91 protein-coding genes and 3 pseudogenes (2 of these 94 only partly in view) are annotated in these 115343 nt (G+C 72.5%); 43 read left to right on the forward strand and 51 right to left on the reverse strand.

Translation table 11 applies throughout. The annotated features are described in order from the left end of the window. Positions 1-590, forward strand: partial view of a response regulator gene (locus SGA01_RS03255; RefSeq protein ID WP_141293087.1) — the 3' portion only. The gene continues 76 nt to the left of window position 1, outside the view; the window shows 590 of its 666 coding nt (coding positions 77-666); the start codon falls outside the window, past its left edge; it ends in the stop codon at positions 588-590. A 22-nt stretch (positions 591-612) separates the two neighbouring features. On the opposite strand, the gene SGA01_RS03260 is transcribed toward SGA01_RS03255, so the two are convergent. Then, positions 613-2181, reverse strand: coding sequence for an MFS transporter (locus SGA01_RS03260; protein ID WP_141293089.1), 1569 nt, complete (start codon positions 2179-2181; stop codon positions 613-615). An 87-nt stretch (positions 2182-2268) separates the two neighbouring features. Between SGA01_RS03260 and SGA01_RS03265 the strand changes: the two genes are divergently transcribed. Next, positions 2269-2667, forward strand: a complete 399-nt coding sequence (locus SGA01_RS03265; RefSeq protein WP_141293091.1) for a MarR family winged helix-turn-helix transcriptional regulator — start codon at positions 2269-2271, stop codon at positions 2665-2667. 94 nt (positions 2668-2761) lie between these two features. Here the strand turns inward: SGA01_RS03265 and SGA01_RS03270 are convergent, their stop codons facing one another. Next, positions 2762-3520 carry a maleylpyruvate isomerase family mycothiol-dependent enzyme gene (locus tag SGA01_RS03270; RefSeq protein ID WP_141293093.1) on the reverse strand — a complete coding sequence of 253 codons (759 nt, stop codon included), beginning with the start codon at positions 3518-3520 and terminating at the stop codon, positions 2762-2764. Between the two features lie 60 nt (positions 3521-3580). Beyond that, the gene (locus tag SGA01_RS03275; protein WP_141293095.1) at positions 3581-4813 is read right to left on the reverse strand and encodes an MFS transporter; all 1233 of its coding nucleotides are present in this window, start codon (positions 4811-4813) and stop codon (positions 3581-3583) included. Between the two features lie 355 nt (positions 4814-5168). Here SGA01_RS03275 and SGA01_RS03280 point away from each other — a divergent pair, with 355 nt between their 5' ends. The 3 genes from SGA01_RS03280 to SGA01_RS03290 all read left to right on the forward strand — a co-directional run bounded on the left by SGA01_RS03280 (position 5169) and on the right by SGA01_RS03290 (position 7860). Then, the gene (locus SGA01_RS03280) at positions 5169-5402 is read left to right on the forward strand and encodes a hypothetical protein (protein ID WP_055644883.1); all 234 of its coding nucleotides are present in this window, start codon (positions 5169-5171) and stop codon (positions 5400-5402) included. 255 nt (positions 5403-5657) lie between these two features. After that, on the forward strand, positions 5658-6884 hold the full coding sequence (locus tag SGA01_RS03285; protein ID WP_055644884.1) for an ROK family protein: 1227 nt from the start codon (positions 5658-5660) through the stop codon (positions 6882-6884). 205 nt (positions 6885-7089) lie between these two features. Continuing rightward, positions 7090-7860 (forward strand): SAM-dependent methyltransferase, encoded by a 771-nt coding sequence (locus SGA01_RS03290; RefSeq protein ID WP_141293097.1) that lies wholly within the window; start codon positions 7090-7092, stop codon positions 7858-7860. 7 nt (positions 7861-7867) lie between these two features. On the opposite strand, the gene SGA01_RS03295 is transcribed toward SGA01_RS03290, so the two are convergent. Beyond that, positions 7868-8455: a DUF4865 family protein gene (locus SGA01_RS03295; RefSeq protein WP_141293099.1), complete on the reverse strand. Its 588-nt coding sequence runs from the start codon at positions 8453-8455 to the stop codon at positions 7868-7870. Positions 8456-8530: 75 nt separating this feature from the next. After that, positions 8531-9115 (reverse strand): TetR/AcrR family transcriptional regulator, encoded by a 585-nt coding sequence (locus SGA01_RS03300; protein ID WP_141293101.1) that lies wholly within the window; start codon positions 9113-9115, stop codon positions 8531-8533. 157 nt (positions 9116-9272) lie between these two features. On the opposite strand from SGA01_RS03300, the gene SGA01_RS03305 reads away from it, so the two are divergent. From SGA01_RS03305 to SGA01_RS03315, 3 genes and pseudogenes are all read left to right on the forward strand, one after another. Next, positions 9273-9560, forward strand: a complete 288-nt coding sequence (locus SGA01_RS03305; RefSeq protein ID WP_141293103.1) for an SHOCT domain-containing protein — start codon at positions 9273-9275, stop codon at positions 9558-9560. Beyond that, positions 9557-10306 (forward strand): annotated as a pseudogene (locus tag SGA01_RS03310) (ABC transporter ATP-binding protein); the annotation flags it as partial. The gene SGA01_RS03305 and the pseudogene SGA01_RS03310, both read left to right, overlap by 4 nt. 143 nt (positions 10307-10449) lie before the next feature. Then, positions 10450-13008 (forward strand): FtsX-like permease family protein, encoded by a 2559-nt coding sequence (locus SGA01_RS03315; protein WP_141293105.1) that lies wholly within the window; start codon positions 10450-10452, stop codon positions 13006-13008. Between the two features lie 23 nt (positions 13009-13031). On the opposite strand, the gene SGA01_RS03320 is transcribed toward SGA01_RS03315, so the two are convergent. Together SGA01_RS03320 and SGA01_RS03325 are read right to left on the reverse strand one after the other, a co-directional pair. Then, positions 13032-13595: an ATP-binding protein gene (locus SGA01_RS03320; protein WP_167533992.1), complete on the reverse strand. Its 564-nt coding sequence runs from the start codon at positions 13593-13595 to the stop codon at positions 13032-13034. A 201-nt stretch (positions 13596-13796) separates the two neighbouring features. Further along, complete coding sequence (locus SGA01_RS03325) at positions 13797-14117, reverse strand: hypothetical protein (RefSeq protein ID WP_141293107.1); 321 nt, start codon at positions 14115-14117, stop codon at positions 13797-13799. Positions 14118-14289: 172 nt separating this feature from the next. Here SGA01_RS03325 and cds1 point away from each other — a divergent pair, with 172 nt between their 5' ends. After that, positions 14290-15420, forward strand: coding sequence for an L-cysteine desulfhydrase Cds1 (cds1, locus tag SGA01_RS03330; RefSeq protein ID WP_055644892.1), 1131 nt, complete (start codon positions 14290-14292; stop codon positions 15418-15420). Here the strand turns inward: cds1 and SGA01_RS03335 are convergent. Then, positions 15380-15880 carry an SRPBCC family protein gene (locus SGA01_RS03335; protein ID WP_141293109.1) on the reverse strand — a complete coding sequence of 167 codons (501 nt, stop codon included), beginning with the start codon at positions 15878-15880 and terminating at the stop codon, positions 15380-15382. The two genes, cds1 and SGA01_RS03335, sit on opposite strands and share 41 nt — an antisense overlap. 135 nt (positions 15881-16015) lie before the next feature. On the opposite strand from SGA01_RS03335, the gene bla reads away from it, so the two are divergent. Beyond that, positions 16016-16948, forward strand: coding sequence for a class A beta-lactamase (gene bla / locus SGA01_RS03340; protein ID WP_141293484.1), 933 nt, complete (start codon positions 16016-16018; stop codon positions 16946-16948). Between the two features lie 36 nt (positions 16949-16984). Here the strand turns inward: bla and SGA01_RS03345 are convergent, their stop codons facing one another. Both SGA01_RS03345 and SGA01_RS03350 read right to left on the reverse strand, forming a co-directional pair. Next, complete coding sequence (locus SGA01_RS03345; protein WP_141293111.1) at positions 16985-17422, reverse strand: SRPBCC family protein; 438 nt, start codon at positions 17420-17422, stop codon at positions 16985-16987. Next, on the reverse strand, positions 17419-18246 hold the full coding sequence (locus SGA01_RS03350) for a DeoR/GlpR family DNA-binding transcription regulator (RefSeq protein ID WP_141293113.1): 828 nt from the start codon (positions 18244-18246) through the stop codon (positions 17419-17421). Before SGA01_RS03350 ends, SGA01_RS03345 begins: the two co-directional genes overlap by 4 nt. 134 nt (positions 18247-18380) lie before the next feature. On the opposite strand from SGA01_RS03350, the gene SGA01_RS03355 reads away from it, so the two are divergent. Continuing rightward, positions 18381-20801 (forward strand): hypothetical protein, encoded by a 2421-nt coding sequence (locus tag SGA01_RS03355; protein ID WP_141293115.1) that lies wholly within the window; start codon positions 18381-18383, stop codon positions 20799-20801. On the opposite strand, the gene SGA01_RS03360 is transcribed toward SGA01_RS03355, so the two are convergent. The 5 genes from SGA01_RS03360 to SGA01_RS03380 form a co-directional block, all read right to left on the reverse strand. After that, positions 20771-23182, reverse strand: coding sequence for a right-handed parallel beta-helix repeat-containing protein (locus SGA01_RS03360; protein WP_141293118.1), 2412 nt, complete (start codon positions 23180-23182; stop codon positions 20771-20773). The two genes, SGA01_RS03355 and SGA01_RS03360, sit on opposite strands and share 31 nt — an antisense overlap. 125 nt (positions 23183-23307) lie before the next feature. Then, entirely contained in the window at positions 23308-23916 is a 609-nt protein-coding gene (locus SGA01_RS03365) for an Rv1733c family protein (protein ID WP_141293120.1), read from the reverse strand. Between the two features lie 81 nt (positions 23917-23997). Further along, positions 23998-24822, reverse strand: a complete 825-nt coding sequence (locus SGA01_RS03370; protein WP_141293122.1) for an MOSC domain-containing protein — start codon at positions 24820-24822, stop codon at positions 23998-24000. A gap of 53 nt (positions 24823-24875) precedes the next feature. Further along, positions 24876-25379, reverse strand: a complete 504-nt coding sequence (locus tag SGA01_RS03375; RefSeq protein ID WP_141293124.1) for a DUF6643 family protein — start codon at positions 25377-25379, stop codon at positions 24876-24878. A gap of 317 nt (positions 25380-25696) precedes the next feature. Further along, complete coding sequence (locus SGA01_RS03380; RefSeq protein WP_229917937.1) at positions 25697-27019, reverse strand: glycosyltransferase; 1323 nt, start codon at positions 27017-27019, stop codon at positions 25697-25699. 58 nt (positions 27020-27077) lie between these two features. Between SGA01_RS03380 and SGA01_RS03390 the strand changes: the two genes are divergently transcribed. The 6 genes from SGA01_RS03390 (at position 27078) to SGA01_RS03415 (ending at position 33586) form a co-directional block, all read left to right on the forward strand. Further along, the gene (locus tag SGA01_RS03390; protein ID WP_141293127.1) at positions 27078-27872 is read left to right on the forward strand and encodes a glutamate racemase; all 795 of its coding nucleotides are present in this window, start codon (positions 27078-27080) and stop codon (positions 27870-27872) included. Positions 27873-27934: 62 nt separating this feature from the next. Beyond that, on the forward strand, positions 27935-28501 hold the full coding sequence (locus tag SGA01_RS03395) for a hypothetical protein (protein WP_174867198.1): 567 nt from the start codon (positions 27935-27937) through the stop codon (positions 28499-28501). 88 nt (positions 28502-28589) lie between these two features. Then, complete coding sequence (lnt, locus tag SGA01_RS03400; protein ID WP_141293131.1) at positions 28590-30209, forward strand: apolipoprotein N-acyltransferase; 1620 nt, start codon at positions 28590-28592, stop codon at positions 30207-30209. Between the two features lie 23 nt (positions 30210-30232). Continuing rightward, positions 30233-30715, forward strand: a complete 483-nt coding sequence (locus SGA01_RS03405) for an NUDIX hydrolase (RefSeq protein ID WP_141293133.1) — start codon at positions 30233-30235, stop codon at positions 30713-30715. 55 nt (positions 30716-30770) lie between these two features. Further along, complete coding sequence (locus SGA01_RS03410; protein WP_141293135.1) at positions 30771-31613, forward strand: 3-hydroxybutyrate dehydrogenase; 843 nt, start codon at positions 30771-30773, stop codon at positions 31611-31613. 80 nt (positions 31614-31693) lie between these two features. Next, on the forward strand, positions 31694-33586 hold the full coding sequence (locus SGA01_RS03415) for a helix-turn-helix domain-containing protein (RefSeq protein ID WP_141293137.1): 1893 nt from the start codon (positions 31694-31696) through the stop codon (positions 33584-33586). 61 nt (positions 33587-33647) lie between these two features. On the opposite strand, the gene SGA01_RS03420 is transcribed toward SGA01_RS03415, so the two are convergent. After that, a complete protein-coding gene (locus SGA01_RS03420) occupies positions 33648-35015 on the reverse strand; it encodes an MFS transporter (RefSeq protein WP_141293139.1) in 1368 nt (455 codons plus the stop codon). Between the two features lie 231 nt (positions 35016-35246). Between SGA01_RS03420 and SGA01_RS03425 the strand changes: the two genes are divergently transcribed. Next, positions 35247-37361 (forward strand): MMPL family transporter, encoded by a 2115-nt coding sequence (locus SGA01_RS03425; RefSeq protein ID WP_141293141.1) that lies wholly within the window; start codon positions 35247-35249, stop codon positions 37359-37361. A 56-nt stretch (positions 37362-37417) separates the two neighbouring features. On the opposite strand, the gene SGA01_RS03430 is transcribed toward SGA01_RS03425, so the two are convergent. Next, the gene (locus SGA01_RS03430) at positions 37418-37996 is read right to left on the reverse strand and encodes a fasciclin domain-containing protein (protein ID WP_371865979.1); all 579 of its coding nucleotides are present in this window, start codon (positions 37994-37996) and stop codon (positions 37418-37420) included. A gap of 179 nt (positions 37997-38175) precedes the next feature. On the opposite strand from SGA01_RS03430, the gene SGA01_RS03435 reads away from it, so the two are divergent. Beyond that, on the forward strand, positions 38176-38667 hold the full coding sequence (locus tag SGA01_RS03435; RefSeq protein ID WP_141293143.1) for a MarR family winged helix-turn-helix transcriptional regulator: 492 nt from the start codon (positions 38176-38178) through the stop codon (positions 38665-38667). On the opposite strand, the gene SGA01_RS03440 is transcribed toward SGA01_RS03435, so the two are convergent. Beyond that, complete coding sequence (locus tag SGA01_RS03440; RefSeq protein WP_141293145.1) at positions 38627-39076, reverse strand: MmpS family transport accessory protein; 450 nt, start codon at positions 39074-39076, stop codon at positions 38627-38629. The two genes, SGA01_RS03435 and SGA01_RS03440, sit on opposite strands and share 41 nt — an antisense overlap. Positions 39077-39473: 397 nt before the next feature. Between SGA01_RS03440 and SGA01_RS03445 the strand changes: the two genes are divergently transcribed. Both SGA01_RS03445 and SGA01_RS03450 read left to right on the forward strand, forming a co-directional pair. Beyond that, on the forward strand, positions 39474-47993 hold the full coding sequence (locus SGA01_RS03445) for a golvesin C-terminal-like domain-containing protein (protein WP_229917935.1): 8520 nt from the start codon (positions 39474-39476) through the stop codon (positions 47991-47993). Positions 47994-48109: 116 nt separating this feature from the next. Beyond that, positions 48110-48646 carry an SMI1/KNR4 family protein gene (locus tag SGA01_RS03450; protein ID WP_141293149.1) on the forward strand — a complete coding sequence of 179 codons (537 nt, stop codon included), beginning with the start codon at positions 48110-48112 and terminating at the stop codon, positions 48644-48646. Here the strand turns inward: SGA01_RS03450 and SGA01_RS03455 are convergent. The 3 genes from SGA01_RS03455 to SGA01_RS03465 all read right to left on the reverse strand — a co-directional run bounded on the left by SGA01_RS03455 (position 48577) and on the right by SGA01_RS03465 (position 50790). Next, on the reverse strand, positions 48577-49434 hold the full coding sequence (locus SGA01_RS03455) for a hypothetical protein (RefSeq protein WP_141293151.1): 858 nt from the start codon (positions 49432-49434) through the stop codon (positions 48577-48579). The two genes, SGA01_RS03450 and SGA01_RS03455, sit on opposite strands and share 70 nt — an antisense overlap. After that, positions 49427-50059: an RNA polymerase sigma factor gene (locus tag SGA01_RS03460; RefSeq protein ID WP_371865980.1), complete on the reverse strand. Its 633-nt coding sequence runs from the start codon at positions 50057-50059 to the stop codon at positions 49427-49429. Before SGA01_RS03460 ends, SGA01_RS03455 begins: the two co-directional genes overlap by 8 nt. Before the next feature lie 179 nt (positions 50060-50238). Further along, complete coding sequence (locus SGA01_RS03465) at positions 50239-50790, reverse strand: hypothetical protein (protein ID WP_308699033.1); 552 nt, start codon at positions 50788-50790, stop codon at positions 50239-50241. A gap of 141 nt (positions 50791-50931) precedes the next feature. On the opposite strand from SGA01_RS03465, the pseudogene SGA01_RS41690 reads away from it, so the two are divergent. After that, positions 50932-51045 (forward strand): annotated as a pseudogene (locus SGA01_RS41690) (GNAT family N-acetyltransferase); the annotation flags it as partial. Here SGA01_RS41690 and SGA01_RS03470 read toward each other — a convergent pair. Then, entirely contained in the window at positions 51026-51583 is a 558-nt protein-coding gene (locus SGA01_RS03470) for a PadR family transcriptional regulator (RefSeq protein WP_141293155.1), read from the reverse strand. The pseudogene SGA01_RS41690 and the gene SGA01_RS03470 sit on opposite strands and share 20 nt — an antisense overlap. Before the next feature lie 105 nt (positions 51584-51688). On the opposite strand from SGA01_RS03470, the gene SGA01_RS03475 reads away from it, so the two are divergent. Continuing rightward, positions 51689-52456, forward strand: a complete 768-nt coding sequence (locus SGA01_RS03475) for an alpha/beta fold hydrolase (RefSeq protein WP_141293157.1) — start codon at positions 51689-51691, stop codon at positions 52454-52456. 165 nt (positions 52457-52621) lie between these two features. Continuing rightward, positions 52622-53119 (forward strand): GNAT family N-acetyltransferase, encoded by a 498-nt coding sequence (locus SGA01_RS03480; RefSeq protein WP_141293159.1) that lies wholly within the window; start codon positions 52622-52624, stop codon positions 53117-53119. A 30-nt stretch (positions 53120-53149) separates the two neighbouring features. Here SGA01_RS03480 and SGA01_RS03485 read toward each other — a convergent pair whose 3' ends face one another. From SGA01_RS03485 to SGA01_RS03530, 10 genes are all read right to left on the reverse strand, one after another. Next, entirely contained in the window at positions 53150-54040 is an 891-nt protein-coding gene (locus tag SGA01_RS03485; protein WP_141293161.1) for an ABC transporter permease, read from the reverse strand. Beyond that, positions 54037-55059, reverse strand: coding sequence for an ABC transporter ATP-binding protein (locus SGA01_RS03490; RefSeq protein WP_141293163.1), 1023 nt, complete (start codon positions 55057-55059; stop codon positions 54037-54039). The genes SGA01_RS03485 and SGA01_RS03490 overlap by 4 nt, the downstream gene beginning before the upstream one ends. A 115-nt stretch (positions 55060-55174) precedes the next feature. Next, positions 55175-55330 (reverse strand): VenA family class IV lanthipeptide, encoded by a 156-nt coding sequence (locus SGA01_RS40835; protein ID WP_167533993.1) that lies wholly within the window; start codon positions 55328-55330, stop codon positions 55175-55177. Between the two features lie 96 nt (positions 55331-55426). Then, on the reverse strand, positions 55427-58180 hold the full coding sequence (gene lanL, locus SGA01_RS03495) for a class IV lanthionine synthetase LanL (RefSeq protein WP_141293165.1): 2754 nt from the start codon (positions 58178-58180) through the stop codon (positions 55427-55429). Between the two features lie 215 nt (positions 58181-58395). After that, complete coding sequence (locus SGA01_RS03500; RefSeq protein ID WP_218037803.1) at positions 58396-60693, reverse strand: ADP-ribosyltransferase domain-containing protein; 2298 nt, start codon at positions 60691-60693, stop codon at positions 58396-58398. A 146-nt stretch (positions 60694-60839) separates the two neighbouring features. Continuing rightward, positions 60840-66830 carry a non-ribosomal peptide synthetase gene (locus tag SGA01_RS03510; protein ID WP_141293167.1) on the reverse strand — a complete coding sequence of 1997 codons (5991 nt, stop codon included), beginning with the start codon at positions 66828-66830 and terminating at the stop codon, positions 60840-60842. Then, positions 66827-67591, reverse strand: coding sequence for a class I SAM-dependent methyltransferase (locus tag SGA01_RS03515; RefSeq protein ID WP_141293169.1), 765 nt, complete (start codon positions 67589-67591; stop codon positions 66827-66829). The genes SGA01_RS03510 and SGA01_RS03515 overlap by 4 nt, the downstream gene beginning before the upstream one ends. Before the next feature lie 46 nt (positions 67592-67637). After that, the gene (locus SGA01_RS03520; RefSeq protein WP_167533994.1) at positions 67638-68390 is read right to left on the reverse strand and encodes a thioesterase II family protein; all 753 of its coding nucleotides are present in this window, start codon (positions 68388-68390) and stop codon (positions 67638-67640) included. A 190-nt stretch (positions 68391-68580) separates the two neighbouring features. Further along, entirely contained in the window at positions 68581-68916 is a 336-nt protein-coding gene (locus SGA01_RS03525; protein ID WP_055644934.1) for a hypothetical protein, read from the reverse strand. Further along, positions 68913-69512, reverse strand: coding sequence for an RNA polymerase sigma factor (locus SGA01_RS03530; protein ID WP_141293173.1), 600 nt, complete (start codon positions 69510-69512; stop codon positions 68913-68915). The genes SGA01_RS03525 and SGA01_RS03530 overlap by 4 nt, the downstream gene beginning before the upstream one ends. Before the next feature lie 330 nt (positions 69513-69842). On the opposite strand from SGA01_RS03530, the gene SGA01_RS03535 reads away from it, so the two are divergent. Then, positions 69843-70937 carry an LLM class flavin-dependent oxidoreductase gene (locus SGA01_RS03535; RefSeq protein ID WP_141293175.1) on the forward strand — a complete coding sequence of 365 codons (1095 nt, stop codon included), beginning with the start codon at positions 69843-69845 and terminating at the stop codon, positions 70935-70937. A 132-nt stretch (positions 70938-71069) separates the two neighbouring features. Here SGA01_RS03535 and SGA01_RS03540 read toward each other — a convergent pair whose 3' ends face one another. After that, positions 71070-72167, reverse strand: coding sequence for a prephenate dehydrogenase (locus SGA01_RS03540; protein WP_141293177.1), 1098 nt, complete (start codon positions 72165-72167; stop codon positions 71070-71072). Between the two features lie 210 nt (positions 72168-72377). On the opposite strand from SGA01_RS03540, the gene SGA01_RS03545 reads away from it, so the two are divergent. The 6 genes from SGA01_RS03545 to SGA01_RS03570 all read left to right on the forward strand — a co-directional run bounded on the left by SGA01_RS03545 (position 72378) and on the right by SGA01_RS03570 (position 80315). Beyond that, on the forward strand, positions 72378-72878 hold the full coding sequence (locus SGA01_RS03545) for a flavin reductase family protein (protein WP_141293179.1): 501 nt from the start codon (positions 72378-72380) through the stop codon (positions 72876-72878). Between the two features lie 47 nt (positions 72879-72925). After that, a complete protein-coding gene (locus SGA01_RS41500) occupies positions 72926-74458 on the forward strand; it encodes an FAD-binding oxidoreductase (protein WP_176602599.1) in 1533 nt (510 codons plus the stop codon). Positions 74459-74503: 45 nt separating this feature from the next. Further along, complete coding sequence (locus tag SGA01_RS03555; RefSeq protein ID WP_141293181.1) at positions 74504-75715, forward strand: acyl-CoA dehydrogenase family protein; 1212 nt, start codon at positions 74504-74506, stop codon at positions 75713-75715. Continuing rightward, complete coding sequence (locus SGA01_RS03560; RefSeq protein WP_141293183.1) at positions 75712-77955, forward strand: AMP-binding protein; 2244 nt, start codon at positions 75712-75714, stop codon at positions 77953-77955. Before SGA01_RS03555 ends, SGA01_RS03560 begins: the two co-directional genes overlap by 4 nt. 84 nt (positions 77956-78039) lie before the next feature. Beyond that, positions 78040-79023: an LLM class flavin-dependent oxidoreductase gene (locus tag SGA01_RS03565; protein WP_167533995.1), complete on the forward strand. Its 984-nt coding sequence runs from the start codon at positions 78040-78042 to the stop codon at positions 79021-79023. 68 nt (positions 79024-79091) lie between these two features. Beyond that, a complete protein-coding gene (locus SGA01_RS03570) occupies positions 79092-80315 on the forward strand; it encodes a styrene monooxygenase/indole monooxygenase family protein (RefSeq protein WP_141293187.1) in 1224 nt (407 codons plus the stop codon). A 67-nt stretch (positions 80316-80382) separates the two neighbouring features. Here SGA01_RS03570 and SGA01_RS03575 read toward each other — a convergent pair whose 3' ends face one another. Next, positions 80383-81000 carry a TetR/AcrR family transcriptional regulator gene (locus SGA01_RS03575; RefSeq protein WP_141293189.1) on the reverse strand — a complete coding sequence of 206 codons (618 nt, stop codon included), beginning with the start codon at positions 80998-81000 and terminating at the stop codon, positions 80383-80385. Between the two features lie 166 nt (positions 81001-81166). On the opposite strand from SGA01_RS03575, the gene SGA01_RS03580 reads away from it, so the two are divergent. Continuing rightward, positions 81167-82744: an MFS transporter gene (locus SGA01_RS03580; RefSeq protein ID WP_141293191.1), complete on the forward strand. Its 1578-nt coding sequence runs from the start codon at positions 81167-81169 to the stop codon at positions 82742-82744. 124 nt (positions 82745-82868) lie between these two features. On the opposite strand, the gene SGA01_RS03585 is transcribed toward SGA01_RS03580, so the two are convergent. The 7 genes from SGA01_RS03585 to SGA01_RS03615 all read right to left on the reverse strand — a co-directional run bounded on the left by SGA01_RS03585 (position 82869) and on the right by SGA01_RS03615 (position 90944). Beyond that, the gene (locus SGA01_RS03585) at positions 82869-83681 is read right to left on the reverse strand and encodes a class II aldolase/adducin family protein (protein WP_141293193.1); all 813 of its coding nucleotides are present in this window, start codon (positions 83679-83681) and stop codon (positions 82869-82871) included. A gap of 93 nt (positions 83682-83774) precedes the next feature. Continuing rightward, positions 83775-85310 (reverse strand): FAD/NAD(P)-binding protein, encoded by a 1536-nt coding sequence (locus SGA01_RS03590; RefSeq protein ID WP_141293195.1) that lies wholly within the window; start codon positions 85308-85310, stop codon positions 83775-83777. 297 nt (positions 85311-85607) lie between these two features. Next, positions 85608-86600, reverse strand: a complete 993-nt coding sequence (locus SGA01_RS03595; RefSeq protein ID WP_141293197.1) for an AraC-like ligand-binding domain-containing protein — start codon at positions 86598-86600, stop codon at positions 85608-85610. 433 nt (positions 86601-87033) lie between these two features. Beyond that, entirely contained in the window at positions 87034-87699 is a 666-nt protein-coding gene (locus SGA01_RS03600; protein WP_141293199.1) for an SDR family NAD(P)-dependent oxidoreductase, read from the reverse strand. A 182-nt stretch (positions 87700-87881) separates the two neighbouring features. Continuing rightward, entirely contained in the window at positions 87882-88886 is a 1005-nt protein-coding gene (locus tag SGA01_RS03605) for a HEAT repeat domain-containing protein (protein WP_141293201.1), read from the reverse strand. Between the two features lie 7 nt (positions 88887-88893). Further along, on the reverse strand, positions 88894-89562 hold the full coding sequence (locus tag SGA01_RS03610) for a HEAT repeat domain-containing protein (RefSeq protein ID WP_141293203.1): 669 nt from the start codon (positions 89560-89562) through the stop codon (positions 88894-88896). 83 nt (positions 89563-89645) lie between these two features. After that, a complete protein-coding gene (locus SGA01_RS03615) occupies positions 89646-90944 on the reverse strand; it encodes an ROK family transcriptional regulator (RefSeq protein ID WP_141293205.1) in 1299 nt (432 codons plus the stop codon). Between the two features lie 173 nt (positions 90945-91117). Between SGA01_RS03615 and SGA01_RS03620 the strand changes: the two genes are divergently transcribed. From SGA01_RS03620 to SGA01_RS03640, 5 genes are all read left to right on the forward strand, one after another. Next, entirely contained in the window at positions 91118-92422 is a 1305-nt protein-coding gene (locus SGA01_RS03620; RefSeq protein WP_141293207.1) for an ABC transporter substrate-binding protein, read from the forward strand. 11 nt (positions 92423-92433) lie between these two features. Further along, positions 92434-93426 (forward strand): carbohydrate ABC transporter permease, encoded by a 993-nt coding sequence (locus SGA01_RS03625; RefSeq protein ID WP_141293209.1) that lies wholly within the window; start codon positions 92434-92436, stop codon positions 93424-93426. Between the two features lie 31 nt (positions 93427-93457). Continuing rightward, positions 93458-94297: a carbohydrate ABC transporter permease gene (locus SGA01_RS03630; RefSeq protein ID WP_141293488.1), complete on the forward strand. Its 840-nt coding sequence runs from the start codon at positions 93458-93460 to the stop codon at positions 94295-94297. An 89-nt stretch (positions 94298-94386) separates the two neighbouring features. Then, positions 94387-95778: a GH1 family beta-glucosidase gene (locus tag SGA01_RS03635; RefSeq protein WP_141293489.1), complete on the forward strand. Its 1392-nt coding sequence runs from the start codon at positions 94387-94389 to the stop codon at positions 95776-95778. Positions 95779-95900: 122 nt separating this feature from the next. Then, positions 95901-96932 (forward strand): phosphotransferase family protein, encoded by a 1032-nt coding sequence (locus SGA01_RS03640; protein ID WP_141293211.1) that lies wholly within the window; start codon positions 95901-95903, stop codon positions 96930-96932. 18 nt (positions 96933-96950) lie between these two features. Here the strand turns inward: SGA01_RS03640 and SGA01_RS03645 are convergent, their stop codons facing one another. After that, complete coding sequence (locus tag SGA01_RS03645) at positions 96951-97991, reverse strand: LacI family DNA-binding transcriptional regulator (protein ID WP_141293490.1); 1041 nt, start codon at positions 97989-97991, stop codon at positions 96951-96953. Between the two features lie 213 nt (positions 97992-98204). Between SGA01_RS03645 and SGA01_RS03650 the strand changes: the two genes are divergently transcribed. The 4 genes from SGA01_RS03650 to SGA01_RS03665 all read left to right on the forward strand — a co-directional run bounded on the left by SGA01_RS03650 (position 98205) and on the right by SGA01_RS03665 (position 105467). Next, the gene (locus SGA01_RS03650) at positions 98205-100400 is read left to right on the forward strand and encodes a discoidin domain-containing protein (protein WP_141293213.1); all 2196 of its coding nucleotides are present in this window, start codon (positions 98205-98207) and stop codon (positions 100398-100400) included. A gap of 135 nt (positions 100401-100535) precedes the next feature. Continuing rightward, positions 100536-102728, forward strand: a complete 2193-nt coding sequence (locus SGA01_RS03655; protein ID WP_141293215.1) for a discoidin domain-containing protein — start codon at positions 100536-100538, stop codon at positions 102726-102728. Positions 102729-102869: 141 nt separating this feature from the next. After that, on the forward strand, positions 102870-103961 hold the full coding sequence (locus SGA01_RS03660; RefSeq protein ID WP_141293217.1) for a DUF1996 domain-containing protein: 1092 nt from the start codon (positions 102870-102872) through the stop codon (positions 103959-103961). A 93-nt stretch (positions 103962-104054) separates the two neighbouring features. Continuing rightward, positions 104055-105467 carry a GH1 family beta-glucosidase gene (locus tag SGA01_RS03665; protein ID WP_141293219.1) on the forward strand — a complete coding sequence of 471 codons (1413 nt, stop codon included), beginning with the start codon at positions 104055-104057 and terminating at the stop codon, positions 105465-105467. Between the two features lie 86 nt (positions 105468-105553). On the opposite strand, the gene SGA01_RS03670 is transcribed toward SGA01_RS03665, so the two are convergent. The 8 genes and pseudogenes from SGA01_RS03670 to SGA01_RS03705 all read right to left on the reverse strand — a co-directional run bounded on the left by SGA01_RS03670 (position 105554) and on the right by SGA01_RS03705 (position 113727). Further along, entirely contained in the window at positions 105554-107794 is a 2241-nt protein-coding gene (locus SGA01_RS03670) for an MMPL family transporter (protein WP_141293221.1), read from the reverse strand. A 156-nt stretch (positions 107795-107950) separates the two neighbouring features. Continuing rightward, the gene (locus SGA01_RS03675; RefSeq protein ID WP_141293223.1) at positions 107951-108166 is read right to left on the reverse strand and encodes a ferredoxin; all 216 of its coding nucleotides are present in this window, start codon (positions 108164-108166) and stop codon (positions 107951-107953) included. Positions 108167-108170: 4 nt separating this feature from the next. Continuing rightward, positions 108171-109431, reverse strand: a pseudogene (locus SGA01_RS03680) (cytochrome P450). Between the two features lie 51 nt (positions 109432-109482). Continuing rightward, positions 109483-110274: an ABC transporter permease gene (locus SGA01_RS03685; protein WP_141293225.1), complete on the reverse strand. Its 792-nt coding sequence runs from the start codon at positions 110272-110274 to the stop codon at positions 109483-109485. Continuing rightward, the gene (locus SGA01_RS03690) at positions 110271-111254 is read right to left on the reverse strand and encodes an ATP-binding cassette domain-containing protein (protein WP_141293227.1); all 984 of its coding nucleotides are present in this window, start codon (positions 111252-111254) and stop codon (positions 110271-110273) included. Before SGA01_RS03690 ends, SGA01_RS03685 begins: the two co-directional genes overlap by 4 nt. Positions 111255-111448: 194 nt before the next feature. Beyond that, complete coding sequence (locus SGA01_RS03695) at positions 111449-112285, reverse strand: DUF4097 family beta strand repeat-containing protein (RefSeq protein WP_141293229.1); 837 nt, start codon at positions 112283-112285, stop codon at positions 111449-111451. A gap of 72 nt (positions 112286-112357) precedes the next feature. After that, positions 112358-112900: a hypothetical protein gene (locus tag SGA01_RS03700; protein WP_055644966.1), complete on the reverse strand. Its 543-nt coding sequence runs from the start codon at positions 112898-112900 to the stop codon at positions 112358-112360. A 125-nt stretch (positions 112901-113025) separates the two neighbouring features. Next, entirely contained in the window at positions 113026-113727 is a 702-nt protein-coding gene (locus SGA01_RS03705; RefSeq protein WP_371865982.1) for a DNA alkylation repair protein, read from the reverse strand. A gap of 254 nt (positions 113728-113981) precedes the next feature. On the opposite strand from SGA01_RS03705, the gene SGA01_RS03715 reads away from it, so the two are divergent. Further along, the gene (locus SGA01_RS03715; RefSeq protein ID WP_141293233.1) at positions 113982-114176 is read left to right on the forward strand and encodes a hypothetical protein; all 195 of its coding nucleotides are present in this window, start codon (positions 113982-113984) and stop codon (positions 114174-114176) included. 93 nt (positions 114177-114269) lie between these two features. Next, complete coding sequence (mtnC, locus tag SGA01_RS03720) at positions 114270-114962, forward strand: acireductone synthase (RefSeq protein ID WP_141293235.1); 693 nt, start codon at positions 114270-114272, stop codon at positions 114960-114962. A gap of 19 nt (positions 114963-114981) precedes the next feature. Here the strand turns inward: mtnC and SGA01_RS03725 are convergent, their stop codons facing one another. After that, positions 114982-115343, reverse strand: the 3' portion of a protein-coding gene (locus tag SGA01_RS03725; RefSeq protein WP_141293237.1) for a hypothetical protein. The gene runs 25 nt beyond the window's last position; the window shows 362 of its 387 coding nt (coding positions 26-387); the start codon falls outside the window, past its right edge — the gene reads right to left on this strand; the stop codon is at positions 114982-114984.

Here is a 115343-nt window from a genome sequence, read left to right on the forward strand (position 1 = left end):
ACATCGAGGTGGCGGGGGAGGCGGCGGACGGCGGCGAGGCCGTCGAGCGGGTGCGGTCGCTGCGCCCCGACGTCGTCCTCATGGACATCCGGATGCCGGGCGTCGACGGGCTCGACGCGACCCGGCGCATCACGGACGACCCGGACCTCACCGGGGTCCGGGTCGTGATGCTGACCACCTTCGAACTCGACGAGTACGTCTTCGAGGCGATCCGCGCCGGCGCCTCCGGCTTCCTGGTGAAGGACACGGAACCGGAGGAGCTGCTGCGGGCGGTGCGGGCCGTCGTCCACGGGGACGCGCTGCTCTCCCCTGGTGTGACGCGGCGGCTGATCGAGGAGTTCGCGGCCCGCTCCAAGCCCCCGTCGGTCGCGGCCGGGCTCGGCGCGCTGACCGAACGGGAGCGGGAGGTGATGGCCCTCGTGGGGATCGGCCTCTCGAACGAGGAGATCGCCCGCCGACTGGTCGTCAGCCCGCTCACCGCGAAGACCCATGTGAGCCGCGCGATGGTGAAGCTGGGCGCCCGGGACCGGGCCCAACTCGTCGTCATCGCCTACGAGTCGGGCCTTGTGCGGCCGGGCTGGCTGGGCTGATCCCGGGGCGTCGGCGGCAGCCTCAGTCGCGTACGGCGACCTTCGCCGTGGAGCCCGTGGAGCCCGTGGAGTCGGTGGAGTCGGTGGAGTCGGCGGTGGAATCAGCGGTACTCGTCGAGCCGGTTGTGTCCGAAGGCGTCGAGCGTGCCACGACCACCGACTCCGTGGTGCTCGGCCGCTTCCTCCGGAGCCCCGGCAGGGTGATCAGGAGTCCGGCCAGCGCGATGACCGTGACCACGGCGAGGCCCGGGCGGAAGCTGTCCAGGGTGGCCTGCGGAGAGGCCGAGGCCTGCCCGTCCGCGGTGATGACGGCGGTGATGACGGCGAGGAAGAGCGCGCCGCCCACCTGGATCGAGGTGTTGAGCAGCCCCGAGACCATGCCCTGCTCGCGGTCGTCCACGCCGTTGGTGGCCTGGATGTTGAGCGAGGGGAAGACCAGGGCGCAGGCGGCGCCGAGGAGCAGCATCGAGGGCAGGATCACGGCCGCGTACTGCGGGGTCAGCGAGATCCGCAGGAACAGCGCGTACGCGACGACGAGCAGCGTGAAGCCGACGGCGATCACCCGGGGGGTGCCGAAGCGGTCCACGATCCCGCCGATCTTCGTGGAGGACAGGGCCACGAGCACGCCGGCCGGGAGGAAGGCCAGCGCCGTCTGGAGCGCGGACCAGCCGAGGAGCGACTGCATGTACTGGGTCACGATGAACTGGAAGGCCACGTACGAGCCGAAGAACGCCGCCGCGCCGAGTTGGGCGCGGACCTGGGAGCCCGAGCGCAGGACGCCGAGCCGGACGAGCGGGCTGGCGCTCCGTCGTTCCACCAGGACGAAGGTGACGAGGAGTGCGGCGGCCACGAGGAAGGACAGCAGCGTCCGGGCGGAGGTCCAGCCGACCTCGGGTGCCTGGACGACGGTGAAGACGAGCAGCAGCATCGCGGCCGTGCCGGTGACGGCGCCCGGCAGGTCGTAGCCGCCGGAGGAGTCCTCGCGGGGGCTGTGCGGGATGAGGCGGAGCGCGAAGACGAGCGCGATCAGGGCCACGGGGGCGGGCAGGAGCATGGTCCAGCGCCAGCTGAGCTCGGTGAGCAGTCCGGACAGGACCAGGCCCATGGAGAAGCCGGTGGCGGCGCAGGTGGTGTAGATCGACAGGGCCCGGTTGCGCTCGGGGCCCTCCTTGAAGGTCGTCGTGATGATCGACAGGCCCGCGGGGGCGGTGAAGGCCGCGCTGAGGCCCTTGATGAACCGGCTGGCGATCAGGAGCGGGCCTGAGTCGACGAGTCCGCCGAGGAGCGAGGCGAGCGCGAAGACGGCGAGGGCGATGAGGAAGACGCGCCGGCGGCCGAGGAGGTCGGCCGCGCGACCGCCGAGGAGCAGCAGGCCGCCGTAGCCGAGGATGTAGCCGCTGACGATCCACTGGAGCGTGGCGGTGGACAGGCCGAGGTCGGAGGCGATCGAGGGCAGGGCGACGCCGACCATCGAGACGTCGAGGGCGTCGAGGAACATCGCGGCGCAGAGCACGAGCAGTGTGCCCCAGAGCCGCGGACTCCAGCGTTCCTGCTTGACGGCCGTGGGTGCGGCGGTGAGCGGAGAGGTCATGGGCAGCACGGTACATGCGCGTGCATTGAATGCAAACGCATTTAATTCCCGTGCAACAAAGTCGGTCGTTTCTGCTAACGTGCGGGGATGGCAGCGAACCAGTCCGAACGCGCGCTCGTGGACGAGTGGCGTGACGTCCTCGCCCTGCACGCCCGTACGACCTGCGAGCTCGACCGGGCCCTCCATCCGTACGGGCTCGGCGCCAGCGACTTCGAGGTCCTCGACGTCCTCGCCGAGGGCGCGGCCGAGGACGGCCCGGGCTCCTGGCGCGTCCAGGAGCTCGCCGGGCGGGTCCACCTCAGTCAGAGCGCGCTGTCCCGGACGGTCGCGCGCCTGGAGAAGGACGGCCTGGTCCTGCGGGGGATGTGCGCAGAGGACCGGCGCGGTGTCCAGGTGAAGCTCACGGAGAAGGGGCTCGCGCGCCATGCCGAGGTGCGGCCGCTCCAGCGCGAGGTGCTGATCCGGATGCTGGACCGCAGCTCCTGAGCGTCGGCCCCTGGCTCCTGAGCGTCGGCCCCTGGCTCCTGAGTCGAGGGCCTGTTCGGCGGATCAGCGCCGAACAGGCCCGAGCCCGGCGAGATCAGGTGACCGCCGAGTTCTCCCGCCACAGCCGGGCGACGGCGTCGTCCCCGGTCAGGGTCACGGCGTCGGCCGGGAGTCGGTTCCACAGGGTCAGGTACAAGCGGTCCGCGGGCCCGGCGAGCTCCACGTCCGCCGCCCCCCACTCCGTCGCCGCGGCCGGGGTGCCACGCTCCGTCCGGGGCGGCTCGACGGCCGAAAGGCGTACGTTCCAGAGGTCGCCGGTGTCCGTGGCCCGCACCCGCAGGACCCGCGGCTCCGGCGAGCGCACCCGGCTCTTGTCGCCGCCGTGGAAGCCGCGCAGCAGCTCGTCGATCCCGTCGACGGCCGACGCCGGGTCGATCGCCCCCGGTCCGCTCGCGAGCGCCGACTCGGCGTCCGCGCGGTGCACGAGCGTCTCGTGCGCCTGCCGCCGCGCCCAGAAGGCGAGCGGCGAGGGCGCCGGGAGGAAGGTCCAGCACTCCAGCGTCTCCGGCGCCGCGCGCAGGGCGGCGACCAGGCCCTCGTGGCCCTCCTGGTAGTACGCGAGCAACTCGTCGCCGTCGAGGGCCGGTTCACCGCCGTCCGGGTGGTAGGAGGTGTGACCCTCGACCACGAAGGCCGTGGCCCAGCGGTGCACCGTCGTGGTGTGCCGGAGGAGGTCCCGGATCCGCCAACCCGGGCAGGTCGGGACCTCCGCGTCCGGCCCTGCCTTGGCCGCCGCCTCGGCGAGCGCCTGCCCGCCCGCCTCCAGCGCCGTGATGTGTTCTGCGATCCTCATCGTGCCGCCCCGTTCGTCGTCTCCATGGGCGGATTCTCGCAGGCCGCGTGAGTGCGGCTCTCAACTCGCCGGATCGGCGGCCGCGTTCCGTGCCCAGTAGCCCATCGCCGCGGCACCGGCGGCGAGGACCGCGACGGTGGTGAGCGCGACCGGCAGGGAGAACCAGTCGGCGAGGAACCCGATGGACGGCGGGCCGAGCAGCATGCCCCCGTAACCGAGCGTGGAGGCGGTCGCCACGCCGCCGGGACCGGCGATCGCGCCGGCGCGGGCGACGGCGACGGGGAAGATGTTGGCGAGGCCGAGCCCGGTCACCGCGAAGCCGAGCAGCGTGGCCCAGACGGTCGGGGCGAGCGCGCCGAGCAGCATGCCGGCGGCGGCCGTGGCGCCGCCCGCGACGAGGGTGCGGGTCTGGCCGAGGCGTTCCAGGAGCAAGGTGCCGGAGAGCCGGCCGGCGGTCATCGTCAGGGCGAAGACGGAGTATCCGGCGGCGGCCACGCCCGGGTGGGCGCCCAGGTCCTGTTCGAGGTGGAGCGCGCCCCAGTCGGCCAGCGCCCCTTCGCCGTACGCCGTGCAGAGGGCGATCACACCGAAGACGACGACCGTTCGGCGGGCCGCCCGTGAGGGCTTTCCGGCCGTCCTGGGCCCGGCGGGCGCCGCGAGGGTCTCGGGCAGGGCGGGCGAGGGGTGGCGCAGGAGTACGGGACCGGCGGCGGCCGTCAGGGCCAGGCCGACGACCGTCAGACCGAGGAGGTGGGTGGTGGGGGAGAGGCTGCCGGCGAGCAGCCCGCCGATGCCGGCGCCGAGCATGCCGCCGAGGCTGAACGCGGCGTGGAAGCTCGGCATCACCGGGCGGCGCAGGGCGGTCACCAGGTCCACGGCCGCGCTGTTCATGGCGACGTTGATCCCGCCGTACGCGGCGCCGAAGACCAGCAGGACGAGGCCGAGGGCGAGCGGGGACCGGGTGAGCGCCGGGAGGGCGACCGAGAGCGAGAGGAGTACGGCGGTGGCGACCGTGACGGCGTGGGAGCCGTAGCGGCGGCAGAGCCGGCCGGTCAGCGTCATGGTGACGACGGCGCCGGCGGACACCCCGAGAAGGGCGAGGCCGAGGTCACCGGCCGAGGCGCCGGTCTGCTGCTTGACGGCGGGGATGCGGACCACCCAGCCGGCGAACAGGAAGCCGTCGAGGGCGAAGAAGAGGGTCAGGGCGGAGCGGAGGCGGGACAGGGAGTGGGTGGCGGTGTCTCCGCCGGGGCCCCCCGATACGGCCGTCCGTACTTTGTTTAGTAGCGGCACAAACTCAGGATAGGGGGATCCCCCGGCCGCAATCAAGCGAGCGGTGGGCGAACCCGAAGGCGGCTCTTGATCGCCGACGTCCGCCGGCCGCCGGACGGCGCCGATGAGGCCGAACCCTCCGCGCCGAACCGTGATGTCCCAGGCCGTGGACGCTGTTCGGGTGACAAAGGCCAGGTCATCGCGGTGAGGGTGCTGCCCAACGGGCCACTGGAGAGCATCGTTTCTGCGCCCGCGCGAGCCCTGGATCCGACTGCCCGGCATTGGAGTGAGACGCCGTGTCCCGCCTTTTCCGAAGGCGTTTGACCGGCAGACGAGCACCTTCTGGCACGTCATTCCGAGATCTTGAGGAGTAGCTATGCGTTCTCTCGCCGCGTCTGTCCTGGCCGTGGGCATTCTGCTGGGCGGCGCCGGTGCCGCGCTCGCCAACGACGGAGTCGGCACGGGGTACTTCTCCGGCGGCAGCGCGGGCTTCAGCTCGCACTGCTCGGCGACCGGCGTCCCGTCCGTGTACGGAACGATCTTCACCGGCTCGTGTCACGACAAGGGCTGGGAGAAGGGCCCGGAGGGCGCCTTCCTCGCCGCCCACTGACCTGACACACCCCTGGCTCGGGCGAGGACGCAGCCCTCGCCCGAGCCGGCCCACTGCGGAGGCGGGGCCGGCCGGCGCGACCGGACCGGACGGGGCGCCCGCCCGACCGCCCGGCGACCGTAGGCCCGGCCCGGCGACCACAAGCCCTGCCCGGCGACCACCGGCCCCGCCCAGTGGCCACAGGCCCCGCCCGGCGGATACCCCGCACCCCGTCCAGGGAACACCCCACCCTCCGATCATGGGAGACTCCACCCCATGAACGGCAAGGCGACGACGACCCGGACACGGCTGGACAGGGGGCGCAGCGCGCTCGGCCCCGCGCTGGAGCTGGTGCACACCGGAAGGGCTCCGACCAGGGCCGTCCTCACCGCCGAGCTCGGCGTCACCCGGGCCACCGCCGGCGCGGTCGCCGCCGAGCTGGAGGCCCTCGGCCTCATCCGCGTCGACTCCAACCCCGGTGCCGCCGCCGGCTCCCAGGGGCGTCCCTCCCACCGGCTCGCCGTCGACGAGAAGGGCCCCGTCGTCCTCGCCGCCCAGGTGCACGCGGACGGCTTCCGGGCCGCGCTCGTCGGCCTCGGCGGCACCATCGTCGCCACGGCCCCCGGCTGCGTCACCGTCTCCGCCGACCCGGCCCAGGTCCTCGGCGCCGTCGTCGACGCGGGAGCCGCGCTGCTCCGGGAGAGCGGCCGCCGCTGTGTCGGCGCCGGACTGGCCGCGCCCTCCGCAGTGGCCGAGCCCGAGGGCACCGCCCTCAACCCGCTCCACCTCGCCTGGCCCGCCGGCGCGCCCGTCCGGGAGATCTTCGCCGAGCGGGTCCGGGCCGCCGGGATCGAGGGCCCCGCCTTCACCGGCAACGACGTCAACCTCGCCGCCCTCGCCGAGCACCGCCACGGCGCCGGGCGCGGCGCCCGCGACCTCCTGTGCGTGGCCACCGGCCACCGGGGCGTCGGCGGCGCGCTCGTCCTCGACGGCCGACTGCACACGGGCAGCGCGGGCCTCGCCCTGGAGGTCGGCCATTTGACGGTCAATCCGGAGGGGCGCCCCTGCCACTGCGGCAGCCGCGGCTGCCTCGACGTCGAGACCGACCCGCTCGCCTTCCTCACGGTCGCGGGCCGGGACCCCGGGCCCGAGGTCTCCCTGCTCCAGCAGGCCCGTGACCTGCTGCGGACCAGCCGGGACGACCCGGGTGTCCGGGTGGCCGTCGGGGAGCTGATCGACCGTCTCGGCCTCGGCCTCGCGGGCCTGGTGAACATCCTCAACCCGGACCGGATCATCCTCGGCGGCCTCCACCGCGAGCTCCTCGACGCCGACCCCGAACGCCTCCGCGCGGTCGTCGCCGACCGCAGCCTCTGGGGCCGCAGCGGCGGTGTCCCGATCCTGCCCTGCACCCTGGACCACAACAGCCTGGTGGGCGCCGCCGAGCTGGCCTGGCAGCCGGTGCTCGACGACCCGCTGGCCGCGCTCGGCCGGGAGCCCGTCTGAGTGACTTGCCGGCTGCGCTCGTCCGAGAGCCCGTCGGAGCGACTTGCCGGCCGCGCTCGTCCGAGAGCCCGGGAGTCGGGGAGTCGGGGAGCCGGTCCGAGTCGGCCCTTCGCCGCACCGGTGGGACACCGGTGTGACGTACTCGGCGTCGCCCTGGCCGAAAACCAGTGGGCGGCGGACGTCGTACGGCGTAGCGTTCCGCATCATGATCACTTCCGACTCCGGTCTCCCCCCACGCCTCGGCAGCCTCACCTTCCACGGGCCCCTCTCCGAGACCCGCGCCACCCGCATGATCGAACGGCTCGCCGCCGAAGCTCCCGCGGACGTCCTCGACATCGGCTGCGGCTGGGGCGAGCTGCTCCTCCGCGTGCTGGAGAACGCCCCGGGCGCCAAGGGCATCGGAATCGACATCAACGCCGAGGACCTGGCCCGCGGCCGGGCGCTCGCCGACGAGCGCGGTCTCGCCGACCGCGTGCTCTTCGTCGAGGAGTCGGCGCTCGGCACCGAGCGGGGACCCGTCGACGCGATCCTCTGCCTCGGATCGAGCCAGGCGCTCTGCGACCCCGAGCAGCCGTACGACCCCGCCGCCGTCTTCCGTGAGCTGCGTCGACTGGTCCGGCCCGGCGGCCGGGTCGTGCTCGGCGAGGGCTTCTGGGAGCGCACCCCGACGGACGAGGAGCTGGCCGGCATGTGGCCCGGCGCGCACGCCGGCGACCACCTCTCCCTCGGCGCCCTCGTGGACCTCGCGATCGAGGCGGGCTTCCGGCCCGCGTGGATCGAGACGGCGAGCGCCGACGAGTGGGAGGACTTCGAGTCCGGCTACCGGTACGACACCGAGGTCTGGCTCGCGGCCAACCCCGACCACCCGCTCGCCGCGGAGACCCGCGAGCGCGTCGACCGCCAGCGGTCGACCTGGGTGAACGGCTACCGCCGGGTCCTCGGAATCGCCTACCTCACGCTCATCGCCGTGGTCTGAGGCCGCGTCACCAGCGACGCCGTCCGGCCCCCAGGTCTTCGCGACCCGGGGCCGACAGGTGCAGCACCCGGAAGCGCTCGCCCTCGCCGGCGGGCGCTTCCGGGTCGGCCCACAGGGTGAAGGCGAGCAGTTCCCAGTGGCGCGGATCCACGGCCAGGGCCGAGGCGACCACGCCGTCCCGGCGCGCCTCCCGCGCGTGCCGGGCCACCGCCTCCGCCACGGCCTCGCCCGGCGGCACCCCCTCGCCGAGCGGGGTCCTGCGGCGCGTCGCGGTACCCGGAGCCGAAGCGGCCGCCGGTCCCTCCTCGTACGACAGGCCCGTCCAGTGCTGCACCACCGGTCGGCCGAAGTCGTTCACGATGCCCTGGAAGCCGGGCCCCCAGAGGAAGCTGTTCATGCCCTCGGGCGTGGCCCAGAGGTAGAACGGCGCGTACTGGTTGACCGGCGATCCGGCCTCCCGCTCCCGGATCAGATAGGCCTTCAGCCCGAGCCCGGGGAAGGCGTCGAGGAGATGGCCCCGCGTCGCGACCCGTTCGCGGATGATGCCCATGTCGTAATCGGCGGGCAGAGTGATCTCGTACTGCATCGCATGCACGGAACGGCCTCCGGTGGACTCGAAGTCGAAGTCGAAGTCGAAGTCGGTCTCGGTCTCGATCTCGGAACTGGGGGATCAGGTGGCGGCGAGCAGCGCCAGCAGACCGCGTACGGCGCTGTCGAACGGTGCTCGTGAGCCCGTGGCGCGGGCCAGGACGTAGCCGCCCTGCACGGTCGCCACGACCGTCGCCGCGATCTCCTCGGGATCGAGGGAACCCCTCAACTCACCGCTGTCCAGGCCCTCCTGGACCACCTCGGCGAGTCTGCCCCGCAGCCGGCCGAGCACCTCCTCGACGGGGGCGCGGAGTTCGGGGTCCGCGATCACCTCGGGGTCCATGGTCAGCCGGCCCACCGGGCAGCCGCGCAGGACCTCCCGCTCGCGCAGCAGGTACGCCTCGATCCGGGCGTACGCCGAGCCCTCGCCGCCCAGCACGGCCTCGGCCGCCGCGCCCATCTCCTCGGCCGTACGCCGGATCGCCGCGAGCGCCAGGTCCTGCTTCCCGGTGAAGTGGTGGTACATGCTGCCCTGGCCCGCGCCCGCCGCCTGCTGGACGGCCTTGGGGCTGGTGCCCACGTAACCGCGCTCCCACAGCAGCTCGCGGGTGGCCTCGACGAGCCGCTCTGACGTGGTCTTCGGGGTGCTCATGACCGCACTGTACATACCAGTAGGTACAGCCGGGAAGGTCTCCGCACCCGCCCGCCGTACTCCCGCTGTCGTACGCGCGAAGCCGCTGTCCGTACGACGCCCCGGACCCCCTCCCGGGGCGAGTCTCGAACCAGAGACACACCACCCCAGCGCACCGAGGAGCTGAACCCTCATGAACACCCTCGCCCACGCGGGCCCCGGCCCGTGGATCCTTCTCTTCCCCCTGGTCTGGGCCGTCGTCGTCGCCGGGCTCGTCACCCTCGCCCGCCGCGCCGGATGGCGCCCCGGACGCGGCGGGCGCCCGTACCGGGACAGCCGCCCCGACGAGCACTCGCCGATCGCGCTGCTCGGCCACCGGTTCGCCGCCGGGGAGATCGACGAGGACGAGTACTGGCGCCGGCTCACCGTCCTGGAGGAGCAGTTCGGCCGCGCCGCGACCACCAAGGAGCGCCGGGCATGACCACCGCCACCCACGCCCCCGCCGGGTACGCCGACGCCGCCCGGGTGCTGGACGCCGTCAAGGTCTACGGGCGCGGCGACACCGAGGTCAGGGCCCTCGACGGCGTGAGCGTCGACTTCCCGGCCGGCCGCTTCACCGCCGTCATGGGCCCCTCGGGCTCGGGCAAGTCCACGCTCCTGCACTGCGCCGCGGGACTCGACACCCTCACCTCCGGCGCCGCCTTCGTCGGCGGCACCGACCTCTCCACGCTCGACGACCGCCGGCTGACGCTGCTGCGCCGCGACCGCGTCGGCTTCGTCTTCCAGGCCTTCAACCTGCTGCCGACCCTGACCGTCGCCGAGAACATCACCCTTCCGCTCGACCTCGCCGGGAGGACCCCCGACCGGGCCCGCTTCGACCGGCTCGTCGACACCGTCGGTCTGCGCGACCGTCTGCACCACCGGCCGGGCGAACTCTCCGGCGGACAGCAGCAGCGCGTGGCCGTAGCCCGCGCCTTCGTCGGCGACCCGGACGTCGTCTTCGCCGACGAGCCCACCGGAAACCTCGACTCGCGCTCCGGCGAGGAGGTCCTGCGGCTGCTCGGACGGACCGCGCGGGAGACCGGCCGCACGGTCGTCATGGTCACCCACGACCCGGTCGCCGCCGCCCACGCCGACGAGGTGGTCTTCCTCGCGGACGGGCGGCTCGTCGACCGGATGGCCGCCCCGACGGCCGACCGCGTCCTCGACCGCATGAAGGCCTTCGAGACCGGTACCGGCGCGAAGGCCGTCGAGACAGACACCGGCGCGCAGGCCTTCGAGACCGGCAGCGGCGCGAAGGCCTTCGAAGCCGGCACGGGCGACAGCGCGAGCGCCGGTTCCGAGGCCGGCGCGACCCGGGGAGCGACGACATGAGAACCCCCGCCACCCTCCGGCTCACCTTCGCCTCCCTCCGCGCCCACCGGCGCCGCTTCCTCGGCACCTTCGCCGCCGTCCTCCTCGGCGTCGCCTTCCTCACCGGCACCCTCGTCATGGGCGACACCCTGCGCACGAGCTTCGACGCGATGTTCACCGGCGCCACCCGCGGCACGGACGCCGTCGTCCGCAGCGCCACCGTCGTCACCGCCGCCGGCGAGGCGCAGGGCACCCGCGGCCCCGTCGACTCCGGTCTCGCCGACCGGCTCGAGGGGATCCCCGGAGTCGCCGCCGCCGCGCCCCTCGTCGAGGGCGCCGGCCAGCTCCTCGCCGCCGACGGGACCCCCGTCGGCGGCAAGGGCCCGCCGACCCTCGCCGGGAACTGGATCGAGGACCCGGCACTCAACCCGTACCGGCTCGCGGAAGGACGCGCTCCGAGCGCACCCGGCGAGGCCGTCGTCAACCGCGGCGCGGCGAAGGCCGGCGGCCTCGGCATCGGCGACACGACCGTCCTGCGGACCCCCGACCCCGTCCGGGTCACCGTCGTCGGCCTCGCCACCTTCGGCGGCGCCGACGGCATGGGCCAGGTCACCTGGACCGGCCTGACCCGCGCCGACGCCGAGCGGTACCTGACGGCACGCCCCGGCGAGGCGACGAGCATCGCCGTCCGCGCAGGGCCCGGCGTCAGCCAGGAGGAGCTGGTCGCCGCGCTCGCCCCCGCCCTGCCCGAGGGCGTCGAGGCGATCACCGGGCAGCGCGCCGCCGAGGAGAACACCGAGATGGTCTCCGGACGCTTCCTCGACCTCTTCACCACCTTCCTGCTGGTCTTCAGCGGAATCGCGGTGCTCGTCTCCGTCTTCACCATCCACAACACCTTCGCCGTCCTCATCGCCCAGCGGACCCGCGAGAACGCCCTGCTCCGCGCCGTCGGCGCCGCCCGCCGCCAGATCGTCACCGGCACACTCGCCGAGGCGCTCGCCGTGGGGCTGCTCGCCTCCGCCGCCGGGCTCCTCGCCGGGATCGGCGTGGCCGCCGGCCTGCAGGCCCTCTTCCCGGCCGTCGGATTCCCGTTCCCCGAAGGCGACCTGATCATCACGGCAGGCTCCCTCGCCCTCCCGCTCGGCGTCGGACTCGCCGTCTGCGCCGGCTCGGCGCTCCTCCCCGCCGTACGGGCCGGACGCACGGCCCCGCTCGCCGCGCTCCGCGAGACGGACGTGGACGGCTCCGGTACCTCCCGGGCCCGCGCCCTGACCGGCGGTGCCCTGCTGGCCGCCGCCGTCGCCACGGTCCTCGCCGGAGTGCTCGGCACCCCCTCGCTGTGGCTCGCCGCGGCCGGCGCCGGGCTCGCCGTCGCCGCCTTCGTGGTGCTCGGACCGGTGGCCGCGTCGGTCGCCGTGCGGGCGCTCGGCCGGCCCCTGCGCGGCGCCAACCGCGGCCTCGCCCGCCGCAACGCCCTGCGCAGCCCCGGGCGTACGGCCGCGACCGCCACCGCCCTCATGATCGGGGTCGCCGTCGTCACCCTCTTCACCGTCTTCGGCGCCTCCCTCAAGGCGACCATGGACCGCACCGTCGACCGCTCCTTCGCGGGCGACGTGGCCATCGGCGCGCCCTCGTTCGGCGCGGGCGGCAGCGGGCTCAGCCCCCGGCTCGCCCCGGCGGTCGCGGCGCTGCCCGAGGTCGACACGGCGGTCGGCCTGGGGAGCGCGGTGGCGGAGGTCGACGGCCGGGGGCGCGCCCTGACCGTCACCGACCCGGCCGCGCTCGCCCGCACCCTCGACCTGGGGGAGGTACGGGGCTCCCTCACCGGACTCGGTACGGACGGGCTCGCCGTCGCGGCCGACGAGGCCGCCGCCTCCGGTCTGGCGCCCGGGCGCACGGCCGAACTGACCTTCACGGACGGCACCCGGGGGACCTTCACCGTCCGGGCGGTCTACGAGCGCGCCGACCTCGCCGGCGACTACCTCGTCACCCGGGAGGCCTGGGCCCCGCACCGCACCCAGGACGCCGACCGCCTCGTCGCCGTCGCCTTCGCGGACGGCGTGTCCGACGCGGACGGCAAGGCGGCCGTGACCGCGGTCGCGGACCGGTACGGCCAGCCGGAGGTGCAGACCAGGGACGAGTACGCGGAGGCCTCGGCGGGCGGCATCGACATGATGCTCACCCTCGTCTACGCGCTCCTCGCGCTCGCGGTCCTGATCGCACTGCTCGGCATCGCGAACACCCTGACCCTCGCCGTCCACGAACGGACCCGCGAACTGGGCCTGTTGAGGGCCGTCGGACAGACCCGCGCCCAACTGCGGGCCATGGTCCGCTGGGAGTCCGTCCTCGTCGCAGCCTTCGGCACGCTCGGCGGGCTCACCCTCGGCGGCTTCCTCGGCTGGGTGCTCGTCCGCGCATCGGAGGGATCGGGCGACAGCGCGCTCGCCTTCGCCGTACCGGCCGCGTCACTGGCTGCCGTGGCCCTGGTCGGCCTGGTGGCGGGCGTCGTGGCGGCCTGGCGTCCGGCGCGCCGTGCGGCGCGCCTGGAGATCCTCCGAGCCATCGCCCAGGAGTGACCGGGGTACGGACCCGGTGGGCGTCAGCCCGGGTGGCCGGCGAGGACCGGGAAGGGGTCGTACTCCGTGTACGCGCGCTCGGTCGGGGGGACGTGCACGACGTGTACGCGCTCCTCGACCGGCGGGGCGGACGGCGGCGCCGAGAGGGTGAACCACACGACCTTGCCGTCGTCGCCGCACGGGCGGACACCCCAACTCTCGCTGACCGCACCGACGATGGCGAGGCCCCGGCCGGAGGTGGCGAGCTCTTCGAACTCGTCGGACCCGTCGCTGTCAAAGGCGCTGTCGAAGCCGCCGTCATCGGCGCCGTCCAGGTCGGCGGCCCGCGGTATTCGGGGGTCGTGGTCCCTGACCGACACGGTCAGACGGTCGAGTAGCAGCTCGATCTCGACCGTGCACCGCTTGTCCGGCTGTGCGTGCCGGTGGACATTGGTCAGCAGCTCGGTGACACCGAGCACGGCATGGTCGACCAAAGCGTCGAGATGCCACTGGCGCAGATGCGCGGAGACGATTCTGCGGACCTGACCGATCCGCGACGGCAGGGCATGGAGCTCCACCGCGTAATACCTGCTCGGCTCGCTGATCACGGCTGCGACTCCCCGAAGTAGTCCGGAAGAAGACGAAGATTCGGATCTCACATGCGGTACTGCGGCACTGCGGTTCAAAGGGGCACCCGTACACCGGGGCGGCGACCGTAGCGTGACGTCACCACCGGCGAACCCTCGGTGAGGTGGTACCAGCGTGAACCAGCGGTGACCGCCCCGCAACTCGCGGCGAGCCGTGGCAGGTCAGCGCCCGGCGGCCCGCTTCAGCGCCGCGAGGAAGCGCCCCGACTCCGCGGTCTCGCCCCCGCCGCGCCGGTCGCCTTCCCCGTGGTGAAGGGTCAGCCGGTACCGGGTCCCGTTCACCGTCGCCACCGTCTCGTCGGCCTTGGCGAACCACGGCCGCCCGGCCCGCACGGCGGTCACCGGCGCACTGTCGATCTCGCTGCCGTAGCTCGTGAGCAGCGCGAGCCGGCCGTCCTCGATCCGCACCTCTCCGGCGCGCGTCAGGGAGCGGGGCCAGCGTGCGATCCGTACACCCCTCGCGCTGAAATCGGGTTCCGCCATGCCGTCCGCCCCTTTCACCCGGTTGCCGTCACCAGTGTGACGGGTGGCCCGCGACCGCACCAGTAGCCTCCCCACAAGGGATGCCTATGGAACGTCAAAGGGAACGTTTGCCCAGGTGAGAGGGGTATTGTCGAGAGCGGGAAGCAGTGGCAGTGAACGAGGAGTGGGACGGATGAGCACCACCGAGAACAGCGTGACCGCCGCGCCGGCGACCGTCGACGTCGACCGCAGCGACGCGGCGTACCGGGCCTGGCTGAAGGAGGCCGTCCGCAAGGTTCACGCCGACGCCAACCGCTCCGCCGACACCCACCTGCTGCGCTTCCCGCTCCCCGAGAAGTGGGGCATCGACCTCTACCTCAAGGACGAGTCGACCCACCCCACCGGCAGCCTCAAGCACCGGCTCGCCCGCTCCCTCTTCCTCTACGGGCTCTGCAACGGCTGGATCCGGCCGGGCAAGCCCGTCATCGAGGCCTCCAGCGGTTCGACCGCCGTCTCCGAGGCGTACTTCGCGAAGCTCATCGGCGTCCCCTTCATCGCCGTCATGCCCCGCACGACCAGCCCCGAGAAGTGCCGGCTCATCGAGTTCCACGGCGGGGAGTGCCACTTCGTCGACGACTCGCGGACGATGTACGAGGAGTCCGCGGCCCTCGCCGCGCGCACCGGCGGCCACTACATGGACCAGTTCACCTACGCGGAGCGGGCCACCGACTGGCGCGGCAACAACAACATCGCAGAATCGATTTACCAGCAGCTGAAGCTGGAGCGCTACCCCGAGCCGACCTGGATCGTGGCCACCGCGGGCACCGGCGGCACCTCGGCGACCATCGCCCGCTACGTCCACTACATGCAGCACGACACCCGGATCTGCGTCGCCGACCCGGAGAACTCCTGTTTCTTCGACGGCTGGACCCACAACGACCCGGACGCGACCGCCGACTGCGGCTCGCGCATCGAGGGCATCGGCCGCCCCCGCATGGAGCCGAGCTTCGTGCCCGGCGCGATCGACCGCATGATGAAGGTCCCCGACGCCGCGAGCGTCGCCGCCGTCCGCGCCCTGGAGACGGCCATCGGGCGCAAGGCGGGCGGCTCCACCGGCACGGGCCTGTGGAGCGCCTTCAAGATCGTGGCCGAGATGGTCAGGCAGGAGCGCACCGGCAGCGTCGTCACCCTGATCTGCGACCCGGGTGACCGCTACCTCGACAAGTACTACTCCGACACCTGGCTGGCCGCCCAGGGCCTGGACATCGCCCCGTACAGCGCCGCTATCGAGCGGTTCCTGGCGACGGGGGTCTGGCCGGAGTGAGCCGCCGGTCCAGGCGGCGCGCCGCGTCCCGGAAGGACAGGCCGACGCCGGGGCGGGCGAGCAGGAGCGCGAGCCGGACCGGCGCCGGGCCGTCGACGGCCATGGTCCACCGCAGGCGCGTGCCCTTCCCGGCGGGGAAGAGGGTCCATTCCTCCGCCAGGGCCGTGACGCCGGGGGCGTTCGTGAGGTCCACCCGATAGCCGTACCGGGTGTCGGGCTCGGTGGCGAGGATCGTCTCCTCGAAGACGATCCCGCCCCGCAGCCGTATGGTCCGCCCCGCCCCGTCGCCCGTCGGGACGGCGGAGGCGACGGCGGTGAACCACGAGGGCATGCTGCCCACCTCCACGGCCAGCGACCGGTAGACGGCCGGCGGTGGTGCGGCCAGTGTCGCCGTGTGGACGAGACGGACGGGCGCGGTTGCGGTGAAGTCGAGCTCCACCGGCCTCAGTCGGCGTGCCATGGACGGACCTCCCCTGGACGGATGCGGAAGTGCACCCTAGCTGACAGCATGTCAACGGCACAGGGTGCCGGTGGTCGCCGCGCATGATGGACTCCGCAAGGATCTCGCCGCGCCGGAAGGGGAACTCCCTTGTCCATCAGGCCCACTGCGTCCCGCACGTCCACGACAGCGCCACACCCGTCCCGCCGCACCGCGCTCGCGCTCGGCGCCGGCACCGCGCTCGCCTCCCTCCTCCCGCTCGCGGGGACGGCCCACGCCTCGACGGGCCGCCTCACCGGACGGCTCCGAGAGCTGGAGAAGGAGCACTCCGCGCGGTTGGGCGTGTTCGCCCACGACGTCCGCACCGGCCGGTCGGTGGCGTACCGCGCCGACGAACGCTTCCCGATGTGCTCGGTGTTCAAGACCCTCGCCGTCGCGGCCGTCCTCCGCGACCTCGACCACGACGGCTCCTTCCTGGCGAAGCGCATCCGGTACACGGCGGCGTACGTCGAACGGTCGGGCTTCTCGCCGAGGACCGGGCTCCCCGAGAACCTCGCCCACGGGATGACCGTCGCCGGGCTCTGCGACGTGACCCTCCGCTACAGCGACAACGCCGCCGCGAACCTGCTGCTGCGGGAGCTGGGCGGGCCGACGGCCGTCACCCGGTTCGCCCGGTCGATCGGGGACGGCGTCACCCGGCTGGACCGCTGGGAGCCCGAGCTGAACTCCGGTGAGCCCTGGCGCGACACCGACATCACCACCCCCCGCGCCATCGGCCGGACCTACGGGCGCCTCGTCCTCGGCACCGCGCTGACGCCCCGGGACCGCGACCGGCTGACCGGCTGGATGCTCGCCAACACCACCAGCGGCGAGCGGTTCCGCAAGGGGCTGCCCGCCGACTGGATCCTCGCCGACAAGACCGGCGGCGGGCGGTACGGCGGCAACAACGACGTGGGCGTCGCCTGGCCGCCGACCGGCGGTCCGGTCCTGCTGGCCGTCCTGACGGCCAAGCCCGAGGAGGACGCGGCGGCGGACAACCCGCTCGTGGCCGGGGCGGCGGCTCTGGTGGCGGCGGAACTCCGCCCGTAGGACGAAGAGTCCGCCTGCCGCGAGCCCGGGCACTCCTTAAGGGCGGAGCAGGCCGTCCACGGCCCGGCCGAACAGGGCACGCCCCGCGCGCGCCAGGACCGGGTCGAAGGCGCGCGGGAGTCCGCGTACCGCGAGCTCCTCCGTCCACTCCACCCGACTGCCGCCGCCCGGGGCCGCCGTCACCGCGACCTCCGCCCAACCCCGCACGACCCGGCCGGACTTGTCGAGCCGGCACACCCCCGGCCGGCCGGACCCCGGCGGCTCCCAGCGCACGACCTCCATCGGGTCGTCGAAGGACAGCAGGCCGAGCCCGGTCCGCGCCGTGAACCGCGTCCCCGCCCCGTTCGGGCCCGGCGTCAGGACCGTCGTCCGGGTCAGCGGCACCTGGCGGCCGTGCGCCGGCCAGTCCGTCAGCCGCCGCCACACCTCGTCCGGCGGCAGCGACACGGTCCGCTCGACCCGGAAGAGGGTCACGCGGGCTCCTCGCCCGCCACCACGAGCCCCGGCAGGTGCTCGGCGACCTCGCCGCGCACCCCCTCGCCCAGGCCGCGGTCCGTCACCCAGGTGTCCACCTCGCCGAGGTCGGCGAAGGAACTCAGGCCCACCGTCCCCCACTTGGTGTGGTCGGCGACCACCACCACCCGGCGCGCCGAGCGCATCAGACACCGGTTGGTCTCCGCCTCCGCGAGGTTCGGCGTCGACAGGCCGGCCTCGACCGAGATGCCGTGCACTCCGAGGAAGAGCAGGTCGAAGTGGAGCGAGCGGATCGCCCGGTCCGCCACCGCCCCGACCAGAGCGTCGGACGGGGTGCGCACCCCGCCCGTCAGGACGACGATCGGCGCCCCGCGCCGCACCTCGCCCCCGCTGCCGGTCAGTTGCGCCTCGTGGAACACGTCCGCGACCCGCACCGAGTTCGTCACCACCGTCAGATCCGGCACGTCGAGGAGCTGCCGGGCCAGCGCGTAGGTCGTCGTCCCGCCGGACAGGGCGATGGCCGTGCCCGGTGCGACCAGCGCCGCCGCGGCCCGCGCGATCTCGTCCTTGGCGCTCGGTTCGAGCACCGACTTGGCCTCGAAGCCCGGCTCGTGGGTGCTCGCCTCGACCACCGGCACGGCCCCGCCGTGCACCTTCGCCAGCATGCCCTGCCGGGCGAGCGCGTCCAGGTCGCGGCGGATCGTCATGTCCGAGACGTTCAGCCGGCGGGTCAGTTCGTTGACCCGTACACCACCGCGCCGCCGGACCTCGTCGAGGATCAGGGCGCGCCGCTGCTCCGCGAGGAGGTTCTGGTTGTCAGTCACCGCCGGGGCCGGTCCTTCCGCAGGGGACGAGGGGATCAGTGTCGGATTCGGTGAGAGACCGTGCGTGGGCGCACGGCCGTCAGCGATCCTGTTTCCGACGTCGCATCCTCCCACTCAGAGAGGAAGTCCCCTAAGTGTCCCCTGCCACACCCGCCCCGGAGACCGGGGGCGCGGCGCTCGAACTCCTCGTCCACGGAGTCGGCGGAGCCACCCCGCAGTCCATGCTGGACGACCCCAGGACCGTACGCGTCACCGGCGACGGCACCGCCGCCGTGTACCGGCGGACCGAGGATCTGGACGCCGAGGACCACCCCGAGCGGTACGCCGCGCGGCCGGTGCCGGAGGCGTACTGCTGGTCCAACCTCACCTCCGGCGACGGCACCCGCGCCTTATGGCTGCTGCTCCTGCCGTTCATGGTCGTCAACCTGGCCCACTGGATGCGTCCGCCCGCCCAGGGCAGGCCGGGTCTCGTCCGGCTGTACGGCGTCCTCGTCCGGCTCGTCGCCCTCACCCTCACCGTGCTCCTCACCGCCGCGGCCTGCGAGGTCGCGCTCGATCTGACGGCCTGGCAGTGCGCGGGCACCTCGGCCTGTTCCGACGCGTACTCCTGGCTCGGTTTCCTCGCCGCCGACCGCGGCGGCTGGTGGTCCGCGCCGGGGCGCCGCCTCGCGCTCGCCGCGCTGGTGCCGACGGCGCTGGTCGTTCTGCTCTGGTACCTGTCCAACCGGACCTGGAGCGCGTACGAGGCCCAGCGCCCGCCCACCGGCCACGACGCCCCGGCGGCGCCGGGAGCCGCCCCGGCCGGGATCGGCCCCACCCCGGACGCGCCCGAGCCCGCCGCCGTACCCGAGCCCACTCCCGCCGTACCCGAGCCCACTCCCGTCGAGCTGCGCCCCGCGCTCGGGCGTCCCGGATTCTGGTACGGGCGGCGTCTCGTCGCCCGGCTCCGGGGCGCGCACACCGCCGCCGGCTTCCTCACCGTCGCCGCGGCCCTCACCACCGCCACCTCCCGCCACGACACCGGGGCGCGCGCGGCCGTCGGCCTCGCTCTCCAGGCCGCCCTCGTCGCCCTCGGCGCCACCGTCCTCTGGGTCGTCTGCCGACGGGGCCGCAGCGAGCGCCGCGTCGACCTGCGTGTCGAGCGCGCCCTCGTGTCCTGGCTGCCCTTCACCGCCCTCGGCGTGCTCGCGCTCACCGCCCTGCACGCCGGCTGGACCCGCCCCGGCTGGGTCTCCACCGGCACCCTCCCGGGAGACGCCGCCTTCGGCGCCCTCACCCTCGCCCAGGGCGGTCTCGTCGTCGCTCTCGGGGCGGTCGCCCTGCTCCTCCAGCGGCCCCGCAAGGACCCGCGCACCGCGCTGCGCGGGCTCGGCGGCCCCGCCGTCGCCATGCTCGCCTGCGCCCTCGCCGGGGTCATGTCCGGCGGCGTCGCCCAGCGCGTCGCCGACTGGCTCGACGGTGCGGGCGCGGGCCAGGGCCCCCGGATCGGCCCGCCCGTGCTGCTCAGCTGGCAGGCGTCCGTGATCCCCGTCCTGCTCCTGCTGCTGCTCGCGCCCGCCGCCCTCCTCGCCGTACGGACCGTGCTCGACGCCCGGCGGCTGCGGCCCGCGGTCGAGGCCGACTACGACGCCGAGGACGAACCGGACCCGGTCCGCACCGGCCGGATCGCGGCCGGCCGGGCCCGCGCGGGGCTCACCGACTCCGCGCCCGTCCTCGTCGGCGTCGTCTCCGGAGCGACCCTGCTCCTCGGGGCCGCGTCCGTCGTCGGCGCCTGGGCCAGCGGAAACGTCCCCGGCCGGGCCTTCGACGGCGCCCACCCGGCGATCGCCGCCACCGCGTCCACCGCCCAGGCCCTCGGCTCCTGGATGATCGGCTTCGGCTTCCTGCTCTTCGTGACCTGGGGCCGCCGCGCCTACAAGGACGCCTCGGCCCGCCGCACCATCGGCATCCTCTGGGACGTCGGCACCTTCTGGCCGCGCGCCGCCCACCCCTTCGCCCCGCCCTGCTACGCCGAACGGGCCGTCCCCGACCTCACCTGGCGCATGATCACCTGGACCCGCCGCACCGGCGGCCGGCTCGTCATCTCCGGCCACTCCCAGGGCAGCGTCCTCGCCGCGGCCGCCGTCTGGCAGCTGCCGCCTGCCACCCGCGGCCGGGTCGCACTGCTCACCTACGGCTCACCCCTGGAGCGGCTCTACGGACGCTGGTTCCCCGCCTACTTCGGCCCCGAGGCGCTCCGGGGCCTCCACCGCACGATCGACTGCTGGAGCAACCTCCACCGCGCCACCGACCCCATCGGCGGCCCCGTCCGCGTACCCGCGGAGGCGGACCGGCCGGCCGTCGACGCGGACGTGCTCCTCGACCCCGTCGCGTACGGCCGCACACGCGAACACCCGCTGCCGGAACCGATCCTGGGCCACTCCGACTACCAGGCGGACCCGGAGTTCGCCCGAAGGCGCTCCGCCCTCCTCGACCGGCTGCTGCCCGCCGTCCCGAGCCAGCGCGACCCGAACTCCCCCGACCGTCAGGGCAGTTCGGGCAGGTCTTCCGGATAGAGCAGGGTCAGGTCGTCCGTGCTCGGCTCGGCGAGCGCGGCGACCCGGCCCGCGTGCCGCTCCACCATCGACTCGAAGGTCTGCCGGGCCGTTCGGCCGTTGCCGAAGGCCGGGCCCTTCGGCAGCTTCGTGAAGTACGTCAGAAGCGCCTCGTCCGTGCCCGGCACGAGCCGGTACTCGTGCTCGTCGGCCTGCTGGCCCACGATCCGCAGGAGCTCGTCCGGTGCGTAGTCACCGAAGCTGATGGTCCGTGAGAAACGGCTGGCCACACCGGGGTTGACCGTGAGGAAGCGCTCCATCTCCGCCGTGTACCCGGCGACGATGACGACCACCGCGTCCCGGTGGTCCTCCATCAGCTTCACCAGCGTGTCGATCGCCTCACGGCCGAAGTCCCGGCCGGAGTCCTCCGGCGACAGGGCGTAGGCCTCGTCGACGAACAGCACGCCGCCGCGCGCCCGGTCGAAGGCCTCCTGAGTACGGATCGCGGTCGAGCCGATGTGCTCGCCGACCAGGTCCACCCGGGAGACCTCCACCAGGTGGCCCCGCTCCAGGACGCCGAGGGAGGCGAGGATCTCGCCGTAGAGCCGGGCCACGGTCGTCTTGCCGGTGCCGGGGTTGCCGGTGAAGACCAGATGGCGGCGGACCGAGGCCGCCTTCAGGCCCGCCTCCTGACGCCGGCGCCCCACCTCGATCATGTTGGTGAGCGTCCGCACCTCGTGCTTGACGCTCTCCAGGCCCACCAGCGCGTCCAGTTCACCGAGCACGTCGTGCGAGGAACGGGCCTCGGGGACGGGCGCCGTGGCCACCTGCGGGGCGGCGACGGGCTGGGTACGGGGCGAGGGGACCGCCCCGAGGAGCCCCGCCGACTGTGTGGCCGTCAGGACGGTGCCGCCGTCGGGCACGGAGGAGCGGACCGCGCTCTCGTCACTGGTGCAGTCCTCCGCGACCGCGCCCTCCTCCGGGAACTCGTACCCGCCGCGCGCGCACCGCTCCGTACGGCACTTGCGCAGGCTCGTCCGGCAGCCGTCCGTGACGTGGAAGCCGTATCCGCCGCTGCCCGTGACCCGGCAGCCGTGGAAGGAGCCGCGGCCCTCGGCCGACACGTAGAAACCGGCCTCCGCGGGGGAGGTGACCGTGCACCGGTCGATCGTCGGGTCGGCGCCCTTGGTGACGATGACCCCGGTCTGCACGGCGTCGATCGTGCACCCCGCCAGGGTGCCGCCGCTGCCGTGGTCCCGGAACCAGGCACCCGTGGACGCCTCCCGGATCCGGCAGTCGTCGAGCTGCGCCGTCGCCCCGTCGCTCACCGACACCGCCGTGTTCCGCACCTGCGACAGATCGCTGTCGACCACGTCCACGCGCGAGCCACGGTCGAGGACGAAGAGCGCGTCCGGCACGTCGTGCACCCGGCAGGCGTCGAGGACGACGGTCGCGCCGTCGCTCACCCACACCGCCGGGTAGTCGCCCGTGCTGTCGTGGATCTCGCACTGGTTGGCGTCCACGCGCGTGCCCGGGTCCCACACCGACAGGCCGTTGCGGCCGAAACGGCGGACCGTCGACCGGGTCAGCGTCAGCACCGAGCGCGAGCGCAGGTCGACCGCGTTCTCCGGGACGTCGTGGATGTCGCAGTCCGAGAGCGTGAGGACCGCGTCCGTGTCGAGGGTGATGCCGTCCGCCGACGTGCGGTGCACCGACGAGTCCGTGAGGTGCGCGGTGGCGCGGGCCGCGATCTGCAGTCCGGCGCCCTTGATCTCGTAGATCTCGCAGCCGAGGCCCTCGAGGCCGCTGCCCTCTCCGGTGACCGCGATCCCGGCGCCGGAGGCATGGTGCACCCGGCAGCGCTCCAGGCGCGGATGCGCCCCGCCGCGCACCGAGACGCCGGCCTGGCCGGCGGAGACCACCTCGCACTCCTCGAAGACCCCGCCCGCGCCGTCGACGACGGCGATGCCGACCCCGGCCGGGTTGTCGATCGTGCAGCGGCGGACCGTCGGGCGGGCGGCGCCCCGCACCTCGATCCCGGCGGCCGAGCGGGTCATGATCCGCAGGTCGAGCAGCTCGGGCGTGCCGTCCTCGACGAGCAGCGCGGGCGCGGCGACGTCCTGCCCCTCGATGTGCAGGTCCTGGACGGTGACGGAGGCGCGCACGGTCAGCGCCACCCCGTCCGGCGGCGCGATCCGCACCGAGCCGACCGACCCCTCGGGCCCCCGGAGCGTCACGGCGCGCCGCATGACGAGGTTCTCCCGGTAGGTGCCGGGCGCGACCGTCAGGACGTCCCCGTCGCTCGCGGCCTCCAGGGCGGCGGCGAGAGAGGCGTACTCACCCGTGCGGCGCCGCCACCGCGATGTGCCGGTGTGCGTCACCTGGACCGTGCCCTGTGCCATGGGTGTGCCCTGCCCCCGCCTGATGCCTCGCCGCTGAACCGATGCCCCACCGTAGCGCGCGCGGCGGGTCGGGGATGACGGGTCGTGAGGGCTTACCCGTACGGGGAACGGGGGAGGGGTACGGGTCAGCTGCCGGTGTCCGCGCGGCCCCAGTCGGGGCCGGCCGAGGCCCACGCGCGGTCCAGGCGCGCGTACCGCCGCAGGACGAGACGGCGGACGGCGAGACGGCGGACCGTCTCCACCAGCAGACCGGCGAGGAGCGCGGCCATCAGGCCGGCGATGAGCGTGTGCGCGCGGGCCGTGGAGGCCGGCATCGGCGGCGACACCGGGCGCCCGTCGCGGTCGGTCCACAGGGGGAAGACGTCCCCCGGAGCGGAGTGCCGCCGCGCCGTGGGCACCGTTCCCGTCCGGATCGTGCCGTCGGGGGCGGTCCAGCGCGCCACGACGGACCGGCGCAGCCGCTGCTCCCCGGCGGTCTCGGTCGTCCGGGGGCCGCTCGCCGGCCCGTCGGCGAGACGCACGACCCGGGCCGTCGTCGGCAGCCGCTGCTCCTGCTGCGTCCGGACCGCGCGCTGGAGCGAGGCGCTCGCGGACGAGGTCGCGGCCCAGCCGGCCAGGGGCACGAGGAGGCAGAGGAGCGCGGCCGCCGTGAGGGCGACCCACGCCTCGACCAGGTCCGTGGTCCGGCGGAGTGGGTTGCGCCGCCAGCGCCAGACTCCGGTGGCCGCACGCACGTCAGGACCCCCTCGTTGTTCGCCGCTGCTCCAACGAGTGTGCCCCGGGCAGGCGTTCCCCGCCTGTCGGGCGCCCGGACCTCAGTCGAGGATCTTCACGGGGTCGCCGACCCGGACCGTGCCGCGGTGCTCGGGGACGAGGTTCTGGCCGAAGATGGCGCGGCCGTCCAGCCTGCGGTGCTTGGCGAGGGTGCGCAGCGGCTCCTTGCCCCGCTCGGCGGTGGACTGGTTCGTCGTGGTGACGACGCAGCGCCCGCAGGGCCTGGCGACGCGGAAGGTGACCTCGCCGACGGCGAGCCGGGTCCAGCCGTCCTCCGCCCACGGCTCGGTCCCCTCGATCACGAGGTTCGGCCGGAACCTGTTCATCGGCAGGGGGCCCTCGTGGGCGTGGTCACCGGCCTCGATGAGGGCGTTGAGGGCGTCGAGCGAGGCGGTGGCGGTGGCGAGCAGCGGATAGCCGTCCGCGAAGCTCACCGTCTCGCCGGGCAGCGCGTACGCGGGGTCGACCGGCCGCCGGTGCTCGGGCGCGTCCATGTGGAAGAGCCGGGCGTCGGTCTCCAGGTACGCGGAGAGCCAGGCGGTCGCCTCGTCGTCGGCCGGGACCGCCTCCACGTACTTGTCGAAGATCTCTACTGTGGCGGTGGCCGTGGGGGACGGCACCGCGACCTCCAGCCTCGGCAGGCCGGGCGCGGACAGCGCGACGCCGCCGTCCGCCAGGAGCTCCGCCGTGGCCAACGCCATCCGGGGGTGACGGCGTTGGGTCACGACCTTGCCCGTGGCGTCGACGACGGTCCACCGGCGGTCCCCGGCGAGCCCCCAGGGCTCCACCTCGGCCTCCGTGGGCGCCAGAGCGCGCATGGCCTTCACCGGGTGGACGTGGACGGAGCGGAGTACAGGAGTGGACATACCGTCATCCTGCCAGCCGCCCCGGTCCTCGTCGGCCGGTTATTCCGCCCCTGTCAGTAACCCCCGCCCTGGTAGGGGCGGTTGTACGGGTCGTTGTACATCGGCGCCGCGGGGGCCGGGGCCGGCATGGGCCGCGGGGCCGCCGGGCGCATCGCCTCGTACCCGGAGGCGGCCGGGCGGGGCTGCTGCGGGTACCCGTTGCCCTGGTAGCCGCGCGGGGCCACCGGCTGCTGCGGGATGTACGGGGTGGGGGCGTGCTGGAGCGGTGCGGGGGCCATCTGCGGGGAGGGCTGCGGATAGCCGTACCCACCGCCGCCGTAGGCGGGGGCGGGGTGCGGGGTGGGCGCCGCCGGGAGGGCGGGCAGGGCCGCGGGGAGCGCCGGCAGATAGGAGCCGCTCACGGGGAAGCTGCTGCCGGTGTCGTAGGCGGCGGGCACTCGGATCGGGGCGATCTGAGGCGTGCCCCGCTCCGCGACCAGGGAGTCGTAGATCGGGGTGTCCGGGAAGGACGGCGCGGTGTGGTAACCGCCTCCATAGGTGGAGCGGGGGGAGGTCATGGCACATAAGTTAAGCCCACGATGTGCTGGTTGGGGAGCCTGATTAGAGGGTTGTTTGACGGGCTTCGTGAAGAGGTGGATCCCTAATCCGAGCGAACGTGACAAAAACGGGCGGCGCCGAGGGCCAAGATCATGTAAAAGCCGAGTTCGGAGGGGGTTACCGGCGGGTCGCGGTCACGTGGGGCCCGTTGTGTACGGCGGCGTGAAGAACGCATAAAGAAAAGATGCCGGGAAGGGGTGGGAGAAGTGATCATGGGCATGCTTAAGCGTCAATCCATGGCGGCCAGGTCACCTGTGTACGCGCCGAATTGACGGCGTTACTCCCCGTGTCGGGAATCGTAATTACCGGCGTACGTACGCCCCTTCCACGCCGCCCCGCGGCCCCGGTAGTGCTGCACGGCCGAGTCCACGGTCATCAGGAGATAGAGGAGTGCGGTGAGGGGGAGCAGCGGCGCCGGCCATAGTGGCTGGCGGTAGTAGCGGAGCATCGGCAGGTACGTGCCCGCCATGACCGCCCAGGCCGTGCCGCCCGCCCAGGCCGCCGGCGCGTTCCCCGTCACCGCGCCCGCCACCAGGGCCACGGGCGGCACGAGGTAGATCACGACGAGGCCCGCCACCGTCCCCGCGAGCACCAGCGGGCTGTAGCGCAGCTGTGCGTACGCGCTCCTCGACACCATCCGCCACAGCTCGCCGAGGCCCGGGTAGGGGCGGATGCTGTCGACCCGCTCCGCGAGCCCCAGCCAGATCCGGCCGCCCGACCGCCGTACCGCCCGCGCCAGCGACACGTCGTCGATCACCGCCCGCCGGATCACCTCCGGCACCCCGGCCGCCACCGCCGTCTCCGTCCGCAGCAGCACGCAGCCGCCCGCCGCCGCCGTCGCGCGGGGCCGCGCCCGGTTGATCCAGCGGAAGGGGTAGAGCTGCGCGAAGAAGTAGACGAACGCGGGCACGACCAGCCGCTCCCAGCGGCTCGCCACGCGCAGCCGGGCCATCTGCGAGACCAGGTCCAGGTCGTGTGTCCGTGCCGCCGCGACGAGCAGTCGGAGACTGTCCGGCTCGTGGGCGATGTCCGCGTCCGTCAGGAGCAGGAACTCCGGCTCACGCGCGCGTGCCAGGGCGATGCCGTGGCGCAGCGCCCACAGTTTCCCCGTCCAGCCGGGCTCCGGCTCGCCCGGTGACACGACGGTCAGCGGCAGCCCACCGCGTGGCCGTCCGACGCGCACAGCCCGGGGCTCGGCCGGTCCACCGGCCGGCTCGGCGTCTCCGCCCGCCGACTCGGCCGGGTCGCGGTCCAGGACGGTCGGCCCGCGCCGGCGCTCGGCGGTCGCCCCGTACCGCTCCGCCAGTTCGGCGGCGAGACGACCCGTGCCGTCCGTGCTGCCGTCGTCGACCAGGATCACCTCGGCCTCGCCGGGATAGTCCTGCGCCAGCAGCGACGGCAGGCTCAGGGGCAGCACCTCGGCCTCGTCCCGCGCCGGTACGACGACCACCACCCGCGGCCACCCGCCTCCGGCGTGCGCCGCACGGTCCTCGTCGGCCGGCGGTAGACGCTGGTCCGTGCGCCAGAAGAAGCCCTGGCCGAGCAGCAGCCAGAGCCAGGCGGCCAGGGAAGCGATCGCGAACCAGACAAGGGGGTCCATTCGCCGCAGTCTGCCCCAGATCGCCGGGCGCGCAAGGCCCATCGGCTAGGGTGACCGGGTGAAGATCGCGCTCATGGACTCCGGAATCGGCCTGCTCCCTGCGGCGGCCGCAGTGCGCCGGCTGCGGCCGGACGCCGATCTGCTCATCTCCAACGACCCCGACGGCATGCCCTGGGGTCCGCGCACCATCGAGGACCTCACCGAGCGCGCCGTCGCCGTAGCCCTCGCCGCCGCCGAGCACGGGCCGGACGCGCTCATCGTGGCCTGCAACACCGCTTCCGTGCACGCTCTGCCCGCCCTGCGCGCCGCACTCGAACCGGGCATCCCCGTCATCGGCACCGTCCCCGCCATCAAGCCCGCCGCCACCGGCGGCGGCAAGGTCGCCATCTGGGCCACCCCGGCCACCACCGGCAGCGCCTACCAGCGCGGACTCATCCGCGACTTCGCGGACGGCGCAGAGGTCACCGAGGTGCCCTGCCCGGGGCTCGCCGACGCCGTGGAGCACGCCGACCGGGACGCCGTGGACGAGGCCGTCGCCGCGGCCGCCGCCCTCACCCCGGCGGACGTCCGCGCCGTCGTCCTCGGCTGCACCCACTACGAGCTGGTCGAGGAGCGCATCCTCGCCGCCCTGGAGGCGCGCGGCCGGGCCGGGCTGCCGCCGATCGTCTTCCACGGCTCCGCCGACGCCGTCGCCGCCCAGGCGCTGCGCCGGATCGGCGCCGAGCCGGCGCCCGACGCGGACCCCACCGGCGGCCTCACCGTGCTGCTCAGCGGCCGGCCCGGACAGCTCCCCGCCGCCGCCCTCGGCTACGCCGAAAGCCGCCTCCTCGGCGCCACCGCACCCGCTCACTGAACGCCAGGGAGCGGCCACGCTCCGCCGCGCTGCGCCGCGCGATCCTGGGTACTCTTCCTGACATGAGGCAGTACCCCCGGGACCAGCACGCCGACAAGCGGACACCCGCCGTCTGGACCGGCCGCGCCACCAATCGCGTCCAGTGGCTCGCGGCCTCGGCCGGCGCCGCCTGTATGGCCCTCGGCATCACGATCGCCGTCGAGTCGGCATGGACCTCCGGGATCGCGGCCCTCCTCATGGCCGTGATCGGCTGTGTCGCGGCCGGACTCCTCGTCCTCTTCGGCACGCTCGCCTTCGTCCACGTGGCCGTCAAGGTCGACGACCGCGCCATGGAGGTCCGCTGCGGCCACATCGGGCTGCCGCGCCGCCGCATCCCCCTCTCCCATGTCGTCGGCGCCGACTTCGCCCCGAGCGTCAATCCGCGCCAGTGGGGCGGCTGGGGCTACCGCTGGCGCCCCGAGAAGGGCACGGCGGTGATCGTCCGGCGGGGCGAGGGTCTGGTCCTGCGTCTCGGCGACGGCCGGATGTTCACGGTCACGGTCGACGACGCCGAGTCCGCGGTCCGGGTCATCCGCGACCGCCTCCGCCACCCGGCCCCGCCCGGCCCGCCCGCCGCGACGGGCGTCTGAGCCCCCGCCGGACGGCGGGTGGAGCAGGCCGGTCACCGGGCTCGTACCGGCCTCGGTATCGACAGGTTCGCCCCGTAGACTCCGCAAGGTGAGCGCCACCATCACCCCCGCACCCGCCCCCGCAGCCGAAGGCTCGCCCGCGCCGGGTTCCCCACTGCGACGGTTCGTGCGGCCCGCGACGGCCCTGCTGTCCGGGCTTCTGCTCTTCCTGAGCTTCCCGCCGCGCCCCCTGTGGTGGCTCGCCCTGCCCGCCTTCGCGCTGCTCGGCTGGACCCTGCGGGGCCGTCGCCTCCGCGCCGGCTTCGGCCTCGGCTACCTGGCCGGTCTCGGCTTCATGCTCCCGCTGCTCATCTGGACCGGCGAGGAGGTCGGCCCGGTCCCGTGGGTCGCCCTCGCCGCGATCGAGGCGCTCTTCGTGGCCGCCGCCGGTCTCGGCATCGCGGCCGTCTCCCGGCTTCCGTGGTGGCCCTTCTTCGCGGCCGGGGTGTGGATCCTCGCGGAGGCGGCACGCGCGCGCGTGCCCTTCGGCGGCTTCCCCTGGGGCAAGATCGCCTTCGGGCAGGCGGACGGCGTCTTCCTGCCGCTCGCCGCCGTCGGCGGCACCCCGGTGCTCGGCTTCGCGGTCGCCCTCTGCGGCTTCGGTCTGTACGAGGCGTACCGGCAGTTCCGTGCGTACCGGGCCACCGGCGCCGTCCCGCGCAGCCCGCTCGCCGTCGCCGCGCTCGCCGTGCTCCTGCCGGTCACCGGCGCGGTCGCCGCGCTGCCGCTCGTCGACGACACGGCCGAGGACGGCACCGCGACCGTCGCCGCCGTCCAGGGCAACGTGCCCCGCCTCGGCCTCGACTTCAACTCCCAGCGCCGCGCCGTCCTCGACAACCACGCCGCCCGCACCCGCGAGCTCGCCGAGGCCGTCAAGGCGGGCCGCGAGCCGCAGCCCGACTTCGTCCTGTGGCCGGAGAACTCCTCGGACATCGACCCGTACGCGAACCCCGACGCGGCCGACGTCATCGACGGCGCCGTCCGGGCCATCGGTGCGCCCACGGTGATCGGCGCGGTCATCTCCCCGCCGACCGGCAAGCTCCGCAACACCCTCATCGAGTGGGACCCGGAGCGCGGCCCCGTGGCCACGTACGACAAGCGGCACGTCCAGCCCTTCGGCGAGTACATCCCGATGCGGTCCTTCGTACGGCTCTTCAACAGCAACGTCGACCGGGTCAGCCGCGACTTCGGAGCCGGTACGAAGGTCGGCGTCTTCGACCTCGCCGGCACCAAGGTCGGCCTCGCCACCTGCTACGAGGCGGCCTTCGACTGGGCCGTGCGGGACACCGTCACGCACGGCGCGCAGCTCATCACCGTCCCCAGCAACAACGCCACCTTCGGCCGCAGCGAGATGACCTACCAGCAGCTCGCCATGTCCCGGGTGCGGGCCGTCGAGCACAGCCGGTCGGTCGTCGTGCCCGTCACCAGCGGGGTCAGCGCGGTGATCCGCCCCGACGGCGAGATCGTCGCGCAGACGAAGATGTTCACCCCCGACGTCCTGGTCGAGGAGGTGCCGCTGCGCTCCTCGCTCACCCCGGCGACCCGCATGGGCACCCTGCCCGAGGCGCTGCTCGTGGCCCTCGCCGCCGCCGGCCTCGGCTGGTCGGCGCTCCGCTCCGTCCGGGCCCGTCGCGCGAGGGTCGAGGCCCCGGCCCCGGATCGCGGATGATCCGATGATCTAGGGTCGACGGCATGGCTACCCCTGACTTCATCCGTACGCTGCGCGAGACGGCCGGACACCAGCTCCTCTTCCTGCCGGGGGTGAGCGCCGTCGTCTTCGACGACCGGGGCCGGGTCCTGCTCGGTCGCCGCTCGGACAACGGCATGTGGGCGGTCATCGGCGGCATCGTCGAGCCCGGGGAGCAGCCCGCCGACTGCGCGGTCCGCGAGGTGTACGAGGAGACCGCCGTGCACTGCGTACCGGAGCGGATCCTGCTCGTGGAGACCCTGCGCAAGCCCGTCGTCTACCCCAACGGCGACACCTGCCAGTACATGGACGTCGCCTTCCGCTGCCGAGCGGTGGGCGGAGAGGCCCGGGTCAACGACGACGAGTCGACCGAGGTCGGCTGGTTCGAGGTGGACGACCTGCCGGAGATGAAGCGGTTCTCGTACCTCCGGATCGAGAAGGCGCTCGCCGACGAACCCACATGGTTCCGCACCACAGAGACCAGCTGAACTGTGGGCGGGGACCACATCGGTGGGGGAGCGGCCCGTTCATAGGGTGCGGAGCATGAGCGCCCCCATCAACACCGTCCTCGGCCCCGGTTCCGTGTCCCCGTCGGCCGCGCCCTCCCCGTCGGCCGGGGTCGTCGCCCTCGACCTCACCGGCCGCACCGCGCTCGTCACCGGCGCGGCCAGCGGTATCGGGCGGGCCTGCGCGCTGCGGCTGGCCGCCGCCGGGGCCCGGGTCAGAGCCGTCGACCGGGCGGCCGAGGGCCTGGAGACCCTGGTCGGCGAGGCCGCCGGTCTCCCCGGGAGCGTCGCCCCCCGGCTCCTCGACCTCACCGACCTGGACGCGGCCGAAGGCGCCGCCGCGGGAGCCGACATCCTCGTGAACAACGCCGGACTCCAGCTCGTCCGCCCCATCGAGGACTTTCCGCCGGACGTCTTCCACACCGTGCTCACGGTGATGCTGGAGGCGCCCTTCCGCCTCATCCGGGGCGCGCTGCCGCACATGTACGCCCAGGGCTGGGGGAGGATCGTCAACCTCTCCTCCGTCCACGGGCTGCGCGCCTCCGCCTTCAAGTCCGCCTATGTGGCCGCCAAACACGGTCTCGAAGGCCTCTCGAAGACCGCCGCCCTCGAAGGCGCCCCGCACGGGGTCACCTCCAACTGCGTCAGCCCCGGCTATGTGCGCACCCCGCTCGTCGAGCGGCAGGTCGACGACCAGGCCGCCGCCCACGGCATCCCCCGCGAGCAGGTCCTCTCGGAGGTCATGCTCAAGGACTCGGCGCTCAAGCGGCTCATCGAGCCCGAGGAGGTCGCCGAGGCCGTCCTCTACCTCTGCACCCCGCAGGCCTCGTTCATCACCGGTACCTCGCTCACCCTCGACGGCGGCTGGACCGCCCACTGAGAGACCCCCTGCGGTTGCCGCTGGTGAAGGTCGTCCACAGGGGTGGTGCGACCACACCTCCGGCAGGTATCCCTGTGTCCATGTCCCACGAACACGTCGCCTACCTGGAACTCCTCGCTCGGGGAGCCGCTACGGAGGCCTACGACCGGCCCGTGCTGCTCGCCCGCGCGAGCGGCGCGGACCCCGAGGAGCTGGCCGGGCTCGAAGAGGCCAAGGTGCTCGCCCTGCGCGTCCGGGCCGAGCTGGAGGGGCGGCGGCGGCGTGAGGCGGAGCTGTCCGCGCTCATCGAGACCGCACACGACCTCGCGGGACTCCGCGACCTCGACGCCGTGCTGCGCGCCATCGTCCAGCGCGCCCGCTCGCTCCTCGGCACCGAGGTCGCCTATCTGAGCCTGAACGACCCGGTCGCCGGCGACACGTACATGCGGGTCACCGAGGGCTCCGTCTCCGCGCGCTTCCAGCAGGTGAGGCTCGGCATGGGCGAGGGTCTCGGCGGGCTCGTCGCCCAGACCGCCCGGCCGTACGTCACGGACGACTACTTCGAGGACGCGCGCTTCCAGCACACCCGGACGATCGACACGGCGGTACGGGACGAGGGCCTCGTCGCCATCCTCGGCGTCCCGCTCAGCCTCGGCAGCCAGGTCATCGGCGTCCTCTTCGCCGCCGACCGCAGGGCCAGGGTCTTCGAGCGCGAGCAGGTCGCGCTGCTCTGCTCCTTCGCCGCGCACGCCGCCGTCGCCATCGACACGGCCAACCTGCTCGCCGAGACCCGCTCGGCCCTCGCCGAGCTGGAGCGGGCCACCGACATCATCCGCGAGCACAGCGGTGTCATCGAGCGGGCCTCCGAGGTCCACGACCGGCTGTCCGAGCTCGTCCTGCACGGCGGCGGCGTCCACGACGTCGCCGACGCGGTCTCCGAGGTCCTCGGCGGCACCGTCGAGTTCACCGAGACGGACGCCGGATCGGCCCGCCGCGCGGAGGGCCACGCCGTCCGCGAGGGCGACGACTGGGTGGCCGCCGTCTCCGCCGGCGGCGAGACCCTCGGCGCCCTCGTCCTGCGCGGCCGGCCCGAGCTCGACCCCGTCGACCAGCGGACCCTGGAGCGGGCCGCGCTCGTCACCTCCCTGCTGCTGCTCGCCCGCCGCTCCGCCGGAGAGGCCGAACAGCGGGTGCGCGGCGAACTCCTCGACGACCTCCTCGACGCCCCCGACCGCGACCGCCGCCTGCTGCGCGAGCGCGCCGCCCGGCTGCGTACCGACAGCGCCGCGCCCCACGTCGTGCTCGCCGCCCGCGTCGACCGGGCGGGCGGCGCGGCCGACACCGACGCCGGCCGCAAGGAGAGCACCGACCGGCGGCGCCTCGGGTCGGCGGCCTCGCACCTCGCGGCCACCCGGCACGGACTCGCCTCCGCCCGCGACGGCGGTACGGTCCTGCTGCTGCCGCTCGGCCCCGGCGAGAGCGCCGCCGACCTGGCCCGTCAGACCGCCCGCCACCTCGGCGACACCCTGCGCGAGCCGGTCACCGTCGGCGCCTCCGCCCCCGTACCCGCGCCCCTCGACCGGCCGGACGAGGTCGGCGTCGCCTACGAGGAGGCCCGCCGCTGCCTCGACGCACTCCGGCTCCTGCACCGCTCCGGCCAGGGCGCCGCCGCCGAGGACCTGGGCTTCCTCGGTCTGCTCCTCGCGGACAGCCGGGACATCGACGGCTTCGTCGACCGGACCGTGGGTCAGGTCGTCGCGTACGACCGCCGCCGGGGAACCGATCTCGTCCGCACCCTGGACGCGTACTTCGCGAGCGGCATGAGCCCCGCCCGTACCAAGGAAGAGCTTCACGTCCACGTCAACACGGTGGCCCAGCGCCTGGAACGGGTCGGCCGGCTCCTCGGCCCGGACTGGCAGTCCCCCGCCCGCGCCCTGGAGATCCAGCTGGCCCTGCGCCTGCACGCGCTCGCGGGGGCCGTCCCGGGGAACTGACGCGAGAAACACCCCGCGCCGCGCTCCGGAGGAGCAACGGCACGGGGCGCTTCGGCATCCGTCAGACGTCGGCGCCGACCCGGGACTTCCCGGAGGTCCGCTCGACGATCTCGCCGAGGTCGCGCTCGCGGGTCTCCTTGGCGCAGCCGATGGCGACGACGGTGAGCAGGGCCGCGGCGATCACGTACAGCGCGATCGGGGTCGAGTCGCCGTAGTCGGCGAGCAGCGCGGTCGCGATGAGCGGCGCCGGGGCGCCGGCGGCCACGGAGGAGAACTGGGCGCCGATGGAGGCGCCGGAGTAGCGGACGCGGGTCGCGAACATCTCGGAGAAGAAGGCGGCCTGCGGCGCGTACATCGCTCCGTGGAGGACCAGGCCGACGGTCACGGCGAGCAGCAGCGAGCCGAAGGTGCCCCGGTCGATCAAGGAGAAGAAAGGGAACATCCAGGCGCCGACGCCGATCGCGCCGATCAGGTACACGGGGCGCCGGCCGAGCCGGTCGGAGAGCGCGCCCCAGAGCGGGATCACCGCGAAGTGGACGGCGGAGCCGATGAGGACGGTGTTCAGCGCGGTCTGCTTGGAGAGACCGACCTGGGTGGTCGCGTAGACGAGGATGAACGCGGTGATCACGTAGTACGAGATGTTCTCGGCCATCCGGGCGCCCATCGCGATGAGCACGTCCCGCCAGTGGTGGCGCAGGACCGAGACCAGCGGAAGCTTCTCGGCCTGTCCGGCGACCGCCTTGCGCTCCTCGGCGGCGGCGAGCGCGGCCTTGAAGACGGGCGACTCGTCGACGGAGAGCCGGATCCAGAGCCCGACGATCACGAGGACGCCGGAGAGCAGGAACGGAATCCGCCAGCCCCAGGAGGCGAAGGCGGCGTCCGAGAGCAGCGCGGTGAGCGCGGACAGCACACCGGTCGCGAGCAACTGTCCGGCAGGGGCGCCGGTCTGCGGCCACGAGGCCCAGAACCCGCGGCGCTTGGCGTCGCCGTGCTCGGACACGAGGAGTACGGCGCCACCCCACTCGCCGCCGAGCGCGAAGCCCTGCACGAGGCGCAGCACGGTCAGCAGCACCGGGGCGGCGGAACCGATGGTCGCGTGGGTCGGCAGCAGCCCGATGGCGAACGTCGCCCCGCCCATCAGGAGCAGGCTCAGGACGAGCAGCTTCTTGCGCCCGAGCCGGTCCCCGTAGTGCCCGAACACCAGCGCCCCGAGCGGCCGGGCGGCGAACCCGACGGCGTACGTCAGGAAGGACAGCAGTGTGCCGACGAGCGGATCGGACTCGGGGAAGAACAGCTTGTTGAACACGAGCGCCGCGGCGGACCCGTACAGGAAGAAGTCGTACCACTCGATGGTCGTGCCGATGAGGCTGGCGGCGACGATGCGCTTGAGGGAGCCGGGTGGCGTCGGGGAGGTTGTTGCGGCGGCCATGTGCACCACTTCCAGGCAAGTGCGGGGACGATTCGGTGTCGCCACACCGTAGGAAGTCGCAGGTCAGCGGCGTATGTGGTGGGACACCATAGTTCGAGGGCTTCGAGTGCGTCCAGGCTCCATGGCCCTTCGGAAGTGATGACGCACGCCGTCCCTCCCGGCCATGGTTGAATCTATCTCAATCATTGAGAGTTTTCGTCTTGAAGTACTTCCGCCTGCCTTGGAGCCCCCATGCGCTCGTCCACCCCATGGGTCCGACGTCTGCTGCCCCTTGCCCTGCTCATCGCCTGGCTCGCCATCGGCGGCGGTCTCGGCCCGTACGCCGGCAAACTCGGCGAGGTCGCGACCAACGACCAGGCCGCGTTCCTGCCCCGCAGCGCGGAGTCCACCCAGGTCGTCGAGGCCCAGAAGGCGTTCCGCCAGGACGAGACCCTGCCCGTGATCGTGGTGTGGACGGGCGAGCCCGAAGGACGGAAACTCGACGGGACTCAGCAGGCCGCGGCCACCCGGGCCCTGGCCTCCCTCGCCGGACGACCGGGCGTGGACGGGACACCGTCCCCCGCGCTCCCGTCCGAGGACGGCCAGGCCCTGAGCGGGGTCGTACAACTGCGGCCCGACCTCGGGGAGGAGCTGCCCACGACCCTCGCGGCCGTGACCCAGGTCGCCGAGTCCGTGCCCGGCACCACCGCGCGGCTCGCGGGTCCCGCCGCGACCCGGGCCGACCTGACCGACGCCTTCGCCGGCATCGACGGCCTCCTGCTCGCCGTCGCCCTCGTGGCCGTCCTGGTGATCCTGCTGCTCGTCTACCGCAGCGTGCTGCTGCCGCTGGTGATCATCCTCGGCGCGGTCTTCGCCCTCGGGCTGGCGTGCGCCGTGGTCTACGTCCTGGCCGACCACGATGTCGTACGGGTGGACGGCCAGGTCCAGGGCATCCTGTCGATCCTCGTCATCGGCGCCGCCACCGACTACGCCCTGCTGCTCGCCGCCCGCTACCGCGAGGAACTCGCCGCGCGCGAGGGCGACCGCTTCCCGGCCATGCGCGCGGCCCTGCGGCAGACCGCCGGGCCCGTCACGGCCAGCGCGGCCACCGTGGCCCTCGGCCTGCTCGCCCTGCTCTTCAGCGATCTGACGAACAATCGGGCGCTCGGGCCGGTCGGCGCGATCGGCATCGTCTGCGCGGTCCTCAGCGCGCTCACCTTCCTGCCCGCCGTCCTGGTCCTGCTGGGCCGCGCCGCCTACTGGCCGGCCAAGCCCCGGCCGGCGGACCCGACCGCCGGCGGCCACGGACTGTGGCAGCGGGTCGCAGGCCTGGTGGACCGTGCCCCCCGCAAGGTCTGGGCGATCACCCTCGCCGGGCTGCTCGCCTGCGCCGCGTTCGCCCCGACCCTGGCGTCCCGGGGCGTGCCGCTCGACGAGATCTTCGTCAACGACGCGCCGTCCGTCGCCGCCCAGCAGACGCTGGGACGCCACTTCCCGGGCGGCTCCGGCAACCCGGCGGTGGTGATCGCCGACGTGGCCGCGCTGCCCGCCGTGACATCGGCCGCCGAGGCCACCGACGGGGTCGACTCGGCGCGTCCGGTGACCGCTTCCGCGCGGCCCGGCGGCGGCGCGCCGCTCGTCGTGGACGGCCGGGTCAGGATCGACGTCACCCTGAGCGACGCGGCGGACAGCGCGGCCGCGAAGGAGACGGTCGTCCGCCTCCGGCAGGCCGTGCACGCGGTCCCCGGAGCCGACGCCCTCGTCGGCGGCTACACCGCCCAGCAGTACGACACCCAGCGCACCGCCGAGCGGGACCGGACCCTCATCGTGCCGGTGGTCCTCGCGATCATCCTGGTCATCCTCGTCGGCCTGCTCCGCTCGCTCGTGATGCCGGTGCTGCTGGTGGCCACGGTGGCGCTCAACTTCCTGGCCACGCTGGGCATCTCCTCGCTCGTCTTCACGCACGTCTTCGGTTTCACCGGCACGGACTCGTCGGTCCCGCTGTACGGGTTCGTCTTCCTGGTGGCCCTGGGCGTGGACTACAACATCTTCCTGATGTCCCGCGTCCGCGAGGAGTCGCTGCGACACGGCGTGCGCGAGGGCGTGCTCCGCGGGCTGACGGCCACCGGCGGGGTCATCACCTCGGCGGGCGTCGTCCTCGCGGCCACCTTCGCCGCGCTCGGCGTCATCCCCCTCGCCTTCCTCGCGCAGATCGCCTTCATCGTCGCCTTCGGGGTGCTGCTCGACACCCTGGTCGTCCGCTCCCTGCTCGTCCCCGCCCTGGTCCGCGACATCGGGCCGAACGCCTGGTGGCCGGGTGAGCTCAGCCGCCGTACTCCCTCGTCACGGACCGCGGCGCGCGACTGACAGCCGCGGACCCTGAGGTCCGCGACGGTCTTCGGTCGGTCGAGCGGGGGCGACCGTCACTTCGGCATCAGGACGGTGTCGATGATGTGGACGGTGGCGTTGGAGGTCGGCACGTCGCCGCAAACGATCCTGGCGGTGTCGTTCACGACGAAGGCGTCGCCGGAGCCGTCGGTCGTGAGCGTGCCGCCCTGCAGCGTCTTGAACGAGCCGTCGGCGAGCGCCGCCTTGTCGACCTTCTCGCCCACCACGTGATAGGTGAGGATCTTGGTCAGGGTGGCCTTGTCGGCCAGGACCTTGTCCAGGTCCGCCTTCGGGATCTTCGCGAAGGCGTCGTTCGTCGGCGCGAACACGGTGACGTTCTCGGCGTTGTTCAGCGTGTCGACCAGGCCGGCCTTCTGGACGGCCGTGACGAGCGTGGACAGCTCCGGGTTGTTCGACGCGGCGGTCGCCACCGGGTCGTCGGCCATGCCGTCGAAGCTGCCGTCACCCTCGGCGGGTACCGCGGCGCAGCCCGGGCCGAAGGGCCCGTCCGCGTCGGCGGCGAACGCCTGTGGAGCGAGCACGCCCAGCGAGACCGGGAGCACGACGGCGGCGGCAGCGGCCGCGATGCGGCGCGTGAGATGCGAGGTGTTCACGATGCATTCCTCCTCCGGGGCCCGGACCCGGGGCGAGCCCGGTCATGGGGACGGTGTCCTCACCGGGTATTCGGTGCGGCACCCCTCGCCGGATGAGGTGCGACGGAAACAGCGTCCCCGGGCACGAGCGGCCGTCCGCCGTTTCGTTCACGGACGGTTCCGGCACATAGGCTGATCACGTGGCCAGTACCGATGACCGAGACAGGACCGCGTCCGCCGGCGGCGCGCCGGGCGATCTCCAGAACTTCGCCGTCGCGCTGCGCCGCACGCACGGGGAGATCAGCAGGCTGGTCCACGGCTTCGCGCAGGCCCACGGACTGCACCCGACCGACGTGCAGGCGCTCGGCATCGTCCTGGACAGCCCGGAGCCGCTCACGCCCGGCCGACTGCGCGAGCAGCTCGGACTGACGTCAGGGGCGGTCACCGCCTGTCTCGACCGGCTCGAGAAGGCCGGCCACATCCGCAGGTCCAGGGAGAGCACGGACCGCAGGGTGGTCCACGTGCACTACGTGGAGGGCGCGCGGGCCGCCGCACGCCAGTACTTCCTCCCGCTGGCTCAGGCCGCGGGCCGGGCCAGGGAACGGTTCGACGAAGAGGAACTGGCCACGGCGCTGCGCTTCCTCACCGCGCTCAACGAAGAACTGGGAGCGCTTCGGCCCCCCGGCCGCTGACTCCTTGAGGGAGCGTGCTGCTGCACGTGGCCCGGCCGTACGGGCCCGACGCCGTGGAGCTCTGTGCGTGCCGGCCTCCGACGGCGAGGCTGCACCGCACCTGGCCGCCTTCGTCGTCGAGGACGATGTTGACGCTGGGTTGGCTGCCGAGCGGGACGCGCACCGACTTCTTCCACGGCAGGGCGACGTTCTTCTCGACCGTCGCGCCGCCCTTCTCGTCCCGGTCGAGGTAGCTGATCTCGACCGTGCCTTCCCCCGAGACCTCGTAGACGACCGCCGCGGTCGGTGCCGAGCGCCGGGGCGATTCCTGCTCGCCGTCCTCGGGGACGCCGGAACAGCCGAACCCGATAAACCCGACCAGAAGCACTGAAGCGGCGACCGTGATTCCTCGGCGTCGTGTTTCTTTCATGCGTCCGACTTTCCGTTGACGAGATTCCCGGTGCGGGAATCCGGGAGGGCGGGTCGACGGGTTATACCCCGACTGTCAGGCGCGTTCCTAATCAATTCACAAAAGGGACGAATCGCTGTCCCAACATGTGCTGACCAGGGCATTCATGTCGCCTTACGCCCCTTTCGTTCGATCGATTGACATGCGGCCGCGGCTTTGGTTAGACAGCCCGGACCTTCGTGCGAGAAGTGAAGGTGAGCCAGGCAGAGACACCTGTCGGGCGGTTTGGCGTGCCCGGATTTCCCTCTTTTCCGGAGGTGGGCAGGCCTGAATGAAAGGCACGGATGTGAAAGTCGGAAGCAGGGGATTGATCTCCTGTCTCGTCATATCGACGGTGGTGAGTACCGCTTTGCCGCAGATGGCTCATGCGGCACCGGCACCGGCACCGGCGTCCTCGCCGGAGGGCGACAAGGCGGCGGCGAGCGGCAACCTGGAGATACCGACCCGGCAGAAGCTCCCCCGGGGGAAGGCCGTGGCGCCCGCCCAGCGCGTCAAGGAGCTGACCTCCCGGCGCACCTCGACGGCGCGCTACTGGCAGCTCTCCGACGGACGGATCGAGGCCGAACTCTCGGCCGAGCCGCTGTCCTACCGCTCCGGCGGTGAGTGGAAGCCGATCGACACCGAGGTCGAGGCGACCGACGCCAAGGGCTTCGACTTCGCCAACACGACCAACGAAGGCCGCAGCTGGTTCGGCGAGCGCTCCGGCAAGCTGCTGAGGTTCGCCTCGCCGGAAGGCCGCGCGGTGACCCTGGGACTGGACGGCCGGGACCGTCCGCTCGCCCCCGCCGCGGAGGGTTCGAAGGTCGTCTACAAGGACGCGGTCGGCGCCGCGGACCTGGAGTACCTGGTCGGCCGGGGCGAGGTCAAGGAGAACATCGTCCTCACCGAGCGCCCCGACGGGCCGGTGACGTACGTCTTCACCCTCGACACCGAGGGACTCGTTCCCAAGGAGCGCGAGGACGGGTCGATCGCCTTCTACGGCGAGCTGCCGAACACCCCGGTGATGGTGATCCCGGCCCCGTACATGACGGACGCCCGCAAGGACCAGGGGTCCCCGACCGGCGGAACCTACTCCGCCGACGTCACGCAGAAGCTGACCCGTGACGGCGACGCGTGGAAGCTGACCGTCACGCCGTCCCGGAAGTGGCTCGACGCCAAGGAGCGGACCTACCCGGTCCGCATCGATCCGACCGTCACCATCGCGCCGAACGCGGCGGCCTCGCAGGACACCATGGTCCTGTCGGACCAGCCGGCGGTGAACTTCAACAACACCTGGAAGCTGTCGGCGGGCAAGACCGACACCGGCATCGCCCGCTCCCTGGTCAAGTTCCCGCTCACGGGCATCCCCGCGGGCACCACCATCGATGCCGCCCGCCTGGAGCTGTACTACGACCAGGTCCACACCACCAACGGCAACGACGTGACCATGGAGGCCCACCGGGCCACCGGCGCCTGGGACGAGGCGACGGCCACCTGGGCCAACACCTCGGCCCTGTCCGGTGAGCTGTCGGGCACCACGGTGCAGATCGACGACGGCGACACCGGCACGGCGGCGGTCGGCGAGTGGCCGAAGGCCACCACGACCGGTGGCGCGGCCGTCAACGACGACTTCGCCTACAACAAGAACACCGCCACGGGGGAGAGCCACACCTGGCAGCCCCGGATCCAGGAGACGGCCTCGTACCGCGTCGAGGCGCGCTTCCCCGCGGCGTCCGACGGAGCGACGGCAGCCCCCTACACGGTCACCCACCGGGACGGCACCGCCAACCTCACGCTCAACCAGAGCGGCGCCACCGCCGCCTGGAAGCCGCTGAGCAGCAGCCAGTACTACTTCTCCGCCGGTAACGCCGGGAAGATCGTGCTGGGTGACACCGGCAGCTCCACCACCCGGAACATCGCCGACGCCCTGCGGCTGGTCAACCCCGCCCAGATCGTGAAGAACGTCGGCGAGTACAACGCCTGGCACAAGTTCCCGGTCACCGACACGGTCCAGAAGTGGGTGTCCGGCACCGCCGCCAACCACGGCTTCGTCATCCAGGCGGCGAGCGACACCAACGCGGCCACGCTGACCGGCGGTCCGCGATACGAGGCCGGTGACGGTTCGGACTACGGCGGCGAGACCTCCACCATCCCGCGCCTCACCGTCACATACGGCAAGACCGGCACCACGCTGGACTCGCCCACCGTGGTGCACTCCACCGGTCCGGAACTGTCCTGGAAGGCGTACGCCAACAACACCGGCGACGCGGACCTGGACATCGCGGAGTACCAGCTCCACCGCTCCACGCAGCAGACGTTCACCCCGTCCGCGGCCACGCTGATCGCCCCGGTCCCGGCGAGCCTCACCTCGTACACCGACACCACCGCGGTCCCGACCCCGGACAGCTCGGCGAGCGAGATCGGCAAGTCGTACTACTACCAGCTGGCGGTGAAGACGAAGGACGGCCAGCTCCTCGGCTCGCCGACCCGCGTCGTGGGCATCCCCAAGGCCGGACGCACCATGAAGATCATTCAGGGTGCGCAGGGCGGAGTCACCGACACCACGCTCTCCTCGCAGCAGCCCACCACCAACCAGGACACGATCCAGTCGTGGTCGGTCGGGCAGAAGTGGCTGAGCGTCGGCAACAACTCCACCACCTACGGCAAGACCCGCGCCGCGCTGAAGTTCCCCACCACCTCCATCCCGTCCACGGCGACCGTCCTGGACTCGAAGATGTACCTGTGGGGCGCCGAGACCACCACGGCCACCGACGGAGCCGTCTACGAACTCCACGGCCTGAACCGCGACTTCGACGAGACCACCGCCACCTGGAACAACGCGAACGCCACCACCGCGTGGACCGCCGCCGGCGGTGACATGTCGGCCACCGTCTCGGACACCGTGGCCCAGGTCTCCGAGGTCGGCCGCCACTGGTGGGACGCGACCGGCCTCACCCAGAACTGGGTGAAGACCCCCACCGCCAACAAGGGCGTCGCGGTCCGGCTCAAGGACGAATCCGCCACCGGCCCGCAGGAGCGCACGCTCTTCCTGTCGGCCGAGGCCGCGGACGAGCAGCTCCGGCCGTACATCCAGGTGATCTACGTCGACTCCACGACGGAGGACACCTACTACGCGCCGACCACCCCGGCCCGGATGACACCGAACTCGACCTACACGGTGGAGTTCACCGTCACCAACACCACGGCCACCGCCTGGGCGGCGGGCGAGCGCGAACTGTCCTACACCTGGAAGCTGCCCGACGGCACCGACGTCACCACCGGCGGAAACCAGCTCGAGACCCCGGTCCCGGCGCTGCTGCCCGGCAAGTCGGCCACCGTCCAGGCCCAGGTCGCCACCGCGATCAACTCGGGCTCGGGCAACAAGCGCACCGAGTACGTCCTCGGCTGGGACACCCGCAAGACCTCCGACGGCAGCTGGCTCTCGGCGGGCACGGGCGGCATCGCGCCGCTCAAGCAGAACGTCACCATCGAGGACCCGACCTCCAACACGCTCGGCCTCGAGAAGTTCTACGCGTACACCGGCAAGAACACCGGCGCCGGTTCCAGCGTCATGAACAACCTGTCGTCCGGCAACAGCGTCTGGTCGTACAACGCCTTCAACAACCCGGGCCGCGGCCTCAACACCTTCGCCCGGTTCTCCTACAACTCCCTGGACACCTCCGACACGGTGATGGGCCACGGCTGGTCCGCCCAGGTCTCCGGCCCCGTCCGGCTCGGAGCGGGCCTGGACTTCCACCCGAACCCCAACCCCACCGAGGTGCGGCTCCCGGACGGCGACGGCACGACGCACGTCTTCCGCTGGGACGCCGCCGCCGGCGCGTGGAAGGCCCCGGCCGGCGTCCACTTCAAGCTGACGATGAAGGCGGGCCTGGACTGCAAGCCGACGAAGGACCCGGTCCCGGACGCCTGGACCATGACCCGCCCGGACGGCACGCGCTTCCTCTTCGGCTGTGACGGCTATCTGACCTCGGTCATCGACCGCAACGGCAATACCGAGACCTTCACCTACGAAGAGCGCAAGTCCAACAACAAGCCCACCAAGTTCCTGAAGTACGTCACGGACCCGGCGGGCCGCCAGACCCTCACCCTCGACTACTACGACAAGGGCGAGACCGGCTTCTCGAAGGTCGTCGACCACATCCAGTCGATGACGGACGTCTCCGGTCGCAAGGTCGTCTTCGAGTACGACGACAAGGCGCTCCTGACGAAGATCACCGACGGTGTGGGCTCGTCCCAGCCGAAGGTGTTCGGCTTCACCTACGACGCCACGCAGGGCAACAAGAACGTCAAGCTGGTCAAGGTCACCGACCCGCGCTCGAACGCGACCTCGCTCGACTACTACGCCCCCAGCGAGGGCGACTTCCCGGCCCGCTACCACTGGTGGACCCAGACCTTCACGGACCGGCTCGGCGGTGACACCGGCTTCACCTACGCCGAGAACACCACCAACACCGCCTTCCTGGACACCAGGGTCACCGATGCCGAGAACCACTCCACGGCCTACGTGACGGACGACTTCGGCCGCGCCGTCCAGAGCACCAACGCCAAGTCCCAGACCTCCAAGATGAGTTGGGACGCCGACAACAACGTCACCGTCCTGGAGGAGGTCAACGGCGCCAGGACCGCCTACTGCTACGACACCAAGACCGGCTACCCGCGCTGGCAGCTGAACGCCGAGGCGATCAAGGCAGCCGGCGGAAACGTCCCCGACGCGGCGACGACCTGTGTCGCCGACACCACCAAGTGGCCCGCGGGCTCGACCCGTTACACGTACCAGACCCGCGTCGACGGCTATGCCGCCGACCTGGTGCGCAAGACCTCCCCGCTGGGCAACGCCTGGGCCTTCGGCTACGACGCCTTCGGCAACCTGAAGACGGTCACGGACCCCAAGGGCGTGGCGACCACCTCGGTCGCCGGCGACTACACGACCAGTTACGAGTACGACTCCCACGGCCAGCTCACCAAGGCCACGGACGCCAACGGCAACCCGTCCACCAGCGCGGACTTCGGCCCGACCGGCTACCCGGCGACGATGACGGACGCCCTCGGCAAGTCGACCACGTTCGTCTACGACGAGCGCGGCCAGGTCACGCAGCTCACGGACGCGCTGGGCAAGCGGACGACCCAGACCTACGACGTGTACGGGCGTCCGCTCGTCTCCACCGTGCCGAAGGACCAGAACGCCGGCGTCCTGATCACCTCCCCGGCCCCGGTGTACGACGCCAACGACAACGTCACCGAGTCCAGGTCCCCCAACGGCGCCGTCTCCACCGCGGTGTACGACAAGGCCGACCAGGTCACCACCGCGACCGCCCCGGCCAACAACAACGCCGGCACGGACCGCAAGACCGCCTACGTCTACGACAAGGTCGGCAATCTGCTGACCACCACCGAGCCGAAGGGCGTCGCCACCACCACGGTCGCGAACGACTTCGTGACGACCAACGCGTACGACGAGATCTACCAGCTCACCGACGTCACCAACGCGTCCGGGGACAAGATCTCCTACACGTACGACAACGTCGGCAACGTCACCAAGGTCGTCGACCCGAAGAAGAACGCCACGGCCGACGCCTCGGACTACACGTCGAAGACCGAGTACGACCTGAACCACCGCCCGGTCAAGGCGATCGACGCGGCGGGCACGTTCACCACGACCGAGTACGACAAGGACTCCCGCGTCGTCGCCACGGTCGACCAGGAGAACGCCCGCACCGAGGTCACCTACGACGAGCGCGGATCGAGGACCCAGGTCAAGGCTCCGTACGACGGGTCGACGTACCGGATCTCGATGTTCGAGTACGACCAGGTCGGCAACACCACCAAGGCGATCACCCCGCGTGGCGTGAACACCCCGGCCGCGGACGACTTCACCGCCCGGACCACGTACGACGCGCTGAACCGCCCGGTCAGGAAGTACCAGCCGTACGACCCGGCCGACGCCCGCTACAACAAGCCGGACGTCTACAGCGAGACCTCGTACGACGCCGTCGGCCGGGTGGCGAAGACCTCGCTGCCGCCGTCCGAGGGCCAGACCGTCCGCAACGACACCACCTTCGCCTACTACGACAACGGTCTGACCAAGGCGTCCACCGACCCGTGGGACATCGTCACGTCCTACGACTACGACGAGCTCGGCAAGCAGACCAAGCGGACCCTGACGGCCGCCGGCGGCGACACCGACCGCACGATGTCCTGGACGTTCCACCCGGACGGCTCGCTGAAGTCGAAGTCCGACGACGGCGCCCCGGTCGGCAGGTCGGTCGTCCTGACCGACAACTCCGACAGCCAGAACACCGGTTCCACCGGCACCTGGACCAAGGGCGACCTGGCGGGCCAGCAGGGCTACGACCACCGCACCCACGCCACCGGAACCGGCACCGACGCGTTCACCTGGACGCTGAACGTGCCCAAGGACGGCACCTACACCGCGTACGTGAGGTACCCGAAGGTGACGGGTGCGGCCACCACGGCCAAGTACACCCTCACCCACGGCACCACCACCGAACCCGCGGTGACCAAGGACCAGAACGCCGCCACCGGCACCTGGGTCCAGCTCGGCTCCTACGCCCTGAAGCAGGGCGAGGACACCACGCTGAAGCTGGCGCAGAACACGGCCGGCGTGGTCGTGGCCGACGCGGTCAAGCTCGTCCGTTCGATCGCGTCCGACCCGGCCGACACCGAGAAGCGGACTTTCACCTACGCGTACGACGTCAACGGCAACCTCACGTCGATCGACGACACGTCCTCCGGCGCCCGCATCGACGCGTACACCGTGGCCTACACCGGCCTGAACCAGGTCCAGAAGGTCACCGAGGCCCTCGCCGGCCAGGAGAAGAAGTCCACGTCGTACGTGTACGACGCGAACGGCAAGCCGCAGACCGTCTCCCACCCGTCGCAGGTCTCGACCTACACGTACGACCTGCGCGAACTGGTCAAGACCGTCTCGGTCGGGAAGACCTCCTCGGACCCCGACCCCAAGGTGACGTCCTACACGTACACCCCCCGCGGCCAGAAGCTGAAGGAGACCAAGAACAACGGCAACACCGTCGACCACACCTACTTCCTCAACGGTGCGCTGAAGACGGCCACCGAGAAGAAGGGTTCCGGCACTCTCGTCTCCTCGCACGTCTACGCCTACGACGCCAACGGCAACAAGGCGCAGGACGTCGCGAAGAAGATGAACGCCGACAACCACGCGGCGCTGCTCGAGTCGACCACCGACTTCACCTACGACCCGACCGACCGGCTGGCGAAGTCGGTGAAAACCGGTAACGGCGCGGGGACCGAGACGTACGTCCACGACGACAACGCCAACGTCGTCAGCCAGTCGGTCAAGGGCACGTCCACGACGTTCGCCTACGACCGCAACCGGCTGCTGAGCGTCGACTCCGGTGGCTCGACGGCGCAGTACACCTACGACCCCTTCGGCCGCCAGGAGACCGTCACCTCGGCCGGCAAGGTCGTCGAACGATCGGTCTACGACGGCTTCGATCACGTCGTCGAGTCCCAGAAGGCCGACGGCTCGGGTGCGCTGAAGTCCACGAAGTACACCTTCGACCCGCTCGACCGCACCGCCACCAAGACGGCGGACGGCAAGAGCACGGACTTCGACTACCTCGGCCTCTCCGGCGAGATCCTGGAGGAGAAGGTCGCCGGCGAGCTGACCAAGTCCTACCAGTACAGCCCGTGGGGCGAGCGGCTCTCCCAGGTCAAGCACAACACCGACGGGACCGCCGAGGACGGCTACTACGGCTACAACGGCCACACCGACGTCGAGACCGTCACCGACAAGAACGGCGACACCACGTCGACGTACGGCTACACCGCCTACGGTTCCGACGACACGTCCGAGTTCACCGGCATCGACAAGCCGGACGCCGGCGACCCCACGAAGGACGCCTACAACCCCTACCGGTACAACTCCAAGCGCTGGGACGCCCGGTCGGGGACGTACGACATGGGCTTCCGGAGCTACAGCCCGGGGCTCAACCGGTTCACCAGCCGGGACATGTACAACGGCGCCCTCTCGGACATGGGGCTCGGTACGGACCCCCTCACGGGGAACCGCTACGCCTTCACCGGCGGCAACCCCATCAGCCGCGTGGAGCTCGACGGCCACGGCTGGTGGGACGACGCCAAGGACCTGCTCTTCGGCGCCAGCAAGACCGCGGTGAAGACGGCCGGCCGGGGCATTCTCACCGCCGGAGAGGTCTTCCTCAACGGCATCGGCTGGAACTCGTCGACCGCACCGTCGGGCTTCGAATCCGAGCCCGGGGACGAACCCGATTACGACAAGGGTCTGTTGATCACGCCCGAGGCGACGAAGGAATGGGTTCCCGGTGTGGACCGCCTTCCGTTCACCTCGGACGACTGCTCCGACAGCAAGACCAGCATGGTGTATTACCAGCCGCTCGACGACAAGCAGAGGGCGACCGGAGTCCAGGCGTGCCTCAACAAGAGCAGCTACGGATACACCGGATACGATGGTAAAATCCACGGAAATCCCGGTTCCGACATCCAGGGCAGTGGAGTTCCCCGTCCGCAGAATCAGGTGCCCGAGCTCGACCCTCCGGGCATGCAGAAGGGAATGAACCGCTCCCACCTCCTGGGCAACCAGCTGGGCGGTTCGGGATGGGACCGGCGTAACCTCGTGCCGCTCTGGGCCACCGCGAATCAGGTGAAGATGAAGGCGGAGGAGACGAGGGTCGCCAAGATGGTCGAGGCGGGCAACACCGTCTTCTACTCGGTCACTCCGCATTACGTGGACGGCAGGCTGAGTCCCACCCATCTCACCATCGAGTGGGCGAACATGGACACCGGGGAGTACGAGCCGGGCATGACGATCTGGAACACTCCGACCGGCGAGATGCCCTAGCCGCGTCCCATGACAACCGAAACGACAACTGAATAGTCTTCGCATTCCGGTGTGGGTGGGCTTCGCGAGAAGTCCGCCCACACCGCTCGTCTCCCCTCCTCAGGAAAGGCCGTCGCATGTGGGTACAGAAATTGCTGGATTTCACCGGATGGGAGTCCCTGGAAATCCAGGAGGACTGGGACCGTGTCGAGGAAGAGCTGCAGTGCGCCTTGCCGGACGACTACAAGGAGCTGTACCGCGTCTTCGGCGGCGGAGTCTTCGGCGACGCCGTCTTCTTCTACGGTCGTGACGAGAACGCCGTGTTCGACCTCATGACGCAGTGGCGGGTCGCGCTCTCCACCGACCGCGCGTACGCGGAGGACGGGGTGTTCATGATGGAGCCGTACTCCGTCTACGCGCCGGGCGGTGAAGGGGTCCTGCAGTGGGGGGCCACGGAATGGGGCGACCAGTACTTCTGGCTCCTCGACGCCAAGAACCCCGGCGTGTATCCGGTACTCGCGCGGGCCGAGGGCTCGAACGAGTGGAAGAGGTACGACGTGTCGACGGCCGAGTTCCTTGCCCGGGTCCTCTCGGACGCGGAGTTTCAGCCGTTCGGGGTGAGCCGGTTCTCCCTGGACCCGTCCTTCGCGTACGGCTCCGAACCGGAGGCGTGACCCTGCTCCGACCGGTTCGAGCCGCCCTTCGGTCCCGCTGACGGCCCGTTCGCGGACCGCGATGCCGGGCCAGCCGGGTCCTTCTTCCCGCCCCGCGGAGGGGCGGACGGCTTTGATCCCTCGGAGAGCCGCCCCTTCGCCAGAGCCCGCGCGCAGTACGCGTCGATCAGCGAGTCGCCGCCGGCTTCCGCGGCGAGTCGTTGCCAGGCCGCGGAGTTGTGCGAGGGGTCGGTCTCGCCCTTCGCGCGGTGGCGAAGCTGTTTCTGGCACAGGGACTTGAAGCCGTCGGCATGTCCCGGCTCATGGGGGAGTTCCCGCACGGTGGCGTGACCGGAGGCGGCGGGAAGCGACGGAGGGGCGGGTCGCGGCACCGGGGCGGAGGAGGGGCGCGAGCCGGGGAGTGACGCCGAGCTGGGAGACGGTGTACGGGTGGCGGGGGCGGGCTTCCCGGAGGACTGGTCGGCTTCGGCGGGCAGAGGGGTCGACGCCACGGCGACGCCGCTCAGAGAGAGCCCGGCGAGCGCGGCACCCACGTAGGTGCGCAGGGGGAAACGCGAGGACGCGGCCGCACGGCGCGGGCGCCAGTCGTCCGAAGGGCGCGGAGGGGCGTCGAGAGCGCCGGAATCCCGAGCCGCGCGGAACGCCATGAGGGCTTCGGCCTCGGCGCCGGCGGCGGCAGCGGCAGCGGTGGAGGGCGGGGACGCGGGGACGAGGGCCTCGGTGAGAAGACGCTCGACATCGGGGTCCGGGGCGGAGGACGGGAGGGCCGCGGCAGGGCGCTCAGTCATCGAGTCCTCCAGGGGTCGGCACTACGGGCGGTTGTCGGGCGAACGGACGGAGATCGGACGGACGGGGATCGGACGGGGAGCCGGACTCGCTGTCGGTGATCTCCCTGTCCCTTAAGGAGAGACGCTGGCGCAGGGTCGCCAGTCCCCGGCTCACGGCCATCCGCACGGCGCCGGGGCGCTTTCCGAGGATGCGGGCGGCCGACGGGTTGTCGAGGCCGACGATCGTCGTGAGGAGGACGGCCTCCGCCTGGCTCCGCGGCAGTTCGGCGAGCTGGGCCAGCACCCGTTCGGTGGCGAGGGCCTGGAACGCCTGGTCATCGGTGAGGTCGGGGGAGGCGGGATGGGGCAGGTCGTCCAGCTCGGTGGAGGACTTCCGGGGACGGACCTTCTGACGCCGCAGCAGGTCGAGGGCCCGGTGGCGGGCTATGGAAACGGTCCAGGCCCGAAAGCCCGCTCCGTCGCCGCGGAAGCGTCCCAGGTCACGCGCGATCTCCAGCCAGGCCGTGGCGCACACGTCCTCGGCCTCGTCGCCGACGAGTCCCCGCAGGTAGCCGATGAGAAGGGGATTGACCAGGCGGTAGGCGCGAGTGAAACCGTCCTCGTCGCCCTGTTGAGCCCGTCTCACCGCCTCCTCGAGTTCCCTGTCGTGGGCCCCGCCGTCCCGACTCCCGTACCCGGATGCCGGTTGCTGCTGGTGCACCCCTGAATCCCATTCCTCGCGTCTTCCTCGCACCCCCGGCCGAGCCGGGTGATCTTCCCGCACAGGACTATCACAGCGATGCACAGGCCGAGTGAGGGGGCGGTTCAGACCCGGGTGCGCCTGGCGCGGGAGCGGCCGGGGAGGGTCATGTAGAAGTCGTACAGGGATTCCGAGGGGCCGAGCCGGTAGCGGTTCTCGACCGTGGAGAGCGGGCTGCGTATGCGTCCGTCCGGCATCCGCACCCCCACCCGCTGGCCGAAGTACTCGCGCTGGGAGGCGTCCAGATCCACCCATACCGCGCCCGCCTGCCGCACCAGGACCTCGCCGACGTACGAGCCGAGCCCGAAGAGCAGCGGCGGCGGTGTCTCGGCCCGCATGTCACCGTCCCGGCGCAGACCGTCGATGAGGAAGTCCACCACGCGCAGACTCGCGATCGAGTAGTCCAGCGGGAGCGGGCCGTGGGCGGTGAGGGAGCGGCGGACGGCGAGGGCTCTGAGGAGCCCCGCGGAGTGCCGCGGCATCTCCGCCGCCGTGACGCGGCCCGCGCCGCGGGCAGCGGGCCTGCCGCTGATCGCCGCGGTGCCGCCGCGCGCCGCCGTACTGCCGCCGTGCGCGGCGGTGATGCCGTGCGCCGCGGTGCTGCCGTGTCGATGCATACCCGCCCCTGGGAGTCGAGGGGGAACCGACGGTTTCGGTTCCCTCGCTACCTGAGCGGGCGAAGGCCCGGAAGTGTCACACACGACCCGTGCGGCAGAGTGGGACCCATTGGGTCCCCGACACCTACGTCGGCGCCCCGCGGCACCTGGAACACGCCGTCGTTGCGTGTCCTGGAGAAGCTCGACTTCGAGGGGGACCACCTCTCGATGGAGGAGAACGGCGAAGTGGTGTGGCTCACCCGCTCGTTGCCGTGACGTCCTGGCCGTCGGAGGCGTCCAGGGCGGCGATCGTGTCGTGCAGCCAGGCGAGTTCGGCCCGGGACGTCGCCCGGGCGATCAGGAGGATGCCGCTGCGGAAGGGGTCGGTGATCCGCTCGGCGTCGAGCGGCCCGGCCTCGTCGTAGAAGAAGCTCGCGGGCTCTTCGAGGAAGGCGAGGCGCCGGCGGAGCACGGCGGCCTGCCCGGCGGGGTCGTCGAGGTGGCGGAGGAAGGCCAGCACGGTGAACCAGCGGTTCTCGTCGCTGATGTCCAGCTGCTCGGGTGTGCGGAGCCGTTCGAGCAGCGCCGTCACCCCGGCCGGGGTGAGGTGCAGGGTGTGCCGGGGTGCGGCGGTCGATCCGGGCTCGGTCTCGCGGACGAGCAGTCCGTCGGCTTCGAGGCGTTTGATCGCCGGGTAGAGGGTGCCGTCACTGAGCGGGCGGATGTGGCCGGTCAGCGCGGCCAGGTGCCGGCGCAGTTCGTAGCCGTGCATCGGCCGGTCCCGAAGGAACCCGAGGATCGCGAGCTTGAGCATGGGCCCATGGTGACAGAACCGGCGAGGCGTCGAGGTATATCGATACCGCTATACCTCGATGCCGAGGTATCGTCTGACTGTCAGCCCACGAGCAAGGAGTCGGCCATGCGCCATGCCCCCGTGACACCGAACGGCGACCTGATCCGCTGGGTGGAGATCCCCGGCGCCGAGCCCACCCGGCTCTACCTGCACGGACTCGGCGCCACGTCGCCGGTCTACTGGTCCGCGGCCGCCGCGCACCCCCTGCTGACCGGCCGCCGGTCCCTGCTGCTCGATCTGCTCGGCTTCGGCATCAGCGACCGCCCCACGGATTTCTCCTACACGCTGGAGGCGCACGCGGACGCCGTGGCGGCGGCGCTGGAGGCCGCCGACGTGACGGACGCCGAGGTCGTCGCGCACAGCCTGGGCGGGGCCGTGGCGATCCTGCTCGCCGCCCGGCACCCACGGCTCGTCGCGAACCTGGTCCTCGTGGACTCCGTCCTGGACCCGTCCCCGCCGGAGCCCACCCCCGGCAGCAGCGGGATCGCGGCCTACACGGAGGAGGAGTTCCTCGCCCACGGCTGGCAGCGCACCGAGGAGCGGGTCGGTCCGTTCTGGTGGTCCACGATGCGCCTCGCGGGCCGCGAAGCCCTCTACCGCACCACGGTCCACCGCACCCGCGGGACCTCGCCCACCCTGCGTGAGCAGCTGGCGGGCCTGTCCGTCCCCCGCACCTGCCTCCACCCGGAGGCCGACGGCGAACCCGCGGACGCGGCGGGCCTGCGCGCCTCGGGCGTGACCGTCCGGGCGATCCCCGACTGCGGCCACAACATCATGTTCGACAACCCCGAAGCGTTCGCGCGCGCGGTCACCGACGCGCTGAACGGCGGCTGACGCCGGCCGACGTCGGATCCGGCCTGGAGGCGACCGGCCCCGCACTCTCCTTCTCAGGGCGGCCACCTGTCGTGGCGTCAATTCTGTTGCCGTCCTTGTCGACGGCGGTCTACCGTCGGCCGGTCCCGCACCGCTCGTGCCCCGCTCCCGCCCCGGAGACCGCCCGTGCCCGTCCGCCCCGCCACCGCCCGCGACGCCGACTTCTTCCGGCGCATCCTGTGGGAGGCGTACAACTGGAACGGTGAGCATCGGTTCACCGCGGAGGAACTCGCGGCCGACCCGCACGCCGCGCGCTACGTCGACGGCTGGCCCCGCGGCGGCGACTTCGGGGTGGTGGCCGAGACCGATGCCGGCGAACCGATCGGCGCGGCCTGGGCGCGGTTCCTGCCCGAGGACCGGCCCGGGTACGGATTCGTCGCGGCGGACGTCCCCGAGCTGACCCTCGGCGTGCTGTCCGCGCACCGCCGCCGAGGGCACGGCCGGACCCTCATGGAGGCGCTGATCAGGGCCGCCGCCGAGCAGCCCCGGCCGGTCGCCCGACTCAGCCTGAGCGTCGAGGACGGCAACCCCGCCGCGTACCTCTACACCTCCCTGGGATTCGTCCGGGCCGGGCGTCAGGGCGGCTCGGACACGATGGTCCTTCGTGTCCCGTGCAGCGGCTGACGGCTCCGGTCGGAGTTCCGGGGCGGTCGGTCACTCCGGGCGGCTGAAGCGGCGCGCGGCCCACAGCAGGGCGATGACGCCGCTCGTCAGGAGCAGGGCCGCTTCGAGGAGCAGCGGGGGCTGCCAGCCGGCCCAGGCGATGCCGGAGGTGCCGTGCCGACCGGGTACGTGGTGGGCGACGCAGCGCCGGAGGATGTCCACCGCGTAGGCGAGCGGGTTGGCGTTGGCCAGAACGCCGGCCCAGCGGGGCAGGGCGTCCAGGGGGAAGAAGCCGCCGGAGAGGAACAGCAGCGGCATCATCACCACGCCGAGGAGGGTGTGGAACGTCTCCGCCCTGCGGAGCGTCACGGCCAGGGCGAGCGCCAGCGCGGTGATGGTGAACGACGCCAGGATCATCCCGCCCAGAAGCGTGGCCAGGAGGAGCGGGTCGTAGGGCAGTCCGACCGCACCGGCGAGGCCGAGCAGCACGGCCCCCTGGACCGTGGCGGTCAGGGTGCCGCCGGCGCACTTCCCCAGGAGGAGGGTCGAGCGGCCGACCGGAGCCATGAGGAGCTCGCGCAGGTAGCCGCTCTCCCGGTCGGTGATCAGACGGATGCCGACCATGACGGCCGGTGTCTGCACCGTCATCATCAGCGTGCCCGGGAAGAGGTACGTCCGGTAGTCGACGCCCAGGGAGGAGCGGGGGATGAGGGCGGCCAGTCCGCCCCCGAGGACGAGGAGATAGAGCACGGGGTGGAGCAGCATCAGCGCGGTGTGGACGCGCTGGCCGGCCAGGCGCAGCAGGTCACGGTGGACGAGGGCGTGGATCGCGCGGAGTTCCTGCCGCAGGGGGGCCGCCCGTCCGCCGCCGGAGGAGCCGGAGGTGTCGGTGGGGGCAGCGGCGTCCGGGGCGTCCGTCGCCCGCAGTGCGGATGTGGTCATCGGCCGCCGCCCGCTGCGCCGAGGCTGCGGCCGGTGTGGTGGAAGAAGACATCGTCGAGCGTGGGCCGGGAAGCGGAAGCGGTGCGGACGGCGATGCCCGCGCCCTCGAGTGCCGTGCAGAGGCGGGGAATCCAGGCACTCCCGTCCGGCACGCGCAGACTGATCCCGCCGGTGTCCACGGTGACGGCACAGTCGGGTGGCGCGAGGTCGCACACGACCTTCCGTGCCGTCGGGTCGTCACTCGTGCGCAGCACCACCCGGTCGTCCCCGATCGCCGCCTTCAGCGCGAGGGGAGTTCCCTGTGCCACCAGACGGCCGCGGTCGATGATGCCGATGCGATCGCAGTTCTCCGCCTCCTCCAGGTAGTGGGTGGTGACGAAGAGCGTGCTGCCGTGCCGGTCGCGCAGCGCGCGCAGTTGTTCCCAGACCTCGGCGCGGGCGTGCGGGTCGAGCCCGGTCGTCGGCTCGTCCAGGAACAGGACCCGGGGCGAGTGCAGCAGGGCCCGGGCGATCTCCAGCCGCCGCCGCATGCCGCCCGACAGGGTGCGTACCTGCGAGCGCCGCCGGTCGGTCAGCCCGGCCGTCGAGAGCACCTCGGCGGTGCGCCGACGGGCGTGGCGACGGGACAGACCGTGGAGGCGCGCGTGGATGCGGAGGTTCTGTTCGGCCGTGAGGTCCGCGTCCAGCGTGCTGTGCTGGAAGAGCATGCCGACGTGGCGCCGCACCTGATGGGGCCGGGCGAGCACGTCCGCGCCCGCGACCGTGGCGTGACCGGCGGTGGGGCGGGCCAGGGCGCACAGCAGGGCGATCGTGGTGGACTTCCCCGCGCCGTTGGGGCCGAGGAAGGCGAAGGTCTCGCCCTGTGCCACGTCCAGGTCCAGGCCGCGTACGGCATGGGTGGTGGTGCCCCGCGGGCCCGGGTAGCTCTTGACCAGGCCGCGTGTGCTGACGGCGAGGACGGGCTCGGGAGCGTACGGCGTGGGGGTGAGTCGGCCGTCGTCGCCCGTGGATGGCTGCATGTGGTCCGGTCCTCTCTTCGCGGCTCGGGGCGTGACGCGCCTCGCGGCCCGCCGGGCCGTCGCTCCGGCCGGCGGCTGTCCCGGGACAGCCGCCGGCCGGACTGTGCCGACTGTCCTAGGCGCAGCTGATGCCGATACAGACGGTGTTGAGGAGGGTCAGCAGGCCGACGCACTCGCACGTCGCGCCGAACGCCACTCCGTCGACGCCGACGGGGTCGGTCTCCGGAAGGGCGTGGAGCCTGGCCAGCAGTTCGAGGTCGTTGTTCTCCATGGGGTGCTCCTTCTTTCCTGAGGGGGTTTCCCCGAGGGTTTCCCTGTGGGACTTCCTGCGGGATTTTCTGTGGGTGAGCGGCGGATCATCCGCCGCTCAGCCCGGCACCTGAACCATCCAGTGCCGGGAGCCGGTGTGCCGGAGCCGTACGAGGAACGCCAGGATTCCGGCGGATCCGTCGCTCCAGCCGGTGGAGACGTCCCCGTACTCGTTGGGGAAGACCACGTGGCCGTGCCGGTGGGCCCGCTCGCCGAGGACGAGACGGGACAGGTCGTCGGCCATCGCGCGGTAGACGGGGTCGCCCGTCGCGTCGGCCATGTCGAGGAGGAAGTCGCCGTTGCCCGCGAGGCCGTGGCACTGGGTGAGGGCGGCGCGGGAGGCGCGTTCCATGACGGCGCGCGTACTGCGGCGGGCGAGGTCGCCGAACCTGTCGTCGCCGGTCGCCTGCCACAGCCGGACGAGGAAGGTCCCGATACCCGCCGAGCCGTGGCACCAGTACGGGGCCGTGGGCACGTCCGAGGCCTGGGCGGGCCACTGGGCGGCCTCGCCGACGAGCACGGCCTCGGCCAGCAGGTGCTCGCCGGCCGCCACGGCCAGTTCCCTGTGCTCCGGGCGCCGTGAGACGTCCGAGGCGGCGAGGAGGAAGCAGCCGATGCCGGCCAGGCCATGGGCGAAGCCGAGGTAGCGCTTCCCGACCTCCGGGGAAGCGGCCTCAGGGGAACCGGCCTCCGTGGGATCGCTGTCCGGGAAAGCGGCTCCCTCCAGTACGGCTTCCTCAGGTACGGCTTCCGCCGGGACCGGCCAGCTCACCGCCGTCGCGTCGCGCTGTACGGCGGCGGTCAGCCGGTCGGCCGCGTCGACGGCCAGCTCGGCGAAGCGCGGATCACCGGTGCGGTGCCACAGGTGGAGGGCGCCGAGCCCGCTGCCCGCGGTGCCGTGGGTGATGTCGTGATGGGGCGTCACCTGCTGCGGAGCCAGCGCAAGGGCCAGTGCGTGGTCCGTGAGCCTGCGGTCCTCGACGGCACGCCCGGCCTCGTACAGGGCCCAGGCGGTGCCCCGGCCACCGAAGTGCAGGCCGGGGCGTGGCGCCGAGCGGAGATCCGTGCGGTCCGCGATCCAGCGGCCCGCCGTGGAGATCAGGCCCGGCAGGCGCGCGTCGCCGGTGAGTTCCCAGTACCGCGTCAGTACCGCCAGGACACCGGCCGCGCCCTGCTGCACGGTGCACGGGTCGCTCTCCCCGGCCGTGGTGGACACGGGCCACAGCCGCCGGTCGTCCGCCGGGGTCATCGAGTCGACGAGGTGGTCCACGAGCCCCTTCACCGGATCGTCGGGCTCGTCGTCCCGCGCCGCCCGGCGGACGGGACGGCTCCCCGGTCGCACCAGGTGAGCGCTGCGCAGTGCCTCGCGGGCCCGGGTGGGGTCCCACCGCTCGGAGGGGTCGTCCTTCATGAGCCCGAGGACCAACTCGACCAGGCCGGACGGCAGTCCGAGCGGCCGGGTGCAGGAGGCCAGCCAGGCGGCGAGCCGCTCCTCCGGGGGCCTGGCGGCAGGCTCCTCGGGCAGCAGGTTGGGCACCTTGCCCGCCAGGACGAAGCACGCGGTGGCGCCGAGGCTGTAGTAGTCGGCCGTCGGACGGACGGGTGCGTCGGCCAGCCGCTCGGGGGCGCTGAAACCGGGCGTGCCGACCCGCGTCGGCGGCGCGGTCGTGTCGTCCAGGACGGCGAGCTCCAGGTCGATGAGGCGGAGCTCTCCGTCCGGGCGGACCATGATGTTGCCGGGGGTGAAGTCCCGCAGGACGCAGCCGTGGGCGTGGGCCGCAGTGACCAGTTCCACCAGGCGTTCGACCTGTGCGAGGGCGTCGGCGCGGTAGCGCTCGGCTCCGGCGTCGCGGAAGTGCTCGGCCACCCAGGTGCGCAGGGTCACGCCCGGCACCTCGTCCTGGGCCAGGAACAGATGCCCGCCGTGCTCGAACAGCGCCAGCGGCTCCGGGGCCAGCCCCGTACCCCTGAGCTTCTCCAGCGTGCGGGCCTCGGCGCGCAGCCAGTCGCGGACGTCGCGTCCCGAGGCGTCGGCCTCCACGTGCGGCCGGGCCTCCTTGATCACCACGAGGGCGCCCGTGCCGACGTCGCTGCCCCGGTAGACGCCGCCCTTGTTCGTGTGGCGGATCGCCTCCCGTACGGCGAAGCGACCGCCGAGCACCACCGGGCCGCCGGCCGTGCCCCCGGCGGCACGCGCGGGCTGGGGCGAGACCGGGACGGAGGCGGGGAACGGGGAGACCGCCCAGGAGGGCGGGGAGTACCGGCCGGTGCGCTTGTCCTCCACGGGATTGCCGTCGGGGTCCTCGATGAACCACACCAGCAGACCGTCGTCCGACAGCCGCCGCCGGCCGACGAAGGAGCCGTACCGGTAGTGCACCAGCGAGTGTGCGGCGTACGGCTGGTCGGAGAGGATCCGCGGACCCGCCAGCCCCGCAGTGGCCCGGTGCAGGTCCCGGGCGAGCCGCGCCGCGTCGGCGTCGGAGCGCGGGTAGACGGTGAGGAACTTGCCCGAGCTTCCCCTCGGCGTGGCACGGGAGTTGAGCGCGCTCACCTGCTCCAGCGACCGGGCGAACTTGAACGCCGACTCGTCCCGCAGCAGCACCTCCAGGGCCTTGTCGAGGACCGCCGCCGCGGAGGCGGCCGTCGCCGACAGGTGCAGCTTCCACCCCTGCTCGCGCCGCGCCCTGGTCCGGGGCGCGACACGGCACCACATCTCGTCCGAATCGGCCGTCCAGCGCGCCTCGGCGTCCATGGCGCGCAGGGCTCGACCGAGAAGGCCTTCCAGCTCAACTCCGGTAACGTCGCTCGTCATTGCCCGTCCCTCTCAACGGTGAGTACCGCTGATCGGAACGTGCCCGAGGACATGAGCAGACCAACACGAGGCCCCCCGGATTCACTTGATCCGGCGAGCGCACGGCGCTGCGGCGGCCCTCAAGGGCACGCCCGGCGCGGACAGCGGCGCACGGCGCCGGTCCCGCCGCCCAGGACGTCCTCCCCGGCGAGGGGACCGGCTTTCCGCACCACGTCTCAGGACACCAGACCCTGACCCTCCAGCTCGGTCAGCCGCACCGTGCACAGGCCCCCGCGCTCCGCCTTCACCTCCGTCACCTTCAACTGCGTGCCCGGCGCCAGGAGATACTCCTCCTCGCCCGTGAACGCGGAGAACCGCCGGATCCCCACCGCACGCGCGGGCGTCACCTCGAACAGCGTCCGCCTGCCCCGGCTGCCGAGGAACGCCCGGGCCACGCTCAACTCGGACGTGCACGAGGACACGCCCCACCACGTCACCGTCCGCCCCAGCGGGTACTGGGACCGCAGGTCCAGCGCCACACCACGCCACAAGGGCTCCGTCCGCGCGGGCAGGCCCGCCACCGCCGAGAACAGCAGGCGCAGGTACGGCAGATACGGCACCAGCCGCTCCCGGTCCGGGGAGCGCAGCACGGCGTTGATCTCGCGGTAGAAGGCGGACTCGCACGTGTACAGGTACAGCGCCGAGATCGCGTCGGCGGACAGTCCCTCCCCGGACGGACCGCCCGCCGTCTTCGCCGCCTCGGCGACCTTGGCCTCCGCGAACCGGCTCGACCGCTCGATGTGCCGGTCCAGGTTCGCGAGGACCTGCGACACCGGCTCGACGGCCTTCCGGAAGTCCATGACCGGTGTGTCGAACACCCCGGTGATCGGCGGCAGGACGAGCCCCTCGTCCTTGACGCTCGTGAGTCGCTCCAGATAGAGCTGGTGCAGCTCCATCGTCGACGCGATGAACGCGCCCATCCGCTCCGAGACACCGCCACCGCCGGCCGCCCCGCCCGCGCCTCCCGATTCCTGGTCCCAGCCCTTGCGCGGCAACCAGTCGACCGGCTCGGCACCCACCGCCGCCAGGGCGTCGTTCACCCGGGCGAAGTGGTCGCCCTCGCAGAAGAGGTCGCCCTGCGCCGCGGGGTTGGCGTGGTCCAGGTGCCGGACCTCGACCCCCGGGTACTTCTTCTCCAGCCGCTGGACGACCCGCTTCAGACTGCGGGCATGGGCACCCCACCAGGCGAACACCACACCACGGTCCTCCTCCGGGGCGTTCTGCTTCGCCCGGAGGATCTCCTCGACGATCTGCTCGGCCACGGGCCGCCAGAACGCCGTGTGCCGGTCGGTCGGCACCGCCCCGTCCGCGCTCGCCGTGAGGGACGCGTTCAGCAGGAGCACACCCTGGGTGAGCATCGCCTGGAACCACTCCGGCGGCTGAACCGTGTCCTCCTTCTTCAGCAGGACCCGGATGTCGGCGATCGGCGTCTTCTTGGCGACGCCGTACTTCCACATCGCGGCCGCCTTGATGAGGCAGCGCATGCTGACCACCCGGCCGAACTGGCTGTCCTTCCAGTCGCCGAAGGTGTTGTCGAACATGGCGATGCCGGTCGCGCTCTCCGGCCGCGGATACGGGTTCTGCCCGAAGGCGACGACCTTCCACTTCTGCGGCGGATGCGGCTTCAGCGCCTGGAACGTCAACTCCCTTACCGGAACGACCTCCGGACTCCGCTTCGGACCGATGAAGCCGGTGGCTCCCGGCTGCGCCTCGATCACCGGCCCCAGCAACGGCAGCCACGGCTCCCCGCCGCCGGCGAACAGCTCGGTCAGCCCCAACGGGTCCCCGGCGGAGACACCCGCGGGCGCGGACACCGCCCCGTCCGCGACCGGAACGCTGATCCGCACCCGGTGCGCCGGTCCCGCACCCTCGATGTCGTCGAGCTGGCCGAGCACCGCCGCCCGCAACGCGTCGTAGTCCGCGAACCCGTGGTCGTGGAAGAGGGTGTAGCCCGTCCACATCAGATTGGCGCACACCGTCGCGGGGACCCGTCCCGTCCGCGCGCCCATCCCGACGAGCGCGACGGACCTGATGCTGCCGGGCTTCGCCCGGTTCTGCAGGTGCACCGCCTGGAAGGCGGCCGCGCACGCCAGCGCCACGTTCATGGTGTCGCTGACGTTCTGCGAGGACTCCCGCATGGTCGGCGTCGAGATCAGATACCGCGGCACGGCCGCTCCGGACGGGACGCACACCGCGCTGCCCACCGGCAGACTCCCGCCGAAGCGCTCACGGATCGCCCGCTGCACCCGCACCTGGATCCCGGCACCCAGCCGCCGCTTCACGAGCGCGTCGACCCCGCCGTCCATCCGGCCGCGCGCATTGGTCGGGGACACCCAGGCGTCGACATCCACATCGAGGAGGGAGCCCTGCCGGATCTCGACCTCGGGCGTGTCCGCGAAAGCGGAGCGCCACGCCGCCACCACCTCGTCGTTGACATCGACCAGAACGACCTTCAACGCACGTTCGACACCCACGAATCCACCTCTCTCGCACACGCTCTCGAACGTCTCCGAAGCTACAGCCGGCCACTGACAACGCCGCTGAACAGCGGCGAGGGGACCCGGCGCCACCGGACGCCGGATCCCCTCGTTGCCTGCCTGTCCGCGTACTCCCCAGGGGCTCAGACGGAGGTCTCGTTCCTCAGCCGGTCGACCGTGACCGCCAGCTCCGCGATGGTGCGCGAGGTGAACATCTCGCGCAGGCCGATCGCCACCCGGAACCCGTCGCGGATCCGGGCGACCAGCCGGGTCGCGGCCAGGGAGTTCCCGCCGAGCTCGAAGAAGTTGTCGCTGACGCCGACCCGGGGCAGGTCCAGGACCTCGCACCAGAGCGCGGCGAGCCGCTCCTCGGTCTCCGTGCGCGGCGCGACGAACCCGGGCGCGTCGTCGGCCTGCCTGGGGGCGGGCAGAGCGCGTCGGTCGAGCTTGCCGTTGGCGCTCAGCGGCCAGCTGTCCAGGGCCTGTACGTGACCCGGGACCATGTGCGCGGGGAGCCGCTCGCCGAGCCAGCCACGGAGCTGTTCCGCGAGCGGCTCGGCCGTCTCGGCCGGCCGGGCGGGCGCGTCCCTGTCCACCCGGCCGCCGAGCAGCGAGTGCACCAGCACGTGCCGCTCGCCGAGCGCGAGCAGCGGCCTGACCGGTTCGAAGGAGAGCGCGCCGATAGGGCAGAGGCCGATGGTGGTGCGGGCCGCCTTCTCCATCAGGAGCTGGCCCATGTACCCGGCCTCCAGCAGGCACATGTCCCGGGTGACCGAGCCGTACATGGGCTCGATCGCGTCGAGGTCGGCGACGAGGAACACGCTGAGACCGGAGGCCTCGAACAGGGCACGGTTGTGCGGGGCGTGGATCCCGGCGTCGACCGTCGCGCCCTCGTCGAGGGTGACCAGCGCGTTCTCCCTCGGGTCGAGGTAGTACGTACCCGCCGGGAGGTCCGCCACCGCACCGGCCTTCACGTACAGGTACGTCTGGACCGGGTAGAGCCCGCCGCCGGACGGATAGCGGCACTTGGCAAGCCCGTCCGCCTCCTCCTGGCGCAGGACGCCCAGGCAGTCGGCCAGTTCCGCGAGGCCGATCGGCGCGGTGAGGAAGTCCCGGTCGCTGCGCCGCCGCGACGGCTCCTCCGGCACGCGCGGGAGGACGATCCGGGGCCGGTCGGGTTCCCTGCGCAGCCCGTGCCGGGCGAGCTTGAACGCGGCCCGGCCCAGGGGGTCGAGCACGGTGACGCCGCTGCGTCGGGCCTCCTCCACGTCGGCCGCGTCCGGTCCGGCGACGACGTAGGCGACCAGGCCGTCGTGCCCGGGCCGGTCGGGGCGGCCGGTGGCGGTGACCACGGCCGAGGAGACGGCGGGGTGGGCGACGAGCGCCGCCTCGATCTCGCCGAGTTCGATGCGCTGACCGCGGATCTTGACCTGGAAGTCGGCCCGGCCCATGAACTCGATGGTGCCGTCCGGCAGCCACCGGCCGAGATCCCCCGTGCGGTACATCCGCTCCCCGGTCTCGGGATGGGCGAGGAACACCGCCTCGGTGCGCTCGGCGTCGCGCCAGTAGCCGTCGGCGAGGCACGTGCCGGAGACGTACATCTCGCCGGTGACCCAGTCCGGGCACTCCTGGAGCCGCTCGTCGAGCACGTAGTAGCGGACGTTGGCGAGGGGGGTGCCGTACGGGATGCTCCGCCAGGCCGGATCGATCTCGGCGACGCGGTACCAGATGCTCCACACGGTCGTCTCGGTCGGACCGCCGATGGCGAGCACCTCGACGCCCGGCGAGGCTTTCGCCAGCCGGGGCGGCACCGCCAGCGGGATCCAGTCGCCGCCGAGAACCGCCAGCCGGAGCGAGGCGAGCCGGTCGCCCTCGCCGGAGCTCTCCAGGAGCATCTCCATCATGGCCGGTACGGAGTTCCACACCGTGACCCGGTGGGTGGCGATCAGTTCGGTCCAGTGCGCCGGGTCCCGGCGGTCGGCGGCGGCGGGCACGACCAGTGTGCCGCCCGCGCCGAGCATGCCGAAGACGTCGAAGGCGGAGAGGTCGTGGTGGAGCGCGGTGACCGCGAGACCGCGGTCGCCCTCGCCGATCCCGAAGGTCTCGACCGTCTCCACCAGGCAGTTGACGAGCGCTCGATGGCTGACCATCACGCCCTTCGGTTCGCCCGTCGAGCCGGAGGTGAACATCGTGTACACGAGGTCCGCCGGGCTGCCGCCGGAGGGGAGCGGAGTGTCGGGGACGGCGGGCAGCGGCCGGTCCAGGGAGAGCCGCAGAGGTCCCGTCGGCCAGTCCAGGGTGGCGTCGAGCGCCGACCGGGTGAGGACGAGGTCGACCTCGCCCTTGGCGAGCAGATGGCGCAGGCGTGCGCCCGGCAGGTCCGGGTCGATCGGCAGGTACGCGGCGCCCGAGTACAGCACGGCGTACGCGGCGACGACCTGCTCCCAGCCCTTGTCCATGACGATCGCGACCAGCCGGCCGGGCCCGGCTCCGTGCGCACGGAGCCAGGCGGCCACCTGCCGGGCCGAGGCGTCGAGCTCGCCGTAGGACAGCGTCCGGTCCGGGGCGATCACCGCGGGGGCGTCGGGGCGGGCGGCCACGTGCCGCTCGAAGAGGTGCTGCACCTGGATGTCCGGTACGGCGCGGGTCGGGCCCGCACTCTCCCTGCGCCGCTCGGCCTGCGCCGGGGGCAGGTCGAGCGGCCTGTTCAGCGACCAGACGGCGTCGTCGGTCGCGAGCCGGTGCAGCAGCGCCGTGTGCGCGGCGAACATGTCGTCGAGGAGCCCGGCGGGGAAGAGCTCGTCGACCGCGTCCCAGTTCAGCAGGAGCGCGCCCTCCTCTTCGTGGACCTGCTCGTCGAGGGAGACCTGCGGGGTCTGCGAGACGGCGAAGACCGGGGTGAGCAGCCGCTCCAGCGGGGTCTTCGCCGGCGTGGCGAAGGCGAGGTTGCTGGTCATGACCACCGGCATGAGCGCCTGGTCGAAACCGCCCTGGAGGCGCATCAGTTCGCGCAGTACCTCCACCCCGCTGACGTCCTGGTGCCGCAGGTCGGACCTCAGCTGCCGCTGGAGGCCGCGTGCCCGGTCCAGGAAGGTGGAGCCGGTGCGGAAGTCGCACTCCAGCAGGGTGAAGGACGCGAACTGGCCGAACACCTCGTGGTACGCGGGGTCGTGGACCGGCCGGGTGAGGCGCGGCACGTTGAGCGTGAAGTGCCGGCTGGTGCTCCAGCCGGCCACGGTCTCGGCGTAGACGGCGAGCAGCAGCCCGGTCGGGGTGAGCCCGGCCCGGCCGGCCCGTTCCTTGAGGCCCCGCCACAGCGCGGCGGGCAGGACGGTCTCCCGCCGGGTGAACCGGGGCCGGTCGACCGATCCGGCGCGGGCGGCGGAGGGCAGCTGCGGTGCCGGGGGCAGCTCCGGCAGCCTGCCCCACCAGTAGTCACGCGAACGCCGGTACGCGTCCCCTTCGCGCCGCTCCGCCTCGGCCCGTACGTGGTCGCGGAAGCTCCTCTCCGGTGCCGGCGGCCGGGAATCCGGTGCGTCGTAGAAGCGGGACAGGTCGTCGAAGAGCAGCCGCCCCGAGGAGAAGTCCGCGATCAGCGAGTCCACGCTCAGATGGATGCGCAGACCGCTGTCCAGCCGGGTGGCGGCGACCTCGAAGAGCGGCCACCGGTCGGCCGGACGCACCTCGTGGGACAGCCGGTCCCGGGTGGCGGTCAGCGCCGCCTCGGCCTCGTGGCGCTCACGGCCGCGCAGATCGGTCACCCCGATCTCGTACGGGGGTACTTCGGCGAGGATCCGCTGCTCGTTGCTGTCGGGCAGCATGACGGCCCGCAGCATCTCGTGCCGGTCGATCACCCGCCGCCAGGCGTGCTCGAACCGGGGCAGGTCGAGATCGGGGGCGTCGAACTCCAGATAGACGTGGGTGGAGACGTTCCCCAGCTCGAAGGCGCCGGTACGGCCGAGGCAGTAGGCCTGCTGGGTGTCGGTCTGCGGGAAGGGGGCGTGGGGGAGCGCGGCCGAGTCGTCCGACGTGGTCGCCGGGCGCTCCGCCGGGATCGGCAGCCCGTCGTCGGTGAGGGGGATGCCGGACGGGCGCCGCTGGAGGACGGTGGCCGCGAGCGTGGTGATGGTCGGATCGCCGTCGAACAGGGTGTCGGCGACGTCCACGCCCAGGTCGCGCTCGACGCGGCCGGCGAGCCGCAGCGTGGCCAGCGAGTCCAGGCCCAGGTCGAGCAGGGGGCGCTCCCGGTCGGTCACGCCCGCGCCGTCCGGCACCAGCGTCGCCACCAGACGGGTCAGATAGGCCTCGACTGCGTCGCGCGGGCCGTCCATGGGCTGCGCCGGGAGGGCGTCCGCGCCGACGGTCTGCGTTTCCGAGGTCCGCTCGTCCGCGGTCCACTTTCCGGCGACGGTCAGGGTGCTGTCGAAGAGGGCCTGCCGGATGGCGCGCCGCTGGATCTTTCCGCTGGAGGTCTTGGGGATGGTGCCGGTACGCACGAGGACCAGGCCGTGGAGACGGACGTCGAACTCCGCGGCGACCGCCCGGCCGACGTCCCGTGCCACCTCGGCCACGGGCGGCAGTTCCGCGCCGCGCCGGAGCTCGGCGACGAGCACCAGCCGTTCGGCTCCGCCGTCGTCGACGGTGACGGCGGCCGAGGCGTTGGACTGGAGGGCCGGATGGCTCCGCTCCGCGCACCGCTCGATGTCCTGCGGGTAGAGATTGCGGCCCCTGATGATGATCAGGTCCTTGCTGCGGCCGGTGATGAACAGTTCGCCGTCGCGCATGAACCCGAGATCGCCGGTCCGGAGGAACGGCCCTTCACCGGTGGCGAGTTCGGCCTCGAAGGCAGCCGCGCTCTCGTCGGGACGCCCCCAGTACCCGTGGGCGACGTGCGGGCCGCCGACCCAGATCTCGCCGACCCGGTCGGCCCCGCGGACGGTCGCGGTGGCCGGATCGACGACGAGCAGCCGCTGCCCGTCGACGGCGGAGCCGCACCCGACGACCTCCCGGTTCCGGCCGGGGCCCGCGTCGGCGGTCCCGGGGACGACGCGGTGCGCCTCCAGGGCGGGGGCGTCGACGGTGACGGCGGTCGAGCGGGTGAGGTACTCCCCGCAGGACACCATCAGGGTGCCCTCGGCCAGCCCGAAGCTGGGCCGCAGCGCCTCCCTGCGCAGCCCCCAGGGGGCGAACCGGTCGGCGAAGCGGTCCAGCGTCGCGGCCCGTACGGGCTCCGCGCCGACGATGACGGTGCTCAGCGTGCTCAGGTCCAGGGGCTCGTGGTCGGCGGGATCGATCCGTTCGACACAGAGGTCCAGGGCGAAGGGCGGCATGGGGGAGGAGGTGGCGCCGTAGACGGAGATCGCGCGCAGCCACTGGAGCGGGTCGAGGACGAAGGTGCCCGGCGCCATCAGAACCGCGGGGCACCCGGCGACGAGCGGTTGCAGGATGCCGCCGATGAGTCCCATGTCGTGGTACGGCGGCAGCCAGCTGACGACGTGGGAGTCCGCGGTGGTCCGCGTACGGGCCTGGATCTGGGCCGAGTTGTGCAGCAGGTTGCCGTGGGAGACCATCACGCCCTTCGGAGTGGCGGTGCTGCCCGAGGTGTACTGCAGGAACGCGAGGGTGTCGGTGCCGACGAGCGGATCGGTCCATGCGTCGGCGTCGGCGGTGAGAGCGCTCGCCGGCAGCCAGGTGACGTCCCGCAGCTCGGGTGCGTCGAGGAGCTGCTCACGGACGCGGGCCGCGATCCGGTCAGCGGTCAGCGCGACGGTGGGCGCCGCGTCCGCGGCCACGGCCCGGAGCCGGGAGAGGTTGCGGGCGTGCGGCGGGTAGCACGGCACGGCCACCGCCCCCGCGTACAGGCAGCCGAAGTACGCGCTCAGGTAGTCGGGGCCCGGCGGGTGCAGGACGAGGACCCGGTCGCCGGCCTTGCCCTCCTCCTGGAGGGTCGCGGCCACCTCCCGTGCACGGCGGTCGAGTTGTGCGTAGGTGAGGCGGGACTCCTCCTCGCCGTGGCTGTCGAGGAAGACGTACGCGAGATGGTCGGGCTGCCGGGCGGCCCGAGACCGCAGCAGGTCGACGAGGCTGCTCGGCCGTCGGCCGTACGCCCGGGGGAAGGGTGCGGAGAGGTTCATGACTGCTCGGTCCCGTCCCGGTCGTCGTCACCGGGGCCGGCCGCCGGCTTCTCCGCGCTCACCAGCAGGGTCGGCACCCAGGGGCCGCTCCACCACATCCGGGGGCCGGCGTCGGCGCAGGTGGTCGCGACGGCGCCCGCCGCGCGGAGGATCCGGAGGTAGCGGCGGGCGTGGAAGATGTCGGCGATGAGCAGCCGGCCGCCCGGCCTGAGGACCCGGTAGGCCTCGCGCACGGCCTCCTCACGGCCTCGGGCGCTGGTGATGTTGTGGATGGCCATGCTGGACAGCACGACGTCGAACAGGCCGTCGCCGAGGGGGAGTCGCCGCATGTCCGCGGTGACCAGGTCGATCCGGTCCTCGACCCGCTCGCGCTCGGCGTTGGCGACCGCGCTCCGCTCGTTGTTGCCGGACTGGTCCACCGAGCGCCAGATGTCGACGCCGGTGACCCGGCCCTTCGGTACGCGGCGGGCCACGGCGGTCAGTACGGCTCCGCGCCCGCAGCCCAGGTCCAGCACCCGCTCGCCGCCCTTCAGGTCGAGCGCGTCCAACTGCTCCTCCCATACGAGGAACTTGCCCCGTACCGAAGCGTGGAGGAAGAGCCCTCCCGCGACGGCCAGGACCGGCGGGATCCGCAGCAGCCGGCGGGGTCCGCCGGCGGCGACCGCCGCCAGGGGCGCCACGACCCCGGCGCCGAACGCCAGCAGCCAGGCCGGGCCGTCGACGCCGTAGCGCCCTCGCCGTCGTGAAGATGTGTTGCTCATGAAAGACAGTCCTTGCATCACGAAGTCCGTACGGAGGGGGTGCGGGTCAGCGGGCCCGGCAGGCGGCCGACACGAGGGCGAGAACCTGGTCGGCCGACTCGAAGGGGAAGAAATGGCCGCCGGTGAAGGTCCGGACCGTCACGTCGGTGCCCAGCTCCCGCCAGCGTTCGACCTCGGCGGGCGGCGCCGCCGGGTCCTCGGAGCCGCCGAGGGCGATCAGCCGCACACCGGGCGACAGCGTGCTTCGGGTCCGATAGGTCTCGGCCGCCTCGAAGTCGGCGCGCAGCACCGGAAGGAAGAGCTCCAGCCACTCCTCCTCGGCGAGCAGCTCCGGCGGAATGCCGCCCAGCGCGCCGAGACGGCCGAGGAACTCCTCGTCCGCGAGCAGATGCATCGCGGGGGTGCTGCGAGGTACGTGCGGCGGGACGGCACCGGAGACGATCACCGCCGCCGGGGGGTTGGGCCCGTCCTGGAGGGCGAGTCCGAGTTCATAGGCGAGCAGGGCGCCCATGCTGTGACCGAACAGCACGTAAGGAAGGCCGTCGGCGCGGCGGGCGATCGGCTCGGCGAGCTTCTCGCCGAGCCGGACGATCGAGCTCTCGGCGGTCTCCGCCATGCGGATCCCGCGCCCCGGCAGTTGAACGGGCACGACCTCGACTCCCGCGCCCAGCAGGCCCTGCCAGGGGCGGAACGCCGATCCGTCCGCTCCGCCGTGCGGGAGACAGAAGAGCCGGGCATCGAGCCGGGACGGCCCGGAACGGTCGTGGGGAAACCACACGTTCTCTGAGATGACACTCACGGATTGCACGCACTTTCGATCGACGGTGACGCTGCGTCACCCCAATGGATCTTTGGGTGCAACGACCATGTCGGCGGAAGGAAACGGGAATTCGTGGGTCACGCGTGCGAAATCGAAGGTGGCCGTCCCACCGGCGAACCGGCCTCCACCTGGTGTTCGGTGGGGCCGGGACGCCGGTGTCGGCCGACGGCTACTCCGGGGCCCGGGCCGCCGGGTGCGCCTTGGCGATGGTGCAGACGCCGTCCGTGCACTGTCGCTCCAGGCGACCGCGCGAGACGGTCTGCGCCAGGCCCACCATCCAGCAGGTGGGGCAGCCGCGGAAGGCGATCAGGGCGAGCGGCGCCGCCAGCAGGGTGGCCGGTCCGGCGACCGGCACCAGGACGATCGAGCCGATGATCAGCCCGAAGCCGACGGCGCCGCGCGCCAGATGGCGCGGGACGGATTTACTGGCGAAGTTCCTCTCGGGTGGGGCGGAGGGGGCGGGGCGCGTGGGTTTCACGGGCTTCACGGCGTTCGTCGTGTTCACGGTCGTGGGTCTCCTCCCACTGATGGGTCGACGGCGGGACCGGGCATCTGGCCGGTCGTCGCCAGGGAGTGGCGCAGCGTCGTGCGTGCCCGGTGCAGACGTGACTTCATCGCGGCGCCGCTCAGTCCGAGCGTGTCGGCGACGGTCCTGCCCGGCAGGCCCTGGATGTCCCGCATGACCAGGACCTGCCGCTGGTCACGGGGGAGCGCCCCGATCGCGGCGGCGATCCGCTCCACCTCCATCCTGTGCAGTACCGACTCCTCGGCGGACGGCCCGTCGGGCGTCTCCGGCTGGTCGGATGCCCCTTCGCGCCGCGAGGCGAGCAGGCGCATCTGCCGGAGGCATTCGTTCCGGACGATCCGGAACATCCACGAGGCGAGCGCGCCCGTCGCCCGCAGGGTGCCGATCTTCCGGTACAGGATGATCAGCGCCTCCTGCGCGGCGTCCTCCGCGTCCTGCGGCGAGGCGCAGAGGGACAGGGCGAACTTGCGCACGTGCGGCTGCGACTGCACGACGACGGTGGTGAGCGAGCTGACGTCGCCGTCCTGAGCGGCCTTGATCAGCCGCTCGTCCGGCCAGGTGAAGCGTCGGTTCATGTCCTACTCATAACTCATCCTCGGTGGGCGGCGCGTGGCGCGGGTGCCGGTCAGCCCCGGCTCCTGTAGCGACGCGTCAGGTGCCAGCTGCACGCGCCCACGAGCACGACTCCGAGTACGACGAGTCCGGTGACCATCTCGGCTTTCTCCTCTTGGTTCCACCGGCCCCCACGGCCGGTACACGCACATAGGAGGCGGGGAGGTCCGGAAAGGATTCACCCCGCTTGCGCAAGACGCGCGGACCGGCCGTTCGAGGTGGGGTGTCGGCCAACATTCCTTCCCTACCGGTTGAGTGGGAATGCCGTGAGGCGGCTTGCCGTTGTCGCGGGCATGACTGCGTCCAACAGCGAATTCATCCGTGGCACCGCCCGGGGAACCGCCCCCGTCCCGCTGTCCGTACTCGACCTCGCGGCCGTCGGCGAGGGCACCACGGCCCGGGAGGCGCTCCAGACCTCGGCCCGACTGGCCCGACTGGCCGAGGCCCGCGGCCTGCTCCGGTACTGGGTGGCCGAACACCACTCCATGCCGGGCATCTCCAGCAGCAGCCCGGCCGTCATCCTCGCCCACCTGGCGGCCCAGACCCGTACCCTCCGGCTCGGCTCCGGCGGCGTGATGCTGCCCAACCACGCCCCGCTCGTGGTCGCCGAGCAGTTCGGCACCCTGGAGGCGCTCGCGCCGGGGCGCATCGACCTCGGCCTCGGCCGCGCGCCCGGCACCGACGGCGCCACCGCGGCCGCGCTGCGGCGGGCCGGCGGAGCGGAGAGCGACGACTTCCCGGCCGAGGTGGCCGAGCTCATCCGCTTCCTCCGCGACGACTTCCCCGACGGGCACCCCTACCGGCGCATCCACGCGGTACCCGGTCCCGTGCAGGGCGAGGTGGGGCAGCCGCAGGTGTGGCTGCTCGGCTCCTCGGGCTTCTCCGCACAGCTCGCCGGCCGGCTGGGCCTGCCGTTCGCCTTCGCCCACCACTTCTCCGCGCGCAACACGCTCCCGGCCCTGGAGCTGTACCGGTCGAGCTTCCGTCCCTCCGCGACCCTCGCCGAGCCGTACGTCGTGCTCGGCGTCTTCGCCTTCGCCGGGGACGACGCCGAGGAGGCGCGGCGGCAGGCCCTCACCGGCGCGCTCGCCACGGTACGGCTGCGCAGCGGCCGGCCCGGTCTCGTCCCGACGCCCGAGGAGGCCGAGCGGCACGTCTTCACCGAGCAGGAACGCGCGGTCCTCGGCACCTGGCTCGACAACGCCCTCTACGGCACGGCCGACGAGGTCAGGGCCGGTCTTGACGAGCTCCAGAAGCGGACCGACGCGGACGAGCTGATGCTCGCCATGAACTCGCACGGCCCCGACTTCCGGGTGCGCTCCTACGAACTCATAGCCGACGCCTACGGGTTGCCGGCCGACGCGGCGGCCGAAGCGGCGACCGACTGACGCGACGGCGGGGAGACATGACGACGCCGGGCCGGTGCGGCGGCCCGGCGTCGTAACCCCGAGAGGCGCGGTACGGCAAGCCGTACCGCGCCCCATGGCGCGCGCCGTCGTCCCGCGACGGCCCCGGCTCGCTCAGGAACCCGCCGCCACCGTGACCCGCCAGCCGTCGTCGGCGAGCCGGCGGCGGACCGCCTCCGCCGTGGGAGCGGGGGCCGCGAGAAGAGCCGAGAGCTCCGTGTCCGCGTCGGACCAGCTCAGTCGGATGCCGTCCGCGTCGATGCCCCACCCCTCCGCCGCGTCGATCAGCCGATCCACCTCACCGGGCCCGCCGTCGAGCGGGACCGTCAGCGTCACCCGCTCCACCGGGATCCGGCCACCCGGCTCGTACACCGACTCCCAGCCCTCCCGGCCCCGCTCCAGCAGGTCCACGAGCGAGGCCAGGGCCTCCTCCGACTCCGGCCCCGACACCTCGAGGGCGTTCAGCGCGCGGGTCAGCGCCTCCAGGTCCTTGCGCAGGTCGCCGAGGATCTCCGCGATGGCAGGACCGTTGGACCGGACGATGTCCGTCCACAGCGTCGGAGCGCCACCGGCGACCCGGATGACATCCCGTACGCCCTGCCCGGCCAGAGCGAGTGCCTCCCGCGACGCCCCGCCGAGACGCGCCGCCATCAGGGTCGCCACGAGGTGCGGCGCGTGGGAGACGAGGGCCACCGCCCGGTCGTGCACGCCCGGTTCCATCACCAGGGGCACGGCACCGCACAGTGCGACGGCGGACAGCACCCGGTTGAGCGTGCCCGACGAGGTCTCGGGGCCGGGGGTCAGGACCCAGGTCCGCCCCTCGAAGAGACCGGCACGGGCGGCCAGCGGGCCGGACCGCTCGCTTCCCGCCATGGGATGGCCGCCCACATAGCTCGGACGGTGCACCCCCGAGCGCGAGACGGCCAGCGCCGTGGCCGACTTGACGCTCGCCACATCGGTGTAGGCGTGGGCGAGATCACGGCGCTGCTGGTCCGCGAGCACCTGCGCCACCCGCGTCGGCGGTACGGCGACGACGGCCAGGTCGACCGGTTCGGAAGGCGGGCCGAAGACGCCGGCGCCCCGCGCCGCGGCCACCCGCGCCGCCGACTCGTCGGCGTCGAGCAGGTGGACGTGGACGCCGCGGCGGGTCAGCGCGAGTCCCATGGACGTGCCGATCAGCCCGGTCCCCACCACTGCCGCAGTGCGAATCACTGTTCCCCCTCATGGCCGGATTCTCCGTCGCAGTCTGACCGCAACCGGGTGCCCGGTTCTCGGCCGACCGCGCACGGCAAGTACCGCATCAGCGCACTTCGGGCATTCGCGAACGCGACAGAGCGCATGCGCGGGGACAGCACAGTCGCCCTGCGGCGGACCATAGCTTGCTCTCGCCAAGGGGCCGTCAGCGAACGAAGGAGGAACACCGTGGAACTCGATCTGCGCACGGTGATGCGGCACTTCGCCACCGGCGTCGGGGTGGTGAGCACCTGGACCGAGACCCCGGGAGGCCCGGACGGGCGTCGCCACGACGCCATCACGGTCAACTCGCTCGTCCCCGTCTCCTTCGACCCCCCGCTCGTGTCGCTCTCCCTGCGCCACGGATCGGCCTTCCTCGCCGATCTCCTCGCCTCCGGGCGATGGGGCGTGTCGATCCTGGCCGCGGACGGCGCCGAGACCGCCCGCCGCCTCGCCGGCTCGCGGGAGAGCCGGACGGAGGCGCTGGCAGAACTGCCCGCCGTGCCGGGGCCGCGCACCGGAGCCCTCCTCTTCGACGGGTCCGGCTGGATGGAGTGCGCGCTCGCCGACTCGTTCACCGTCGGCGACCACCTCATGGTGATCGGCACCGTGCTGGCCACCGGCGTGCGCGCACCGCAGGACCCCCTGGTGTTCCTGCACGGGGCGCTCACCCCCGCCATCGGCCCGTGACCCGGGCCCGGCCCACCAGAGAGACAAGGGAGACCAGGGAGACCACCATGACCGAACAGTCCAGGGCCGTCGACGCAACCACCACCCCTGACGCAGCCTCCACCCCGCCCACGTCCGGGAACCCCGCCCTGCGCAAGGCGCTGGACGCGGCCGCCCGGATCCTCGGCGAGGACCGGGTGCTGCGCCCCGAGAACGACGAGCGGGCGACCCGCCTCCTCGGCCCCAACGCCAGCCTCTTCCGCACCCGCCGCGTCGCCGCCGTGCTGCGGCCCGCCACCGCGGGACAGGTCCCCGAGCTCGTCGAACTCTTCGCCGGGGACACCGGGTCGGGCAGCCTCCACGTCGTCAGCACCGGCCGCAACTGGGGCCTCGGCTCCCGCGAACCGGCCGACGACGACGCCGTCGTCCTCGACCTCGGCGGCCTCGACAAGGTCCGCGAGCTCGACCTGGAGGCCGGCTGGGCCGTCGTCGAGCCCGGGGTCACCCAGGGCCACCTCTCCCGGCTCCTCGCCCACACCCCGCGCCTCGTCAACGTCACGGTCTCCGCCGCCGCCACCAGCGTCCTCGGCAACGCCCTGGACCGCGGCGTCGGCCTGCGCGGCCAGCGCACCGACGACCTCGCGGGCCTGGAGGTGGTGCTGCCCGACGGCGAGACCGTACGGGTCGGCTGGTGGCCCACCGAGGACCGGACCGCACCGGTCTACCCGCACGGCCTCGGCCCCTCGCCGCTGCCGCTCTTCGTCCAGTCCTCCCTCGGCGTGGTCACCGCCGCCGTGATCCGGCTGGCCCCCCGGCCCGAGGCGCTGCGCGTGGTCCGGCTCGACTTCCCGCAGTCCGCGCTGAGCGCGGCGACCGACGCGGTGCGCCGCTGGGTCGCCCAGGGCCTCACGCGCGGCGTCCCGAGGATCTACGATCCGGCGGCGGCCCGCTCGTACGGCGGCACCGAGGGCGAGTTCCTCGTGCACCTCCCCGTCGACGGCACGGCCGAGGCCGTCGAGGCCCTCACCGGCATCCTGACCGCCGAGGCCCGCCGCTCGGGCCTGTTCACCCAGGTGACGGCCACCGAGGCGATCGACCCCGCCCACCCGAACCACGAGGTCGCCCGGCTGGTGGAGCGCGGCTACGCCGGCGACCCCGACATCGCCGACGTCCTCTTCCGGGCCAAGATGGGCGTGCCCGCGGACCGCGTCGACGCGGAGGCCGGCTTCGTCTTCTTCCTGCCGCTGCTGCCGTTCACCGGCGCGGACGTCTCCCGCGCGGACGGACTGCTGCGGGAGGCGGCCGCCGCGACCGGCACCCGCCTCTCGGCGACGCTGCACCTCCTCGGCCCCGACCTCATCGACTGCGTGGTGGCGATGAAGTTCCCCCGCGAGGGGGACGCACCCGAGCGGGCCCACCGCGCGCTGGACCTGCTCCACACCTCGTTCGCCGACGCGGGCTACGCGCCCTACCGGCTGGACGTCGACCACGCCCACCGGCGCGACGCCCTCGCCGCCGATCCCGGAGCCCTCGCCCTGACCCGTCGGCTCAAAGCCGTACTCGACCCCAACAACGCCATCGCGCCGGGGCGTTACCGCTGACCGCGGAACCCCACCGGACACCAGTGAGACAGGGGACTACAGCACATGGTCACTTCACAGGAGGTCGCCGCCCGGCGTCCCGACCCCACCCGGCCGACCACTCCGGAGGAGCTCCTCAGGCGTGCCGAGGACCTCGTCCCGGTGCTGCGGGGCCTCTCCGACGACATCGAGCGGGCCCGCAGGCTGCCCGACGCGGTCGTGGAGAAGCTGCGCGACGCGGGCGTCTTCCGCATGGGCGTGCCCACCGAACTGGGCGGCCCGGGCCTCGACTCCGTCCAGCAGACGGAGGTGGTGGAGACCCTCGCCCGCGGCGACGCCTCCGCCGCCTGGTGCGCCATGATCGGCATGGACACCCCCCTCTACGCGCAGTTCCTGCCCGAGTCCGTCGCCAGGGAGGAGCTCAGCGACCCCGACGCCATCACCGCCGGACTGATCCTGCCGCTCGGCCGGGCCGAGCGGGTGCCCGGCGGCTACCGGGTCACCGGACGCTGGGGGTTCGGCAGCGGCATCACCCACGCCGACTGGGTCGTGGCCGGCTGCTTCGTCCACCAGGACGGGCAGCCCGAGCCCGGACCCGACGGCTCGCCCCGGCACTGGCGCATCATGCTGGCCCGCCGCGACGAGTTCGAGGTCCTCGACACCTGGCACACCACCGGCCTCGCCGGCAGCGGCAGCAACGACTACCAGGCGACGGACCTCTTCGTGCCCGAGGAGCACTCCTTCAGCCTCGGCGCCCCGCGCGTCGAGGGCCCGCACTCCACGGCCGAGGCGATCCTGCGCAACATGCCCGGCGTGCCGCTCGGCGTGGCCCGGGCCGCGCTCGACCACGTACGGGAACTGGCCGCCGGCCGCGTCGACCGCGCCGCCGCCACACCCTGGGCCGACACCTACCGCGTACAGATGACCATCGCCGAGGCCGAGATGGAGCTCGGCGCGGCCCGGCACGCCGTCTACGGCAGCCTGCGCAGGCAGGCGGAGATCCTGGAGAAGGGCGGCGAGATCGGCCGCGACGACCGGGTGGACACCGTCCTCGCGCGCGTCAACGCCTTCCGGGTCGCCCGGACCATCGTCACCCGGCTGTACGACCTCGTGGCGACCACCGCCGTCTACCGGCCCTCGCCGCTGGACCGCTGGCTGCGCGACCTGACGACGATGCGCCAGCACGTGATCGCCCAGGACCAGGTGCTCCAGTCGGCGGGCGCGCACCTGCTCGGCGGCACCCCGTCCAACCCCTTCAGCCTGGGCATCGTGGCATGAGCGGACACCCGCGCGCGAAGGCCGCAGGACCGCGCGCCGCCACGGTCGCGACGGACCGGGCGGACCGGGCCGAGCTGAGCGGCGGGCCGCTGCCGGCGCCCTCGGTCGGCACGCTCGGCGAGGCGCTGCGGCGTGCCGCGCGAGGTCCGCACGGCGTCCTCGTGATCGACGGCACGGGCACGGCCGCCCACAGGCCGTACACCGAGCTGTACGCGGACGCGGCACGGACGGCGGCGGAACTCGCCGCCGCCGGTGCGCGGCCCGGCGCGCGGGTGATCCTCCGCACGAACCGCACCGGCGACCTGCTCATCTCCTTCTGGGGGTGCGTGCTCGCCGGACTCGTCCCGCTGCCCGTGTCGTACGGCTCCGGTGCCGACGGACTCGCCGAGGCGGTCGAGGCCGTCGGGGAGGCGTGGCTGCTCGGTGACGAGCCGCCCGGCCCGCACCCGCCGGGGCTGCGCCCCTTCGGCCAGGGGCCCCACCCGTCCACCGGTTCCGGCGAGCAGGTCGCGGCGCGGCCCGACGATCCGGCGGTGCTCACCCTGACCTCGGGCAGCGGCGGCCGCCCCAAGGCCGTACCGCTGACCCACCGGCAGGTGCTCGCCAGGGCGCACGGCACCGCCCTCGTGCGGGGCCTCGGCCCGGACACCCGCAGCCTCAACCGGATGCCGCTCGACCACGTCAGCGGAATCGTCATGTTCCACGTACGGGACGTCTACCTCGGCTGCCACCAGGTGCACGCCGACGCCGGCTGGGTCCGCGCCGACCCGCTGCGCTGGCTCGACGTGGCCGAGGGGGAGCGGATCGACACCACCTGGGCGCCCAACCGCGTCCTCGCGCTCCTCGTCGACCGGCTCGCCGGGGCGCCGGACCGCTCCTGGGACCTGAGCCGGCTCCGCTACGTGATGAACGGCGGCGAGGCGGTCAAGGACCGTGTCGTACGGCGGTTCGTGGAGGCGCTCGCCCCCCACGGACTGCCGGCCACCGCCGTACACCCCGGGTGGGGCATGCCGGAGACGGCCTCCGGCGTCGTCGACGGCGTCTTCCGCCCCACGGACGGACCGCGCCGGCGCCATGTGCCGGTGGGGACACCGCAGCCCGGAGTGTCGGTACGGGTCGTGGACGAGGCGGGGCGGGTGGTGCCGACCGGGGTCGTGGGCCGGCTCCAGATCACCGGAGCGCCGGTGGCCGACACCTACCTCGTGGACGGGGTGGCGCGTCCGGCCCCGCTCTCGGACGACGGCTGGCTCGTCACCGACGACCTGGCCTTCGTGGCGGACGGCGAACTCACCGTCACCGGAAGGGCCGACGGCCTCATCGAGGTGGGCGGTGGACGGTGGCACGGCCACGAGATCGAGGACGCCGTCGAGGAACTCCCGTACGTGCTCCCGTCCTTCACCGTCGCCCGCCCGCTCGCGGCGGACGGCACCGGCTCAGTGGACGTCGCGAGCTCAGCGGACGTCACGAGCTCCGCAGCCGGCACGAGCTCCGCAGCCGGCGCTACAGGCTCCGCCGGGCTCGCGGTGTTCTTCCGGCCCCGGCCGGGGGTCCCGCCGGACGAGGCGACGGAGCGGGTGCGCGAGCGGGTGCGGCGGCGCTTCGGGGCCGACGAGGTGCACGTCGAGGTTCTGACCGGACACGAACCGCCCAGGACCGCCACCGGGAAGCTCCGCCGCCCGGCCGTCGCCACCGGCCGGCCCGGCACACCCGGCCGATCACCCACCCCCCCCACCGAGAGGCCTGACATGTCCCTGGACCTGACCGCGACCATGCGCACCTTCGCCACCGGCATCTGCGTCGTGACCACGTACGAGGAGGAGGAGGGGGACCGACGGCGCCACGACGCGGTGGCCGTCCGCTCCTTCACCTCCGTCTCCCTGGACCCACCGCTCGTCTCCCTCGCCGTCCCCCGCGACTCCGAGGTCCTCGCGACACTGCTCACGACCAAGGTCTGGGCGGTGTCGATCCTCGACGTCGCCGGCATCGACATGGCCGAGGCCCTGGGCGGCGACCGGGAGACCCGGGCCAGGGCCCTGCTCACCTGCACGGCCACCCCCGGGGAGCGCACCGGGGCCCTGGTCCTCGACGCACCCGGCTGGCTCGAGTGCACCCTGTACGACCGCCACGACACGGGCGACCACACGGTCCTGATCGGGGAGGTGCTGGCCACCGGCGGCCGGTACCGGCGGCCCCCGCTCGTCTTCGTCAACGGTGGCCCGCGCGCGCTCTCCGAGGCCTGACCCGCGCCCCGCGCCCGGCAGACCGGCCGACGCACGTCCGCCCGACCGTCCGACCGTATCCACCCCGAACTCCCAGGAGAAACAGTGAAATTCGGCATCTGGCTCGACTTCCGCAACCCGGCCGGATGGCGGCGGCCCTGGACCGACGTCTACGAGGAGACGCTGTCGCTCGCCACCGACGCCGAGACCCTCGGGTTCGAGTCCGTCTGGCTGTCCGAGCACCACCTCACCGACGACGGCTACCTGCCGTCCCTGTTCCCGGCGCTCGCCGCCATCGCCGCCCGCACCAGCCGGGTCCGGCTCGGCACCGCCATGGTCCTCGCCGGCCTCACCCATCCGCTGCGGCTCGCCGAGGACGCGGCCGTCACCGACCTGCTCTCCGGCGGCCGACTGGAGCTCGGCCTCGCCCCCGGCTACCGGGAGAAGGAGTTCGAGGCCCTCGGCTTCGACCGGGCCAAGCGGGGCGCCCGTACCGAGGAGACCGTGGAGATCCTCCGCCGTGCCTGGACCGGCGAACCGTTCTCGTACGCCGGGAAGCACTTCGACCTCGACGACGTCGTCGTCACCCCGGTCCCGCAGAGCCCGCCGCCCGTGTGGATCGGTGGCGGCAGCGAGGCCGCGGCCCGGCGCGCGGGCCGCCACGGGCTGCGCTTCCTGCCCGACCTCGGCACCTCGCCGGAGGTCCTCGACCTGTACCGGCGGACCCTCGTCGAGCACGGGCACGACCCGGCCGGCTTCGGTCTGACGGCCATCGTCACCCCCGGCGTCTACGTGTGCGAGGACGCCGAGGAGGGCTGGCAGGAGATCAGGGAGCACTACTGGTACCTGCTGAACAAGTTCCAGGAGTGGTTCGGCAACCCGGGGCTGCCGTCCGTGGACGACCTGCCGCGCGAACTGTTCCTGGTGGGCCCGCCGGACGTGGTCGCCGAGGGGCTGCGCGACCGGATCAAGCCGCTGGGCGACGTCGAACGCGTCATCTTCTTCGGCCGCGCGCCGGGGCTGCCCGTCGACCGGGCCCGCCGCTCCCTCGAACTGTTCTCCGAGCACGTGCTCCCGCAGTTCGCCTGACATCCGCCCGAGCGCGCCGGCCGACGGCCGCTCCCGCGCGCCCGACCCCAGAAGGAGCAAGGAGCACCATGTCAGACATCGCCATCGTCGGCGCAGGCATCTCGGGCCTGCACCTCGCCCTGCGACTCCAGCAGGCGGGAGTGACCACGACGGTCTACGCCGAGCGCAGCACCGAGGACCTCGCGGCGGGGCGCCCGCTGAGCCTCCCCGTCCGGTTCGGCCGGACCCTGGACCGGGAGCGCGAACTGGGCGTCTCGCACTGGGAGGGAGGGGACAACGACACCCTCGGCGTCCGCCTCGTGGCACGCGGGGAGCCGGAGATCGGCTTCCTCGGCCGCCTCGACGCCCCCGCGAGCGGCGTCGACCTGCGCCTCTACCTGCCCACGCTCACCGCCGACTACCTGGAGCGGGGCGGCCGCGTGGTCGTGCTGCGGCCCGACGCGGCCGAGATCGAGCGGATCTCCCGCGACCACGACCTGGTCGTGGTCGCCACCGGACGGGCCGCCACCACCGGCCTGTTCCCGCGCGATCCGGAGCGCTCGCCCTACACGGAGCCCCAGCGCGTCCTGACCGCCGGCCTCTTCCACGGCATCGCGCCCGTCGACCCGGGCCACATCCACTTCCAGGTCTCCGAGGCGGGCGAGATCTTCTCCACCCGGATCCTGACCGCCGAAGGACCCGTGCACGGCATCGTCGTGGAGGGCCTGCCGGGCGGTGCGCTGGAGCAACTCGCCTCCTACGACCACGCGGAGGACCCCGCCGGCTTCGAGAAGACCCTCCTGGGGCTCGTCGCCGAGTACGCGCCGGACCTGCGCGAGCGCATCTCCGACCGGGAGTTCGGGATCCGCCGCCCCGGCGACGTGATCCAGGGCGGCCTCACCCCGGTGGTCCGCCGCAGCTGGGCCGCGCTCGACTCGGGCAGGATCGCGCTGGCCCTCGGGGACGCCTGGATCGTCAACGACCCGCTCGCCGGGCAGGGCGCCAACCTCGGCTCGCGCAGCGCCTTCGAGATCGCCGAACTCATCGTCGCCGGCGGTCCGTTCGACGAGGCGTTCGCCGAGCGGGTGGCCGAGCGGCTGTGGCGGATCGCCGAACCGGTCGTCGCCTGGTCGAACCTGAACGTCGCGCCGCCGGTCGAGCACCTGGGCGGGATCTTCGTGACCGCCACGGCCGATCAGCGCGTCGCCGACGCGTTCGTCGCCAACTTCAACCACCCGGCCGACATGTGGGAGGCCGTCAAGACGCCGGACGCCACGCGGGCCTGGCTGGACAAGATCACTGAGGCCGGGTGACGGAAGACCGTCGGCGGAGGGAAGCGCGCACGGCCCGGCCGTGCGCGCTTCCCTCCGTCTTTCCGTGTTACGCGGCGACCAGCGGACCGGTCCGCGGGCTCCAGACGGACATCGCCATGTCCACCAGCTCGTGCAGCTGGGCGCGCTCGGCCCCGTCCCGCGCCTGCAACGAGAGGCCGTTGAGGAACGTGGTGTAGAAGGCGGCGATCCGGTCCGTGTCCGTGTCCTCGGCGAGCTCCCCGCCCGCCACCGCGGCGTCCAGCCGGGTCTTGAGGGTGGACTTGGTCCGGGCCCGGCAGCGCAGCGCGAAGTCCCGTACGGACTCGTGGTCGGTGGTGCAGCTGCTGGCGGCGTGCACGATCATGCAGCCGCGCGGCCTGTCGGCGGCGGTGAAGCGGTCGACGCTGCCGTGCAGGAGCGCGGCGATGGCCTCGCGGACCGTCGCGGCCTCGTCCATGGCCCGGCGCGAGGACTCCGCCTCGGTGCGCTCGTAGAGCTCGATGGCCTCCCGGAACAACTGCTCCTTGTTCTTGAAGGCGGCGTACAGGCTGGGCGGGTTGATGCCCATCGCGGCGCTCAGGTCGGTCGTCGACGTGGTGGCGTACCCGCGCTCCCAGAAGACGAGCATCGCCGTGTGCAGTGCGGCGTCCCGATCGAAGCTGCGGGGGCGTCCGGTGCGGGCCACATGTCCTCCTTGACGGCCGATCAGCCGGTCGATAGCCTCTTCTGTAGAGGTTAGTACAGAAGTGGTGTTGTCCGCTGCCCCCCCGTACGGGAAATTCGGCGGTCACTCCGTCCTGCCCTCGTCCTTCCCTCGACTCTACGGTCGGTCCGACAAGGAGATCCAGTTCATGACTATCGCGGACGACGCCACGGCGGACGGCGCTTTACCCGGTCCGAATGACCCCGAGGCCCGCGTGCGATGGGGCCTGCGGGAATGGCTGATGCTCGTGGTGGTGTGCGGGGCGTTCTCCCTCGACGCCCTCGACAACATCATGGTCGGCATCGCCACCCCCCAGATCAAGGACGAGTTCGGCATGAGCACGTCCGCCGCCCAATGGGTGGTGAGCGCGTACGTCCTCGGCTTCGGCGGCTTCCTCCTGCTCGGCGGCCGGATGTCCGACCTCCTCGGCAGGCGGCGGGTCTTCCTCGTCGGCCTCACCGTCCTCGCGGCCGGCTCCCTCCTCGGAGGGCTGGCGAACAGTGGCCTCCTGGTCATCGTCGGCCGGCTCGTGATGGGCATCGGCGCCGCGCTGACCGCCCCCTCCGCCCTCTCGATCGTCGTCGGGAACTTCCCCGAGGGACCGCAGCGGAACCGCGCCCTCGGCATCTACACGGCCTGCGGCGCCATCGGCTACTCGATCGGCGTGGTCGTCGGCGGCGCCCTCACCCAGGCGAGCTGGCGCTGGACCTTCGTGCTCGGCGTGCCGGTGGCGATCGCCGCCCTGATCGGAGCCCTGATCCTGGTCCCCAAGGACCCGGCGCACGACGGCTCCAAGCGACACTTCGACGCCGCCGGCGCGGTCACGGTCACCGCCGCGATGCTGCTCCTCGTGTACGGCATCGTGCAGGCCCCGTCCTCGGGCTGGTTCTCCGGCGTCACCCTCGGCGTCCTCGGCGCCGCCGCCCTGCTCCTCGCCGCCTTCGTGGCGATCGAGTCCCGCAGCCCGCAGCCGCTGCTGCGGCTCGGTCTGCTCCGTAACAAATCGCTGGTGGGCGCCAGCCTCATCGCCGCGGCGATCCTCGGCACCTACATGAGCTACCAGTTCATCGGCAGCCTCTACCTCCAGTCCTACCGGGGCTGGTCCCCGCTGCAGATGGCCTTCGCCTTCCTGCCGATCGGCCTCATGATCCTCACCTTCGCGCCCCGCGCGGGGAAGTGGCTGGGCCGTACCGGACTGCGCTGGCCGGTCTTCGGCGGCATGTTCGCCTACACCGTCGCCTTCCTGCTCTTCCTGCGGGTGGGCGAGGGCTCCTCCTACTGGCTGGTGATCCTGCCGAGCATGGTGCTCATCGGCGTCGGCTTCCCCTTCGCCTTCACCGCGGCCAACGTCGCGGCCACCTCGGGCGTCGACGAGTCCGAGCAGGGCCTCGCCGCGGGCATCCTGCAGACCGGCTACCAGGTGGGCGCCGCGGTGGTGCTCGCCGTGGTGACCGTGCGCATGGGCGGTGAGGAGAGCCCCTCGCACGCCGAGTCGCTCACCGGATACCACCAGGGCATCTGGGTCATCGTCCTGATCGCCGCCGTCTCGGCCTTCTCGGTGCCGATCGCCGCGGCGGCGGCCCGGAGGAAGGCCGGCTCCTCGCGGGCCGGCTCCCCGGCCTCCGGCTCCCTGGAGGCGGCTTCCGCCGACGCCGACGCCGACGGCGGCGGTACCGAGAAGGCCGACGGCCGTACGGCCGAGTCCGCCGGCCGGTCCGGGCGCTGACCCGGCCCGGAGCGGACGGCCGGTGACCGGTCGTCGGTGGTCGGTCACCGGCACGCGAGAGGCCGCTCCCCTCATCGGGGAGCGGCCTTTCGCTCTTGTCACGGGCCGGCCGGCCCGGCTCCGGTCACTCGTCGAGCAGGTCCGGCTGCTCGTGCACGATCTCGTCCCAGAGCAGCTGGAAGCTGAACCAGCCGAGGTGGCGGTCCCCGAAGCCGTCGCGGGCGGCCTCGGCCTGTTCGTGGCTCATCGGCTGCACCTGCCCGGCGGCCGCCGCGAGCAACTGCACCTGGGCGGCGGCCTCGTAGGTGAAGAACCAGTGCACGGCCTCGTCGACCGAGCCGCCGACGGTGATCAGGCCGTGGTGCCGCAGCAGGATCGCCCGCTTGTCGCCGAGCCGGTCGGCGATGTCCTCGCCCTGCGCGAGGCTGATGGACGGGCCCTCGTAGTCGCCGTAGAGGACCTGGTCGCCGTAGAAGGCGGCGGACTCCTGGTCGAGCGGTTCGAGGAGCCGGCCGAGCGCGCCGAGCGCCCGCGAGTGCGGGGTGTGGCCGTGCGCGGCGGCGACGGCGCCCGGGTGGGCGCGGTGGATGGCGGAGTGGATCACGAAGGCACTGGGGTTGAGCCGGTGGTGGCCCTCGACGACGCGGCCCTTGGAGTCGACGAGGATCAGGTCGCGGACCTTCACCCGGCTGAAGGGGACACCGAAGGGGTTGACCCAGAACAGGTCGTCGCCCTCGGGGTCCCGCACTGAGATGTGCCCCGACACGCCTTCCCCGTACCCGTACTTGCCGAACAGCCGCAGGGCGGCGGTCAGTCGCTGCTTGCGGTGCCTGCGGTCGTCCTCCACGGAGTCGAAGACGGGCTCGGTGGGCAGGGGGAGGCCGGTGTGGGTGTCGGCCAGGTAGTCGGCCCGTTCCTGCGTCGCGATCTCGGTCATGCGGGGGCTCCTCGTGGTGTGGGGCGGCCGGGGTACGGCCGGTGGTGGGGGTGGTCGCGGGGCGGAGTGGGCCGTAGGGCCTGTCCGGACGCGTCAGAGGGCGCGGACCGGGTCCGCGGACCCGACGGGGGTGCGGGCCGCCTCCGCGTGGACGGCGTCCGCTATGTCGACGGCCCGGTCCACCAGGGAGGGCACGCCGAAGGTGAAGAAGAGCGAGCCGGAGGCGAGGTCGCCGAGGACGTGGATCCGCCGGTCGGTCTCGCCGGCGGCGAGCAGCCCGCTGGTCGACCGGGAGACGTGGACGCCACCGCGCGGATGCCGGACGGCGAGTCCCCTGTGGGCCAGCGCGTCGACGAGCGCCGACGCCCCGCGCGGGACGCGGTGCGAGGCGGGGCTGACGGCGTTGACGACGACGTCGGCGTCCTGGACGCCCGCGTCGCCGACCAGGCGGAAGCCCCCGGAGGGTCGGGCGGTGATCCGCTCGACGCCTCGGACGATCCGCAGCAGGCCGCGGTCGGCCCGGGCGAGCAGCGTCGCCGCGCTGGCCGGCGGCATGGGGCAGCACAGGCTCATCACGGTCCGGTAGTGGTCCCGCAGCAGTCGGGTCCGCTCGTGCTCGGGCAGCAGCGGCCAGACGTCGGGGCCCGTGTCCGGGACCGCGTGCTGGAGGAGCCGCAGGCCCGGGTCGGTGCCGTCCACGAGGCCGAACTGGCGCCGCAGCCGGGCGACGGGGTCCTCGGTGCCCGTCGTGGCGATCTCGGCCGCGACGGAGTCGAGCGACGATCCGGCGTCCGCGAGCTCGGCCCCCATCAGGGCGACCACGTCGGCGACGGAGAGCCGCTCGCCCCGCGCGGCCACGGCGCGGAAGTGCGCGGCGGTGAAGTAGCGGGGTGCGCGCTCCACCGGCCGTTGGCGGACGCTCGGCAGCACCCCGCGCCGGGAGGCCATGAGGATCTCACCGGAGTGCCCCGCCGCGGTCAGGTGCAGCACCACGTCCACGGCGGTCAGCCCGCTGCCGACCACGACGACCCGGTCCCGCTCGCCGATGCCGGCGAGCCGCTGCGCCACCGGGTACGGGTCGGCGACGAACCCCGGTGTGCCGGTCAGCCCGTGCGGGTCGGCCGGCTCCCCGGTGCCCACGCAGAGCACGGCGTGGTCGAGGGCGTAGGGGGTGCGGTCGGCGGTGTACGCGACCAGGGCGCCGTCCTCGCGCGCCAGGTCGGCCACGGCCGCCCGGACCAGCCGGATGGCGCAGCCGCGGGCCGCGAGCCGGTTCAGCGCGGCGCGGGCGCACTGCTCCAGGTAGTCGCCGTACAGGGCCCGGGGAGGGAAGGTGATGCCCGAGCGGGCGTCGACGTGGTCGGCGCGCGTGCCCAGGAACACGGCCCGCGCTTCCAGCCACCGGGTGAAGTGCTCCGGGTCGCCGGCCCGCACCGTCATGTCCTCGGGTGGGGCGTTCACCCGCAGGGTCGCGGCGTCGGGTTGGTAGGCACGACCCCGCCACAGGTGCGGGGAGGGGTCGAACACCGTGACCGACTCGGGAATTTCGTCGCGCTGGCTCAAAGTGTCGAGCAGGCATACGGCGGAGGCGCCGCCTCCGATGATGCCGATTCTCGCAGGAAACAACATTCGAGCGAACCCCGTTCAATGGCGCGGATGATGTCCGTTCTTTTACCGAGGGAAAACCGATCGGAACAGGTACGGAAAGAAATGCGGTAGGTACGGACAGAAGTGTCGGGAGAGCCGAACCGCAAAACCTGTGAAATCGGGATCCAGTCTCCTGGCTTCCCGTCGGCGCCGCTGGCGTGAACACGCATGCGGCATAACGGGTTTGCGCACGCTCGTTCGGCGTGCGCGCCGGTGCGGGAGGCGAGGAGGAGAAAGAGAAGGGTGGGGGAGAGGGGGTGCGGGGCGGGCGGGACGGTCCTAGGGGAGCCCGCGTGCCGACTGGCGGCGCCACTCGCGGGGGGCCACCCCGTAGCGCTCGCGGAACAGCTTGCTGAAGTGCGACGCGCTGTCGAGGCCCCAGCGCTCGGCGATGCCGGCCACCGTCAGATGGGCGGTGCGCGGGTCGGACAGGTCGTCCCGGCAGCGGCGCAGCCGCTCGTTCCGGATCCACAGGGCGGGACTGCTGTCCTCGTCCTGGAACAGCAGCTGGAGGTAGCGCAGGGAGATCTTGTGCGTCCTGGCGAGCAGCCGGGGGCTCAGCTCGGAGCAGCCGAGCCGGGCGCGGGCGAAGGTCTTGATCCGGTGCAGCAGGGCGCGGCGGGCCAGGACGGGGTCGGGCACCGCCTCGCCGAGCTTCTCCGAGCAGACGGCACCGACCAGGCTGGCGACGCTGCTGCCCAGGTGGTCCGCTATCGCCGGGTCCAGCCGCGACATGTTCCGCGCGGCGCTGCGGAGCAGGTCGGCGAGGAGCACGCTGGCCCCTTCGGAGCCGGACCAGGTGGCCGCCCGCAGCGGGTGCTCGACCCCGGCCCTGAGGTCGACCAGCCGGTGGTCGAACTTCACGGTGACCATGTGGATGGGCTGCCGCATCCAGAGGGAGAAGGGCAGGGAGCTGTCGTAGCAGAAGAGATTGCCCGCCCGGGCGACGGCCGTGAGGTCGCCCTGACGGACCCGGACCTCTCCGTCCAGGACGCACGCGAGATAGAGGGGCGCCGTCGCCGCCTTGGTGGCGAGCAGCGCGGTGCGCTCGACGGCGTGCGGCCCGGCCTGGACCTCGGCGAGCTGCACCGTGCCGAAGGTGCCTGTGGCGATGGTCCCTTCGAAGTGACCGGGCTCGGTGCGATAGACGCGCAGCGGACCGCAGGTGTCCGTGACGAGATCACCCCACGCGTGGAATCCCCGCTGCAGAGCGGATTCCCCCGTGCGTAAGGTGCGCACCGGCCCGGTCGGGTCGAGCAGCACAGTGCTCATGTGAATCGTCCCGGTGCCGCCGAAAGGGATATGCACTTGCCCTGGAGGTCGCGGGGCATGAAGTTCTCCTTTCTCGAGGGCCGTTGCCGGCTCTCTTCACAGATGATCCTCATCCTGCTGCATGGGCTGGGACGCCCGGCAGTTGGATTTGCGTCAGTGCGGCTCGAACAAGGATTCCTGCTTCGTGTATATCCACGAGAAGGGGGCGCGAACTGTGTCGCACTGTGTAGTTCATGGAACATTCACGAATGCCGCGTCGTTCCGGGCATGGCCGAAGCCCCGTCGGTGCCTGACCGAAGGGGCTCTTGCTTTCCTGTCCGCGGGTCCATGGGCAGGTCCCTGGGCATCTTCAGGGCGTGATCTTGGGACCTCCCGAGGCGCGGAGTCCGGAAAGGACGCCTTGACAGCGGGGGCCGCGGCGCGCGTGCGCGCGCTAGCGGGCCGCCGGTACGCCGCCGTGCACGACCTCGCGCTCCCAGCCGTCCCGCGGCTGGGTGTGCAGGCGCCAGTAGTGCTCCGCGATGTCGTCCGGGTCGTACGCCGTACCGGGCGCCACGGCCCCGGGGACGGTCACCGAGGCCACATGCACCCCGGCCGGACCGTACTGCGCGTCGAGCAGGTCGACCAGGGTCCTGACACCGAATTTTCCGAGGCCCAGGCTCACATAGCCCGGGTCGACCCGGGGCATTCCGCCCGTGACCAGGATCGTTCCGCTGCCCCGCTCGGCCATGCCCGGGGCCACATGGCTCGCGGTCGTGAGCGCGCCCACCACGTTCACGGCCCAGGCGTCGAGCTGCCCCCGCGCGTCGAGCTCCCCCGGTCCGTCGCGGCGGATGAGGGCGGCGTTGTAGACGGCCGCGTCGACCGGCCCGAGCTCCTTCCCGACCGTGTCGAGGGCGGCCCGCAGCCCCGCCTCGTCCGTGCTGTCGGCGGTCAGGGCCAGCACCCTGCCGCCGTCCCGCCCGATCTCCGCGGCGACCTGCTCCACGGTCTCCTTCCTCCGTGCGATCACGGCGACGGAGTACCCCTCACGGGCGAACCGCGAGGCCACGGCCTTCCCGATCCCCGGCCCGGCACCGACCACGACTGCTGTGGACACCACAACTCCCTTGCTCCCGCGAATGGTTACGGGCGGAGCGTACGACGATCTTCGACCCCCTCAGCGCCCTCCACGGGCGGGAACCACCCGCGCGAGCGAAGGGCGGACACGGAGCGTGACGGCGCTCCGCCGACGTGCCGTCACCGCCCTTCGCACAAGTGGACGGGGTGTTCGGAATCCCGCTACCTGCCTTCGCGCAGTTCGACGATGTACGCCGCGGTCAGCGCGACGGACCGGTCCTCGTCCCGCGCGAGCTCCGCGAGGGCGCCGGCCGCCGTGACCCCCGGGATCTCCGCGAGGGCCTGCGCCAGCCGCCGGCGCGCGGGCGCCCCGGCGCCGGCGTGGGCGAGCCGCTCGACGAGCCCGGCGGCGATCCCGTCCGCCGACCCGGGACGGCTCGCCAGCGCGCTCAACGCGTCGGCCGCGTCGACGTCGTTCGTCTCCGCCACGATCATGTCGATGAGCACCGGGACCGCCTCGGCCACGCCGCGGGCCCCGAGCGCCAGCGCCGCGTGCCCGCGGACCACCGCGTCGGGGTGCGCGAGCGCCTCCCGCAGCAGGGCGGTCGCCTCCTCGTCCGGGAGCTCGGCGAGGGAGCGGACGGCACGCTCCCGTACCTCGGCCGCCGGTGAGTCGAGGCCCTTCGCGAGGAGCGCAGGTCCGCCCTCGGCCCCGCGCGCCAGCGCCCAGCGAAGGGCTCCGGCGACGATCGGGTCGTTCTCGCCCAGCGCCGCCTCGACCAGCGCCTCGACGGGAACCGGTTCGCCCCCGGCCGAGGACAGGGCCGCGCGCTGCCGGGTGCCGGCGCTCTTCGACCCCAGCGCCTGGAGCAGGGCGACGGTCCGCAGGACGTCCTCCCAGCCGGCGGGTTCGGCGGCCCCGATCCGGTGGAGCCGGGTGAGCAGTTCGGTCTCGACCGCGACGCGTTCCCGCGTCTGGCGGATGAGGTCGTCGACGAGCTCCGAGGGCGTGAAGCCGGGATCGTCGAGTGCCCGCCCGACCTCACGCAGCGAAAGTCCCAACGACCGCAGGCTCTCGATGTGGAAGATCCGCCGGATGTCCTCGTCGGTGTACTCGCGATAGCCGCCGTCCGTGCGCCCGGTCGGCCGCACCAGGCCGAGCGACTCGTAGTGCCGCAGCATGCGGGCGCTGACCCCGGACCGTCGTGCCACCTCACCGATCAACACTGCCTGTTCACTCCTCCCGGCCGGTCGTGCCGAGAGCCACGATGCGCTTCGCCTCCTCGATCGCGAAATCGAATCCGGCATCCGGGTCGCGTGCCAGCCGTTCCGTGGCGATCGCGTGCCGACGCCGCCGAGGGTCCGGATGCTCCGTCGCGGCACGCAGCGTCGGCGCGGCCGCCTCGCCGAGCGCGATCAGCGCCCGGCTGAGGCTCAACCGCGTCTCGCGTCCGCCGCGCCCGAGCTGTGTGGCCAGCACGCCGGCCAGTTCGGCCTCCCGCTCTTCGGGCACGAGCGCGACCGCCGCCCGCCAGGCGCTCCGCGCGACCTCGTCGTCGGCGTCGGTCAGCAGCGCCCGGGTGATCGCCGGCCACGCCCGCCGATCGCCGATCTTGGAGAGGGTGTGCAGCGCCTGGCTCCGTGCCTGACCGTGCTCCGAGCGGAGTTCGCCGACGAGCCCGGGGACCGTCGCCGACGCCGGGTGGCGGGTGAGCGCCCAGGTGAGCATCTCGCGGACGGAGAAGTCGGGTTCGACCGCGCTCCGTCCGATGAGCGCGTCGACGCACCACGGGTCCGGGCTCGTCCCCACCGCCAGCGCCGCCCGCAGGCGTACCGACGGGCTGTCGTGCTCCAGCCCTTGAAGGGCTCGGGTCGTGTGTGCGGCGTCTTTCCGCTCGGTCATCGTGACCACCTCCTCCGCCCCAGTGAAGGCCTTGTCACGGTGTCAAGGTCAAGCGGCGCCACGCGGTGGGCCCGATCCGCGCGTCACACGCGGTCCTGGAGGGCGGCCCGCCAGGCGGGCGCGGGTGCGGAGGGCCGGGGCTCGGGGCGGCGGCCGCCCCGGGCGAAGAAGTCGGCCAGCGGCAGGAGGGCCGCGCCGACGGTGACCGCCTCGGGGCCGAGGGTGCCCAGGCCGATGCCGGTGCGGCTGGCCGGGTAGCGGAGCGCGTACTCGCGGGCGTAGCGGGTGACGGTGCGGAGGAAGCGCTCGCCGAGCTGGAGGCCTGCCCAGCCGCCGACGAGGATGCGCTCGGGCTGGAAGAGGTTGATGAGGTCGGCGAAGCCCGCGCCGAGGTATTCGGCGGTCTCCTCCAGGACGGCGAGGGCCGTGATGTCGGGTGCGGTTGCCGGGTCGGCGGGGTGGGCGGCGGCGAGCATCGCGGTGAGGGCGGTCTCCTCGTCCGCGCCGGCCGGCGGCCGCCCACCGGCTTCGCGCCATCGCTCCAGGAGGGCCTCGGCGCCGGCGTACGCCTCCAGGCAGCCGTGGGAACCGCAGCGGCAGCGCCGTCCCCGGACCCGTACCGTCAGGTGTCCCCATTCGAGGGCGCGGCCGGGTTCCATGGGGTCGGTGACGGAGCAGGCGCCTACGCCGGAGCCGAAGAGGACGACGACGGCGCTCCGGGCGCCGCGTCCCGCGCCGAACCACATCTCCGCCTGGCCGAGGGTCTTGGCGCCGTTGTCGATCCGGTACGGCACGGTGTCGGGGAGGTCGACGGCCTCGCGCAGCAGCCGTTCGAGGGGGACGGAGTCCCAGCCGATGGTCTGGCCGTGGACGACGGCGCCGTCCTCACCATGGTCGACGATGCCGGGTACGCCGACGCCGACGCCGAGGAGGCGGTCGGCGGGGACGTCCGCGGCCCGCAGCACCTCGGCGATGCCGTCGCGCAGGTGGGCGACGACGAGGTCCACGTCGTAACGCCCGGTGCGGGGCCCGGTGCTGGCCAGCGCCCGCTCCGTGCGGGCGAGTTCGGTGAGGGTGAGGTCGAAGAGCTCGATCCTGATCCGGGTCTCGCCGATGTCGACACCGATCATGAACCCGCTGTCCGGGGTGACGCGCACGAGGGTACGGGGACGCCCGCCGGCGGAGTCGACGCTGCCGGCCTCCTCGACCAGACCCTCCGCGATGAGCTCGGCGACGACGTTGCTGACCGAGCCCGAGCTCAGGCCGGTCGCGGGGCCGAGCGTGAGGCGGCTCGCCGGCCCGTCGAAGTACAGCCTGCGCAGAACGGCGGTGCGGTTCTCACGCCGCAGGTCACGCACCGTGCGGCCACTTCTTGCGTGCACTTGGGTCCCCGTCTCTGAAGTCGTTCGTTGCAACATACCCGCAGTACAGGCCTTGACGCGACCTTCCCGTGGGGTTTAACTCACATCCTAAATTAAGCCGATGCCACGGAGGGCGGTCCAGGCGCTCTCCTCGTTCGGCATCCTCGTCATCCCCCCGAAAGGGCCCAGGAGCCATGCGCAGAATCAGAGCCGCAGTCACCGGTGCCGTCACCCTCTCCCTCGCCTTCACCGCCACCGCATGCGGCGGCGGGGAGAGCGGCCAGGCGACGCCGAAGACCCTCACCTACTGGGCCACCAACCAGGGCTCCAGCCTGGAGGTCGACAAGAAGGTCCTCCAGCCCGAGCTCGACCAGTTCGAGGAGGAGACCGGGATCAAGGTCAAGCTGGAGGTGATCCCGTGGTCCGACCTGCTCAACCGGATCCTCACCGCGACCACCTCCGGCCAGGGCCCCGACGTCCTCAACATCGGCAACACCTGGAGCGCCTCGCTCCAGTCCACCGGCGCGCTGCTGCCCTTCGACGCGAAGAACTTCGAGGCCATCGGCGGCAAGGACCGGTTCGTCGACTCCGCGCTCGGCTCCACGGGCACCCCCGGCCAGGACCCGGCCGCCGTCCCGCTCTACTCGATGGCGTACGCGCTCTACTACAACAAGCACATGTTCAAGGCCGCCGGCATCACCGAGCCCCCGACCACCTGGGACGAGGTGATCGCCACCGGCAAGAAGCTGAGCAAGGACGGGAAGTGGGGCCTCGGGGTCGAGGGCTCCAACCTGTCCAACAACATCCACCAGGTCTTCGTCCTCGCCAAGCAGCACGGAGCCGACTTCTTCACCGCCGACGGCAAGGCCGACTTCACTTCCGACGGAGCCGTCGCCGCCGTCAAGCAGTACGTCGAGCTGATGGCCACGCAGAAGATCGTCGCCCCCGGCAACGCCGAGTACGCGCAGAACCAGTCCCTGAGCGACTTCGCCAAGGACCGGACGGCCATGGTCCTGTGGCAGACCCCGCAGCAGACCTTCGCCTCCCAGGGCATGGCCCCGGAGGACTGGGGCGTCGTCCCCGCCCCGGTCCCGGCGGGCAAGCCCGGCGCCGGCAAGCAGACCAACTCGATGGTCGCCGGCATCAACATGGCCGTCTTCAAGAACACCAAGAACCTCGACGGCGCCCTCAAGTTCGTGAAGTTCATGACGAGCGACGAGGAGCAGATCATGCTCAACAAGGCCTACGGCTCGGTGCCGCCGGTCAAGAGCGCCCAGCAGGACCCCGGGTTCTCCGACCCCTCGCTCACCGTCATCCGCGACACCCTCGCCACCAGCGCCGCCGCCCTGCCGCAGGTCCCCGAGGAGTCCCAGTTCGAGACCGTGGTCGGCACGGCCGTCAAGGAGCTGTTCGCCGACGCTGCCGCCGGCCGGCCCGTCACCACCGAGTCCGTGCGGGCCAAGCTCGAAAAGGCCCAGCAGCAGATGCCCAAGAAGTAGGCAGCCCCTCCATGACCAGAACCGCCGTCGCTCCCCAGCGGGAGCCGGCGGTGCGCAAGGCCGCACCCGGAGGGGCACCCGCACCACGCCGCTCCGGGCGCCGCCGCATCGCACTGCCGTACCTGCTGCTCCTGCCCGCCCTGCTCCTCGAACTCCTCGTCCACCTCATCCCGATGCTCATGGGCATCGGCATGAGCTTCAAGGAGCTCACCCAGTTCTACATCCGCGACTGGTCCGCAGCCCCGTGGGCCGGCCTCGACAACTTCGCCGTCTCGATCGACTTCGACGCCCCGGTCGGCCAGGCGCTCCTCAGGTCCTTCCTGACGACCTGTCTGTTCACCGTCCTGTCCGTCGCCCTGTGCTGGTTCCTCGGGACGGCCGCCGCGATCTTCCTCCAGGAGGAGTTCCGGGGCCGCGGCATCCTCCGGACCCTCTTCCTCGTCCCGTACGCCCTGCCGGTCTACACCGCCGTCATCACGTGGGCGTTCATGTTCCAGCGGGACAACGGCCTGATCAACCACGTCCTTCACGACCAGCTGGGCATCGGCGACAGCCCCGCCTTCTGGCTCATCGGCGACAACAGCTTCTGGTCCCTGCTCGTCGTCTCCGTGTGGAAGGGCTGGCCGTTCGCCTTCCTCACCGTCATGGCGGGTCTGCAGAACATCCCCCGGGACATGTACGAGGCGGCCTCCCTCGACGGCGCGGGCGTCCTCAAGCAGATCCGGCACATCACCCTGCCGTCGCTGCGGCCCGTCAACCAGATCCTGGTCCTGGTCCTGTTCCTCTGGACGTTCAACGACTTCAACACGCCGTTCGTCCTGTTCGGCGAGGCGGCACCCGAAGCGGCGGACCTGATCTCGCTGCACATCTACCAGTCGTCCTTCCAGACGTGGAACTTCGGCACCGGCTCGGCCATGTCCGTCCTGCTGCTGCTCTTCCTCCTCGTCGTCACGGGTGTCTACCTCCTGCTCACCACCCGCGGAAGGAAGACCTCCGATGTCTGAGAACGCACTCCGGCGCACGGGGCGCTCCCCGATGGCCGCGCCCCGCTCGTTCCTGTGGACCCGGCGGATCTTCCTCACTCTGCTCACCGCCTTCGTGGTGCTGCCGGTGTTCGTGATGGTCTCCAGCTCGCTGAAGCCGCTGGAGGACGTCTCGGGGAAGTTCCAGTGGATCCCGTCGGGGATCACGTTCCGCCCGTACGTCGACATCTGGGAGACCGTCCCGCTCGCCGACTACTTCGTGAACTCGATCGTCGTGGCGGGCGCGGCCACCGTCTTCTCGGTGGTCGTCGCGATCTTCGCCGCCTACGGGGTGAGCCGCTACGACTTCAGCGGCAAACGGGTCTTCACCGTGACGGTGCTGTCGACGCAGATGTTCCCCGGCATCCTCTTCCTGCTGCCGCTCTTCCTCATCTACGTCAACATCGGCAACGCCACCGGCATCGCGCTCTTCGGCTCGCGCGAAGGCCTGGTCCTCACCTATCTGACGTTCTCGCTGCCGTTCTCGATCTGGATGCTGACCGGCTACTTCGACTCGATCCCGCGCGAACTCGACGAAGCCGCCAAGGTCGACGGCTGCGGGCCGATCAAGGCCCTGTTCCGGGTGATCGTCCCGGCCGCGTCCCCCGGCATCATCGCCGTCGCCGTCTACGCCTTCATGACCGCCTGGGGCGAGGTCCTCTTCGCCTCCGTCATGACCAACGACACCACCCGCACCCTCGCCGTCGGACTCCAGGGCTACGCCACCCAGAACGACGTGTACTGGAACCAGGTGATGGCGGCCTCCCTCGTCGTGAGCCTGCCCGTCGTCGTCGGCTTCCTCCTCCTCCAGCGCTACCTGGTCGCCGGCCTCACCGCGGGTGCGGTCAAGTGACGTCGCTCCCCGCCCTCTCGGCGCTCTCCGGCTCCTCCGCCGTCTCCGCCCCCTCGGCCTTCTCTCCTCCCATCACGAAGAGGTTCTCCGTGTCCGCATCCCCCGACTCCCGCCCCGCGCTCGACCTGGAGGCCTTCCCTCCGTCCTTCGCCTGGGGAACGGCGACATCCGCCTACCAGATCGAGGGCGCCGTCGCCGAGGACGGCCGCGCCCCCTCCATCTGGGACACCTTCACCCGTACCCCCGGCGCGATCGACAACGGCGACAACGGCGACACCGCCTGCGACCACTACCACCGCTGGCCCGAGGACCTCGCCCTGATGAAGGGCCTCGGCACCGACGCGTACCGCCTCTCCATCGCCTGGCCGCGCGTCGTCCCCGGCGGCGACGGACCGGTCAACGCCGCCGGACTCGACTTCTATGACCGGCTCGTCGACGCCCTCCTCGACGCGGACATCGCCCCGTCCGTCACCCTCTACCACTGGGACCTGCCGCAGGCCCTTCAGGACCGGGTCCGGGACAGCCGCGGCGGCTGGACCGAGCGGGCCACCGCGGAGCACCTCGCCGCGTACGCCTCCGTCGTCGCCGAGCGCCTCGGCGACCGCGTCACCCAGTGGGCCACCCTGAACGAACCCCTCTGCTCGGGCTGGATCGGCCACCTGGAAGGGCGTATGGCCCCCGGATACACCGACCTGACAGCTGCGGTCCGCGCCTCGTACCACCTGCTCCTCGGCCACGGACTCGTCACCCAGGCCATCCGCGCCGCCGCTCCCGGCGCGCGCGTCGGCCTCGTCACCAACCACTCCACCGTCGCCCCCGCCTCCACCCGGCCCGAGGACATCGCGGCCGCCGCCCGCATGGACGGCCACACCAACCGCTGGTGGCTCGACCCGGTGTACGGCCGCGGCTTCCCCGCCGACATGCGCGAGCTGTACGGCGTCGAACTGCCCGAACAGGCCGGTGACATGGAGACCATCGCGGCCCCGCTCGACTGGCACGGACTCAACTACTACTTCCCGGTGACCGTCGCCGACGACCCGGCAGGACCCGTCCCGCACGCCCGCGAGGTCCGCCTCCCCGACGTCCCCCGCACGGGCATGGACTGGCAGATCGACGCCGGCGGCCTGGAGGCCTTCCTGCTGCGCCTCACCGACGACTACGGCGTTCGCGAGCTGTACGTCACCGAGAACGGCTCGGCCTTCCCCGACACCGTCGCCCCCGACGGCGCGGTCCACGACCCCGAGCGCACCCGCTACCTGGAACAGCACCTGGCCGCCTGCGCCCGCGCCCTGCGCAAGGGCGCGCCGCTCGCCGGGTACTACGCCTGGTCCCTGCTCGACAACTTCGAATGGGCCTACGGCTTCGACAAGCGCTTCGGCCTCGTCCACGTCGACTACGCGACGCAGAAGCGGACCGTGAAGACGAGCGGCCGGCGGTACGCGGACATCATCCGTGCCCACCGGCAGGCGACCGCCGGCTGACCGGGCACCTCGCGCCCTCGTGCACTCCGGAAGGCCGCCCCGGCACCGGCGGGGCGGCCTTCCGGAGTGCACCGCCGTCGCCCCACCGTCCCCGTCCGAGGCTTCCCGTACAGGAGCGTCCCATGGCCGACGCCGCCGTTCCGTCCCTTCCGCCGGGGCCCGACGACGCCGACGAGCTCGCCGCCGAGCGGCTGCGCCGCGTGCTCGGCCCCGTGACGGTCGTCCGGGACACCGTCCTCAGCGGGGGCTTCTACAACTCCGCCCGCCTGCTCGAACTCGCCGACGGGCGGCGGCTGGTGCTCAAGACGGCCCCGCAGGCGAGCGCCCTCGCCCTCACCCACGAGCAGGACCTCCTCCGCACCGAGGCACTCTTCCACCGCCTCGCCGCCCGGGCGGGCGCCCAGGTACCCACCGTCCTCCACCACGAGCCCGCCGGCCCCGGCACCCCTGCCGAATGGCTGCTCCTCACTTACCTCGACGGCGCCACTTGGGACGCCGCCCGCGACCGGCTCACCCCGGCCGATCGTGCCGCTCTGCGTCACCGGCTGGGGGAGTCCGTGGCCCGGATCGCCACCGTCACCGGACCGGTCTACGGTTACCCGCGATCGGCCGCAGGCCTCTTCGGCCCCGACTGGCCCTCCGCGTTCACCGCCATGCTGCACGCCGTCCTCGCCGACGCGATCCGGTTCGAGGTCGCCCTGCCCGCCCCGCCCGAACTCCTCGCCGCCCTGCCCGTACGCTTCGGCCACCGGCTCACAGAGGTCCGCCGCCCCGCGCTCGTCCACTTCGACGCCTGGGAGGGCAACATCGTCCTCGCCCGAGCCGGGAACGGCCCGTGGCACCTGAGCGGCCTCATCGACGGCGAACGCGCCTTCTTCGGCGACCCCCTGGCCGAGCTCGTCGGACTCGACCCGCTCGGCTCGGCCGAGGACGATCCCGACCTCATGGCCGGCTACCGCTCCCTCGTACCCGACCTGACCATCGACACCGGCGCCCGCGTACGACTGGCCCTCTACCGGGTCTACCTCACCCTCATCATGCGTGTGGAAGTCGTCCCCCGGGCCTACGACGGGGAGCTCGCGGCCTGGCGCGACGCCTGGTCCGCCGAGCGCCTCACACGACAGCTCGCCGCGCTGGACGCCCTGGAGGCGTGACGGGCCGGTGCGGGGCGGTCAGGTGGAGTCGCGGACGACGAGCACCGGGTCGAACACCTTCGAGGCCGGTTCTGAGGGCTGCAGGGCCGACTCGGGCCGGCCGCCGGTGAGCTCCTCGACCAGAAGGCCGGCCATCGCGGCCGCCATGCGCTCCACCGGCTGACGCACGGTGGTCAGCTGCGGCCGTGCCCTCCGCGCGGCCACGGAGTCGTCGAAGCCCACCACGGCCACCGACCCGGGGACGGTGATCCCCTCCTCGCGCAGGTACTGGCAGGCGCCCTGCGCCATCAGGTCGTTCGCGGCGAACACCGCGTCGGTCCCCGGGTGTTCCTTCAGCAGCCGCGCCATCGCGCGCCGGCCGCTGTCCACCGAGAACCGTCCTCGTACGACGGGCACCGACGTCACCCCGCGGGCCGCGAACGCCTCCCGGAAGCCGTCGAGGCGCTCGCGCGCGGTAGGGGCGCCGGCCGGTGCGGCGATGGTGGCCGGGCGCCGCCGGCCGGTGGCCCACAGATGCTCGGCGGCCAGCCGGGCGCCCGCCGTGTTGTCGAGTTCGACGAAGCCGCACCGCGTGGAGTCGTGGGGGCGGCCGAACAGCACCGTGGGGACACCGGCCGCCACCAGCATCGACGGTAGCGGGTCGTCCGCGTCGAGCGGGACCACCAGCGCTCCGTCGGCGCCGCCCCGCCGCAGGTACTCCACCAGCTGGGCCCTGGCCTGCTCCGACTCCGCGACCAGCATGACCGGCTGGATCGCCCGCTCGCGCAGGACCGGGAGCACTCCGTCCACGACCCGCCCGAAGAACGGGTCGGAGAACACCCGGGCCGCGAAGGCCTTTCCCGTCGCGGAGAACACCAGGGCGACGGTTCCGGTGCGGCGCGTCACCAGGGACCGGGCGGCCTGATTCGGGGTGTAGCCGGTGCGGGCGACCGCGTCGCGTACGGCCTGCTGGATACCGGGGGCCACGTTGCGCACGCCGTTGACGACACGGGACACCGTCGCCCGCGACACCCCCGCCTCACGTGCGACGTCCTCCAGGGTCGGTCCTCGATTTCCCACCCGCGCGCTCTGTCGATTCCCCACTTGTGCACCATATCGGGGCTCCGTGTCCGGTGGCGGTACGGGCTCCGGCCGTCCCGGACCAGATGGCGCTGTCACTTAATGAAAGCCAAAAGAAAAGCTGTGTCGCATGGCTTGACCGTCATCGTGACCGCCGGGCAAGGTTTCGGAGAGCGCTCTCCCACGTTTCTGCCATGTACACCGAGGAGCCCCATGTCTTCCGTCGGGTCCCCGCCGGCCTTCCGGCGCCCCGCTTCATCCGTCCGACGGGCCACCGTCGGCGCACTCGTCGCCTCGCTCGCCGGCGGCCTGCTCGCCGTCCTGCCCGCCGCGACGGCGCAGGCCGCCCCCACCCTGCTCTCGCAGGGCAAGACGGCCACCGCCTCGTCCACGGAAGGGGCGGCCTTCGCCGCGTCCGCGGCCGTCGACGGCAATCTGACCGGAACCCGCTGGGCCAGCCAGTGGACCGACGCCCAGTGGGTCCAGGTGGACCTCGGCCAGAGCGCCACCCTCAGCCGCGCCCTCCTGACCTGGGAGGGCGCCTACGGCAAGAGCTACGAGATCCAGGCCTCCGAGAACGGCACCGAGTGGCGGACCGTCACGACCGTCACCGGCGGCGACGGCGGCACCGACGACGTCACCCTCTCCGGCACCGGTCGCTACGTCCGGATGAACGGTCTGACCCGGGGAACCGGCTATGGCTACTCCCTCTGGGAGTTCCAGGTGTACGGCTCCACCGACGGCGGCGGTCCGACCCTGCCGGGCGGCGGCGACCTCGGCCCCAACGTGCACGTCATCGACCCGTCCACGCCGAACATCCAGGCGAAGCTGGACCAGGTCTTCCGGGAGCAGGAGTCGGCCCAGTTCGGCGCCGGCCGCCACGCCTTCCTCCTCAAGCCCGGCACGTACAACAACCTGAACGCGCAGATCGGCTTCTACACCCAGATAGCCGGTCTCGGCCTGCGCCCGGGGGACACCACCATCAACGGTGACGTGACCGTCGACGCGGGCTGGTTCAACGGCAACGCCACTCAGAACTTCTGGCGCGGCGCCGAGGGACTGACCCTCAACCCGGTCAACGGCACCAACCGGTGGGCGGTCTCCCAGGCCTCCTCCTTCCGCCGCATGCACGTCAAGGGAGGCCTCAACCTCGCCCCCAACGGCTACGGCTGGGCCAGCGGCGGCTACATCGCCGACTCGAAGATCGACGGCCAGGTCGGCAACTACTCGCAGCAGCAGTGGTACACCCGGGACAGCTCCATCGGCGGCTGGTCCAACAGCGTCTGGAACCAGACCTTCTCGGGTGTCGAGGGCGCTCCGGCCACCTCCTTCCCCGAGCCCCGCTACACCACGCTCGACACGACGCCGATCTCCCGCGAGAAGCCCTACCTCTACCTGGACGGCAACGAGTACAAGGTGTTCGCGCCCGCCAAGCGCGTGAACGCCCGTGGCACCAGCTGGGCGAACGGCACCCCGCAGGGCGAGTCCGTCCCGCTGAGCCGGTTCTACGTGGTCAAGCCCGGCGCCACCGCCGCCACCATCAACCAGGCCCTCGCGCAGGGGCTGCACCTGCTCTTCACCCCGGGCGTCTACCACGTCGACCAGACGATCAACGTGAACCGGGCGAACACCATCGTGCTCGGCCTCGGCCTCGCCACGATCATCCCGGACAACGGCGTCACCGCGATGAAGGTGGCCGACGTCGACGGCGTCCGGCTCGCCGGCTTCCTGATCGACGCGGGCCCGGTCAACTCCCCGACGCTGCTGGAGCTCGGACCGCAGAACTCCGGCGCCGACCACGCCGCCAACCCCACCACCGTGCAGGACGTGTACATCCGCATCGGCGGCGCCGGCGCGGGCAAGGCCACCACCAGCGTGGTCGTGAACAGTGACGACGCCATCATCGACCACACCTGGGTGTGGCGCGCGGACCACGGCGAGGGCTGGGGCTGGGAGACCAACCGCGCCGACTACGGCGTCCGCGTCAACGGCGACGACGTGCTCGCCACCGGCCTGTTCGTCGAGCACTTCAACAAGTACGACGTCGAGTGGTACGGCGAGCGCGGCCGCACGATCTTCTACCAGAACGAGAAGGCGTACGACGCCCCCAACCAGGCCGCCATCCAGAACGGCACGACGAAGGGGTACGCCGCCTACCGCGTCGACGACTCGGTCAACACCCACGAGGCATGGGGCCTGGGCAGCTACTGCAACTACAACGTGGACCCGACCATCGTCCAGGACCATGGCTTCAAGGCACCCGTCAAGCCGAACGTGAAGTTCCACAGCCTCCTGGTGGTGTCCCTCGGCGGCATGGGCCACTACAACCACGTCATCAACGACACCGGGGCGTCCACCATCCCCGCCGGCACCTCGACCGTGCCGTCCACCGTCGTCAACTTCCCCTGACGGCCCCGCCGGGACGCGCCCTCCTGCGCGTCCCGGCCCCTCCCCCCTTCCGGGCGGTGCCCAGTCCCCGCTGCGCCGCCCGGAAGGCGATCCCCTCCCTTCACCACCTCCCCCGTTGTCCGTCCAGGAGCCGCCATGACCGCGATCACCGACCCGACGACACCACGGCGCGCCCGCAGCCGCGCCCGTACCGCAGGCTCACTCCTCTCCCTGGGGGCCCTGCTCGCCACCTCCGTCACCTCCACCGCCCTGCTGACCGCGGCGCCCGCCACCGCCGCCGAGACCCTGCTCTCCCAGGGGAAGACGGCCACCGCCTCCTCCTCCGAGGGCGCCGCCTGGGGCGCGTCCGCCGCCTTCGACGGCGATCTGACCGGCACCCGCTGGGCGAGCCAGTGGAACGACGCCCAGTGGATCCAGGTCGACCTCGGCAGCAGCAAGGACGTCAGCCGCGTCGTCCTGAACTGGGAGGGCGCCTACGGCAAGGCCTACGACATCCAGCTCTCGGACAACGGCAGCGACTGGCGCACCGTCAAGTCCGTGAGCGCCGGCGACGGGGGCACCGACGACCTCGCCGTCACCGGCACCGGCCGCTACGTACGCCTCCAGGGCGTCACCCGGGGCACCGGGTACGGCTACTCGCTCTGGGAGTTCCAGGTGTACGGCGGCGGGTCCGCGCAGCCCGGGCCCGGCGGCGCCGTCCGGGTGAGCGGGACACAGGGCGACTGGCGGCTGACCGTCGGGGGACAGCCGTTCACGGTCAAGGGCGTCACCTGGGGCCCGGCCATGGCCGACGCCCCCCGCTACATGCCGGACGTGAAGTCCATGGGCGTCAACACCGTCCGCACCTGGGGCACGGACGCCGGCACCAAGCCCCTGCTCGACGCGGCCGCGGCCAACGGCGTCAAGGTGATCAACGGCTTCTGGCTCCAGCCGGGCGGCGGCCCGGGCTCCGGCGGCTGCGTCAACTACGTGACGGACACCGCCTACAAGAGCACCATGCTCACCGAGTTCGCCAAGTGGGTCGACACCTACAAGTCCCACCCGGCCACGCTCATGTGGAACGTCGGCAACGAGTCCGTCCTCGGCCTGCAGAACTGCTACGGCGGCGCCGAGCTGGAGGCCCAGCGCAACGCGTACACGACCTTCGTCAACGACGTCGCCAAGAAGATCCACACCATCGACCCCGACCACCCCGTGACCTCCACCGACGCGTGGACGGGTGCCTGGCCGTACTACAAGCGGAACGCGCCCGACCTGGACCTGTACTCGATGAACGCGTACGGCGACATCTGCGGGGTCCGGCAGGACTGGGTGGAGGGCGGCTACACCAAGCCCTACATCATCACCGAGACCGGTCCCGCCGGAGAGTGGGAGACCCCCAAGGACGCCAACGGCGTCCCCGAGGAGCCCACCGACGTCCAGAAGGCCGACGGCTACACCCAGGCCTGGAACTGCGTCACCGGCCACCAGGGCGTCGCCCTCGGCGCGACCGCCTTCCACTACGGCATCGAGCACGACTTCGGCGGCGTCTGGTTCAACCTGCTCCCGGACGGCCTGAAGCGCCTCTCGTACTACTCCCTCAAGAAGGCGTACACCGGCTCCCTCGCGGGCGACAACACCCCGCCGGTCATCAGCGGCATGACGGTCACCCCCTCCGGATCCGCCCCGGCCGGCGGCGAGTTCACGGTCCGCGCCGACGTCCGCGACCCCGACGGCGACCCCGTCACCACCAAGATCCTCCTCAGCGGCAACTACGCCAACGGCGACAAGCGTCTCGTCGACGCGCAGTACCGCTCCCTGGGCAACGGCACCTTCGCCGTCACCGCGCCCGAGAAGCTCGGCGTGTGGAAGGTCTACATCCAGGCCGAGGACGGTCGCGGCAACGTCGGCATCGAGACCAAGTCCGTCAAGGTCGTCGCCCCGCCCGTCACCGGCACCAACATCGCCCTGAACAGGCCCACCACCGCCTCCTCCGCCCAGGCCTCCTACGGCGACTGCCCCTGCCCCGCCTCCAACGCCACCGACGGCAACACCTCCACCCGCTGGGCCAGCGACTGGAGCGACCCGCAGTGGATCCAGGTCGACCTCGGCTCGGCCAAGCCCGTCCGCACCCTGCAGCTCGTCTGGGACCCGGCCTACGCCAAGTCCTACGACGTGCAGGTCTCCGACGACGGGAACACCTGGCGGACGATCCACACCACCACCACGGGCAACGGAGACATCGACACCGTCACGACGTCCACCACCGCCCGGTACGTCAAGCTCCAGCTCACCGCGCGCGGCACCGGATGGGGCTACTCCCTCCACGAGTTCGGCGTCTACAGCTGACGACGCCCGACTCCATGAACGGGGGTGGCGGTCCCGCAGCAGGACTCCGCCACCCCTGCACCACCGCAAGGGAATCCACCACACCAGTCGCGTGGCGTCCCCGCGTTCACGCGAACCCACCCCCATGGGCAGGAGATCCCCATGAGATCGAGTCCGAAGCGACTCCCCGCACTCCTCCTCGGCACAGCCCTCGTCGCCGGTGTCCTCGGCATCGGCACCATCGCCTCCGCCGCGGGCACGGACAACGCTGGCCCGCCCGTCGTCGCCACGGCGGGCGCCCACGCCGGACACGTCATGGCCGTGTCCACCCAGGCCTCGGGCGACGACGCCGACGGAGACGGCTACATCCCGGCCGTACCCCAGGTCACGGATGTGACACCGTCCACAGCCACCCCGCCCCCGGCCTACCATCACGAGTTCCAGGCCGGCTGCGCCGTCACCCACACCGCGCCGGACGACCCGATCGTCTACCCGGGTCAGTTCGGCAAGTCCCACGACCACACGTTCATGGGCAACACCTCCACCAACGCCGCCAGCACCACCGGCTCGCTCTACGGAGGCAACACCACCTGCAAGGCGCCCGCGGACGCCTCCGCGTACTGGATGCCCTCGCTGTACAAGGGTGACCAGAAGATCCTGCCCGTCGGCCCGCAGGTCATCTACTACAAGGCGGGCGTCACCGACTACCGGAGCGTGCGGCCCTTCCCCAAGGGTCTGCGGTTCGTCGTCGGCAACCCGATGCAGAGCGCCGAGGAGTTCCGGGCCCACAAGGGCTTCGTCGAGGGCTGGGAATGCGGTGACAGCTTCTTCAACACCGACATCCCGGCGAGCTGTCCGAGCCGGCCCGACGTCCAGCTCAACCTGCGTATGCAGGCCCCCAGTTGCTGGAACGGGCTGTACCTCGACACTCCCGACCACAAGAGCCACATGGCCTACCCGGTGGTCAAGCCCGGCACCAACGACAACATGTGCCCGGCCTCCCACCCGGTCGCCCTGCCGATGATCGAGTTCAAGATGGCATGGCCGGTCAACGGCGACATGTCCCAGGTCCGCCTGGCCAGCGGCCGCGGCTACTCCTTCCACTACGACTTCTTCAACGCGTGGGAGGAGCGCACCCTCAAGGCCCTGGTCGACCACTGCATCGTCGGCGGCCTGCAGTGCGACACCCGGGGCTTCGACCTGTACCGCCCCGAACGCGGGACCGTGCTGAACGCGGACCACCGTCTGCCCTGACCACTCACCCCCGCACGGCCCGGACGCCCGCGACGGCGTCCGGGCCGTCCTCACGCTCGCCCGACCTCCCTCCCCTCACCCCAGGAGCATCCCGTGACCTCCACCGCCCCGTCCGTCACTTCCCAGCACGACGAGCTCATCGATCTCCTGCCCCCGCACTTCCGATTCGGCGCCGCCACCTCCGCCTTCCAGATCGAGGGCGCCGCCGACGAGGACGGCCGGGCACCGTCCATCTGGGACACCTTCTGCCGTGTCCCCGGCGCCGTGGACAACGGCGACACCGGGGACACGGCGTGCGACCACTACCACCGCATGCCCGAGGACGTCGCCCTGCTCGCCTCGCTCGGCCTCGACACGTACCGCTTCTCCGTCTCCTGGCCCCGGGTCCAGCCCGGCGGCCGCGGCCCGGCCAACCCCGCCGGCCTCGGCTTCTACGACCGGCTGGTCGACGAGCTCCTCGAGTACGGGATCACCCCCTGGCTGACCCTGTACCACTGGGACCTGCCCCAGGAGCTCCAGGACGCCGGCGGCTGGCCGGCCCGGGACACCGCGTACCGCTTCGCCGACTACGCGGAACTCGTCCACGAGCGCCTCGGCGACCGCGTCACCCACTGGACCACACTCAACGAGCCCTTCTGCTCGGCCGTCCTCGGCCACGTCGAAGGGATCCACGCACCGGGCGGCCGCTCCCTCGCCGACGGCGTCCGGGCCGTCCACCACCTGCACCTGGCCCACGGCCTCGCGGTCCAGCGCCTGCGGGCCGCCGCCCGCCGCCCCCTCGACCTGGCCGTCACCCACCTCCTCGGCACCAGCCGGCCCGCCACCGACAGCCCCGCCGACCGCGAGGCCGCCCGCCGGGCCGACGCGCTCGGCTTCCGCTTCTACCTCGACCCGATCCTGCGCGGCCGGTACCCGCAGGACCTGATCGACGACCTCGCCGCGCACGGCATCGAGATCCCCGTCCAGGACGGTGACCTGCCGGTCATCGCCGCCCCCATCGACACGCTCGGCGTCAACTACTACCGCTCCATGCGTACCTCCGGAGCCGACGTGCACGGCGCCACCACCGACGCCCGGGGCCTGCCCGTCACCCGCAACCTCCCGCACGGCGGCCTCCCGGTCACCGGCCTCGGCTGGGAGGTCATGCCCCACGACCTCACCGAACTGCTCCTGCGGATCTCCCGCGACTACCCCGGCACCCCGATGGTCGTCACCGAGAACGGCGCCGCGTACGAGGACCACCCCGACGCCCACGGCTTCGTCGACGACACCGACCGCACCGCCTACCTCGCCGCCCACCTGGCCGCGGTCGCCCGGGCGCGCACCGGGGGAGCCGACGTCCGCGGCTACTTCGCCTGGTCGCTCCTGGACAACTTCGAATGGGCCTACGGCTACGACAAGCGCTTCGGCCTCGTCCGCGTCGACTACCCCACCCAGACCCGCACGCCCAAGCGCAGCGCCCTGTGGCTCCGCGACACGGCCCGGCGGATCCGCCGCGCGGAATGACACGGCCACGGCACGTGCGACGGCCCCGGGCGAGGAGAACTCGCCCGGGGCCTTCACCGCGTCCCGTACGGAAGGCCGGCCCGAGGTCAGCCCACCAAGTGGTTCTCCCGTGCGGGGTACTCCGAAGGGATCGCGGGCTGCCGGTTCAGCTTCTCGCCCTCGACGTCGATGTTCGGGAGGAGCCGGTCGAGCCACTTCGGGAGCCACCAGGCCGACGTGCCGAGCAGGGCGAAGAGCGCGGGCACGATGGCCATGCGGACGACGAAGGCGTCGAAGAGGACGGCGGCCGCGAGACCGAAGCCGATCATCTTGACGAAGTCGTTGTCCTCCACGACGAAGCCGGAGAAGACACTCGTCATGATGATCGCCGCCGCGCCGACGACGCGTCCGCCGTACCGGAACCCGGTCGCGACCGCCTCGCCGGGACGGGCGCCGTGCACGTACGCCTCGCGTATCCGGGACACCAGGAAGACCTCGTAGTCCATGGCGAGCCCGAAGACCACGCCGATCATGAAGATCGGCAGGGTGCTCATGACCGGGCCCGGCTGGTCCACGCCGAAGAGGTCGGCGAGCCAGCCCCACTGGAAGACGGCCACGACGGCCCCGAGCGCCGCCGACACCGACAGGAGGAAGCCGAGTGCCGCCTTGAGGGGCACGAGCAGCGAGCGGAAGACCAGCATGAGCAGGAGGAAGGCGAGGCCGACGACCAGGGCCAGATAGGGGAGCAGTGCGTCGTCGAGCGTGCGGGAGAAGTCGATGAGCATCGCGGTCTGCCCGGCGACCAGGATCTCCGAGGCGCCCGACGAGGACTCCAGCCCCTCCGTCATTCCGCGCAGCGAGCGCACCAGGTCCTCGGTGCGGCCGTCGGTGGGGCCGGTGGCGGGGACGACGGTGACGAGGGCGGTGTCGCCCGAGGGGTTGACGGTGGCGGGGGACACGGCGTCGACACCGCGGACGCCTTCCAGGGCCGTACGGACCCGCGCCGCCGCGGTCCTCGCGTCCTCGGCCTCGACGGTGACCGTCAGCGGCCCGTTGAATCCGGGACCGAACGCGTCCGACAACATGTCGTACGCCTTGCGCTGGGTGGTGTGCGGGGCCATCGAACCCTCGCCCGGCAGGCCCAGTTCGAGGCTCGCGGCGGGTACGGCGACGGCGCCGAGGCTCACGACACCGAGGAGCAGCACGGCGACGGGGTGCCGCAGCACGAGCCCGGCCCAGCGGGCGCCGAGGTTGGGCCTGCGGCGGGCCGCGCGCTTGGCGGCCGCCCGCTGCTGACGCTTCGACAGCGGTTTGCCGGTGTACTGCTTGCGGTCCCTGCGGGCCAGGACCCGCACGGGGGCGAAGCCGAGGAGGGCGGGTACGAGGGTGATCGCGACGAGTACGGCGATGGCGACCGTGCCGGCCGCGGTGAGGCCCATCTTGGTGAGCATCGGGACGTCGACCACGGCGAGCCCCGCCAGGGCGATGATCACGGTCAGGCCCGCGAAGACGACCGCCGAGCCGGCGGTACCCACGGCGCGGGACGCGGCCTCCGCGCGCTCGCGGCCCTCGGTGATCTCCGAGCGGTAGCGGGAGACGATGAACAGCGCGTAGTCGATGCCGACGGCGAGGCCGATCATCGTCGCGAGCATCGACGTCGTGGACGACAGGCCGAAGGTGGCGGCGAGCGCGGTGATGCCGCTGACCCCGATGCCGACGCCGATCACGGCCGTCAGAAGGGGCATTCCGGCGGCGACGAGGGAGCCGAAGGTGAGGAGCAGGACGACGGCGGAGACGAGGATGCCGAGCTTCTCGCCCGTGCCGCTCATGGCCTGCTCGATTTTGACGGCGTCGCCGCCCGCCTCGACGGCGAGGCCCGCGTCCCTGGCCTCTTCCATGGCGTCGTCGAGACCGTCGTGCGCCGCGTCGGTCAGCGCGGTGGCCCCCGCCTCGTAGGTGACGTACGCGTATGCGGTCGTCCCGTCGGCGCTCACCGCCTTGGCCTCGAACGGACCGGCCACGCGCGCCACTTGCGGAGTGGCGGAGAGGTCCTTGACGAGCTGCTCGACCTGCGCCCTGCGGGTGGGGGAGGTGAGCTTCTCGGTGCCCGGGGCACGGATGACGACGCGGGCCGCGGCGCCGTCCGCGCGGGCGTCGGGGAACTTCTCCTGGAGGAGGTCGAACGCCTTCTGCGACTCCGTGCCGGGCATCGAGAAGGTGTCGGCGGGCGGGGCGGCGGCGGTGGAGGCCGCGACACCCGCGCCGACGAGGGCGAGGAGCCACAGGAGGACGACCAGACCCCGCCTTCGGAAGGCGAAGCGGCCCAGTCTGGAGAGGAAGGTGGCCACGGTGGAGGAATCCTGTCGGTGAGGTGGTCCGGTGAGGTGGTCCGGTGACGGGCGGTCTCGTGGTGGCCGCCGCCGAGGGCATGCCGAAGGCGCCGTCGGCGGCGGACCGGGTTCTCGCGGGAGGGGGTGCGGCAGGCAGAGGGCGGGCCGCCGGGGTTACGAGGCGGGGGAGGAGCCGTGCCGCGTGAGCGTGATGACGGAGGCCGGGCAGACGCCGGCGGCGACGCGGACCGCCGCGTGCCGCTCCTGGGGCGGCCGGGCGTCCAGCAGGACGACCAGGCCCTCCTCCCCGTCCTGGTCGAAGACCTGAGGAGCGGTCAGGGCGCACATCCCGGCGCCGAGGCAGCGGTCGCGGTCGACACGGACGTCCACGGGATCAGACCTCGTCCCAGGTGACCGGCAGCCGGTGCACACCGTAGATGCTCATGTCCGTCCGCAGCGGCACCTCGTCGGCCGGCACGTCGAGCCGCAGCGAGGGGAACCGACGCAGCAGCGCCGGCAGGGCCACCGTCAGCTCGACGCGCGCCAGTTGCTGACCCAGGCACTGGTGGATGCCGTGCCCGAAGCCCAGGTGTCCCGTGGCCTTGCGGTGCAGGTCGAGGACGTCGGGATCGGGGAACCGCTCCGGGTCCCGGTTGGCGGCCTCCATGGACAGGGTGACGCTCTCGCCCGCCCTGACGATGTGGCCGTCCAGCTCGACGTCGACCAGCGCGGACTTCACGCTCGTGTGGGCGACGGTCAGATAGCGCATGAGCTCCTCGACGGCCTGCGGGGCGAGCCGGGTCCGCCCGCAGGGCGTCGGCCTGGGCCGGCTCGGAGAGCAGCGCGAAGGTCCCGTGGGCGATCATGTTGGCCGTGGTGTCGAGCCCCGCCGCCAGCAGGAAGCCCCCGATGCCGACCAGTTCCTCGTCCGTGAGGTCGGAGTCCCTGGCCAGGTCGCCGAGCAGGTCGTCGGCGGGCTCGGCGCGCTTGGCCGCGACGAGCTCGGCCATGTACTCCTGGAGCCCGACGAAGGCGCCGTACCGGTCCTCGGGCGTCACGTCCATGGACATGATCGTGTGGGCGTGTCCCTGGAACCGCTCTCGGTCGGCGTACGGAACGCCCAGCAGCTCGCAGATCATCAGCGCGGGGAGGGGACGGGCGAAGGCCTCGACCAGGTCGACGCCCGGTCCGCCGCGCTCCATCGCGTCCAGGTGCGCCGCGGTGATCTCCGCGACCCGGTCGGAGAGCTCCCGCATCCGGCGGACGGTGAACTTGCCGGTCAGGATGCGCCGGAAGCGGGTGTGCTCGGGGGCGTCCATCCCGGTCATGTCGCCGACCGGGGCGGGCGGCAGCGGGCCCTCGGGCCCCCCGGGGAGCGGGTAGTGCATCAGCTCGTAGCGCGAGCTGAAACGGCTGTCGCCCATGATCGCGCGGACCGTGGAGTAACCGGTGGCCAGCCAGCCGACGTGCCCGTCGGGGTACGTCATGCGGGCGAGCGGCCTCTCCTCGCGCAGCTCCGCCAGGCCGGCGGGCGGGTCGAAGGGACAGCCGGCGGCGCGTCCGGTGGGGAGCGTGACCGGGGCCGCGGCCTCCGCGGGCTCGCCGGGCGCTAAGTTCTGCGCGGTCTCGGGGCGGGTCGAGGGGTCGTGCTGCATGGTGTCCTCCTGGGTGAGTGACGTGGGTGAGTGACGTGCGGTGGCGGGGAGTCAGAGCGTGGCCGTGCGGCCGAAGGCCGAGCGTGCCCACAGGTAGCCGACGAGCGTGAGGCCGACGCACCAGGCGAGGGCGAGATAGCCGCTGTTGCCGATCCCGGTGCCCATGAGCAGGCCGCGCAGGGTCTCGATGACGGGGGTGAAGGGCTGGTACTCGGCGAACCAGCGCAGCCCGGTCGGCATGGAGTCCGTCGGCACGATGGCGCTGCCGAGGAAGGGCAGGAAGGTCAGCGGCAGAGGCGCGTTGCTCGCCGACTCGGGGGTCTTGGCCACCAGGCCCATGCCGGCCGACAGCCAGGTCAGCGCCAGCGTGAGGAGGCCGAGGAGGCCGATCGCGGCGACCCACTCGACGGCGGAGGCATCGGGCCGGAAGCCGATGGCGAGCGCGATGCCGATCACCAGGGCGATGGCGATCATGGTCTGGATGACGCTGCCGACGACGTGCCCGGTGAGGAACGCGGCCCGCGAGATCGACATCGTACGGAACCGGTTGACGATGCCCTCGGTCATGTCGACGCAGACACCGACCGCCGTCGCCACCGCCCCGGCCGTCGCCGCCATCAGGATGATGCCGGGAGCGACGTAGTCGATGTAGGCGCCGCCGCCGGTGGGCGCGCCGGAGATCCCGCTGCCGAGGGCGCCGCCGAAGGCGTAGTTGAACAGCAGCAGCATCATCACCGGCATGATGACGGTGGACAGGGTCATCGAGGGGTAGCGCATGGCGTGCTTGAGATTGCGCCGCAGCATCGTCATCGAGTCGGCGGCGGCGTACGAGAGGGAGCTCATCGGGTCATCTCCGTAGCGGTGGCGGGGGTGCCGTGGCCGGTGAGGGTCAGGAACACGTCGTCGAGGTCCGGCGTGTGCACGGTCAGCGACTCGGCTCGGACGTCCGCGGCGTCGAGGACGTCGAGCACCGCGCGCAGGGTGGAGATCCCGCCGTCGCTGGGGACGCGCAGCGTGAGCTCCTCCGGGTCGCGGGCCGCCGCGCCGAAGTGGCGGGCCGCGGAGTCGAGTTCGCCGGGCGTCGCGAACCGGAGGCGGATGTGGCCGCCGGGAACGATGCGCTTGAGCTCCTCGGAGGTGCCCTCGGCGACGAGCCGGCCCTGGTCGAGGACGGCGATGCGGTCGGCGAGCTGGTCGGCCTCCTCCAGGTACTGCGTGGTGAGGAAGATCGTCACGCCTTCGTCGACGACCAGCTCGCGGATGATCTCCCACATGGTGCGGCGGCTGCGGGGGTCGAGGCCGGTGGTCGGTTCGTCGAGGAAGATGATCCGCGGGTCGCCGACCAGCGTCATCGCGAGGTCGAGCTTGCGGCGCATGCCGCCGGACAGGGTGCTGACGGGCTTGCGGGCGGCCTCGGTGAGGTCGAACCGCCGCAGCAGCTCGGCGGCGCGCCGTCGCCCCTCGGGCCGGGGCAGGTGCCGGAGGTCGGCCATGAGGAGCAGGTTCTCCTCGGCGGTGAGGAGGTTGTCGACGGCGGCGAACTGGCCGGTCACCCCGATGGCGGCCCGGACGCGCTCGGGCCGTCGGGCGAGGTCGTGGCCGGCGACCTGGGCCCGGCCGTCGTCCGGGGCGATCAGTGTGGAGAGGATCTGGACGGTGGTGGTCTTGCCGGCGCCGTTGGGGCCGAGCAGGGCGAAGACCGTGCCTTCGGGGATGGTCAGGTCGATGCCGTCGAGGACGACCTTGTCGCCGTAGGACTTGCGGAGCCCGAGGGCGGAGATCGCCGGGGCGGAGGCCGGGGCGGTGACGGGTGTCGCGGTCATGACGTGCGTCTCCCTGTAATGGTGTGATGTGACATGGCACATGTGAAATGGCTCGCCTGGTTGCGGGTCGCCGCCGCGAGGGTGGCGACAGCGGCCCGGGGAGTCAGGCGCGGAGAGCAGGACGGGGTGGGATCAGGCCTGGGGGGCAGGGTCGGGCGGGATCAGGCCTGGGGCGTGTGCGTGCGGCTGACGTGTCAGGCGCGGCGGATCACGATGTCGCCGACTCCGGTGCGGGCGTGGATCTCGACGGTCTCCGCGGACGTGTCGGGGCCTTCGGCGGCGCCGAGCGAGTTGCGCACGGTTCCGACCCGGGTGTTGACGTCCAGCCACGCCGCGGTGGACTCCCGTACGCCGATCTCCACGTCGTGTGCGGCGGCCTGGAGCTGGATCACGCCCCGGACCACCTCGTCGATGCGGATGGCGCCGTTGGCGGACCGGGCGTCCACGGAGGCGTGGGCGAGGCCGACCGTGATGCGGCCGTTGGAGGAGGTGGCCTTGAGGTCGCCGGTGATCTCGTCGATCATGATCTCGCCGTTGCCGTTCTTGACGACGGCGGTCCCCACGATCTCGCCGATCTCGATCCGGCCCTGCCCGTGGATCTCGGCCTGGCCGGTCGCGCGGTTGACACGGATGTCGCCGTGGCCGGTCCGCAGGTGGGTGGCGCCGGCCTCGTCGAGCCGGATGTCGCCGAGGGAGGCCTTCACCCGGCACTCGCCGAGCGGGCCCTCGCTGATGAAGTCCCCGATGGAGGCGGTGCCGTTGAGGCGCGAGCCCGCGGGGAGTTCGACGGTGATGTCGATCGAGCCGTGCTTGCCGAACGGCGAGCGCTTGCGGGGCCCCTTCACGGTCAGGGTGCCGTTGGCGTACGTGACCTTGGTCTGCTGCGCGACGCGCACGTCGACGTCCTCGGCGCCGTTGCTCGGCAGCACCTCGACGACCGTGTCCGCACGCGGGCTCGTCGCGAGGCGTACGTTTCCGACCTCGAAGTCCAGGATCGCGGTGATGGGCTCGGGCGTTTCGAAAGAAGGCATGGCTGTCCCGTCCTCTTGGCTCTGGTGGGTGTTCGCGCAGGTGGTGCGGGTCTGGGTGGGGGTGGAGTCCGGCTAGCGGACCCAGCCCCGGTAGCTCTGGCCCGTCCGGCCGGACCGCGGGGCGGGCTGGGCCGGTCCCGCAGGTCCCGCCGGTTCGAGGGCGATGGCGACCGCCCGTACGAGCCAGGCGTTGACCGACAGGCCTTCCTGGCCGGCGGCGTCCTCGACCCGGGCCTTGAGGTGCGCCGGGAGGCGGAAGTTGATGCGGGCGGTGCCCCCCTCGTCGCCGTCCCCGACGAGTGGCGCCACCGGTGCTGTACGTGGCGCCATCGGAGCTGCCATGGCGGCCGCGTCGTTCGGCGCCTCGGTCGCGAGCGGGGACGTCACCACGAACTCGGGGTCCGTCCCCCGCAGTCGTACGTCGACCGAGCCCGGCGCCAGCTCGCGGGTGATCTCCTCGGAGGCCGCGGACAGGGCGTTGAGGAGCGTCAGGCGAGCGGCCGATTCCAGGGGGGCGGTCAGCCGCTCGGCCAGGGCGCGCGCCTCGTCGCCGCCGGCGTTGGCGGCGACCGCGAGCTCGCTGCGGAGGTGGTCGACGTAGGGAGTCAGGTCCATGAGGAGATAGTGGCACCACTGTGGCGCCATTGCAAGTCCTTGTGGCGCCATGTGGCGTCGTTGTGTGCCAGATGGCGCCACACGGTGCCACGTGGTGCGCCATGCGGTGTGCCGCGCGGTGCGGCCTACTCGGCCTGCTGTCGACGCACCATCTCGGTGATCCAGACAGGTGCGAACGGCGACGTGCACCCCGGGGGAGTCGGGTAGTCCTTCAGCACCTGCAAGCGCTCACCGATGCCGATCGCACGCTCGCGGAGCTCGGGGTGGTCGATCCCGATCTGGGCCAGGCAGTGGTTCATCGCCCACTGGAGCCGGTCCGGGGCGTCCTTCATCTCCGCCTCGACGACGTCGAGCAGCCCCGCGAGGTCGAGGCCCTCGGGCTTCTTCGCGACGCGCTCGGTGGTCAGCGCCCAGCCGGCGCTCGCGACCACGGGATCCGCGTCGGCGGTCCAGGCCAGGCGCAGCTCCTCGGCGTGCGGGCTCTTCTTCACCACGTAGTTCACGAGCCAGTCGTGCACCTTCGGGGTGCGCGCCTCGCGCAGCATGGCGTCCAGCTCGTCCCGGCTGAACGCCTTCGGGCGGCAGATCAGGATCGCCAGCAGTCGCGCGGCCGAGTCCTCCGTCCGCCACAGCCGGTACGAGAGCTCCTGCTGGGTCTTCAGCCGCTTCGCCAGCGCGCGCAGCTTGCCGAGGTTCACACCGTGATCGTCACCGTGCCGCTCGTTCACCGCGCGCGCCTTCGGGTCCTCCAGTCCGGCCAGCTCGGCCAGCACCTCGGCCACGGTCGCGTCGGTCACCGTCGCCTCGGCCGCCTTCGTCCCGCCCACCTCGGACCTCCTGTCCCGCTGTCGCACTCGTCAGGTGTTCAGCCTATGACGGAGCCCGGCGTCGCGACCTTCCTGCGGGCGGGGCGGCAGGAACGGGCCGATGGAGCCGCTCGCCGGTCGGCGAGCGGCCCCCTCGTGCCGGGGTCCGGCCGTGGAATCAGAACTTCACGCAGACGGTCCGGGAGGAGTCGTTGACGACCCAGAACATGGCCGCTCGGGTCTGCGGACCGTAGACACCGTCCACGGGGATCCTCATGAACTCCTGCCTCGCCGGACCGGCATGGAGCGCCGTGGACCTCACCCTGCTCGCCGGCCTCGCGACCGTGGTCGTACTCCGCCACTACCGGGCCTCGATGCCCGTGACCCTCGTGGGCGCGGTGGCCGTGACCGCACTCCTCCGCCTCTGGTTCTCCTGCCACGGGCCACGAACATGCCGCACGGCATGGTGAAGTGGTCGCAACCGACCAGAAGGACTCCCTCATGCAGTTCGTAGAGAGGTACCGGGGCGCCGAGCCGCCCCGTACGCGCGGCGAGGTGGGGGCGTGACCGGCACCGGGCGGCTTCGGGCCGTCGTGCTCGACATCGAGGGGACCACGGGCTCCCTCGACCATGTGCAGGACGTCCTCTTCCCGTACGCCCGGGCGCGGTTCGCCTCCTGGCTCGCCGCGCACCGCGGCACCGCGCAGTGGCGGCGGATCCTCGACGCGGTCGCCGACGAGGCCGGGTCCGTGCAGGACGAGGCCGGCGCACTCGCGCTGCTGGAGCGGTGGGCCGACGCCGACGTGAAGACGCCACCCCTGAAGACACTCCAAGGGCTGATCTGGTCCAGTGGCTACGCGGACGGGCAGCTGCAGGGACACGTGTACGCGGACGTGCCGCCCGCCCTGGAGCGCTGGAAGGCGCGGGGCGTGGGCCGCTTCGTCTACTCGTCGGGCTCCGTCGCCGCCCAGCGCGACTGGTTCGGCCACACCGAGTACGGCGACCTGCGCCCCCTGCTCGACGGCTACTTCGACTTGACCACGGCCGGGCCCAAGACGTCCCCCGAGTCCTACGACACGATCGCGAGGCAGCTCGGCCACGCCCCGGCCGCCCTGCTGTTCGTCAGCGACCTCGGCGCCGAACTGGACGCCGCTGCCACGGCAGGCTGGCGGACCGCCGCCGTACGCCGCAGCGACGACGACCGCGCCCCCGTCCCCGGACACCCGGCCGTCGACTCCCTCGCCCCGCTCCTGTGAGGGAGCCCCTCCGTCGAACTCACGCGGGGCCGGCCACGGCCTCCGGCGTCGCCTGGCGGAACTCGTGGACCACCTGGATCTCGCCGACGATGTGCGCGTTGAAGTCGTCCAGCTCCTCGGCCGGGACCCAGAGCTCGAGAATCGTCCGGCCGCCGGCCTGCTGGACGGGATACCGGCGCAGGAACTCCGAGTCGACCTCGAACCGGGTGACGAAGCCCGCGCCGTCGTGCTTCACGTTCCAGTCCCGGGCGATCCTGATCGCGTAGTCCTCGTCGAGGACCGGATAGAAGATCGGCTGCTCGGGGAGGCGCGGCGGCCACGCGCGCCAGCCGAGGTCGCGGACGAGGTCCAGCTCCACGGGACCGGTGGGGCGCCACAGGG

The sequence above is a fragment of the Streptomyces gardneri genome (assembly GCF_006539185.1).
GTDB lineage: Bacteria > Actinomycetota > Actinomycetes > Streptomycetales > Streptomycetaceae > Streptomyces > Streptomyces gardneri.

Excerpts from the sequence above, each read along its gene's own strand:
- SGA01_RS03260 (WP_141293089.1), bottom strand. The coding sequence starts at position 2,181 with ATGACCTCTCCGCTCACCGCCGCACCCACGGCCGTCAAGCAGGAACGC.
- SGA01_RS03265 (WP_141293091.1), top strand. The coding sequence starts at position 2,269 with ATGGCAGCGAACCAGTCCGAACGCGCGCTCGTGGACGAGTGGCGTGAC.
- SGA01_RS03270 (WP_141293093.1), bottom strand. The coding sequence starts at position 3,520 with ATGAGGATCGCAGAACACATCACGGCGCTGGAGGCGGGCGGGCAGGCG.
- SGA01_RS03280 (WP_055644883.1), top strand. The coding sequence starts at position 5,169 with ATGCGTTCTCTCGCCGCGTCTGTCCTGGCCGTGGGCATTCTGCTGGGC.
- SGA01_RS03285 (WP_055644884.1), top strand. The coding sequence starts at position 5,658 with ATGAACGGCAAGGCGACGACGACCCGGACACGGCTGGACAGGGGGCGC.
- SGA01_RS03290 (WP_141293097.1), top strand. The coding sequence starts at position 7,090 with ATGATCACTTCCGACTCCGGTCTCCCCCCACGCCTCGGCAGCCTCACC.
- SGA01_RS03300 (WP_141293101.1), bottom strand. The coding sequence starts at position 9,115 with ATGTACAGTGCGGTCATGAGCACCCCGAAGACCACGTCAGAGCGGCTC.
- SGA01_RS03305 (WP_141293103.1), top strand. The coding sequence starts at position 9,273 with ATGAACACCCTCGCCCACGCGGGCCCCGGCCCGTGGATCCTTCTCTTC.
- SGA01_RS03315 (WP_141293105.1), top strand. The coding sequence starts at position 10,450 with ATGAGAACCCCCGCCACCCTCCGGCTCACCTTCGCCTCCCTCCGCGCC.
- SGA01_RS03325 (WP_141293107.1), bottom strand. The coding sequence starts at position 14,117 with ATGGCGGAACCCGATTTCAGCGCGAGGGGTGTACGGATCGCACGCTGG.
- cds1 (WP_055644892.1), top strand. The coding sequence starts at position 14,290 with ATGAGCACCACCGAGAACAGCGTGACCGCCGCGCCGGCGACCGTCGAC.
- SGA01_RS03335 (WP_141293109.1), bottom strand. The coding sequence starts at position 15,880 with ATGGCACGCCGACTGAGGCCGGTGGAGCTCGACTTCACCGCAACCGCG.
- SGA01_RS03360 (WP_141293118.1), bottom strand. The coding sequence starts at position 23,182 with ATGGCACAGGGCACGGTCCAGGTGACGCACACCGGCACATCGCGGTGG.
- SGA01_RS03370 (WP_141293122.1), bottom strand. The coding sequence starts at position 24,822 with ATGTCCACTCCTGTACTCCGCTCCGTCCACGTCCACCCGGTGAAGGCC.
- SGA01_RS03375 (WP_141293124.1), bottom strand. The coding sequence starts at position 25,379 with ATGACCTCCCCCCGCTCCACCTATGGAGGCGGTTACCACACCGCGCCG.
- SGA01_RS03380 (WP_229917937.1), bottom strand. The coding sequence starts at position 27,019 with ATGGACCCCCTTGTCTGGTTCGCGATCGCTTCCCTGGCCGCCTGGCTC.
- SGA01_RS03395 (WP_174867198.1), top strand. The coding sequence starts at position 27,935 with ATGAGGCAGTACCCCCGGGACCAGCACGCCGACAAGCGGACACCCGCC.
- SGA01_RS03405 (WP_141293133.1), top strand. The coding sequence starts at position 30,233 with ATGGCTACCCCTGACTTCATCCGTACGCTGCGCGAGACGGCCGGACAC.
- SGA01_RS03410 (WP_141293135.1), top strand. The coding sequence starts at position 30,771 with ATGAGCGCCCCCATCAACACCGTCCTCGGCCCCGGTTCCGTGTCCCCG.
- SGA01_RS03415 (WP_141293137.1), top strand. The coding sequence starts at position 31,694 with ATGTCCCACGAACACGTCGCCTACCTGGAACTCCTCGCTCGGGGAGCC.
- SGA01_RS03420 (WP_141293139.1), bottom strand. The coding sequence starts at position 35,015 with ATGGCCGCCGCAACAACCTCCCCGACGCCACCCGGCTCCCTCAAGCGC.
- SGA01_RS03425 (WP_141293141.1), top strand. The coding sequence starts at position 35,247 with ATGCGCTCGTCCACCCCATGGGTCCGACGTCTGCTGCCCCTTGCCCTG.
- SGA01_RS03440 (WP_141293145.1), bottom strand. The coding sequence starts at position 39,076 with ATGAAAGAAACACGACGCCGAGGAATCACGGTCGCCGCTTCAGTGCTT.
- SGA01_RS03445 (WP_229917935.1), top strand. The coding sequence starts at position 39,474 with ATGGCTCATGCGGCACCGGCACCGGCACCGGCGTCCTCGCCGGAGGGC.
- SGA01_RS03450 (WP_141293149.1), top strand. The coding sequence starts at position 48,110 with ATGTGGGTACAGAAATTGCTGGATTTCACCGGATGGGAGTCCCTGGAA.
- SGA01_RS03455 (WP_141293151.1), bottom strand. The coding sequence starts at position 49,434 with ATGACTGAGCGCCCTGCCGCGGCCCTCCCGTCCTCCGCCCCGGACCCC.
- SGA01_RS03465 (WP_308699033.1), bottom strand. The coding sequence starts at position 50,790 with ATGCATCGACACGGCAGCACCGCGGCGCACGGCATCACCGCCGCGCAC.
- SGA01_RS03470 (WP_141293155.1), bottom strand. The coding sequence starts at position 51,583 with ATGCTCAAGCTCGCGATCCTCGGGTTCCTTCGGGACCGGCCGATGCAC.
- SGA01_RS03475 (WP_141293157.1), top strand. The coding sequence starts at position 51,689 with ATGCGCCATGCCCCCGTGACACCGAACGGCGACCTGATCCGCTGGGTG.
- SGA01_RS03485 (WP_141293161.1), bottom strand. The coding sequence starts at position 54,040 with ATGACCACATCCGCACTGCGGGCGACGGACGCCCCGGACGCCGCTGCC.
- SGA01_RS03490 (WP_141293163.1), bottom strand. The coding sequence starts at position 55,059 with ATGCAGCCATCCACGGGCGACGACGGCCGACTCACCCCCACGCCGTAC.
- SGA01_RS40835 (WP_167533993.1), bottom strand. The coding sequence starts at position 55,330 with ATGGAGAACAACGACCTCGAACTGCTGGCCAGGCTCCACGCCCTTCCG.
- lanL (WP_141293165.1), bottom strand. The coding sequence starts at position 58,180 with ATGACGAGCGACGTTACCGGAGTTGAGCTGGAAGGCCTTCTCGGTCGA.
- SGA01_RS03510 (WP_141293167.1), bottom strand. The coding sequence starts at position 66,830 with ATGAACCTCTCCGCACCCTTCCCCCGGGCGTACGGCCGACGGCCGAGC.
- SGA01_RS03515 (WP_141293169.1), bottom strand. The coding sequence starts at position 67,591 with ATGAGCAACACATCTTCACGACGGCGAGGGCGCTACGGCGTCGACGGC.
- SGA01_RS03530 (WP_141293173.1), bottom strand. The coding sequence starts at position 69,512 with ATGAACCGACGCTTCACCTGGCCGGACGAGCGGCTGATCAAGGCCGCT.
- SGA01_RS03535 (WP_141293175.1), top strand. The coding sequence starts at position 69,843 with ATGACTGCGTCCAACAGCGAATTCATCCGTGGCACCGCCCGGGGAACC.
- SGA01_RS41500 (WP_176602599.1), top strand. The coding sequence starts at position 72,926 with ATGACCGAACAGTCCAGGGCCGTCGACGCAACCACCACCCCTGACGCA.
- SGA01_RS03555 (WP_141293181.1), top strand. The coding sequence starts at position 74,504 with ATGGTCACTTCACAGGAGGTCGCCGCCCGGCGTCCCGACCCCACCCGG.
- SGA01_RS03560 (WP_141293183.1), top strand. The coding sequence starts at position 75,712 with ATGAGCGGACACCCGCGCGCGAAGGCCGCAGGACCGCGCGCCGCCACG.
- SGA01_RS03570 (WP_141293187.1), top strand. The coding sequence starts at position 79,092 with ATGTCAGACATCGCCATCGTCGGCGCAGGCATCTCGGGCCTGCACCTC.
- SGA01_RS03580 (WP_141293191.1), top strand. The coding sequence starts at position 81,167 with ATGACTATCGCGGACGACGCCACGGCGGACGGCGCTTTACCCGGTCCG.
- SGA01_RS03585 (WP_141293193.1), bottom strand. The coding sequence starts at position 83,681 with ATGACCGAGATCGCGACGCAGGAACGGGCCGACTACCTGGCCGACACC.
- SGA01_RS03590 (WP_141293195.1), bottom strand. The coding sequence starts at position 85,310 with ATGTTGTTTCCTGCGAGAATCGGCATCATCGGAGGCGGCGCCTCCGCC.
- SGA01_RS03595 (WP_141293197.1), bottom strand. The coding sequence starts at position 86,600 with ATGAGCACTGTGCTGCTCGACCCGACCGGGCCGGTGCGCACCTTACGC.
- SGA01_RS03610 (WP_141293203.1), bottom strand. The coding sequence starts at position 89,562 with ATGACCGAGCGGAAAGACGCCGCACACACGACCCGAGCCCTTCAAGGG.
- SGA01_RS03620 (WP_141293207.1), top strand. The coding sequence starts at position 91,118 with ATGCGCAGAATCAGAGCCGCAGTCACCGGTGCCGTCACCCTCTCCCTC.
- SGA01_RS03625 (WP_141293209.1), top strand. The coding sequence starts at position 92,434 with ATGACCAGAACCGCCGTCGCTCCCCAGCGGGAGCCGGCGGTGCGCAAG.
- SGA01_RS03630 (WP_141293488.1), top strand. The coding sequence starts at position 93,458 with ATGGCCGCGCCCCGCTCGTTCCTGTGGACCCGGCGGATCTTCCTCACT.
- SGA01_RS03640 (WP_141293211.1), top strand. The coding sequence starts at position 95,901 with ATGGCCGACGCCGCCGTTCCGTCCCTTCCGCCGGGGCCCGACGACGCC.
- SGA01_RS03650 (WP_141293213.1), top strand. The coding sequence starts at position 98,205 with ATGTCTTCCGTCGGGTCCCCGCCGGCCTTCCGGCGCCCCGCTTCATCC.
- SGA01_RS03655 (WP_141293215.1), top strand. The coding sequence starts at position 100,536 with ATGACCGCGATCACCGACCCGACGACACCACGGCGCGCCCGCAGCCGC.
- SGA01_RS03660 (WP_141293217.1), top strand. The coding sequence starts at position 102,870 with ATGAGATCGAGTCCGAAGCGACTCCCCGCACTCCTCCTCGGCACAGCC.
- SGA01_RS03685 (WP_141293225.1), bottom strand. The coding sequence starts at position 110,274 with ATGAGCTCCCTCTCGTACGCCGCCGCCGACTCGATGACGATGCTGCGG.
- SGA01_RS03690 (WP_141293227.1), bottom strand. The coding sequence starts at position 111,254 with ATGACCGCGACACCCGTCACCGCCCCGGCCTCCGCCCCGGCGATCTCC.
- SGA01_RS03695 (WP_141293229.1), bottom strand. The coding sequence starts at position 112,285 with ATGCCTTCTTTCGAAACGCCCGAGCCCATCACCGCGATCCTGGACTTC.
- SGA01_RS03700 (WP_055644966.1), bottom strand. The coding sequence starts at position 112,900 with ATGGACCTGACTCCCTACGTCGACCACCTCCGCAGCGAGCTCGCGGTC.
- SGA01_RS03715 (WP_141293233.1), top strand. The coding sequence starts at position 113,982 with ATGAACTCCTGCCTCGCCGGACCGGCATGGAGCGCCGTGGACCTCACC.